General features: G+C 58.1%; 92 protein-coding genes, 2 tRNA genes, 1 other RNA gene and 2 riboswitches. Of the genes, 62 read left to right on the top strand and 33 right to left on the bottom strand.

Going from position 1 to position 110651, the window contains the following annotated elements; genetic code table 11:
- From AD930_RS18070 to AD930_RS06185, 3 genes are all read left to right on the top strand, one after another.
- Positions 1–258, top strand: a 258-nt coding sequence (locus tag AD930_RS18070) for a hypothetical protein (protein ID WP_167375144.1), incomplete at its 5' end; no start/stop codon positions are given.
- 234 nt (positions 259–492) lie between these two features.
- Positions 493–1326, top strand: a complete 834-nt coding sequence (locus AD930_RS06190; RefSeq protein ID WP_061505508.1) for a P-loop NTPase family protein — start codon at positions 493–495, stop codon at positions 1324–1326.
- Entirely contained in the window at positions 1323–2132 is an 810-nt protein-coding gene (locus tag AD930_RS06185) for a hypothetical protein (protein WP_061505507.1), read from the top strand. The genes AD930_RS06190 and AD930_RS06185 overlap by 4 nt, the downstream gene beginning before the upstream one ends.
- A gap of 303 nt (positions 2133–2435) precedes the next feature.
- Here AD930_RS06185 and AD930_RS18175 read toward each other — a convergent pair whose 3' ends face one another.
- Entirely contained in the window at positions 2436–2747 is a 312-nt protein-coding gene (locus tag AD930_RS18175; protein WP_061500064.1) for a helix-turn-helix domain-containing protein, read from the bottom strand.
- Between the two features lie 351 nt (positions 2748–3098).
- Positions 3099–3188, bottom strand: a tRNA-Ser gene (locus AD930_RS06175).
- A gap of 155 nt (positions 3189–3343) precedes the next feature.
- Here AD930_RS06175 and efp point away from each other — a divergent pair.
- The 3 genes from efp to AD930_RS06160 all read left to right on the top strand — a co-directional run bounded on the left by efp (position 3344) and on the right by AD930_RS06160 (position 7828).
- On the top strand, positions 3344–3910 hold the full coding sequence (efp, locus tag AD930_RS06170) for an elongation factor P (RefSeq protein WP_043550522.1): 567 nt from the start codon (positions 3344–3346) through the stop codon (positions 3908–3910).
- Between the two features lie 39 nt (positions 3911–3949).
- Positions 3950–4780: an inositol monophosphatase family protein gene (locus tag AD930_RS06165; RefSeq protein ID WP_043550719.1), complete on the top strand. Its 831-nt coding sequence runs from the start codon at positions 3950–3952 to the stop codon at positions 4778–4780.
- A 93-nt stretch (positions 4781–4873) separates the two neighbouring features.
- Positions 4874–7828, top strand: coding sequence for an ATP-dependent DNA helicase (locus AD930_RS06160; RefSeq protein WP_061505506.1), 2955 nt, complete (start codon positions 4874–4876; stop codon positions 7826–7828).
- 99 nt (positions 7829–7927) lie between these two features.
- Here AD930_RS06160 and AD930_RS06155 read toward each other — a convergent pair whose 3' ends face one another.
- Together AD930_RS06155 and AD930_RS06150 are read right to left on the bottom strand one after the other, a co-directional pair.
- Complete coding sequence (locus AD930_RS06155; RefSeq protein WP_043550519.1) at positions 7928–8131, bottom strand: cold-shock protein; 204 nt, start codon at positions 8129–8131, stop codon at positions 7928–7930.
- Between the two features lie 70 nt (positions 8132–8201).
- Entirely contained in the window at positions 8202–8927 is a 726-nt protein-coding gene (locus AD930_RS06150; protein WP_061505505.1) for a dienelactone hydrolase family protein, read from the bottom strand.
- A gap of 210 nt (positions 8928–9137) precedes the next feature.
- Between AD930_RS06150 and groES the strand changes: the two genes are divergently transcribed.
- From groES to AD930_RS06135, 3 genes are all read left to right on the top strand, one after another.
- On the top strand, positions 9138–9431 hold the full coding sequence (groES, locus tag AD930_RS06145; protein WP_043550518.1) for a co-chaperone GroES: 294 nt from the start codon (positions 9138–9140) through the stop codon (positions 9429–9431).
- A gap of 60 nt (positions 9432–9491) precedes the next feature.
- Positions 9492–11132, top strand: coding sequence for a chaperonin GroEL (gene groL / locus AD930_RS06140; protein ID WP_043550517.1), 1641 nt, complete (start codon positions 9492–9494; stop codon positions 11130–11132).
- 295 nt (positions 11133–11427) lie between these two features.
- Positions 11428–13650 carry an HAD-IIIC family phosphatase gene (locus AD930_RS06135; protein ID WP_061505504.1) on the top strand — a complete coding sequence of 741 codons (2223 nt, stop codon included), beginning with the start codon at positions 11428–11430 and terminating at the stop codon, positions 13648–13650.
- A 41-nt stretch (positions 13651–13691) separates the two neighbouring features.
- Here AD930_RS06135 and cysE read toward each other — a convergent pair whose 3' ends face one another.
- On the bottom strand, positions 13692–14453 hold the full coding sequence (gene cysE / locus AD930_RS06130) for a serine O-acetyltransferase (RefSeq protein WP_373320463.1): 762 nt from the start codon (positions 14451–14453) through the stop codon (positions 13692–13694).
- 143 nt (positions 14454–14596) lie between these two features.
- Positions 14597–15850, bottom strand: a complete 1254-nt coding sequence (locus tag AD930_RS06125; RefSeq protein WP_082781726.1) for a UbiH/UbiF/VisC/COQ6 family ubiquinone biosynthesis hydroxylase — start codon at positions 15848–15850, stop codon at positions 14597–14599.
- 225 nt (positions 15851–16075) lie between these two features.
- On the opposite strand from AD930_RS06125, the gene AD930_RS06120 reads away from it, so the two are divergent.
- Entirely contained in the window at positions 16076–16414 is a 339-nt protein-coding gene (locus AD930_RS06120) for a P-II family nitrogen regulator (RefSeq protein ID WP_061505503.1), read from the top strand.
- Between the two features lie 82 nt (positions 16415–16496).
- Here the strand turns inward: AD930_RS06120 and AD930_RS17720 are convergent, their stop codons facing one another.
- The 3 genes from AD930_RS17720 to AD930_RS06110 all read right to left on the bottom strand — a co-directional run bounded on the left by AD930_RS17720 (position 16497) and on the right by AD930_RS06110 (position 20802).
- Positions 16497–18068, bottom strand: coding sequence for an SGNH/GDSL hydrolase family protein (locus AD930_RS17720; RefSeq protein ID WP_156476880.1), 1572 nt, complete (start codon positions 18066–18068; stop codon positions 16497–16499).
- A gap of 37 nt (positions 18069–18105) precedes the next feature.
- Positions 18106–19017 carry a glycosyltransferase family protein gene (locus AD930_RS06115; RefSeq protein WP_061505502.1) on the bottom strand — a complete coding sequence of 304 codons (912 nt, stop codon included), beginning with the start codon at positions 19015–19017 and terminating at the stop codon, positions 18106–18108.
- 99 nt (positions 19018–19116) lie between these two features.
- Positions 19117–20802, bottom strand: coding sequence for a hypothetical protein (locus tag AD930_RS06110; RefSeq protein WP_156476879.1), 1686 nt, complete (start codon positions 20800–20802; stop codon positions 19117–19119).
- A gap of 547 nt (positions 20803–21349) precedes the next feature.
- On the opposite strand from AD930_RS06110, the gene AD930_RS06105 reads away from it, so the two are divergent.
- Complete coding sequence (locus AD930_RS06105; protein WP_061505500.1) at positions 21350–22750, top strand: ammonium transporter; 1401 nt, start codon at positions 21350–21352, stop codon at positions 22748–22750.
- A gap of 332 nt (positions 22751–23082) precedes the next feature.
- Positions 23083–23577, top strand: coding sequence for a hypothetical protein (locus AD930_RS06100; RefSeq protein ID WP_061505499.1), 495 nt, complete (start codon positions 23083–23085; stop codon positions 23575–23577).
- Between the two features lie 52 nt (positions 23578–23629).
- On the opposite strand, the gene AD930_RS06095 is transcribed toward AD930_RS06100, so the two are convergent.
- The 3 genes from AD930_RS06095 to AD930_RS06085 are packed head-to-tail and all read right to left on the bottom strand — an operon-like array spanning position 23630 to position 26525.
- On the bottom strand, positions 23630–24580 hold the full coding sequence (locus AD930_RS06095) for a retroviral-like aspartic protease family protein (RefSeq protein WP_061505498.1): 951 nt from the start codon (positions 24578–24580) through the stop codon (positions 23630–23632).
- A 2-nt stretch (positions 24581–24582) separates the two neighbouring features.
- Positions 24583–25545, bottom strand: coding sequence for a prolyl aminopeptidase (gene pip / locus AD930_RS06090; RefSeq protein ID WP_061505497.1), 963 nt, complete (start codon positions 25543–25545; stop codon positions 24583–24585).
- Positions 25545–26525, bottom strand: a complete 981-nt coding sequence (locus AD930_RS06085; protein WP_061505496.1) for a tyrosine recombinase XerC — start codon at positions 26523–26525, stop codon at positions 25545–25547. The genes pip and AD930_RS06085 overlap by 1 nt, the downstream gene beginning before the upstream one ends.
- 122 nt (positions 26526–26647) lie before the next feature.
- Here AD930_RS06085 and AD930_RS06080 point away from each other — a divergent pair, with 122 nt between their 5' ends.
- Together AD930_RS06080 and AD930_RS06075 are read left to right on the top strand one after the other, a co-directional pair.
- On the top strand, positions 26648–28909 hold the full coding sequence (locus tag AD930_RS06080; protein WP_061505495.1) for a primosomal protein N': 2262 nt from the start codon (positions 26648–26650) through the stop codon (positions 28907–28909).
- A 56-nt stretch (positions 28910–28965) separates the two neighbouring features.
- A complete protein-coding gene (locus tag AD930_RS06075) occupies positions 28966–29415 on the top strand; it encodes a hypothetical protein (RefSeq protein ID WP_061505494.1) in 450 nt (149 codons plus the stop codon).
- Between the two features lie 87 nt (positions 29416–29502).
- Here the strand turns inward: AD930_RS06075 and yajC are convergent, their stop codons facing one another.
- Positions 29503–29868, bottom strand: coding sequence for a preprotein translocase subunit YajC (gene yajC / locus AD930_RS06070; RefSeq protein ID WP_197056220.1), 366 nt, complete (start codon positions 29866–29868; stop codon positions 29503–29505).
- Between the two features lie 152 nt (positions 29869–30020).
- On the opposite strand from yajC, the gene AD930_RS06065 reads away from it, so the two are divergent.
- From AD930_RS06065 to folE, 7 genes are all read left to right on the top strand, one after another.
- Positions 30021–30893 (top strand): ATP-binding protein, encoded by an 873-nt coding sequence (locus AD930_RS06065; protein ID WP_061505512.1) that lies wholly within the window; start codon positions 30021–30023, stop codon positions 30891–30893.
- 46 nt (positions 30894–30939) lie between these two features.
- On the top strand, positions 30940–31434 hold the full coding sequence (locus AD930_RS06060) for a DUF2721 domain-containing protein (RefSeq protein WP_061505493.1): 495 nt from the start codon (positions 30940–30942) through the stop codon (positions 31432–31434).
- Positions 31435–31589: 155 nt separating this feature from the next.
- Positions 31590–32705, top strand: a complete 1116-nt coding sequence (locus AD930_RS06055; protein ID WP_043550497.1) for an aromatic ring-hydroxylating oxygenase subunit alpha — start codon at positions 31590–31592, stop codon at positions 32703–32705.
- Positions 32698–33687, top strand: coding sequence for a bifunctional GNAT family N-acetyltransferase/(deoxy)nucleoside triphosphate pyrophosphohydrolase (locus AD930_RS18415; RefSeq protein WP_061505492.1), 990 nt, complete (start codon positions 32698–32700; stop codon positions 33685–33687). The genes AD930_RS06055 and AD930_RS18415 overlap by 8 nt, the downstream gene beginning before the upstream one ends.
- 109 nt (positions 33688–33796) lie before the next feature.
- Positions 33797–33876, top strand: a riboswitch (SAM riboswitch).
- 64 nt (positions 33877–33940) lie between these two features.
- The gene (metZ, locus tag AD930_RS06045; protein WP_061505511.1) at positions 33941–35149 is read left to right on the top strand and encodes an O-succinylhomoserine sulfhydrylase; all 1209 of its coding nucleotides are present in this window, start codon (positions 33941–33943) and stop codon (positions 35147–35149) included.
- A gap of 177 nt (positions 35150–35326) precedes the next feature.
- Complete coding sequence (gene apaG, locus AD930_RS06040; RefSeq protein ID WP_043550495.1) at positions 35327–35800, top strand: Co2+/Mg2+ efflux protein ApaG; 474 nt, start codon at positions 35327–35329, stop codon at positions 35798–35800.
- Positions 35801–35851: 51 nt separating this feature from the next.
- A complete protein-coding gene (folE, locus tag AD930_RS06035; RefSeq protein ID WP_043550493.1) occupies positions 35852–36460 on the top strand; it encodes a GTP cyclohydrolase I FolE in 609 nt (202 codons plus the stop codon).
- Positions 36461–36552: 92 nt separating this feature from the next.
- On the opposite strand, the gene AD930_RS06030 is transcribed toward folE, so the two are convergent.
- The 3 genes from AD930_RS06030 to moaB all read right to left on the bottom strand — a co-directional run bounded on the left by AD930_RS06030 (position 36553) and on the right by moaB (position 38411).
- Positions 36553–37221 carry a POTRA domain-containing protein gene (locus AD930_RS06030; RefSeq protein ID WP_061505491.1) on the bottom strand — a complete coding sequence of 223 codons (669 nt, stop codon included), beginning with the start codon at positions 37219–37221 and terminating at the stop codon, positions 36553–36555.
- A 64-nt stretch (positions 37222–37285) separates the two neighbouring features.
- Entirely contained in the window at positions 37286–37864 is a 579-nt protein-coding gene (locus AD930_RS06025) for a DJ-1/PfpI family protein (RefSeq protein WP_043550492.1), read from the bottom strand.
- Complete coding sequence (gene moaB, locus AD930_RS06020) at positions 37857–38411, bottom strand: molybdenum cofactor biosynthesis protein B (protein WP_043550490.1); 555 nt, start codon at positions 38409–38411, stop codon at positions 37857–37859. Before moaB ends, AD930_RS06025 begins: the two co-directional genes overlap by 8 nt.
- A gap of 192 nt (positions 38412–38603) precedes the next feature.
- Here moaB and AD930_RS06015 point away from each other — a divergent pair, with 192 nt between their 5' ends.
- Complete coding sequence (locus AD930_RS06015; protein ID WP_082781724.1) at positions 38604–40064, top strand: carbohydrate porin; 1461 nt, start codon at positions 38604–38606, stop codon at positions 40062–40064.
- On the opposite strand, the gene AD930_RS06010 is transcribed toward AD930_RS06015, so the two are convergent.
- Both AD930_RS06010 and AD930_RS06005 read right to left on the bottom strand, forming a co-directional pair.
- Positions 40048–42840: an AAA family ATPase gene (locus AD930_RS06010; protein WP_061505490.1), complete on the bottom strand. Its 2793-nt coding sequence runs from the start codon at positions 42838–42840 to the stop codon at positions 40048–40050. The two genes, AD930_RS06015 and AD930_RS06010, sit on opposite strands and share 17 nt — an antisense overlap.
- A complete protein-coding gene (locus tag AD930_RS06005; RefSeq protein ID WP_061505489.1) occupies positions 42837–43982 on the bottom strand; it encodes a metallophosphoesterase family protein in 1146 nt (381 codons plus the stop codon). Before AD930_RS06005 ends, AD930_RS06010 begins: the two co-directional genes overlap by 4 nt.
- A 261-nt stretch (positions 43983–44243) precedes the next feature.
- Between AD930_RS06005 and AD930_RS06000 the strand changes: the two genes are divergently transcribed.
- The 9 genes from AD930_RS06000 to AD930_RS05960 all read left to right on the top strand — a co-directional run bounded on the left by AD930_RS06000 (position 44244) and on the right by AD930_RS05960 (position 56275).
- Complete coding sequence (locus AD930_RS06000) at positions 44244–46328, top strand: FUSC family protein (protein ID WP_043550486.1); 2085 nt, start codon at positions 44244–44246, stop codon at positions 46326–46328.
- Between the two features lie 2 nt (positions 46329–46330).
- Positions 46331–46531, top strand: a complete 201-nt coding sequence (locus tag AD930_RS05995; RefSeq protein WP_043550706.1) for a DUF1656 domain-containing protein — start codon at positions 46331–46333, stop codon at positions 46529–46531.
- Between the two features lie 15 nt (positions 46532–46546).
- Positions 46547–47509 carry an efflux RND transporter periplasmic adaptor subunit gene (locus tag AD930_RS05990; RefSeq protein WP_043550484.1) on the top strand — a complete coding sequence of 321 codons (963 nt, stop codon included), beginning with the start codon at positions 46547–46549 and terminating at the stop codon, positions 47507–47509.
- A 73-nt stretch (positions 47510–47582) separates the two neighbouring features.
- Positions 47583–48404 (top strand): hypothetical protein, encoded by an 822-nt coding sequence (locus AD930_RS05985; protein WP_156476877.1) that lies wholly within the window; start codon positions 47583–47585, stop codon positions 48402–48404.
- Between the two features lie 162 nt (positions 48405–48566).
- Entirely contained in the window at positions 48567–51917 is a 3351-nt protein-coding gene (locus AD930_RS05980) for an efflux RND transporter permease subunit (protein WP_061505487.1), read from the top strand.
- A 103-nt stretch (positions 51918–52020) separates the two neighbouring features.
- The gene (locus tag AD930_RS05975; protein WP_043550482.1) at positions 52021–52260 is read left to right on the top strand and encodes a DUF3297 family protein; all 240 of its coding nucleotides are present in this window, start codon (positions 52021–52023) and stop codon (positions 52258–52260) included.
- A gap of 109 nt (positions 52261–52369) precedes the next feature.
- Positions 52370–53629 carry an NAD(P)/FAD-dependent oxidoreductase gene (locus AD930_RS05970; RefSeq protein ID WP_061505486.1) on the top strand — a complete coding sequence of 420 codons (1260 nt, stop codon included), beginning with the start codon at positions 52370–52372 and terminating at the stop codon, positions 53627–53629.
- 156 nt (positions 53630–53785) lie between these two features.
- Positions 53786–55261, top strand: a complete 1476-nt coding sequence (locus tag AD930_RS05965) for a sugar porter family MFS transporter (protein WP_061505485.1) — start codon at positions 53786–53788, stop codon at positions 55259–55261.
- A 3-nt stretch (positions 55262–55264) separates the two neighbouring features.
- Positions 55265–56275 carry a Gfo/Idh/MocA family protein gene (locus AD930_RS05960; RefSeq protein ID WP_061505484.1) on the top strand — a complete coding sequence of 337 codons (1011 nt, stop codon included), beginning with the start codon at positions 55265–55267 and terminating at the stop codon, positions 56273–56275.
- A gap of 7 nt (positions 56276–56282) precedes the next feature.
- On the opposite strand, the gene AD930_RS05955 is transcribed toward AD930_RS05960, so the two are convergent.
- From AD930_RS05955 to AD930_RS05905, 11 genes are all read right to left on the bottom strand, one after another.
- On the bottom strand, positions 56283–59060 hold the full coding sequence (locus AD930_RS05955; protein WP_061505483.1) for a Hint domain-containing protein: 2778 nt from the start codon (positions 59058–59060) through the stop codon (positions 56283–56285).
- 319 nt (positions 59061–59379) lie between these two features.
- Positions 59380–61974 carry an MMPL family transporter gene (locus AD930_RS05950; RefSeq protein ID WP_061505482.1) on the bottom strand — a complete coding sequence of 865 codons (2595 nt, stop codon included), beginning with the start codon at positions 61972–61974 and terminating at the stop codon, positions 59380–59382.
- A gap of 112 nt (positions 61975–62086) precedes the next feature.
- Entirely contained in the window at positions 62087–63097 is a 1011-nt protein-coding gene (locus AD930_RS05945) for a flippase-like domain-containing protein (RefSeq protein ID WP_061492190.1), read from the bottom strand.
- A 51-nt stretch (positions 63098–63148) separates the two neighbouring features.
- On the bottom strand, positions 63149–63631 hold the full coding sequence (ribH, locus tag AD930_RS05940) for a 6,7-dimethyl-8-ribityllumazine synthase (protein ID WP_061505481.1): 483 nt from the start codon (positions 63629–63631) through the stop codon (positions 63149–63151).
- A gap of 30 nt (positions 63632–63661) precedes the next feature.
- On the bottom strand, positions 63662–65029 hold the full coding sequence (locus AD930_RS05935; protein WP_061505480.1) for a bifunctional 3,4-dihydroxy-2-butanone-4-phosphate synthase/GTP cyclohydrolase II: 1368 nt from the start codon (positions 65027–65029) through the stop codon (positions 63662–63664).
- Positions 65014–65616, bottom strand: coding sequence for a riboflavin synthase (locus AD930_RS05930; protein ID WP_043553675.1), 603 nt, complete (start codon positions 65614–65616; stop codon positions 65014–65016). Before AD930_RS05930 ends, AD930_RS05935 begins: the two co-directional genes overlap by 16 nt.
- Before the next feature lie 2 nt (positions 65617–65618).
- On the bottom strand, positions 65619–66617 hold the full coding sequence (gene ribD / locus AD930_RS05925; protein WP_061505510.1) for a bifunctional diaminohydroxyphosphoribosylaminopyrimidine deaminase/5-amino-6-(5-phosphoribosylamino)uracil reductase RibD: 999 nt from the start codon (positions 66615–66617) through the stop codon (positions 65619–65621).
- A gap of 126 nt (positions 66618–66743) precedes the next feature.
- Positions 66744–66890, bottom strand: a riboswitch (FMN riboswitch).
- 118 nt (positions 66891–67008) lie between these two features.
- The gene (locus tag AD930_RS05920; RefSeq protein ID WP_061505479.1) at positions 67009–68526 is read right to left on the bottom strand and encodes an outer membrane beta-barrel protein; all 1518 of its coding nucleotides are present in this window, start codon (positions 68524–68526) and stop codon (positions 67009–67011) included.
- 54 nt (positions 68527–68580) lie between these two features.
- Positions 68581–69930: an ethanolamine permease gene (gene eat, locus AD930_RS05915; protein ID WP_061505478.1), complete on the bottom strand. Its 1350-nt coding sequence runs from the start codon at positions 69928–69930 to the stop codon at positions 68581–68583.
- Entirely contained in the window at positions 69927–70727 is an 801-nt protein-coding gene (gene eutC, locus AD930_RS05910; protein ID WP_061505477.1) for an ethanolamine ammonia-lyase subunit EutC, read from the bottom strand. The genes eat and eutC overlap by 4 nt, the downstream gene beginning before the upstream one ends.
- 3 nt (positions 70728–70730) lie before the next feature.
- The gene (locus tag AD930_RS05905; protein ID WP_061505476.1) at positions 70731–72113 is read right to left on the bottom strand and encodes an ethanolamine ammonia-lyase subunit EutB; all 1383 of its coding nucleotides are present in this window, start codon (positions 72111–72113) and stop codon (positions 70731–70733) included.
- 201 nt (positions 72114–72314) lie between these two features.
- On the opposite strand from AD930_RS05905, the gene qhpR reads away from it, so the two are divergent.
- The 3 genes from qhpR to AD930_RS05890 all read left to right on the top strand — a co-directional run bounded on the left by qhpR (position 72315) and on the right by AD930_RS05890 (position 74446).
- Positions 72315–73370 carry an AraC-like transcriptional regulator QhpR gene (gene qhpR, locus AD930_RS05900; RefSeq protein ID WP_061505475.1) on the top strand — a complete coding sequence of 352 codons (1056 nt, stop codon included), beginning with the start codon at positions 72315–72317 and terminating at the stop codon, positions 73368–73370.
- 117 nt (positions 73371–73487) lie between these two features.
- On the top strand, positions 73488–74045 hold the full coding sequence (locus AD930_RS05895) for a flavodoxin family protein (RefSeq protein WP_061492197.1): 558 nt from the start codon (positions 73488–73490) through the stop codon (positions 74043–74045).
- Between the two features lie 185 nt (positions 74046–74230).
- Entirely contained in the window at positions 74231–74446 is a 216-nt protein-coding gene (locus tag AD930_RS05890; protein WP_061505474.1) for a hypothetical protein, read from the top strand.
- Positions 74447–74703: 257 nt separating this feature from the next.
- Here AD930_RS05890 and AD930_RS05885 read toward each other — a convergent pair.
- Positions 74704–74793 (bottom strand) — tRNA-Ser (locus tag AD930_RS05885).
- Positions 74794–75014: 221 nt separating this feature from the next.
- On the opposite strand from AD930_RS05885, the gene rplU reads away from it, so the two are divergent.
- The 4 genes from rplU (at position 75015) to proB (ending at position 77941) form a co-directional block, all read left to right on the top strand.
- Positions 75015–75329 (top strand): 50S ribosomal protein L21, encoded by a 315-nt coding sequence (rplU, locus tag AD930_RS05880; RefSeq protein WP_006559166.1) that lies wholly within the window; start codon positions 75015–75017, stop codon positions 75327–75329.
- Between the two features lie 43 nt (positions 75330–75372).
- Complete coding sequence (rpmA, locus tag AD930_RS05875) at positions 75373–75642, top strand: 50S ribosomal protein L27 (RefSeq protein ID WP_043553668.1); 270 nt, start codon at positions 75373–75375, stop codon at positions 75640–75642.
- A gap of 104 nt (positions 75643–75746) precedes the next feature.
- Positions 75747–76763, top strand: a complete 1017-nt coding sequence (gene obgE, locus AD930_RS05870) for a GTPase ObgE (RefSeq protein ID WP_043553667.1) — start codon at positions 75747–75749, stop codon at positions 76761–76763.
- A gap of 47 nt (positions 76764–76810) precedes the next feature.
- A complete protein-coding gene (gene proB, locus AD930_RS05865) occupies positions 76811–77941 on the top strand; it encodes a glutamate 5-kinase (protein WP_061505473.1) in 1131 nt (376 codons plus the stop codon).
- 23 nt (positions 77942–77964) lie between these two features.
- On the opposite strand, the gene AD930_RS05860 is transcribed toward proB, so the two are convergent.
- Both AD930_RS05860 and AD930_RS05855 read right to left on the bottom strand, forming a co-directional pair.
- Entirely contained in the window at positions 77965–78630 is a 666-nt protein-coding gene (locus tag AD930_RS05860) for a hypothetical protein (RefSeq protein WP_244150513.1), read from the bottom strand.
- A gap of 85 nt (positions 78631–78715) precedes the next feature.
- The gene (locus AD930_RS05855) at positions 78716–78988 is read right to left on the bottom strand and encodes a DUF2312 domain-containing protein (protein WP_025825221.1); all 273 of its coding nucleotides are present in this window, start codon (positions 78986–78988) and stop codon (positions 78716–78718) included.
- 261 nt (positions 78989–79249) lie between these two features.
- Between AD930_RS05855 and zwf the strand changes: the two genes are divergently transcribed.
- Both zwf and AD930_RS05845 read left to right on the top strand, forming a co-directional pair.
- Entirely contained in the window at positions 79250–80722 is a 1473-nt protein-coding gene (gene zwf, locus AD930_RS05850; RefSeq protein ID WP_043553732.1) for a glucose-6-phosphate dehydrogenase, read from the top strand.
- Complete coding sequence (locus AD930_RS05845; RefSeq protein WP_061505471.1) at positions 80719–81174, top strand: hypothetical protein; 456 nt, start codon at positions 80719–80721, stop codon at positions 81172–81174. The genes zwf and AD930_RS05845 overlap by 4 nt, the downstream gene beginning before the upstream one ends.
- On the opposite strand, the gene AD930_RS05840 is transcribed toward AD930_RS05845, so the two are convergent.
- A complete protein-coding gene (locus tag AD930_RS05840) occupies positions 81171–82226 on the bottom strand; it encodes an alpha/beta hydrolase (RefSeq protein ID WP_061505470.1) in 1056 nt (351 codons plus the stop codon). The two genes, AD930_RS05845 and AD930_RS05840, sit on opposite strands and share 4 nt — an antisense overlap.
- Positions 82227–82301: 75 nt before the next feature.
- Here AD930_RS05840 and rnpB point away from each other — a divergent pair.
- From rnpB to ppdK, 22 genes are all read left to right on the top strand, one after another.
- An RNA gene (gene rnpB / locus AD930_RS05835) (RNase P RNA component class A) lies at positions 82302–82716 on the top strand.
- A 312-nt stretch (positions 82717–83028) separates the two neighbouring features.
- Positions 83029–83511, top strand: a complete 483-nt coding sequence (gene mraZ / locus AD930_RS05830) for a division/cell wall cluster transcriptional repressor MraZ (RefSeq protein ID WP_043553662.1) — start codon at positions 83029–83031, stop codon at positions 83509–83511.
- Positions 83508–84539: a 16S rRNA (cytosine(1402)-N(4))-methyltransferase RsmH gene (gene rsmH / locus AD930_RS05825; RefSeq protein ID WP_061502046.1), complete on the top strand. Its 1032-nt coding sequence runs from the start codon at positions 83508–83510 to the stop codon at positions 84537–84539. Before mraZ ends, rsmH begins: the two co-directional genes overlap by 4 nt.
- Entirely contained in the window at positions 84536–85540 is a 1005-nt protein-coding gene (gene ftsL / locus AD930_RS05820) for a cell division protein FtsL (RefSeq protein ID WP_061505469.1), read from the top strand. The genes rsmH and ftsL overlap by 4 nt, the downstream gene beginning before the upstream one ends.
- A gap of 32 nt (positions 85541–85572) precedes the next feature.
- The gene (locus tag AD930_RS05815; RefSeq protein WP_061505468.1) at positions 85573–87609 is read left to right on the top strand and encodes a peptidoglycan D,D-transpeptidase FtsI family protein; all 2037 of its coding nucleotides are present in this window, start codon (positions 85573–85575) and stop codon (positions 87607–87609) included.
- On the top strand, positions 87606–89114 hold the full coding sequence (locus tag AD930_RS05810; protein ID WP_061505467.1) for a UDP-N-acetylmuramoyl-L-alanyl-D-glutamate--2,6-diaminopimelate ligase: 1509 nt from the start codon (positions 87606–87608) through the stop codon (positions 89112–89114). Before AD930_RS05815 ends, AD930_RS05810 begins: the two co-directional genes overlap by 4 nt.
- On the top strand, positions 89111–90496 hold the full coding sequence (locus tag AD930_RS05805; RefSeq protein WP_061505466.1) for a UDP-N-acetylmuramoyl-tripeptide--D-alanyl-D-alanine ligase: 1386 nt from the start codon (positions 89111–89113) through the stop codon (positions 90494–90496). The genes AD930_RS05810 and AD930_RS05805 overlap by 4 nt, the downstream gene beginning before the upstream one ends.
- Positions 90496–91590: a phospho-N-acetylmuramoyl-pentapeptide-transferase gene (gene mraY / locus AD930_RS05800; protein ID WP_043553657.1), complete on the top strand. Its 1095-nt coding sequence runs from the start codon at positions 90496–90498 to the stop codon at positions 91588–91590. Before AD930_RS05805 ends, mraY begins: the two co-directional genes overlap by 1 nt.
- On the top strand, positions 91587–93002 hold the full coding sequence (gene murD, locus AD930_RS05795; RefSeq protein WP_061505465.1) for a UDP-N-acetylmuramoyl-L-alanine--D-glutamate ligase: 1416 nt from the start codon (positions 91587–91589) through the stop codon (positions 93000–93002). The genes mraY and murD overlap by 4 nt, the downstream gene beginning before the upstream one ends.
- Positions 93002–94165: an FtsW/RodA/SpoVE family cell cycle protein gene (locus AD930_RS05790; protein WP_061505464.1), complete on the top strand. Its 1164-nt coding sequence runs from the start codon at positions 93002–93004 to the stop codon at positions 94163–94165. The genes murD and AD930_RS05790 overlap by 1 nt, the downstream gene beginning before the upstream one ends.
- A complete protein-coding gene (gene murG / locus AD930_RS05785) occupies positions 94162–95310 on the top strand; it encodes an undecaprenyldiphospho-muramoylpentapeptide beta-N-acetylglucosaminyltransferase (RefSeq protein WP_061505509.1) in 1149 nt (382 codons plus the stop codon). The genes AD930_RS05790 and murG overlap by 4 nt, the downstream gene beginning before the upstream one ends.
- Positions 95307–96737 carry a UDP-N-acetylmuramate--L-alanine ligase gene (gene murC, locus AD930_RS05780; protein WP_061505463.1) on the top strand — a complete coding sequence of 477 codons (1431 nt, stop codon included), beginning with the start codon at positions 95307–95309 and terminating at the stop codon, positions 96735–96737. The genes murG and murC overlap by 4 nt, the downstream gene beginning before the upstream one ends.
- The gene (gene murB / locus AD930_RS05775; protein ID WP_061491621.1) at positions 96734–97681 is read left to right on the top strand and encodes a UDP-N-acetylmuramate dehydrogenase; all 948 of its coding nucleotides are present in this window, start codon (positions 96734–96736) and stop codon (positions 97679–97681) included. Before murC ends, murB begins: the two co-directional genes overlap by 4 nt.
- Positions 97678–98619 carry a D-alanine--D-alanine ligase gene (locus AD930_RS05770; protein WP_061505462.1) on the top strand — a complete coding sequence of 314 codons (942 nt, stop codon included), beginning with the start codon at positions 97678–97680 and terminating at the stop codon, positions 98617–98619. Before murB ends, AD930_RS05770 begins: the two co-directional genes overlap by 4 nt.
- On the top strand, positions 98616–99518 hold the full coding sequence (locus AD930_RS05765; RefSeq protein WP_061505461.1) for a cell division protein FtsQ/DivIB: 903 nt from the start codon (positions 98616–98618) through the stop codon (positions 99516–99518). Before AD930_RS05770 ends, AD930_RS05765 begins: the two co-directional genes overlap by 4 nt.
- On the top strand, positions 99515–100951 hold the full coding sequence (ftsA, locus tag AD930_RS05760) for a cell division protein FtsA (protein WP_061505460.1): 1437 nt from the start codon (positions 99515–99517) through the stop codon (positions 100949–100951). The genes AD930_RS05765 and ftsA overlap by 4 nt, the downstream gene beginning before the upstream one ends.
- A gap of 84 nt (positions 100952–101035) precedes the next feature.
- The gene (gene ftsZ / locus AD930_RS05755) at positions 101036–102592 is read left to right on the top strand and encodes a cell division protein FtsZ (protein WP_061505459.1); all 1557 of its coding nucleotides are present in this window, start codon (positions 101036–101038) and stop codon (positions 102590–102592) included.
- 150 nt (positions 102593–102742) lie between these two features.
- Entirely contained in the window at positions 102743–103723 is a 981-nt protein-coding gene (gene lpxC / locus AD930_RS05750; protein ID WP_061505458.1) for a UDP-3-O-acyl-N-acetylglucosamine deacetylase, read from the top strand.
- 91 nt (positions 103724–103814) lie between these two features.
- The gene (locus tag AD930_RS05745) at positions 103815–104804 is read left to right on the top strand and encodes an outer membrane protein assembly factor BamD (protein WP_061491616.1); all 990 of its coding nucleotides are present in this window, start codon (positions 103815–103817) and stop codon (positions 104802–104804) included.
- Between the two features lie 146 nt (positions 104805–104950).
- A complete protein-coding gene (gene recN, locus AD930_RS05740; protein WP_061491615.1) occupies positions 104951–106669 on the top strand; it encodes a DNA repair protein RecN in 1719 nt (572 codons plus the stop codon).
- A complete protein-coding gene (ligA, locus tag AD930_RS05735; protein WP_156476876.1) occupies positions 106662–108764 on the top strand; it encodes an NAD-dependent DNA ligase LigA in 2103 nt (700 codons plus the stop codon). Before recN ends, ligA begins: the two co-directional genes overlap by 8 nt.
- Before the next feature lie 194 nt (positions 108765–108958).
- Positions 108959–110651 (top strand): pyruvate, phosphate dikinase (gene ppdK, locus AD930_RS05730; RefSeq protein ID WP_082781723.1); only part of this gene is annotated, 1693 nt, incomplete at its 3' end.

Raw genomic sequence — 110651 nt, 5'->3', positions numbered from 1 at the left:
CCGACGCTTGAGACCGCCCGGAAAGCATGGCAGCGGGTCCGCGCCCAGAAAAAGGTCGCTCAGGCAGCGCTGTGTCCGGTCCAGCATTACCGCCCACAACTCGACCGTCGCACTGTTCAGGCAACACCAGCCCGCCCTGTAGAAGAAGATCTGTCTTCGCCTGTTGATCTTCACCCCGACCTGCAGCGCATTCGGGAGAATCTCTCCCGGACGACTGCCCAACGCCCCCGGCCCCTCACTGAGGACAGCATCACTTAAATGTGATTCCATAACCATTCTGTCAGGTTCTGTATTTTTCTGAATCTTCTTTCCAAAAATCTTGCGTCTTTCTGCGTCGTCCTGCGTCCTCAGGCGTCTATGGTTTTCACTAATGGATCATATATCATTTGTTTTAATCTGATAAAAAACTCTTTTACCATCCGAGATGATGCAAAATAAGAAGATGGACTCACGGCATAAATAATGCACCCTCTACCAAATCGGAGGGAAGCCATGAAAACTATTAAACCCGTTCCAGACCATGAAGTGCCAGTCACACTAAAAACCAGTCTTGCCCAGAAGAGTGCCATCACCCCCTGCTGCCTGATCTTTGCGGGGCGGGGAGGAACCGGCAAAAGCACACATGCCCGACTGCATGCAGAGTGGATCGAAAGATCTGGATTATCTCTGAAAATAGCTGATCTAGACAGAACAAATGCCACACTGACGGCATTCTATCCTAATCTGGTTGAAGCACCTCGAACCGCCGATGACAAGGATGTCATGACATTCCTGGAGGATATTCTAGAACGTCAAATTGAAGAAAAATATCATCTGATTCTAGATTTTGGGGGTGGTGATCTTGTTTTAAAAAATCTCGCTCTCCGTCTTGATCTCGTCGGTTTTTTTCGTGATTACGCTATCCAGCCTGTCCTTTTTCACCATCTAGGAGCCGATCTGGATTATCTTGCTTATCTGGCGAGCCTTGAGGAAGATGGTCTTTTCCGCCCAGAAAAAACGATTGTAGTTTTAAACGAATTCATAAAACCTTCTTCTCAGTCTGTTGAAGTTGCCTTTGAAACGATCATGCGCAGTAGACAGTTGGGAGACGTTCTGAAACGTGGAGCACGTATGATCTCGCTCCCAGACCTATTGCCGGCACCGGGCATCGACCGAAAACGTCTGCGATTTTATGAGGCCGTTCAGAACCGGCAATCTGTCGATATACCACCTCTGGGCCCCATCAAACGTCAGATGCTGGTTCAGTGGCTTCGGACAGTTGGTGAACGTTTTCGCGAAGCTGATGTTGATCTGCCCTGGATACCAGCGGAAGGCCAGTTCACATGACATCGCCCATCACCCCACGCAACACTCAACTCCCTCTTTCCGAACTCTCCGCCGCGCTGGAGGAGTATCGCCGCAAGGCGGAACAGGCCGGTATCAGACCTGGAGATCCACTTCATGCCTGGGTAGAAGCCACAGATCGTCTATTCGAGGCACTGGCAGCCCGTTTTGAAGAGAACGAAAGCCGGCAAGAGGAGACGCTACAGAGGCTGCAGGAAGCCGTCTACCGAATCACTCAGATTTCTGTTCTTCTTACGAAACATTCTTCCACACCCCCTCCTCCGCCAAAGACCCTCGAAGGTCATGTTGTGGGAGACCCGCATGGAATGCTCGCCATCTTCTTCGAACTGGCTGCCGATGTGCTTCCATTTCTCAGGCGACCAGGATACCGGCTCCTGCTTGTGGGGGGAATGATTTTTTCCTCGTTTTTGGGGGGAGTTGTCATGGAACAGGACGCCATGAGTCGCCAAATGGCCCAGACCGTAAGCGCAGCAAGCGTCCAGATTGATCAGGAGAGGGAAGAAGCCCAAAACAAGGTCGCACAGGCTGAGAAGCATGCAACCGGAGTCGTCATCGCTGCCCATAAGCATGATGCTGCAGTCGCGGAATTCCAGAGTGCCATGACGCAGGCACCGTCCTCCATTATTTCATGGGCTGCCGTGATAAAGAGCAGTCCATTCACTGAGGACATGCGCGATCAATGCCGTGGGACGATCCGCATGAGCCAACAGCCGCCCTATCGGCGTTCCTGTTCAATTGAAATAACTCTCGGATCGCAAGACGCCGTCAACGCGATTGCGGGGAACTGAATTCAGCATTTTTAATAGTTTAAGCTTGATATGAGCTTGCCATGCGGGGGATACAAACGTGTAATCCCCACGCCTGCTTATTTGTGGACTATTTTTCAAGTATAAATAATTAAAACAGAATTTTATGAGATCCTACTCTTGTATCCATGCACAAAATCCTGAGTATTTTAACTACTTTTATTTTCTCAGGTAATGTCCAAAATTTCTCCGCATAATGCACTTAGAAGAGGAGTCCTCGCCTGAAAGGCAACCACGGGGACAGACATCAAAGAAACGTCCCCATGTCGCTCCAAAGCTATCTCACTAATGAAAGAGAAAGAACGTTATCCACAAAGTGGCAACGCTCAAAGCAATGAAAGTCACCATATCCAAAGACAGAAAAGGAGCACATGCCCGCCCACGGCCGGAGGTGGGAGGCAAAACACCCACGCATTTTATAAGTGCCAAAACATCGGCCAGTAAAAACAGTGTTTTGCGCCCGAATTTGTATTTGGGGAGCCTTCCCGCGGCGACATAACGATCGATTGTTTTCACGTGGCAACGGAGGTGAATTTCCGCCGCCTCCGTCCGCGTAACGAACAGCCCCTTTGGGACCGATATGTCTGTACCGTGCATGATACGCACTCCTCAAGCCTGACGGCTGACAACCAGCCATCTTGTCGAAACCACCATGCTGAGGAGCATCAGGTGATCGGAGCTGTCTTGGGGAGATGTCGTATTGAAAAGTTATCTTCGTTGGGAAGGTATGAGGATGACATGGAAGGGTAGTTAAAGATAAAGCTCCTCAGCAAAATCTCGTTTTGTTCTACCAGAGCCCAGCCCCTATTGCCAACATAAATTGTCAGGAGCGGTTCTTAAGCCGCCCGACGCCGCAGGAAACCGCAAACCATAAGGTGGGATGTATGATGGGACCAACCAGAAGAAGGTATATAAATATCTGTTTTTACTAGGAAATTTATCATCTGATGGCGGAAGGGGTGGGATTCGAACCCACGGTACGGTTACCCGCACGCCAGTTTTCAAGACTGGAGCCTTCAACCACTCGGCCACCCTTCCTGCATCAGATTGAGAGCCTTATAACTAGGCTCGCGCTGCCTGTCCAGCGGGTGAAAATGGCTTTTGTCTGGGTTGTTTCTCTCTACTCGGCTTGCTCTAAGACGTTTGGAGTTGTAAAAGCCCGGTCCTTACATCCATCCATTCAGGGACGAGTTATGAAACAGCAGGCGAACCTGATCCGGGCCGGACAGGTCATCGAGCATGATGGCCGTCGCTGGACGGTGCTCAAACAGCAGATCATTACCCCCGGCAAGGGCGGCGCTTTCATTCAGGTGGAAATGCGCGACCTCAAGACGGGCAACAAAACCAACGAACGCTGGCGTACAGCTGACAGTGTCGAGCGCCTGATGACCGAGGACAAGGAATATCTCTATTCCTATACCGACGGTGAATCCCTCGTGCTGATGGACCCTGAAACGTTCGAGCAGACCATGATTCCGGTTGCTCTGCTGGGTGATCAGGCACCGTTCCTGCAGGACAACATGACCATCAACATCCACCTTGTGGAAGGCGACCCGGTAGGCATCGATCTGCCGCCGCAGGTCACGCTGGAAGTTGTTGAGGCTGATCCGGTGGTTAAAGGCCAGACGGCCAGCTCCTCCTACAAGCCCGCCAAACTCTCCAATGGTGTAAAGACCATGGTGCCGCCCTTCATTGAAGCCGGTGAACGCATTGTCGTCCGGACTGAAGACGGCTCTTACGTCGAACGCGCCAAAGACTGATCTTCCGCATTACTCCAGACAGGACAAAACATAGTGGCCATGCGTCTTTCCCCCGTCATGATGGTGATGCAAACTGCCGCCCAGAAGGCAGCAAAGCGTCTCCTGCGCGATTTCAATGAAGTCGAGCAGCTTCAGGTAAGCATCAAGGGGCCGGGTGACTTTGTTTCTCAGGCAGACCTGCGTGCAGAACAGACCCTGCGTGAAGAACTGGAACGGGCTCGCCCGGGCTATGCCTTCCTGATGGAGGAATCTGGCAAATCCGGTGGTGATAACTGGACCTGGCGCTGGATTGTGGACCCGCTGGACGGCACCACCAACTTCCTGCACGGCATCCCGCACTGGGCCATTTCCATTGGCCTCCAGCGCCGGCTGCCCGACGGCAAGATCGAACTGGCTGCCGCTCTGGTCTACAACCCGGCTGCTAACGAAATGTTCTGGGCGGAAAAAGGCACAGGCGCGTTCCTTAACGAACGTCGCATCCGTGTCTCTGCCCGTCGGGACATGCAGGAAGCCGTTTTTGCAACCGGTATCCCGTTTGCAAAAGTGCCCGCCCGCCAGCGTCTGCCGTTTGCCCGCGTTATGGGGAACCTCATGCCGCGCGTTGCCGGTATCCGTCGTTTTGGCGCAGCCGCACTGGACCTCGCATGGGTCGCAGCTGGCCGATACGAAGGCTACTGGGAATTCGGCATCAAACCGTGGGATTGCGCTGCCGGTATCCTGATTCTGCGTGAAGCAGGTGGTCAGGTTACAGATCCGGCCGGGCTGGATCTGGATGACATGCCGGACGATGTCATGATCGTGGCAGGCAATGGCTACATGCACAGCAAGCTGCTGGAAATTGTAGCAGACAGCCTGAAAGACGCCTCCTAAAGCCTTCCAGAAGGGAGCCTGCTCAGCCTGAACTGGCTCCCTTTTTTAACACCCCCTAGCCACACACCGCAGATTGCGTAAGGTGGAACCTCCATGCAGGCGACCTTCCCCTCTGCGCACGACGCGCCCGCCCTTACGGCGCACCATCGTGGCTTCTCCCTTCTGACAGAAGACGGCGAGTTTCTTACACTCTCCGCATCAGAACTCCGCGCCCGGCTGGACAGCATGCCCTGCCCGCTGGTGGTTCACGCACCTTCGGTTGCACGCAAGCTGGACCTGCCGCCTCCGGGCCAGCCCTCCCCCTGGCTGGACCTGCTGGAACTCTTCACCTTTGTCTATCCGGCCCGAACCGCCGCCCCCACACCTCGCGGGCTGGCTCTGGCGCTTGGAGTGGAAGAGGACCGGATTGGCCGTGCCGAAGCGGACCTTCTCCCCTTACTGGTCGAGATCATGCTGGCTGAACTTGGCCGCCAGAAATCCGGGCCTTTTGGTGAAATGCTGGCTGCTCTGACCGTCCGGCTGGCACAGGCTGGCTGGCCATGGGCTGGCACCGTAGGGGAAACACTGGGCCTGCCGGACAAGCTCGACGGCAAGGGCAATCTGCCTGAAGACGCTCTGCAACCGGGAGACGCCCTGCGCGTCTGGCGCGTTCTGCCTAAATGGGAAGATGTCGCCCCACGCCCGCCGCCAGCCTCGCACCCTATTACCCCCGCAGAAGCCCGCACACGACTGCGCACCCTGCTGGGCGAAGGCTCGGAAAGCCGGGCTGGTCAGGCTGATTTTGCCAGTGTCTCCACGGCAGCATTTGAACCCCGCACTCATCGCGGCAATCCTGCGGTCGTGCTGGCGGAAGCCGGAACGGGAACAGGCAAAACCCTCGGCTATATCGCCCCCGCCAGCGTCTGGGCGCAACGCAATGGCGGCAGCGTGTGGATCAGCACCTACACGCGCCATCTGCAACGCCAGATTGAACAGGAAACGCATCGGCTTTTCCCCGATGACGCGACACGACGCCACCATATTGTGCTGCGTAAGGGTCGGGAAAATTATCTCTGCCTGCTGAACATGGAAGAGGCCGTCAATAGCGCCGCCTCCCGCCCGGCAGGTGTGACCATCGCCCTTGCCATGCTAGCCCGCTGGACCCGCGCTACTGCGGATGGGGATCTGCTAGGGGGCGATCTGCCCGGCTGGTTTGGCGATCTGTATGGGCAGGGAAGCGTCTTTGGCGTTGCGGACCGGCGTGGCGAATGTATTCACGGGGCTTGCCCGCATTATCAGCGCTGCTTTGTGGAACACACCATCCGCCGGGCACGGGAGGCAGATCTGGTCATTGCCAACCATGCGCTGGTCATGGCGCAGGCGGCGTATGCACAGGCCGCCATGGGCGACAACTCCGAAGAAACAGAAGAAGACGCCCCCCCCTCCCGTTATATCTTTGACGAAGGCCATCATCTGGCCGACGCCGCCGATGGGGCATTTTCCGCCGAACTCTCCGGCCTGGAAGCCGCCGAACTTCGTCGCTGGCTGCTGGGGGCTGAAGGTCGTCGCTCGCGTGCCCGTGGTCTGAAACGTCGGCTGGACGATCTGGTCGTGGGCTTTCCCAAGCTGGAATCCCCGCTGGATGCAGCCCTCATGGCGGCCCATGCCCTGCCCGCTCCCGGCTGGTCCGCCAGACTGGCGGATGCTGAATCGTCCGAGACATTCCCGCCAGAACCGCCCCCGATTGACGACCCGGACGCGCTTTTCCCACCTCAGCCCATTCTTCCGGAACCAGTTCTGGAAAACCCGACCGAGAGCTTTCTGCGTCTCCTCCGTCAACAAGTGCTGGCCCGGAGCGAGGACCGTCGGCAGACGCATCAGTATGGCGCACTGGAATGTGATCTGCATCCCCTCATCCCGGACCTCACAGCATCCGGGCAAGCGCTGGCGCGTGCACTCAGCCGGATTGCTGAACCCCTGCGCACACTTGCGGAACGCCTTCAGGCCCGCCTGCAGGATGATGCCGACTCTCTGGATAGTGTGACCCGTGGCCGCATTGAAGCGATGGTGCGCGGCCTGCGTCGGCGCGCCATTACGCGGCTGGATGCATGGACTTCCATGCTGGATGCTCTGGACCAGCCGCCGCCAGCCGACACCACGCCAACCCATATTCACTTCATCCGTCTGGACAGGCGGCAACAGCAGCGCCCCGGCGAACATGATGTTGGCCTCCACCGCCACTGGCTGGACCCGACCATTCCTTTTGCCGCCGTCATGGCGATGCCTGCGCAGGGGATGCTCATTACATCCGCCACGCTGCGCGATCAGTCAGACACACCGCATGGACAGGGTGAGCCGGAAACTGAGGAAGCGGAACACGCATGGGAGGCGGCGGAAGCCCGCACCGGAGCCAATCACTTCCCCTCCCCGGCCATTCGCGCCAGCCTGACCAGCCCGTTTGATTACGCCCGGCAGACGCGCACCTTTATTGTCACGGATGTGGACCACGCCAGCATTGCCGATCTGGCCGCAGCCTATCGCACTCTGTTTGAAGCCTCTGGGGGCGGCGGACTGGGCCTGTTTACCGCCATCTCCCGGCTGCGCGGCGTGCATAGTCGCATCGCCCCGGCGCTGGAAGATCAGGGGCTGCCGCTTTACGCCCAGCATGTGGACGCGATGGACAATGCAACGCTGGTGGATATTTTCCGCACAGAAGAACATGCCTGCCTGCTGGGCACGGATGCCATGCGTGACGGGGTAGACGTTCCGGGCAATGCCCTGCGTCTGGTTGTGTTTGAGCGGGTGCCGTGGCCGCGTCCGGACATTCTGCACAGAGAACGCCGTATTCACCTCTCAGGAGGTGACACCACGGGATATGATGACGGGATTGCACGCCTGCGGTTACGGCAGGCCTTTGGGCGGCTGATTAGAAGCCAGTCAGACAAAGGTGTTTTTGTGCTGCTGGACCGTCGCACGCCCTCTCGCCTGCTGTCAGCGTTTCCCCCCGGAGCAGAAGTCCGGCGTCTGGGGCTGGCAGATGCAGCGCGGGAAATCAGAGCGTTTTTATAAAATCGCGCAGTCCGGCTGCCAGCTGGACCCCAATAAGCAGACCAAACAGGCAGACCAAAACGCACGTCCGGGCTTTTAGGCCCTTCGTCTTAAGCCGACTTAGATCGGCTTAAGTTCAGTCGCGGCAACTTTACCACGCTCGGTCACGAGTTCGTATGAGACTTTCTCGTTCTCATTCAGACCACGCAGACCAGCAGCCTGCACAGCTGTGATATGAACGAAGACATCCTTGCCCCCATCGTCAGGTGCGATGAAACCAAAGCCTTTAGTGGCATTAAACCATTTAACTGTACCGGTCGGCATAGGCGGGTAACTTTCCCTGATATCTCCTACCGGACAACCATATGACCGGTTACAGGATGTACTTATCGGGTCACGAAGATGCGGTCTTGTCAATCAAAATACCCTCTGCCGGTGCTCCATGTCCGGCATGGGACCGCAGATGCGCTTCCAGAAAGGCAACACTGCGCTTCTGCGCCAGTTCATAGGCATCCAGATCAAACGACGCCCGCTGTGAGCAGCCAAAGCCGTGCCCTGCTCCGTCATACATATAAATTTCAATCTCAGGATGAGCGGAGCGAATGGTACTCACATCTGTGTGTGGAATGGTGGTGTCGGCTTCACCAAAATGAAGCTGAACAGGGCAGCGCGGAGTCTCACTAATACGTGCTGCAATGCCGGCCCCATACCAGCCGACAGCAACCGCAAAGCTGTTAGTCTGAGACGCCGCTTCCCACGCCAGCAGGCCGCCCCAGCAATAGCCGATAATGCCAACCTTTGCTGCGTTCAGCGCAGTCGAGGCCGCCTCCAGATCCAGCAGCGTTTCCGACAGCGGAATACGGCTACGCAGCGCGAGGCCTGTCTGAATATCAGCTTTTTCGTAGCCCAGCTCCACGCCGGGCTCGGCACGGTCAAACAAGGCGGGAGCAATAACGTGGAAACCGTGCTCGGCAAATGTGTCGCACACATGCCGGATATGGCTGTTCACGCCAAAAATTTCCTGCACCAAAACCAGTGCATAGGGCATGTCGGCATGGCCGGCTTCATAGGCTGAAAATTCGTGCCCATCCGCAGCCTTAAGTGTGATGATTTGTCCCATGATGCGACTCCCTGTGAGTGAAAATTAAAGGTTGAAGAAAGTTTTCCACATTTCTTGACTCAGGAGGAGGACAAACCTATCTCCTGTTCTGGCACTCCCGGGGTGGGAGTGCTAACGCAACGCGGCGTTTATTACGCGCGGTAGATGCAGGTGGTGTCGCTTCCTGACAAGGGCGCCACCGCAGCAAAAAAGAATGTGGAGCGATCCATAATGACGAAGTTTCGTCCTTTACACGACCGAGTAGTCGTTCGTCGTCTCGCAAGCGAAGAGAAGACGGTTGGCGGCATTATCATCCCTGACACGGCAAAAGAAAAGCCGATGGAAGGCGAAGTCGTTTCCGCAGGTCCTGGCGCTCGTAACGAGCAGGGGCAGGTTGTGGCGCTTGATGTCAAGGCCGGTGACCGCGTTCTGTTCGGCAAATGGTCCGGCACAGAAGTGAAGATCGACGGCGAAGAGCTGCTGATCATGAAAGAAAGCGACATTCTGGGCGTGATTTCCGCCTGAGTGTGACGCGCTGATCCGCTTTTCGACCTTATAAACTGATCTCTCACAGGAGAATTTGATATGGCTGCCAAAGACGTAAAGTTTGGTGGTGACGCTCGCCAGCGTATGCTGCGTGGCGTTGACATCCTTGCTGACGCAGTAAAAGTGACGCTGGGCCCCAAAGGCCGTAACGTTGTGCTCGACAAGAGCTTCGGCGCACCGCGCATCACCAAAGACGGTGTGTCTGTTGCCAAAGAAATCGAACTGGCTGACAAGTTCGAAAACATGGGCGCACAGATGCTGCGCGAAGTGGCCTCCAAAACCAACGATATCGCTGGTGACGGCACGACCACGGCAACCGTTCTGGCTCAGGCTATTGTTCGCGAAGGCCACAAGGCCGTTGCTGCTGGCATGAACCCGATGGATCTCAAACGCGGCATCGACAAAGCTGTCACCGCCGTTGTTGAGGAACTGAAGAAGAACACCAAGAAGATCACCACCCCGGCGGAAACCGCTCAGGTCGGCACGATCTCCGCTAACGGTGAAGCCGAAATCGGCCAGATGATCTCCGAAGCCATGCAGAAAGTTGGCTCCGAGGGCGTCATCACGGTTGAAGAAGCCAAGCACTTCCAGACCGAGCTGGACGTGGTTGAAGGCATGCAGTTCGACCGTGGCTACATCTCCCCCTACTTCGTGACCAACACGGAGAAGATGACGGCTGATCTGGAAAACCCCTACATCCTGATCCATGAAAAGAAGCTGTCTTCTCTTCAGCCGATCCTGCCGCTGCTTGAATCTGTTGTGCAGTCCGGCCGTCCGCTGCTGATCATTGCAGAAGACGTGGATGGTGAAGCTCTGGCAACTCTGGTTGTCAACAAGCTGCGCGGTGGCCTGAAAATTGCTGCTGTTAAGGCTCCGGGCTTTGGTGACCGTCGTAAAGCCATGCTGGAAGACATCGCTATCCTGACCGGTGGTCAGGTCATCAGCGAAGACCTCGGCATCAAGCTCGAAACCGTCACGCTGCCCATGCTCGGCACGGCTAAAAAAGTCCGTATCGACAAAGAAAACACGACCATCGTTGATGGCGCTGGCAAGTCCGAAGAAATTAAGGGCCGTTGCAAGCAGATCCGTGCGCAGATCGAGGAAACCTCCTCTGACTACGACCGTGAAAAGCTGCAGGAACGTCTGGCCAAACTGGCTGGTGGCGTTGCCGTGATCCGCGTTGGCGGCTCCACGGAAGTGGAAGTCAAGGAACGCAAAGACCGCGTTGACGACGCTCTGCACGCAACCCGCGCTGCCGTGGAAGAAGGCATCGTTCCGGGTGGTGGCACGGCTCTGGCTCGGGCTTCTGCCAACCTGTCTCACCTGCACTACCACAATGACGATCAGCGCGTTGGTGGCGACATCATCCGCAAGGCTCTGCAGGCTCCGCTGCGCCAGATCGCTCATAACGCTGGTGAAGATGGTGCGGTTATCGCCAACAAGGTGCTTGAATCCAACGAATACGCCTTTGGCTTCGACGCACAGGCTGGCGAATACAAAAACCTGGTTGATGCCGGTATCATTGACCCGACCAAGGTTGTCCGCACGGCTCTGCAGGACGCAGCTTCTGTTGCTGGCCTGCTGATCACCACGGAAGCCATGGTTGCAGAACGCCCTGAAAAGAAAGCCGCTCCGGCTGGCGGCCCTGACATGGGTGGTATGGGTGGTATGGACTTCTAAGTCCTACACACTGATTGCGTGATCGAAAGCTGATCTACTCAGCTTTCGATTTCACAAATATCATAGAAAGGGCGGATGTGACTTATAGTCGCGTCCGCCCTTTCTATTTCGTGATATTTTAACTCAATCCCCTTGCTGCCAGAAAAATTCATGAGTGGAGCACGTGGCAAACTAGCGCCCAGAGAGATATACTTCTTCCAGAATGAGGTTTAGCCATGCCTCAAAGACGCGTCAGAAGCCCTCTTGTGGGTAATCCACCCTGAGAGATCGTTTATTACAAGCAGGTTAAGTAAAAATGATTGAAACAAAAGATTTCCAAGGGCCTCCCAAAAATATTTCCCCTCCTCTTACAGAGGGCACATGGTCGTTTGGTCCGCTTGGTGATTTTTTTCTAACAGAATCATTTATCCTTAGTCCTAATGGAAAAATAGATGGCTATCATCACCATAATGAACGTTCCTGGCGTATAGAAAATTACCGTCTCCTTATTTTAGGAGAAGACGGCTCTTTGATGTGGCGCTCCATTGAAGCTTTCAGAGATCCTGAAGGACGCATAAATATAATTTTGGAGCATCCTTCTGCTCCTGAAACACGCTTTATTCTGAAACAGAATCTGCCTCAGCTCTCCCCAGAGCAACACCCCCAGACTGTAGCAGAGCCTGCCCCATCGCCTGAAGCTGTACCTTCACCCTTACCAACGGGCCTGTCAGATGCTGAATTTCTGTTCCCGTCTGACCTTGAAGTTACAAACGTAAAAGTCGGGAAAGTGCTATTGGTTGGTTCCTGCCTGACCGCGCTTTACCATGAGCAGCTTCAGACACGGCACCCTGAAACGACATTTGATTATATCCCCTATAATTTCGTCAGTGTTCTTCCTGAAGCGCCCCCCTCGCCTGTCTTGGACTACGACTTTCAGTACCTGCAGATCCCGCTCCGCTCTGTATTGAGCGACCGCGTAATCTGGGGTTTTCGTTTTAACGAGGAAGGCTTTACCAAGACCATCCTGCAGGACGCTTACAGCATCATTGATGCCATGCTTTCCAGCGCGATGATCTACAATGAGCGACATGGCCTGCTGACATTCGTCTCCAATTTCATTGTGCCGCAGATGAGCACCGCGTCCAGCATGTATGAACGCGGCAGCAACAATGATCTGGCAACGATTGTTCAGCGACTGAATGACTATCTGAACGAAAAAGTCGCCAGCTATAAGAACGCGTACCTTCTGAATGTTGACGCCGTCGCATCAACAATTGGTAAACGTTACATTTTGGATGACCTCGTTTATTTCTATTCGCATGGCGCTGTGACCTATCAGGATTGGGATGATTTTGGCTCCATTGCCAGAAACGAGCCTATTCCTCCTCTGGAAACAGTTTATCCTGTTAAAAAAGATGCATTCCTTGATGCTATCTTCCGTCAGATGGTCACGGCTTACCGGACCACAAAGCAGGTGGATCAGGTTAAGGCGGTGGTGTTTGACCTGGATAACACGCTGTGGCGTGGCCAGATTGCCGAACATTATCGCCCGGAAGCACAGCCTTGGCCCCGGACTGACGGGTGGCCGCTCGGGATCTGGGAAGCCATTCACTACCTGCGGGCCCGCGGCATCCTTGTCGCGATCTGCTCTAAAAATGACTATGAATACGTTAAGAACAGATGGGACGATGTTATTGAGCCCAAGCTGATTTCACTGGACGACTTCTCGTCCGTCAAAATCAACTGGACGCCAAAAGCCCAGAATATTTCTGAAATCTGTAAAGAGTTCAACATTAAGCCAAAGAGTGTGGTTTTTGTTGATGACAACCCTGTAGAGCGTGCTGCTGTTGCGTCTGCTCTGCCGGATGTTCGGGTTATCGGCGGCAATCCTTATCTGACGCGCCGTATTCTCCTCTGGTCTGCTGAGACTCAGATTGCACGTATGACAGAAGAATCTGGCAAGCGTGAAGAAATGATCCGCGGCCAGATTGAGCGCGAAGAAACCCGTTCCACAATGGATAGGTCTGAATTCCTTGCCTCTCTTCACTGCGAGGTCTCGTTCATCAACATCACCAGCACCGATCAGCCTGAATTTGGTCGCGCCCTCGAACTGACCAACAAGACCAATCAGTTCAACACGAACGGCCAACGCTGGTCTTTTGAAAACATCGCTGATTTCCTGAAGACTGACGGAAAAATTCTTGCGTTCAAGGTCAAAGATAAATTCACCGAATATGGGCTTGTTGGTGTCCTTTACCTGAAAGGCACAGAAATCACGCAATACGTGATGAGTTGCCGTGTTCTGGGTATGGAAGTCGAAGAGTTTGTCGTTGCGGAAGCTGTCAAACTTCTACGCTCCGCCCGTACGGGTGAAACAGACATCACGGCCACAATCAAAGAAACGCCTGACAACACCCCTTGCCGGGAAGTGTATCTGCGCGCCGGTTTCCGGGAAATCGCGCCGCAGGATGGCGTCAGACAATTTATTCTGGATGGTGACGAAGTGCCTATGATGCCACTTCACATCAAGAAGGCCTGATAAAAAAGCCCCCGTATCCTCAAAGATACGGGGGCTTTTTCTTAGATAATGTAATCAATCGGTGGAAGCATCTGGTCCATGCTTAAGGCTGGCATGCCCGAATGCCTCGTGCCGACCTTCCGTGCGGGATTGCCGACCACCGTTGTGAAGGGCGGTACCGATTCCAAAACAATTGAACCAGCCCCTATTTTCGCCCCTTCCCCAACTTCAATATTTCCCAGCACTTTTGCGCCTGCGCCGATCAACACCCCTCGCCTTACTTTGGGATGCCGATCCCCCGAATGCTTCCCCGTCCCACCCAGAGTCACTTCCTGCAGGATGGAGACATCGTCCTCAATGATGGACGTTTCCCCCACCACAATGCCTGTCCCGTGGTCAAAAAGAATACGACGCCCAAGACGCGCTGCGGGGTGAATATCCACCCCAAAAAGCTCTGAGCCACGACTTTGCAAATGCAAAGCTAAGTGCCGACGCCCCGCACACCAAAGCCAATGCGCAACCCGATAGCTCTGAACCGCATGGAAACCTTTGAAAAACAAGAATGGCGTCACGTAATCCGGGCATGCCGGGTCACGCTCACGAATAGCCACCATATCAGCTGCTGCGGCACAGACGATCTCTGGCTGTGCGTCAAAACTTTCTTTCACTAACTCTGCCAGAGCATCTGCAGCAACAGACCTATCGCCAAGCTTTCGTCCCAGCAAAGCCGCCAGCGCAGAGGCAAAATCTGCGTGGCTTCGTATTCCGGTTGCCAGCAATCCCCGTACCAGCGGGTCATGACATACACACGCCTGCTCAACCATTTCCTGCCACAGGAGTTCCAGTTTTGGCGAACACAGACTGAATTCGTCAAAATGGCTGGAGAGGATAGAAGACACGTGCGGCCTGTTCATACGCAGGTCCTTTCTTTCAGAAAGCAGCTGACTTTTGCGGTTATCGTCTCGCTTTAAAGCCCCATGGCGTGCTTTACAAAGGCCTTTCTTAACCTGGGAAGGCGATGAACGGCTGCAATCCCCACGTCACGAGCCAGTCGGATCAGCGGGTTATCATTGCTAAACAGCCTATCAAGCGCATCCGTCGCCGCAAGCATAAGCATATTAGCTGGGCGACAGCGCGCCTGATAGCGCGCCAACAGAGCGGGCGCTCCCAAATCTTCACCTTTGGCATGGGCGGTCAGCAAAATATCGCTCAGGGCAATGATATCCCGGAACCCCAGATTAAGCCCCTGCCCTGCAATCGGGTGAATACCATGTGCAGCATCCCCAACCAGCAACAGACGCGTATCTGTATAACGCTGAGCATATTGAGCAGAGAGAGGATAAACCCAACGGCGACCGACAGGGGTTACTTTTCCGAGCCGGTTACTGCCCATACGCCGCTCGACTTCGCGCGCGAACATCTCATCGGGCAGATCAGCAAAACGCTGAGCCAGAGCATCTTTATCACTCCAGACAATGGCGGAAAGATAAGGATGCTCCTCGGTCCCGGCCATTGGTAGCTGTGCAAACGGCCCCGCAGGCAGGAAATGTTCCAAAGCCCCGTTATCATGCGGAAACTCATGGGCAATCGCGCACACAATGGCCGTTTGTCCATAAGACAGCTTTGTCAGCGGAATACCTGCCTCAGAACGCAAACGGCTTTTGCGGCCATCAGCGGCTACCACCAAAGAGGCCTTGAATGAGCGGCCGTCCTTCAGATGGATCTCGGCACCTTCCGCCTTTCTGACTACTTTAGCTTCTGCAGGGGCCAGCACCGTAATGTTCGGCGTCGTATGAAGCTGGGAATTCAACGCGACACGCAAGGCCCGCGCCTCAACCATCCAGCCAAAAGGCTGATGCGCATCTTCCCGCGTGAATTCCAGAAACAGAGAAGAAGCGGGCTCACCCGGCCGGCCATCTGTTACGAGAATATCTTCAATCGGCCCCGCAGGAAGCGGCAGGACATCCCAGATACCCGCTTCTTCCAGAAGCTTTTTGGGGCCAGCGGCAATGGCATACGCCCGACCATCAAAATCAGGATGTTCCATGGGCGGCAGATCGGCACGGTCAACAATCGCAACCCGTATACCTTCCACAGCCAGGCGACACGCCAGAGAGCCCCCTACAGGGCCAGCTCCGATAATGCACACATCGACATCCTGCACGGGCGGATGCGAAGACGTGACAGCATTCTGAACAGCAGATGCAGACGTGGCAGCCATTGACGTTATCCCTCATACACAGTGCCCGCTGACAAAGGCCTGAAAACTGGCCACGAGCAAAAAACCACTCTCCTTTTATCCCACCCCGGCAGAAAGGCCAGAGAGGGAGGCTCGTCAACCCGCCAAAAATCTGGCATATTTGCGCATACAAGATTTATATAGAGGCTGAATGCTGGCTGCTTTCTGCGCCCTTCAGCCAGCAAAAAGAGCAAGGATTTGGATCTCATGAAGCTGGTGACCGCGATTATAAAGCCTTTCAAGCTTGATGATGTCCGTGAAGCTCTTGCCCCGCTTGGCATTCAGGGCCTGACTGTCTCTGAAGTTAAAGGTTTTGGACGCCAGAAAGGCCAGACAGAAATTTATCGTGGTGCAGAATACCGGATCAGTTTTCTCCCGAAGATCAAGGTCGAGATTGCAGTTTCCGATGCTCTGGCTGATCAGGTCATTGAGGCCATCCTGGATACCGCTCACACGGGTAAAATTGGTGATGGAAAAATTTTTGTGAGTGAGCTGAATCGCGTTATCCGGATTAGAACACGAGAAACTGGCGATACTGCTTTATAAATAAATATTTATCGTAGAATAATAGTGAAAGAGTATTATTCTACGATAAATTCATAAATTTTTCATTTTTATTGATCCATATTTATGATAATCCACACCAATTCTCTTGCCTGATTACAGGAGCTAACGTCTCCCTTACGCCATTAGTATTCTGATGATACTGATTGGATCCACCAGCAGAGAAGCTTCTTTGGAATAAATCTAAATCACTCATACACGGCATAAAACGTGTACATCCACCATCAGCCCTTGAACTATCAGCCACACACAAATTATAAACCGTTAAAGTTTGATCTGTATCTGTTTCTAAGTATGGATGATAACGCCCCCCAAATCTTGGAATATGCATATCAAAAATGTCTACGAACCCTCCCCCTAATATTACAGAGCCTGCATCAGGGTTCCAATCATTATGGGGGGTAGAAATGGTTAACCTATTATTCTTTAGAATAATAGAGAAGAATGAAGGTCTGTCTGTTCTGGGATAAAATTCCGTGTCTACTTTTATTCGACAGTCTCCCGGAATTCCATTTTCAACTAATACCACTATACGCCCCTCTTCCAATGTAACATGACATCTATTAGGACGAGCATCACAAGAGAGACCAGAAAGTGGAAAAGAAAATTTCCTAACGAATTCAGAAAAAGAAAATCCTATCGCCCAATCAGTGCATTGGTTTGCATATACCAAATTATCATTCGCACATGTCGGGAAAAACCATCTTTTATCTTGGGTTTTATATAATTTTTCAAATGACGGAAAATCACTATTAAGGCTTGGCTCAATTCGCGTAAGTGACATTTCACATGGATCATACCCATCTCGAACCATACGATGCCAGCGTCCGAAATCTAAAAACCCTTTCCCTCGCCATGCAGCATAACTACGCGTATAATTCTGAGAAATCATACGCCCATGCTGGCCTTCTACCGTTGCATAACCATGCTCTGGAGTTCCAGAAGACGGAAGATAAGTAACGCAAAGCAATATATCACAACCAGGCAGTTCTTTTTCAATCCGCCCTATTATAAGATCCATCGCAGATGGATTTATGTTTTCTGAATCATTACCACCAAACCAAAACACCATGACATCTGGTTTCAAACCAATAATATAATCTAACCACAATATTCCCTGCGACGCAGGCCACCATGCCGGACATTCTGTATCTGATGCCATGTCATCCCATCGTGTTGCTGGAATAGACAAATTGTAAAAATTTATTTTTGCACCAAAATTTTGTCTTTTTATTTCATCACTCCATGTATATACAGGAGACTCTGATGGGGAGACAATATCTGCTCCAATAGAAAGAATACTATCCCCTGAAAAAACCCATTTTATTTCTTTATTTTCAGAAATTTTTTTTCGGAAATTTTTCAAATGTTGAGCTTGCAGAGTTGGCCTAAATAATCTGGGAAAGGCCAAATGCTCTGGATGACAGGTCTTTTCGCGTGCTCCTGACATACGGGCACTGCCGCGCAATATGACGCGTTGCAGGCTCTGCATTAATGAATCTGAATTATCCCCTAACAGCAAACTACCTTTGGGAACGTCTAATATTCGTCTATCATGCTTATAGGCACAATCAATTACATCTTTAATCCATTGAACATTATAATAAGCTCCAGATAAAGAACAATTATTGTTCATAAAAAATCCTCTCCTGCAAAAATTATTAGCCCATGATTTAACCACTTATCTCTTTAGGGAAATCAATAGCATTACAAAAGAAATCTGGAATTCTCACAAACTGGTACTCTTGCCTATCAAAACAATAAAAATCTTCATTGCTATTTTTAATACTCTTATCAAGATTTATTATTTTTTCCGCTTTTATACTATCGGTTAACTTTTTTATTTTCTCATCGAAATTAAAATCATCAATTATATTTTGAGATAACATATCAATTACTGGTTTAAACGTAGAATTGAAAAATACATTATTAGGAGTATGGTGATGAGAATTTTTCATTTCATTTTCATCGTTCCATATATTATTTTTATTACTTTGGTGGCGCCGCATTGATATTTCATAATCAAATAATTTTAGATGGAAATTAAATAGATCATGATCAAATTTTTGCTTCACATTAACATAATGAAGCCCTGGAGACCATTTGAGAGGAATTTTTGTTAATAACGTTTTCACTTCGAAGCTGTTGAAAATAGCGTAGTGTCTTTGTTCAAGGAGGGGTTTGTCAAAATCTATCGGACCTTCACGATCAATCGCGTGAACAACATTCAAGCCAATTGCAGTCACATAGTCAGAAAGTCCACGCTGAATATAATCTTTTAGATCTACATATTTCTGCGGATTAGCGACTAAAATTTCGTCACAATCTGACACAACAATGGCATCATAGTAGCGTGACAAAGTCCTTTGCAGTGACGAAAGGGCGAATGATTTATTAACGTCATCAAAAGGAATATTAGGCAAACGGATCACATTAATTCCAGAAAGATCTATCGGTGGAGGCAATGTAGATCCAGAATCAATGATAAATAAATTTTCTCTCCCAAACTGTCTCCCATAATGATTAACCCATATAGCCAAATTGATATCTTCATTGAAGACATAAGTAACAGCAGCGCATTTCATATATTTTTTCCTAACCCAAACAGGAAGTTATATAACTTCGATTTTACACATATTGATTCTTTCTCTCAAGAATACAATTATTCTTCAAATCATTAAATTCTATAATTTTCCTTTACCAACATAACCCAAATGTTGACCTTTTTTAATATAGTGATCGAACAGTGTAGCAAATTTCCCTACCCCAACCTCATATGCGGCGTCAGGATATCTCCTAAGATAAAATTGTTCGTCAAATGCTTTAGATGTTACCTTTGCCTGATACCCAATATGGATGTAATGCTGAAGCGCACTTAACTCAGTAATGTATAATTTGCTATCAACATCTTTATTGCTCTGTATATAAAAGTCCTCTTCAAATCCATTTACAATAGGCTGTGGTGCCCAAGAACTCCTTGAGTCACTTAAGATTTTCTGAGCAGTATCATGATCAACAAACCTCATATAACGTGCGCAATTATCTAATTTTTCAAAAAATACTTTTTGATTGGTATAAAGATTTTCAGCCTCCATATATGGCAAAGCGATGAATTTATAACTCGTTTCTCCAATAGGTAGAAAATTTTGAAGCTTCATTTGGTTGGGGTTAAATATACCCCCAATAGGCATATAAATATTTCGTGCGTGGCTGAGCCATGCCGCCAACCATGAAAACGTACTTACGGCAATTGCAATATTAAATGACTGCCTCAATACCTCAAAATCATGAATAGCACCCTTCCCCTCAATGAAACGCGCATCAGGAAATGCCTCTCTTAAATATCTCGAATATTCATTATTTCCAATTTGACCAAAAAATACTGGTTTTAAGCCAGATTCTTGGATGATCATTTGATAGTATTCTTTTGGCAATACTATATAATCTTTTTGAACATTCTCGAGGACTTCCCCGCCTCGTATGTTAAAAACAATTTCATCCATCCCAAAGCCCTGGATGGATTGATCAATTTGCAAATCTCTCAACAATTCCCGAGATACGTCTCTTGATGGGAAATGTTCGATATTGAAACAAAAAGCATCAAGAAACAAAGTATCAATCACATGCCGCTTCAAACAATCCGCCAATCCTGGCACATCAATCCAATATCTATTCCAACTAAGCGTACATGAGCGCGATGACGGTAAACGCTCAACCCGTGTGTCTATTCCCCATTCAGGCAAAAAAATGTTTTCTATTTCCAAACCGGAGCACAGCAACTGTATGTTTTTTGCAACCAAATACTGCAATGCTCTATTTGCAATATTTCCCATTGGGTGAATATGGATTTTCGAAACCGGAAAATTTTTCACTTTCTTAAAAACAGTTTGCCCATTATCAAAAGCGATTTCCTGAGATCTACTTCTTATCACATCATCATGCGATATATTGTATTTGCCAAACTTAATACGATTTCCATGCCCAAATCGTATTCCCTCTGGCCCTATACATTCTTGAGCATTACTAACCCAAATCCCTCTAAAATTATCAGAAAATAACTTATAAAAATTTAAATCAACTAAGAAAAATTTCTCACTCAAATTAACATCATTCGTTTTTTTAATTATCTCTTCTTTTTCATTCAAGCATAAATATTTTGTACCATCATAGAAAACCCACTCCCCTCCTGAGGAGGTAAGAAAAAATGACACTCCATCCACTTCTATAGAGAACTCATCCCCTTCTCGTAGGACAACAGGATCATTATCATTTTGTAGCCAATACAGCCATTTGTATGCTTCATTCGAAGCATACAAAACGTGCCCATGCCAACTCACCAAAATAAAAGTGTTTTTATGTTGAGCATTCATCGCGATTATGACCACCTATGATATGAAATATTTTATTTTTTTTCTAGCACATTTTATCTTTAGATAAAAGCCTGAGCGCTTCTCTCTCCACCCACCACATACAGCGTAATAAACTTTGATTTTATTCCCTTTTTTAGGCACACACACCTCTTATTTATCGCTCCTTAAAAGGCACGTTGCATTAATCTGCTCTCTTCCCCGCAATCAAACCAATTGGATAAAGCCTCGCTCACATCGTAAAATCTTGACACTCAATATCCAATGCAGATCATGCGAATAAGGTACTCATAAAGCTATCTGCGCTGAAAAATGATTTAGTCTTCACTATGTGAAAATATACTTTAACAAAAACACGAAATAAATTTTTGTTTTATAATTATATTAATTTTTTATTTGTTTTTTTAAATTTTATATTTCAGAAGAAAATAAAATACAATTCAATTTTTCGTTTCGGATAAGCTACGTCAAAATATAAATTCATGCTAATCATTCTGCCTGCAGTCACGATTCCTCTAACGCTATTCCTCGAAAAGGATTACCTGGCCCTATGACATTGCTGCCTTTCATAGCGTCGCTTCCTGCGAACAGCTTTAAAAAACTGCCTCTGTTAGCCACGTTAGGTACTGGCAGCTTTTTTCTTATTACTGGAAGTAGCTTTGCTCAGGCTGCAGATACCGCCCCGGCTATTGATACCGGCGATACCGCATGGATGCTGGTCAGCACGGCTTTTGTGTTGATGATGACCATTCCCGGGTTGGCGCTGTTTTATGCAGGTATGGTGCGTAAGAAGAACGTGCTGGCAACGCTGATGCAGTCCTTTGCGCTGTGCTGCATCATGTCCATTGTCTGGATGGTCGCTGGGTATTCTCTGGCTTTCACCACCGGCACACCGTGGATTGGTGGCGTGTCGCGCATGTTCCTGAACGGGATTGGCGCGCATATCCAGAACGGGGCTGATATTGCCTTCACGCTCGGCGCGGATTCTCCCAATGCCACGACGATGACGATTCCTGAGAGCCTCTTCATGATGTTCCAGATGACGTTCGCCATCATCACCCCTGCCCTGATTTCCGGCGCGTATGCAGAGCGCATGAAGTTCAGCGCTATGTGCATCTTCTCCGTTCTCTGGTCACTGCTGGTCTATGCGCCGATTGCGCACTGGGTCTGGAGTCCTATGGGCTGGCTGGCCGGTCTGGGGACTGCGGATTTTGCAGGCGGCACCGTCGTGCATATCAATGCCGGTATTGCCGGGCTTGTCTGCGCTCTTGTACTGGGTAAGCGCAAAGGGTTCGGGCAGGATGATCTCTCTCCCTTCAATCTGACCTACGCCATTATTGGCGCGTCTCTGCTTTGGGTTGGCTGGTTCGGCTTTAATGCTGGTTCGGCTGTCGGGGCGAACGGGCGCGCAGCCATGGCTATGGCCACCACGCAGATTGCTGCTGCCGGGGCCGGTGTGGCCTGGATGCTCGTTGAATGGCTGCGCAGCGGCAAACCGACCGTGCTGGGTGTAATTTCCGGGGCCGTGGGTGGTCTCGTTGCCATTACGCCGGCCGCTGGGTTTGTGCTGCCGGGCAGCGCGCTGATCATCGGCCTGATTACGGGTGTGATCTGCTACTGGAGCGCCACATCGCTGAAGCATATGATGGGCTATGATGACAGTCTGGATGCTTTTGGCGTGCATGGCGTGGGCGGAATCGTCGGGGCTATGCTGACGGGTCTGTTTGCTTATGGTCCGCTCTCTGCCACGGATGCCAATCCGTCTGGTATTACCGGCTCTCTACATCAGTTCATGGTTCAGGGGGAAGCCGTTATCGTCACCATTCTATGGTGCGGCATCATCTCCTTTGTTCTGCTGAAGGCCATTGATCTGACCATGGGCCTACGTGTGACCCCCGATGAAGAACTGGAAGGGCTGGATATGTCCCTGCATGGGGAACGGATCAACTAACCCTCTCCTCAGTCTCGTCGTTCTACTGTTCAAGCCCCTTCCCGCCTCTGTGCCGGAAGGGGCTTTTTTTATGGCACTTTCAGCGCGCTTCCGTTGCCGGACCACTCATCTTCATCTCTTCGGACAAGCATTCCAGACGACAATGACGGAAAAGCTGCATCAGAGAAGATGAGGCCACGCTGCCAGCATGATTATGTAGACGACTTACATAAGCCCTCTGGGGATAACCCTTTTCCAAACACATTTATTCATCATAAGATGTAACGATAGTCAGGGCGCTGCGGCATGGTGCTGCATCTTCCAGCCCTGGTATTTGGATGAGGTTTTTCCTTATGACATCTTCCGCTCGCTTTGCGCTTGCAGCACTGGCTCTGAGCTGTGCCACCGCCCTTTCCGCTCCGGCTGCTCATGCCCTGAGCGCAAAGGAATGTCATGCCAGCTTTGCTGCGGCCCGCACCGCCGGTACGCTGGATGGCCAGAGCTACAAGCAGTTCAAAGCTGCTAAATGTGATGCCGCCGCAACGCCTGCCACGACCGCAGCAACTCCGGCAGAAACCGCAAAAGAGGCCGCTCCCGCTGCCCCGGCAACAGCACCGACCGCAGCCAGCACAGCCGCTCCGGCAGCTGCCGCCACCACGGCTGGCATTGTCTTCCCGAGCACTGTTGCTCCGCAGTATGCCAAGCTGAGCGCCGGGAAAGCCCGCATGAAGACCTGCCTTGACCAGTACAACGCTAATAAAGCCGGTACCGGCAATGGCAGCCTGAAATGGATTCAGAAGGGTGGCGGCTATTACAGCCAGTGCAACACCCACCTGAAAGCAGGCTGATTAAAGGCCGGGGCATCCACAAGGTGCCCCGGCTTTTTTCAAGTCCGGGCGTTTAATTCCGCCGCTTGAGCGCTGGCATGACGTAGAGCATGCCCGTCTGATACGAAATCCAGACACGATGCGCCGCAAACCAGTCTGACCCCAGCAGCATATCCACAGAATCATGAATGGGTGCGACGGTCAGAACCGGCGCTTTTTCCTGTTCCTGCCCAATCTGGAACGTGTGGAATTTATGCCAGTGATAGACTTGCGTATGGCCATCCACCCCACTGGTCAGCCCCCCCGGATCGGCCGCTAAAATGCGGGCCGTAACCCCCAGCCTTTCAGCGGCTTTATCTGACAGAATACGAGAGCGTGCCCCGCTATCCACCAAAGCGCGCAACGGCATGCCGTCCAGCAGCACCTGCACAATCACGCGTCGCCCGGCGGACTCCAGCGGCACGGCCCGGTAAATCACATGCCAGTCCACTGGCCCGGCACAGGCGGAAGAACCGCTTTTGACGGACCAGAAAGTCAGCCAGCCCTCCGCAACATTGAATTCTACATCATAGTGGGAAAGCAGATCCCCTCCGACCAGACCTTCAACCGGAGGTTGCGTGACAGGCTTTCCCGGCAGATCCCCAACCGGCATGGAAATGGGGCCGGTTTCCAGCCCCCCTAGCGTGAGGGATCGTACCACACCATTCGGCACCATCCGCCCGACCCCGCCCGTGCCGTGCATGAGGGTATGAACAGACGGGTCGAGCTGGACATCAAAACCCTCGGCAGCCTCGGGGGAGAGCAGACTTCCCTCTGCCCCGGTATCAACAATCATACGTGCTGGATGGTTGTTGATTTCGACCGGGATGTTCAGAAACCCCAGATCATCATGCAAAGGCACACGGGCAATCCGTTCATGATGGCACAGCCCTTCCGCAGCAGTGGCCGCCTGCGTACCAAAGGCAGGTGAGGCCGCCGCACAAAATGCGGTGAAGAGTGCTGCCTGAACTGCCCGTGTGCGCATGATCAGCCTAATTCCCGCGCAAAGCGGTCTGTGGCATCCAGCAACGCGCTGAGAATGCCGGGTTCAAACAACGCATGGCCAGCTGCGTTGATCAGTTTGAAGTCTGCTTCCGGCCAGGCTTTATGCAGATCCCACGCGGTGCGCACGGGGGTCGCCATATCGTAACGCCCCTGCACGATGACGGTTGGAATATGCCGGATACGGTCCACATCACGGATCAGCTGCCCTTCTTCCAGCCAGCCCCCATGCACAAAGTAGTGGTTTTCAATCCGTGAGAACGCCAGAGCGTAATCAGTCTCTTCATGCTGGTTTTCAATGTCAGCGGCTGGCAGCAGGGTGAGCGTACGCCCTTCCCACAGGCTCCACGCCACAGCCGCTTCCTGCCGAACGGCGACATCATCAGAGACCAGACGCTTGCGATACGCCGCCATCATGTCCCCACGCTCTGCCTGCGGAATGGGGGCCTGAAAATCTTCCCATTTATCCGGGAACAGCCAGGAGGCTCCCTCCTGATAATACCAGAGCAACTCAGCCTTCCGCAGCGTAAAGATGCCGCGCAGCATCAGGGCCGTCACGCGGGTCGGGTACGTCTGGGCATAGGCCAGCGCCAGCGTAGAGCCCCATGAGCCGCCAAAAACAGCCCATTTATCAATGCCAAAGAAAACGCGCAGGCGTTCAATGTCCGCCACCAGATGCCATGTGGTGTTGTTCTCAAGCGAGGCATGCGGTTTGGAGCGGCCACAGCCGCGCTGGTCAAACAGCACAATCCGATAACGGGACGGATCAAACAGACGCCGCTGTGCGGGGGAACACCCGCCACCGGGGCCACCATGCAGGAACACTACGGGGATACCATGCGGGTTGCCGCATTCTTCCCAATAGATCTCGTGCCCTTCTCCAGTATCCAGATAGCCATGGGCGTAAGGGTCTATAGCGGGCCAGGGAGCGCGCAGGGCCTCGGTCATCAGTCTCGTGTTCCTTCTCTCGGCTGAGCAGTTTTTTGCGCACGCGGGTGCGCGCGGCTCCACACATCAAGCAGGCGGGCTTCATCCGCAAGAGTGTATCGTTGTGTGGTGGACAGGCTGGCATGCCCCAGCAACTCCTGAATGACGCGCAAATCCGCGCCGCCTTCCATCAGATGCGTGGCAAAAGAGTGCCGCAGAGCGTGCGGTGTCACATGCTCTGGCAAACCGGCCAATGCCCGCCATTCGCGCATAGCTTTCTGTGCCACACCGGCCTGCAACCGACCGCCCCGCACACCGGGGAACAGCGGCGACTCTGGCAGCGGAGACGGATGCCGTTTGCGCCACGTCTCCAGCGCCTGCTGCACGGCGGGCAGCACGGGCACCAGACGCTCCTTGTTGCCTTTGCCTTTGATGCGCAGCACACCACTGCTCGTCAGCGTACCAAGGTCGGAAATATTGAGATTTAACGCCTCGGAAATACGCAGCCCGCAGCCATAGAGCAGCAGGAACAAAGTCCCATCGCGCTGCTGCGCCATGGGTGTCAGGGCCAGGGCTGCAATATCTTCCGGCACCGCCTTGGCATCTGTCACACTCAGGGGGCGCGGCAGAGGTTTCTTGCTGCGGGGCGTCGCCAGCAGGGCCACGGCCGGGTTTTCCACCCCTTGCCTGCGGGCCAGATACCGGAAAAAGGAGCGCACGGCAGACACGCGCCGCGCCCGTGTGCGAGCAGCCCGGTCTGGTGTGCTTTGGCGAGTGCGGGATGCTGCGGAGCGGGCCTGTTCCTGCGCCAGCCAGGCGCGAAAATCTCTCAGGCTGATGCGCCCCAGTCCGGCCATGTCCGGCAGGCCATCCAGATGCTCAGTCATAAAACCCAAAAACCGCGCCAGATCAGCCCGGTAAGCATCAATGGTCAGGGGTGATGCCCGCTTTTCCGTCGCCATCCACTCCAGAAATTTCTGGACGGCTTCTTCCGCTGTCATCGCACCCTCTCAAACAGATCTGCGCTCTTCAGCATGCTCTGAAGGCCCTGCTGACTTGTTCAGAGTTTTTATGGTTTCGCAAGCACTGTTCTTTAACCGGACCTCCGCTTACATAGAACCCCATGGCGCCTGCACCTTCCCCCTCTCCTCAGCCTGCCCGGCCTCCGGCTTCTGCTGCCGGGTCTGCACGCCAGAGAGTGTCTGTGCTGCTGCCCATGCCGTTCCCCGGTCCGTTTGATTATGCAGCCCCGGCAGAGATGGCGCTGCAACCCGGTGATATTGTAACGGTCCCCCTCGGCCACCGCAGACAAACCGGGGTGGTGTGGGATGCTACCAGCTCTCTGCCCCCGGAATTTGCACCACCACCCCAACGCACTGTGGATGCGGCAAAGCTGCGCCCTGTAGCGGAACGGCTGGAACTGCCGCCGCTCACGGCCGAACTGCGACGCTTTGTAGACTGGGTGGCGGCCTATACGCTCTCCGCCCCCGGCATGGTGCTGGCCATGACGCTGCGGCTCCATATGCGCGGCGTGCCCACACCCTCCACGGGCTGGCTGGCAGCATTTCCCCAGCCAGATGGACTGCGCCTGACCCCTGCCCGGCAGAAAGTGCTGACCTTGCTGGCCGATGGCACGGCCCGCACCACCACGGACCTTGCGACTACCGCAGGTGTTGGACCCGGCGTGGTGAAAGGTCTGGCGGATGCGGGGGCTTTAACCCCCGTTCCCCTTGGGCCGGAACGCGCCTTTGCCGCCCCGGACCCGTTCCATAATTTACCCGTGCTGGAAGGCGCACAGGCTGAGGCTACAGACGCTTTACGCCAGACCGTGGCGGAAGGGCGCTTTTCCGTCACGCTGCTGGAAGGGGTAACCGGCTCCGGCAAAACCGAGATCTATCTGGAAGCCATTGCCGCCTGCCTGGAACAGGGCAAGCAGGCGCTGGTTCTGCTGCCCGAAATTGCGCTTTCCGCGCAGTGGATGGAGCGCTTTACCCGCCGTTTTGGCACACAGCCCGCCATCTGGCATTCGGAAGTCGGCCAGCGTGCACGCCGCCTGACATGGCACGGCACGGCAGACGGCAGCGCCACGGTGGTGGTGGGGGCGCGGTCGGCTCTCTTCCTGCCGTTTAAAAACCTCGGCCTGATTATTGTGGATGAAGAGCACGAGGCCCTGTTCAAGCAGGAAGAAGGCGTCATCTACAGTGCGCGGGATATGGCCGTGGTGCGGGCGCGGCTGGCGGGGTTCCCTATTGTGCTGGTCTCAGCTACGCCCAGTCTGGAATCTCTGGCCAATGTGGAGGCCGGACGCTACCGGCATCTGGTTTTACCCTCCCGCCATGGCGGCGCGGCCCTGCCGGAAACCCGTATTCTGGACATGCGGGACCATCCGCCGCCGCGCGGGCTGTTCCTGTCCCCGGCCCTGACGGAAGAACTGACCGCAACATTTGAGCGCAAGGAACAGGCCATGCTGTTCCTCAACCGGCGCGGCTATGCCCCCCTCACCTTGTGCCGAGCCTGCGGACACCGGATGGAATGCCCTCACTGCACCGCCTGGCTGGTGGAACACCGGAACCGCAAAATCCTCTCCTGCCATTTTTGCGACCATACCGAACCCATGCCCGAAGCCTGCCCCTCCTGCGGGGCGGAGCAAAGCCTGACGCCCATCGGGCCGGGCATTGAGCGCATTACGGAAGAAGCCCGCCATCTGTTCCCCGATGCCCGCATTCTGGTGATGGCCAGTGACACACTGGGCGGCCCTGCCGCCACGGCGGAAGCAGTTGGCAAGATTTCCCGTCGGGAAGTTGATCTGGTGATTGGCACGCAGATTGTCGCCAAAGGCTGGCATTTTCCACATCTGACACTGGTTGGCATTGTGGATGCGGATCTCGGGCTTGGCGGGGGTGACCTCCGAGCGGGCGAGCGCACCATCCAGCTTTTGCATCAGGTGGCAGGCCGCGCCGGACGCGCCAGCACACCGGGCCGCGTTTTACTGCAAAGCTACACGCCGGAACATCCGGTGATGCAGGCCCTCCTTTCGGGCGATTTTGATGCGTTCATGACGCAGGAAGCCGAGCAGAGACGCCCCGGCTTCTGGCCGCCATATGGACGGCTCGCAGCATTGATTGTGAGCGCGGACACCGCCGTGGCCGCTGATGATGCCGCCGCAGCTCTTGGGCGCGTAGCCCCTTATGGGGATGGCATTCAGGTTCTTGGCCCCGCCCCGGCTCCCATGGCCATTCTGCGCGGGCGGCACAGGCGGCGTTTGCTGCTGCGCACTCGTAAATCCATTGCCGTGCAGCCCATTCTGCGCCGCTGGCTGGGGCTGGTGAAGCTGGAGCGGCAGGTGCGGGTGGATGTGGATATCGACCCGGTGTCTTTTTTATAACGATAGTGCATCATTTTGTCGTAAAACCGCAGGAAACGACATTTGAGGATCGTATCGTGAAGCATTATTCCATTATTGGCATTGCCATCTATTTTTCATCATGGGTGGGGGTGGCCCTGCTTGGGCTGGCCTATTGTAACTGGCATGAGGTGGCGTCCACAGTGGTGCTGATGCCGCTCATATCCCTTGCCATTGGCACGGCAATTGTCCTGTTCCTGAAATTCGTGCTGAAGAAAGAGCGGCGGCTGGCCACATTTTATCGGTCCCGCATCCAAAAACCGATCTGGCGGGCGGTCTTCTGGCTTTTGCCTCTACCCGCCCTCACCCCTCTTGTGCTGCACATTCTGCACGGCCACCCGCAAAGCAACGATACGCTGGGCCTGAAAATTCTGGCGCTGCTGAGCATCATCATGGCCGGCGAAGTGCTGGCTTTAGATGTGACCGAGGAAATTGCCCAGAGCGACACGGCGGACGCCCGTCTGGCAGCCGAAAACGAGCCTCTCTAATCTACGCCTCCGGGCACAAAAAAAGCGGGCAAGAAGCCCGCTTTCTGTAACAGCGCCCGAGAATGCGCCGCCTGATGCATCGCATGCTTATTTCTTGGCGTCCGCTACATCATTCGCAGGTTTGGCCGTGCTGGTCAGAACCGTGGTGACCGTGCTGCGCAGAACCATGACGCGCACGTTCGGCGCGATTTCCACTTCAATTTCCTGACTGTCGTCACGAGATTTCTGCACAATGCCGATAATACCGCCTGCGGTGACAATCCGGTCACCACGACGCAGGGACTTCAGCTCATTCTGGAGCTGCTTCTGCTTCTGCTGCTGCGGACGAATCATCAGGAAATACATGATGACGAACACACCGATGAACGGCAGGAACGACATCAGACTCGAGCCAGCACCCCCGCCACCGGCGGACTGGGCATAGGCTGCGGGAATAAGAAAATTGGACATGATGGCAGGCTTTCCGGAAAGGCTGGTTGCGTAATTAAGATGCGTGACCATAATTTTCACGGCTCACACGTCAAGCATCCCTTGAAGATAAGCCGTCGCACCACCTCCTTTCCTGCCGGAAGTTCCCCGGCGGCACAACCATGGACCCTGCCCTGATGGATACCGCCCCTCTCTCCGTCCTTGAACGTATTGCCTCAGCGCTGGAGCGCCTCTCCCCTCCGCCGCCAAGCCTGGATGGGGTGGATCAGGCCGATGCGTTTGTCTGGCTCCCCGAGCGCGGGCGGCTGCTGCCGGTAGCCCATGTGGCGCATGTGCCTGCCGGTTTGTTGCAGGGCGTGGACTCGCAGCGCCAGACGCTAATGGACAATACCGAGCATTTTGCCCGCGGGCTGCCTGCCAACAACGCCATGTTGTGGGGCTCACGCGGCATGGGCAAATCCTCACTGGTTAAGGGGGCGCATGCACTGGTCAATCAGGTGGATGGTAAGCCGTGCGCCCCGGGTCAGGGCCGGGTGGCGCTGGTTGAAATTCAGCGGGAAGATCTGGCCACCCTGCCGGACCTGCTGGCCATGCTGCGGGAAAGCCCGCGCCGCTTCATCATCTTCTGTGACGATCTGTCCTTTGAGAAAGAAGACCGCGATTACAAAGCCCTGAAATCCGTATTGGATGGCGGCATTGCCGGGCGGCCGGAGAATGTTCTGTTCTACGCCACCTCCAACCGCCGGCATCTGATGCCGCGTGAGATGATTGAGAACGAACGCGCCAGCGCCATCAATCCGTCTGAAGCCACGGAAGAGAAGGTCTCCCTGTCCGACCGGTTCGGCCTGTGGCTGGGCTTTCACGCGTGCCCGCAGGATGTGTTTCTTGACATGGTGCGGACCTATGCGAGAGAACGCGCCCTTCCCATCAGCGATGAGGATCTGACAGCCCGCGCCAATGCATGGGCTATCACCCGTGGCGGCCGCTCTGGCCGGGTGGCCTTCCAGTTCATTGAAGACCTGACGGCAGAACTGGCCTCCAGCCGCTAGATCCTCCTCTCGCCCCACTGTTCTGGCAGCAAGGACTTTCCACTTCATGGCCTTTCCCGTTCTGGCAGGCATCTCCGCCGAACCGATTGATAGCGTTGCGCATATCATCCAGATCGCGCTGACGCCGGTTTTCATGCTTTCGGGCATCGGCACGCTGCTCAACCTGTTCAATACTCGTCTGGCCCGCGTGTCCGACCATATTGAACAGGCCAATGCCTTGCTGATGGACGGGAATGACGACCCGGACCGGAACCAGACCCTGGAGAAGCACCTTGTCCGCCTGCACCACCGCACCCTGATGCTGGACACGGCCATTCTGGCCGGAGGGCTTGGGGGTGCTGCCTCCTGCGGGGCGGCATTTGTGCTATTTATGGGCAGCGTGCGGGATTCCTCCGTCGCCACCTGGCTGGTGGTCATGTTCGGGATGGCCCTTGCCTGCACGGTGGGAGCGCTGGGCCTGTTTCTGGGGGATAGCCTGATTGCCTGGCATGGGCTGAAGCGCGAGGGACCTATGCCCAGACCAACACCCAAAGCAGCGTAACATTCAGTTTCTGAATAATTTGCAAATAAAAAGAGAATAACCGGGCATTCCGTTCCCTCTGCGTCTTGCCTCTTTGCGTGATATACGGTTGCATGCATCCGCTAATCGGCAGTGTCAGGATGACGCGGCCCCGAACGTCATGACATAGAGGCAAGATGGACCAGACCGTTCAGACCGACACACCAGACGATACACCCTCTTTCGGCGCGGGGCATAACACCACCACCGGTACGGATCTGCGGCGCATCCGCTCTAATCCGGACTTCTGGTACCCGGTTGCATGGTCCAAAGAACTTAAGCCAGGCAAGACTATCGGCACGCGCTATGCAGGTACGCCCATCGCTCTGGTGCGCCCCACGGAAGGCGCAATTTTTGCGCTGGAAGACCGCTGTGCACACCGGCAGGTGCCGCTCAGCAAAGGCAAAGTCTGCGGTCAGTCCGTCCAGTGCTGCTATCATGGCTGGGCCTATGGCCGCTCCGGCCGCTGTATTGATGTGCCCTATCTGGGCAAAGGGAAGCTGCCCAACGGTGTGCGGACCTTCCCCTGCCGTGAGCAGGATGGCCTGATCTTCATCTTCCCCGGAGACCCGGACAAAGCAGATTCCGTGCCGCTGGCCCCGCGTCTGGCCCGTGTGGGAGACCCGGCCTACAAGACCCGCTTTTTCGGGCAGGAAGTAAAGTGCCACTACAGCTTCATGCATGAGAACCTGATGGATATGAACCATCAGTTCATGCACATGAAGCAGATGGGCCAGATGCGCCCGCGCTTTCTGGGCCAGAAACGTGAAGCCGGTCTGGTGGAAGCCCGCTATTCCTTCGCCCGCACCAGCGGCAAGCAGCCTCTGGGTGAAGCTCTGATTTTTGGTGAACGCCGCGATTCCTCGGAAAAATTCCAGCATCGTGACGTCATGACCATCCGCACGGAATATCCGTATCAGACCCTGCGCATCCAGACGGGTGATGAAGACCCGGTGATGGATCTGTGGATCGTCTACGTCCCGCAGGATGCGGAAGAACTGACAAACCGGACCTTTGGCCTGTTGTCCGTCAAGCGCCCCAAGGTGCCGGGTGTTCTGGAACTGGCATGGCCGTTCCTAGTTGCGTTCACCGAGCGGATTTTTGCGGAAGACCGTGAAATTGTGGAACTGGAACAGAACGCATGGCGTGAGCTGGGCGGCGACCACAATGTGGAAGTCTTCCCCGTGATTAACGCGCTACGTGCCCTTCTGGCAGAATGCGGGGTTCCCGCCGCACCGGCTGTGAATGCCTGAGATCACGTCTCTGGTTCTGGAGGCGCCGCCCTACCGGCTGCGCCCTCTGCTGCCTGATGATGCCCCTGCGCTCCACAATCTGGTCAATGACTGGGAAGTGGTGCGCATGCTCAGCCGCCTGCCCTTCCCCTACCCGCGGGAACTGGCTGATGACTGGATTGCGTCCACACTCTCCCTGCATCGGGCCAGAGAAGGCTGTCATTTTGCCATTCTGGATGAAAACGACACCTTTGTGGGCTGCGTAGGCCTGCGTGTGCAAACAGTGCCACAGGTTGGGCGCGTTGGCATGCTGGGCTACTGGATAGGCCGCACGTACTGGGGCCGGGGCATTGCCACCCTTGCGGCAGGGCGGCTGGCCCGCTGGGCGCTGGCTAATCTGGATATTACCTGCCTGCGCGCCACGGTTGCGGATGATAACGCCGCCTCTGCCCGTGTGCTTGAACATATTGGGTTCCGGGCCATTGGCACGGACAAACAGATGTTTGTGGCCCGTGGGAAAGACCATCCCGTGCGGGTGTTTGAAGCCACGCGTGATGATCTCGACACGCCTGCCGGCACGCAGACGGACGGTGTCGCTGCTCCCCGCAAGCTCGTTCTTGTCTCTGCCGCTGCGCTGATTGACGCGCAGGGGCGTATTCTTCTGGCCAAACGGCCGGAGGGGAAAAGTCTCGCAGGCCTGTGGGAATTTCCCGGCGGGAAAGTCGAACCCGGAGAAACGCCGGAAGTCGCGCTGATGCGGGAACTGGAAGAGGAGCTGGGGCTGGATGTCTCCCGCGCCTGTCTCGCCCCGTTTACCTTCGCATCACACTCCTACAAGGGGTTTGATCTGCTGATGCCGCTTTATCTGTGCCGCCGCTGGGCCGGAACACCGACCCCGAAGGAAGGCCAGACACTGGCATGGGTAAAACCGGAAGACCTGCATGATTACCCCATGCCGGACGCGGATATTCCCTTTGTGCCGCTCCTGCAGGAATTGCTGTAAAATACGTCCTACTCTGCTGCATAGCTGAGGCCGCAGCGAGGCGGGCGGGTAGACGCTTGACGAACAGAACATGCCTCCGCATAACGAAATGCTTGCGGTGTGTTAAAGCACGCTAAGACCTCGTGATTTGTCCGGCCGGCTTGCGGCGAGGTAAAATAAACGCGCTAAAGAGGCCATGGCGACGCTGTGCCGACGCCACGGTTTCCACGGTCACACTGCGCTGTATGACAGCAAAAGAACCGGATACCTCATGATGAGTGACAGCAAGACACCCTCTTCCCAAAACTGGCGCCCCGCCACCCGCCTGTTGCATGCGGGCCTGGAACGCACCGAATATGGTGAAACCAGCGAGGCGCTTTTCCTGACGTCCGGCTTTGTTTACGAAAACGCTGAACAGGCCGCTAAAACCTTTACCGGTGAAATCTCCCACTATCAGTACAGCCGCTTTGCCAACCCCACGGTTGCAGCGCTGGAACGCCGTCTGGCGGATCTGGAAGGGGCTGAAGCCTGTGTGGCCACGTCCACCGGCATGGGCGCTGTGTCTTCCGCCCTGCTGTCTCAGGTCAAAGCCGGGGATCGCGTTGTAGCCTCCCGCGCGCTGTTTGGCTCCTGTCACTGGATTGTGGCCAACCTGCTGCCGCAATACGGCGTGGAAACGGTCTTTGTGGACGGCGGTGACCTTGCTGCATGGGACGAAGCCTTCAGCAAACCGACGGCTGCCGTGCTGCTGGAAAGCCCCTCCAACCCCATGCTGGACGTGCTGGACCTCGCCGCTATTGCAGAGCGCGCCCACAAGGCCGGCGCACTGGTGATTGTCGATAACGTCTTTGCCTCCCCCCTCTACCAGAAGCCGCTGGAACTGGGTGCCGACGTAGTGGTGTATTCCTGTACCAAGCATATCGATGGGCAGGGACGCGTTCTGGGTGGTGCCGTGCTGGGCAAGGAAGACTGGATTAAAGAAACGCTCCAGCCGTTCGTGCGCAATACGGGCAACGCGCTCTCCCCCTTCAACGCATGGGTCATGCTCAAAGGGCTGGAAACACTTGCACTGCGCGTGGAAGCCATGACCCGCAACGCCGCAGCCGTGGCGGACTATCTGGCCTCCGCGCCCGGCATTGTCAGCGTGCGTTATCCGGGCCGCAAGGACCATCCGCAGTATGACCTTGCCCAGCGCCAGATGACGGCCGGCGGCACCATGGTCGCGTTTGAAGTGGACGGCGGGCAGGACGGCGCATTTGCGTTCATGAACGCTCTGAAGCTCATCGCCATCTCCAACAATCTGGGCGATGCGCGCTCCCTCGTCACCCACCCGGCCACCACCACGCACATGAAAATTGGTGCGGAAGAACGGGCCAAACTGGGCATTTCCGACGGGGCTATCCGCTTCTCTGTCGGGCTGGAAGACAGCGCCGATCTGATTGATGACCTTGCCCGTGGCGTGGCAGCACTCGCCAGAGGCTAACGCCTGACCGCCGCCTGTCTGCTTTGTGCCGGAACAGCAACAGACCAGACAGGCGGCTTCCCTTATCCAATCGCTTCGTGATACTGCCAGCGGACTGTGCCGTGCCGTCTGCCTTACGGGATGCCCCGGATGGCATGAAACCGGCCATGTTATTCTTATGCAGGAGCAGAACACCCCATGCCTGACTGGCCGGACTCACCGCCCATGTCCCCCGATCATGATGACGCCCTGAGCGAACTCTTCGCCTCAGCGCCGATGTATGAAGCCGTGACGGACGATATGCGCGTCTGCGTGCAGGTATTCTGGCTCCCCGAACAGTCGGAACCGGACGAGGATGTCTATTGCTGGGTGTATCGCATCCGCATTGAAAATGGTGGGACCGCCCCTATCCAGCTGAAGGAACGCACCTGGCAGATTACCGATGGGGCAGGCCGCACGGAATATGTGCATGGTGAAGGCGTTGTGGGCGAACAGCCGGTCATCCGCCCGCAGAACGGGTTTGACTACACATCCGGCGTCTCCCTCACCACGGCAGGTGGCTTTATGCGCGGGTCTTACCAGATGTGGAATGTCAATTCCGGCAAACGGTTTGATATCGCCATTCCGGCTTTCAGCCTTGATAGCCCGTTCCAGTTCCGCCAGATCCATTAACCCGAACCGGCCATGACCGCTTCATCATCATGCAGACCGCAGGAGAATGGCATGAGCGACCCTCTGCCCAAGACTGACCGCCCAACCCGTGAAGAGGCGGAAGACGCCATCCGCACCATGCTCCGCTGGGCCGGGGAAAATCCGGACCGCGAAGGGCTGCATGATACGCCTGCCCGCGTCACCCGCGCCTATGAAGAGTTTTTTGAGGGCTACGCGATTGACCCCAAAACACTTCTGGAACGGACATTTTCCGAAGTTGAAGGCTATGATGAAATCGTGCTGCTGCGCGATATTCGCTTTGAAAGCCACTGCGAACACCATCTGGCCCCCATCATTGGCCGCGCGCACGTCGCCTATCTGCCACGCCAGCGCGTGGTCGGCATTTCCAAACTGGCACGCGTGGTGGATGCCTATGCCCGCCGCATGCAGATTCAGGAACGGCTGACGGCCCAGATCGCCAACACTATTAATGATGTTCTGCAGCCGCACGGCACAGCCGTCATTATTGAATCCAGCCATGAATGCATGACGACCCGTGGCGTGCATCGCCCCGGCGTTTCCATGGTCACCAGCCAGATGCTGGGCGTGTTCCGCACCAATTCTGATACACGGCGGGAACTGCTGGCCATGCTCAACCGCCCGGGTGCGAGCGAATACTAAGACGACCAGCCCCCACAGAAACGGGGGCAAAGCCCCAAACAGGCGGCGCTGAGTTTTACCTCAGAACCGCCTGCATAGGGCCTTCAGAGCCCTTAATCGTTGGCTTTTTCCGTCAGGTGATAAGTCAGCGTCACGCGCTCATCTTTATGCGGCGCATGGCTTTCCGGCACGATGGTCACGCCGATATTCTTCTTCACATATAAAGCCTGAATGGCTTTTTCATCAGCCAGCACGGTTGCAGGGGTAACCTGTTCGCCCGGCTGACGATGCACGGCCTCTTTCAGCGCTGAGGTTGAGACGTGCAGATTGCCGTCAAACCCTAGGCTTTCCAGCACCAGCGGCTTTTGAAAATCTGCCGGGCCGCCGGTTTCTTCAATGGCCCATCCTACCTTCACCCTTTTGCCGTCCAGGCTAAGGCTCTGGTGGAATTTGCCGCCAATATTCTGCTGCTGATACAGCTTCATGATGTCCTGCAGACCCTGTGTGATCTGCGCCTGCGTGACCATGCTGCCAACATGGAACGGCACCACAGCCATAATAGCCTCGCTGCTGACCCGCTTATTCCCGGAAACCTTGATGTCTTCTACCTTAACCGGCGTGTTGAGGGTCGGCAGTTTGACGTCGGGATGCATGTTCGGCGCAGGGCTTGGGGCATCATTCGGCGGGAGGGAGGTCGCCTGCTGTGCCCATGCTGCGGCTGGCGGCATGGCACAGGCCAGACTGAGAACCGCAGGGATAAAATGGGCAGTAAGACGTCTCATAAGAGGCTCCATCCTGTTGAACACAATCCTCTATGATGCACAACGGGAGGAGCCTGCCAATGCACTATATTGTCACAGTCGCGCCCAGCACGCTGAGGAACTGCGCCAGCCAGGCCGGGTGAGCAGGCCAGGCCGGGGCAGTCACCAGCTCTCCGTCCGTCACGGCGTCTGTCACCGCAATATCGGCGTAGGTTGCGCCAGCCATTTCCACTTCCGGGCGGCAGGCGGGGTAAGCGGAGACCGTGCGGCCCTTGATGATATCCGCCGCAGCCAACAGCTGCGCGCCGTGGCAGATGGCAGCCAGTGGCCGGTCTGCAAAGGCTTTGACAATCTCGATCACCCGCGGGTGCATGCGCAGATGCTCCGGCGCACGACCACCGGGGATGATCAGGCCGATATAATCGTCCGTATCAATCTCATCGAACGTCGCATTGAGCTGGAAGGCATGACCGGGCTTTTCGCTGTAGGTCTGAGCACCTTCAAAATCATGGATGGCGGTCAGAACCTTGTCCCCCGCCTTCTTGCCGGGGCTGACCACATCCACTTTGTAGCCCACCATCAGCAGCGCCTGATACGGCACCATGATCTCGTAATCTTCCACATAATCGCCTGCCAGCATCAGCAGTCTGACGTCTTCAGTCATGGGAATGATCCTCCTTCAATCCTTCACGCAACCGGGGCATGAGCTCCACAAAGTTACAGGGGCGATGGCGACTGTCGAGCTGGAACACAAGAATGTCATCCCAGCCGTCTTTGACCGCCCCGGTTGAACCGGGCAGCGCAAACAGGTATGTTCCGTCCGCAACACCTGCGACAGCGCGGGACTGAATGGTGGACGTGCCGATCTTGCGGTAGGACAGCATTCTGAACAATTCGCCAAAGCCTTCGATGCGCTTTTCAAGCACACAGTCAAAGGCTTCCGGCGTCACGTCGCGCCCGGTTACACCGGTGCCGCCATTCGTGATCACCACATCAACCAGAGGGTCTTTTATCCAGCTCTTAAGCTGTTCCGTTATCTGTTTGACATCGTCCCGCACAATCGTGCGGTCTGCCAGCACATGGCCTGCCTGCTCCAGGCGGGAAACCAGGGCCTGACCCGATGTATCTGTCTCAAGCGTGCGGGAATCCGATACGGTCATTACCGCGATACGCACCGGCAGGAAGGGGCGGTTTGTGTCTATTTTTGTCATAAATGGAATTCATCATCTGCTGCCGCATGCGTCAACGCATTCCGGGCAGCGCTGTGCTGGCGGCTGTCGCTAAAATACCACCCAACAGGCCGAAAGACCCAAGAGAGTGAAAAAAGTTTTAGACATTATGGTGCCGCTTTGAAACAATATGAACACTCGCCTCATGCATCCTCAACAAAAACAAAAAGAAAAATGACAAGATTTTCATCCGGCTTCTCTTTCTTCTGCGCACTCTCTTTTGCCTGTTGCCTGACCCCAGCTTTCTCCTCAAAAGCATCAGCGCAGTTGCTGACGGGCGGGAACAGTGCTGCTGGCCTGTGGCCCAGCCTGGAAGCCAACAATGAGGCCAACCCGGTGGAAGACCCGGGCCCGATGTTCTCAGCGCCCTACGGGAAAAACCACTTTTTTGGGGACTGGTGGGGTGCGCAGCCCTGGCTGCTGGACCACGGCATCCACGTTCTGGCCGACGTGCATGAGGAACTGGCCGGGAACTTCCGTGGCGGCATGCGGCAGGGTGTGACCAACGCCGGGCAGGTCGGCGTGGAGCTGGATGTGGACTGGGGGAAGCTGACTGACCTCAATCTGCTCAAAGGCTTCTGGTCCCACATGATGGTGGTAAACGGCCACGGCCAGAATCTGAGCACCCAGTATATCGGGGATTCGATTGGCGGCGTGCAGCAGATTTACGGTGCCCGAGGCAACGTGGTGGCCCATCTTGTCTATCTGTATGGCGAAAAGTCGTTCTTGAATAACCATCTGGATATCAGTGCAGGCTGGATTCCGGTGGGCAGCTTCTTCGCGGCCTCTCCGCTGTTCTGTATGTATATGAACGTGGCTGTCTGCGGGAACCCCGCCCCGAACAAATACACGGAAGGCAACCGTGACTGGCCATCAGGCAACCTTGGCGCCGTGGCCCGCGTCATGCCCACCAATGATACCTATATTATGGCCGGCCTGTTTGCCGTCTCCCCCCATGCCTTTAACGGCGGCATTTCCGGCTGGGCGTGGGCGCAGGATGGTCTGGGCAAATTCTCCACCCCGGTGGAAATCGGCTGGATGCCCTCCTTCGGCAAGAACCATCTGGTGGGCCATTATAAGGCTGGCTACAGCTACGATAATTCCAAATACAAAGACCTGTATGAAGACATCAACGGCAACGCCTGGGTGCAGACCGGCCAGCCGGCTCGTTACCATGCAGGCCGCGCCAGCGCATGGCTACAGGCTGACCAGATGCTGGTCCGTAATGGGGAAGGCCCGACCAACGGCCTGATTGCCATGGGCGGCTATATGTGGACAGACGGCAAAACTACCGCCATGTCTCACCATCTGTGGGGTGGCCTGCTGGAAACTGGTAAGCCCTGGGGCCGCCCGAATGACAGCATCGGCATGATGTACCAGTGGATGAAGATGAGCCGCACCGTAGCGCTCCAGCAGGAAGCGTCCGTCATTGCCGGGCAGGACTTCCAGTCCAACCAGTGGGGGCAGGTCTGGGGCATTCAGTCTCATGAAAACGTCTACGAGTTCTTCTACAACGCGCATGTGGCGAACGGCCTGACCCTTCAGCCGGACTTCCAGTATATCAACCGCCCCGGCGCCACGACGACGTTCCATGACGCCGCCGTGATGGCCCTTCAGTTCAACGTCGTTCTGTAATCTGCGGGATGGGCCGCAGGCTGAGAGGCCTGCCGCCCAGTCTGGCAAAAGCTTCCGCGCGGCAGGTCAGCACCAGAATCTGGAACCGCGTGGCCGCATCGGCCAGCACATCGAACATCAGTTCCAGCCGCTGAGAATCTGAAAAACTCAGCGCATCATCCAGCACCAGAATGGCGGGCGACTGGCGGGCATGCAGCAGTTCTGCAAAGCCCAGACGCACCAGCACGGCAATCTGCTCCCGCGTGCCATCCGACAGTTTGCCAAACTCTTCCGCCGTCCGCCGGGTCAGGCCGCACAGACCAAACCCGGTATCCATCTCAAGAGACGCACCGGGAAACACGGTGGAAAACGCGGGCTGGAGAGTGCGCACCAACGGGGCGAGATAGCGTTCAGTCTGCGTTTTTTCCGCATCGCTCAGGGTCTGGTCCAGGAGAGCCAGTGCGGCACGCTCCCGCTCATACCCTTCACAGTCCAGCTTGAGCCGCGAGGCCGTGCGCCCGGCCTCGGCAATTTTCTCATCCAGTCCATCGCCCTCGGCCACGCGCACGCGGGTTTCCCGTTCCTTGATCTCCTCACGCAGGCGCGCAATGGACGTGCGGGCGTTCTCCAGCGCCTGCTCCCGCCGCATAATGCGGGTTTCCACAACGGAGAGAGGCTGCTCCGTCTCTCGCCCGGCCTTGAGCGCCTGCACATGCGCTTCGGCCTGCGCTTGCGCCTGCGCGGTCTCTGCTGCACGTGCTGCGAGAGCGTCATCGCTTTCCCGCGCTGCACTCACGGCGAGTTCGCGCCCGAGCTGATCTCGTTCCGTCTGCTTTTGCCTGAGAGCCGTCTCAGCTTTGTCCTGCAGATTTTGGGCCGCGTTATACGCTGCCTGCTCCGTGCGCTCCGTCTGCCGGGCTTTGTCTGCGACGCGGGCGGCCTGCTCTTCTTCCTGCCGGGCCTTTTGCTGCAACGCCTGCAACGTCGCTTCCGTCTGGTCCGTTTGCACACCGCCTTCAGCCTCTGGGTTGCAAACAGTTTCTGTCGCAGCCTGATCTGCACGGCCACCTAGCACCCCGGCCAACTCCGGCTGGCAGTCCTGCTCAAACGCTGCCTGTTCCCGTTCCAGAGCAGCAACCTGATCACTCAAATCCTGCCGTAACGTCGCCAGAGCCTCGAACAGGGTCGCGTCGCGCTCATCCCGTGCTGTGGGCAAAGAGGCCACAAAGGCCGCACGCGCTTCCGCCACCCGCGTTTCGGCCTGTCGCCGTTCTTCAAACAGAGTCTCGGCGTCCTCCGCACTCTGGCATCCGGCGGAGTGCAGGACGGACTGAAGCTGTTGCCGGGCCGTATCTGCGGCCGCCAGAGCCTCATCATGATCTTTGACAGCCGGTGTAATGCGGAACTGGCCAATGCCTTCGACCTGCACGTCTGCTGCCTGTGTGAGAACCATCTCGCCCTGCGGGCAGGCAGCCCCATCCAGCAGAACACGACCAGCGGCTTCAGGCTGTAAGGTTACAGTCAAACGGGTTGCGCGGGCATTCAGCGCGGCCTGAGCCGCATCCTGTTCCCGCACGGCTTTCCGCACGCGGCGGATCAGCCCTTCATCAACCAGCAAGGCCGCCAGCACAGCACGGGCCTGTTCCAGCCGCGTGCAGGCCGCCTCGGCCCGGTGCAGCGTCTGTTTGCTTCGGTCCAGTGCGGCGCGCTGCTGCAAGACAGTGACCCGGCGAGAAACAGCCAGCAACGCCTGCCGTGCGGCCTGCTGCTGCTGTTCCGCCTGCTCTCGCTGTGTTCGGCTTTCTTCATAACGCTGACGGGCCTGTGCCGTCCGCTGCGTGAGGGCTTGCAGATCATGCTGCATTTCAGCCGCCTCACGTTCCAGCTTGCGCTGGGTCTCCCGCCGCTCCTGCCGCCGCTCCTGTTCATCGCAGAGGCTGTTGCGGGTGTGCGTCACCGTTGCGAGGGCGGCTCTGGCGGCCTGCTCCTCCGCATCCGCAACCCGCAGTTTGTCCCGCAACTGGCGCAAAGCCAGAAGTTCGGCCTCATCCTGCGCCTTGCGTTCCGGGTTTTCCTGCTCACGCAAGGCCCGGCGCGCCTGATCCAGCGCCGCCAGATCCTCTTCCAGCGCAGCCCGCCGGTTTTGGAGGTCTTGCAAACACGCCTGCGCCTGCGCTTCCTGCTCCAGCGCCTGCTTGTATTTGCCTGTTGGCTGACCGCTTTTTGCTGTCTGGAGCAGATGCAGCCGGTCCCGCACACGGCTCAGCACGGCACTGGCCGCAGCCCCACCGGTCGCATGGTCCACCCCATGTTCCAGGCAACTGCGCAGACTGTCCTGCCCGGTCTGGTTCAGGTCGGGCTGCGCAAAACTTTCGCCCTGCCCCACCAGCAGCGCGCTCCACAGGCCTGCCGCCTCGCTCTTGCTGGCTTCTTCCAGCCCCAGAAGGTTACGGAGAGCTTCTTCTGCCTGATCGCCTTCAAACCGTTCTGTGCCCAAGATCAACCGAGTGAAGGCCTTTGATGAGATGAACTGCTTTTCCAGATGGCAGTCCATGCCCTTCCATGTGAAAGACACCGCCACATGCGGTGCGCCGCCGCCATAAGGCTGAAGATCCTTGACGGGCTTAGCCTTGGAGCTGGACCGCACCATCAGGACCGCCTTCAGGGCGGCCAGCAGGGTCGATTTTCCGGCTTCGTTCGGCGCGGCCAGCACGTTCAGCCCCGGCCCCAGTCCATCCAGACGCACCGGGGACGCAAAGCGCCGAAAGCCTTCAATCTGTAAATCTGTCAGGATCATCCTGCCTGCGCTCCCATCTCCTGCCAGAACAGAAAAAGCCGTTGCAGGGCTTCCGAGGCCAGTTGCCCCTCCGCCCCGCCTGCTTCTGACTGAGCCAGCAGGTGCTCGGCAGCGGCGCGCACCGCCCCACCGGAGCCAAACCGATCCAGATCATCCAGCCCGGCGGAAAGCTGTGGTGCTCCTGTCAGGCGCAAACAGGCGACGGCTCCGCTCAGGCGCTTGAGGATCGTACTTTCATAAAGGGCCATATCGTCCACCGACAGCAGGCCGGACACCGCTGCCCAGACCAGCACCGCCCCCGGATTATCTGGCGCAATGCTGCGGATACGGGCATCCAGCGCCAGAATATCCTGCTCGGATGTCAGCACCACATCATCCAGCTTTTTCCATGTGTAGCGGCCAGTTCTGTGGCGCTTGATCTCCGGTTCCGCCCGAGGCCCGTGCAGCGTGACGACCACGGCTTCCCCTCCGCCACCACCGCCAGTCGTAAAGCGGTCCGTCTCCGGTGTGCCGGAATAAATCGTGCGGGCATCAATTTGACAAAAGCCGTGCCAGTCCCCCAGCGCCAGATAGGCTAACCCGGCGCGTTTAGCGCGGTCCAGCGCTACGGGATTGTGTTCTGATTCAACCTCACCACCAAACCCAACGACCGAACCATGTGCCAGACCAATCCGCAGCGCGTCTGGCGGGGTTTCGGCCTCGTCCATATAGGCCGTCAGATCGGTCAGAACGTGGCGGCGCTTGAGCACGGCGGGCAGCGCCCACGCATTATGTGCTGTATCAATCAAAACTGGTCCGGGCTCCCGATGCACCGTCACATTTTCCGGCAGACCGCTGCGGGCCAGACGCGCCCAGACACCTTCCGGCTGATCCGCATCATGGTTTCCGGGGATCAAATGCCACTGGATGTCCGCAAAATCGCGCATCCGTTCGATGGGCTGATGCAGGGTGCGCTCGGCTGGCGTCTCATGCTCGTACACATCCCCCACCACCAGCACATGCGCAGCGCCTTCCTGCCGTGCCAGCAGGCCGAGCCTTCGGATGGCTTCCAGCCGTTCTGCCTGCAACGCGCCGAGCGTATCGTCGTCAGCAAAGCGGAACGTCCGTCCAATCTGCCAGTCTGAGGTATGGATAAATTTCATAAAGGTCGCAGTTTTGAGAAGGTGTGCCTTAATTCAGCACATCCTGCCGTGGCATCATACCCATGCAGCCCACCCAAAGGCTGGCCTTTTTCCCATGCCCGCATTTTATGCAACCCGGCTCAGCGTATAAAAAATCCCCCATTGAATTATATTTTATTTTAATAGACTTCTGATTTTTGGGATTCGGCACAGTTACGGTCCGTGCCACCCGACTCTGCGTGACCCAGACTGACCTCTTGAGCGGCAAGGACGACGGAAAGGATGAGCCTCAACACCCCAGCCGCCTCGCCTATCAGATTCTGGAAGGGCCTTCGCCCGGCACTGCCCGCCTCCATCTTTCCGCCCGGCTGGTTTCTGTTCTGCCTGCGGACATGGCTTTCCGCTGTACTGGCACTGAGCACCGCGTTCTGGTTGCAGCTTTCCTCTCCCGGCTCTGCCGCCGTTACGGTGATGATTCTGGCCCAGCCCCTGCGCGGGCAAGTGCTCTCCAAAGCCGTCTACCGTTTAATGGGCACCATGGTGGGGGCGTTTGTCGCGCTGTTTCTTACCGCCTGCTTCAATCAAGACCGTGTTGTGTTTCTGGGCGGCGTGGGGCTTTGGCTCACTCTCTGCACCATTGTCGGCACGCTGGAAAAGGACTTCCGCGCCTATGCGGCAATGCTCTCAGGCTACACCGTGGCCATTGTGGGCATTAGCTGCATTGATAATCCGGGCTCTATTTTTGATGTCACGGTCAACCGCGTCTCGGCCATTGTGGTCGGCATTGCCGCCACGGCAGCGGTTAATGATATTTTCGGCTCCCCCACCGCGTGGGAAAAACTGGCCAGCAATCTGCACCGCGTGGCCAACATGGTGCAGCGCATCAGCCGGGATGCCATGGCCGGACACGGCATTCCCGACGACATGGCCTGCGCGGGTCTGGCGGGCGAGATTATTGCGCTGACCTCTCAGGTCTCCTTCGCCAAAACCGAATTGCCCGATGCCAGCGTGCGGCTGGCAGGGGCCCGCTCCGCCATGGTGGCCTTGCTGGAAATGCTCAGTTGCAGCCGGGCCATTGCCGCAGTGCTGCGCAAGGGCGAAATTTCCGGCCCGGTGCTGAACCAGATCCGCAGCGCCTTCGGGGATGGCACCCCCGTGGCCTCCCCCCGTCAGGCCGTGTGGGATCTGGAAGATCTGGCGAAGGAAGCCCATGCGGAAGAACTGGACCGCGGCCCGACACTGGATGAAGCCTGGCTGATTGAACGCTCCATGGCGCTCCTGTCCGATGCCCGCTGGGCGGCTGATGGCATTGACGCCTTTGAAAACGGCAAGCGTGCCCGCACACAGGCCCCGGAACTGAAAATCGAGCAGCATCAGGACGTGATTGCCGCCCTGCTGGCCGGCCTGCGCACCCTCACCGGGTTTTCCGTCGCAGCCGGTCTGTGCATCATCTCCGATATTCCCTCGACCTACACAGCGCTTTCTCAGGTAGCCGTTATCCTCACGCTGGCCGCCACCACCTATAATGCCCGCGGCTTTGGCATGGGCGCGCTGATCGGCACGCCTCTGGCAATCGTCGTTGCCGCCATTCTGAACTTTGGCATTCTTCCCCACGGGGCAGACATGCCGTTTCTGGCCATGGTCATCATCCCCGTTATTTTTGGGGGCTGCCTGCTGTTGATGAACCCAAAGACCGCCACGATCGGTTTTAATGCCGGGGTGTTCTTCTTCGTCATTCTGGGTGTTGCCAACCAGCAGAACTATGAGCCTTCGGCCTTTATTGACCGGAACGTGCTGTATCTGTTTGCCGCTATTGTCATCTTTATCTCACTGGTGCTGCTTCTGCCTCCATCGGCCAACCGCCGGCGCTTCCGTGTAGCGATTACCATTGGGCATGATCTGCGGCTCCAGCTTGAAGGCCATGGGGAACAGGCAGGTTCCGCGCTCATCAGCCGCCATTACGACCGGCTGTGCAAAATTCTCGACTGGAACAGTTACCTCCCGAACACAAAATCCAAGGTCCGCGTGTTCAACCGGCTCTCCAGTCTGGATGAGCTGAATGTGGAACTGGCCCGCGCCCGCCGCCATCTGCAACGCGCAGCCACCATCCCCGCCATCCGGGCCGATGCGGAGGCGGCGTTCCGTTCCACAGTCGTCTACAACATCAACTCTGCTCTGTACCGCATGCGCAAACATGCCCGTATCCTGCTCGATCACGCCATCACCCTGCCGCATGGGGAAATGGCGACAGCGCTGGCGGCCGTTTCCGGCATGGTGGGAGCCATCCGGCTGCTGGAGCATAACCGCTCCGCGCTCCAGATTTATGACATCATTCCCCTGCCCGATCAGCAATGGAAGGCCTTCTGACCATGGAGCTTCGCGCTGTTCTGGATATTGATGGCCTGCTGGTGTCCTCGTTTCTGGTCCATGCGGGTCTGGCCGTTGTCACGCTGCTGGTGCTCAACCCCATTTTAGCAAAAGTGGGTGCCCGCCGGGTGATCTGGAACCTGCCTCTGGCTGAATTCGGGCTGTTTGTCTGCCTGATCGGCCTCTACACCATTCTCTTGTAAAAGGATTGTCCAACCGTGTTTGAACGCGCCCGCCGCGCCCTGCAGTTTGTCACGACGGGGACAATTCTCGCCATTGCCGGCATTGTCGGTCTCGTCTTGTGGGACTACTACACCGCAGCACCCTGGACCCGGAACGGGCAGGTTCGCGTGCAGGTGGCTGATATTGCGCCGCGTGTGTCCGGCCAGATTATTGCTGTGCGGGTCAGGGACAACCAGTTTGTCCATGCCGGGGATATTCTCTACGAAATCGACCCCTTTGACTTCAAGGTCGCCGTCGCCTCCGCCACAGCCCGCGTGAATGAACGGCAGGCAGACATGGTGCTGAAAGACACACAGGAAAGCCGCCGGAATAAACTGACGGAAGTTGCCGCCTCCCGCGAGGAAAAGCAGGTTTATCAGGCCACGGCCGACATGGCCAAAGCCCAGTATGGGGAGGCCATGGCGGCTCTCTCTCAGGCCAAGATCAATCTGGACCGTACGTTTGTGCGCAGCACAGTGACCGGCTATGTCACCAACCTGATCATGCGGGTGGGTGATTACGCGACGGCCGGCAAATCCAATGTGCAGATCATTGATGCCTCATCCTACTGGGTGGATGGCTATTTTGAAGAAACCAAAATCCGCTCCATCCATGTGGGAGACCGTGTGCGGATGGATCTGATGGGCTTCAGAGAACCCATGTGGGGCCATGTCATCAGCGTGACCCGCGGTATTGCCACTCCCAACGCCACGCCCTCCACACAGGGCCTGCCCTCCGTGGACCCGGTTTATACCTGGGTGCGTCTGGCCCAGCGTATCCCGGTACGGGTGCACATCGACAGCATCCCACCCGGCACCCAGATTGCCGCTGGCATGACCACCACCGTCACCATTGTCGGCAGCAAGGGCAAGCGCGCGCATGATACGCTGGCAGAAACCTTTGACCGCCTGCATGACGCCCTGATGGGGGGAGCCGGGGGCAGCGGTCTCCATAATTAAGGAGTAAGCAACGGCAAATCAAAGGACAGATGCTCCGGCCTTTCTTTATGTCTGCCGCTGGACGCGTGTGCGGGTGACTGGCACAAATGGCGTTATGTCTGGCCAGCTCATCTCCCTCCGCCGCGCTGCTCTGGCGGCGTTCTGCCTTTTCCTTGCCGCGTCTGGCAGCTTTGCCAAAGCCGCCTCAGGGCAGCAAAACCGTGGGCTGGTTGTCCACACGCCTTGCTTGCAGAGCCTGCATCTTGTCAGCAACCGATCGCAAAGTGAGATGGCGCGCGCTGAAGGCGCTTTACCGCAGGATGTAACGCTCACCACGGCACCCGATGGCGTTACAACCCTCCGGCAACAGACCTGTACCAACAGCGGCACTCTGACGGTCTCTGTCCGGCCCGACATCAGCCTGACTATTGACGACGCAGGCGCGACAAATATCACAGTAGCAGACCGCACCGGCCCCACCTTTATTCATGCAGGCAGCGGCACCCTGACTCTGGGCAAAACCGGAGAGCTGGGGCTGTTCTCTGATTCCTCAGGGCCCATCACCATTTCAACGCTGGCTGAATCCGCCCGTATTCGGTCGGAAAAGAGCGCGCCTGTCACCATTCATACGGTCGCCGCCCCGGCGCTGGCTTTGTATCTTGGAGGGAGCGCCAGCTTCACGGCCAATGCCGGTCAGCTCAAGGCTCTGGAAATTACGTCCAGCAGCACGGGAGACGCCGTTTTTCATGGTGTCACAGAGGTTGGCATGTTCCATGTTGAGCAGAGCGGAGGGATCAGTGTTGACAAAGTCACAGGTCCACTGGCAACGGAACGAGACGGAAGCGGAAAGATTATCAGTGATGCCGCAGCGCCCCCACCGCTGACCCGGGCAGACCGGGCTAACGTCCTGCCCTAAGGCCTGACGCGCTTTTCCTGCGATTTTGCAGGGCGGTTTTCGGGGTGTTGGGCATTTCTGACCGGTTGAAACATACCGAATATCAATTTTTTGGTGCTTCGTTTAATGCCACGCTGGCTCTACCCGCCCGCCAGCTTTGATCCTGGGTAAGGAAGACCGCTTTTGTCCATCTGCCGGCTTTTTATCATGCGTCCCGTCGGCACTCTTCTGATGGCCATGGCTTTTGTTCTGGCTGGCATTTTTGCCTATCGGGCAATGCCGGTAGCCGACCTGCCCAACATCTCCGTGCCTGTCATCTATGTTGTGGCCTCTCAGCCCGGCAGCTCTCCGCAGCAGATGGCGAGCTCGCTCACCACACCGCTTGAGCGCCATCTGGGCCAGATTGCAGGCCTGACCAGCATGCGGTCCGATTCAACGGACACCAGCGCCTTTATCCTGATGTTTTTTGACAACAGCCGGGACATTAACGGCGCGGCGCGTGATGTAGAGGCCGCCTTGCAGGCCGCACGGGCAGACATGCCGCACACGCTGCTGATGCCACCGCAATATTACAAAGCCAACCCGTCTGACAGCCCGATCATGCTGGCGACAATGACCTCCCCCACCCGCTCCCCCACGGCCCTGCGGGATCTGGCGGAAACACGGCTGAAGCCCCTGTTGGCAGGGGTAAAAGGCGTTGGCTGGGTGGAGCTGGTCGGAGCATCCAAACCCGCCGTGCGCGTGGAGATGAACCCGATGATGCTGTATAAATACGGCATCGGGTTTGAGGACGTGCGTTCCGCACTCGCCTCGGCCAACGCCAACACGCCCAAAGGCTTTCTTGATTCCGGCGGCCAGCGCCTGACACTGGAAACGAACGATCAGGCCCGTACGGCAAACGAGTATCGGGACCTTGTCATCGGCTACCGCAATGGCCGCCCTGTGCGCCTTACTGACGTTGCCATTGTGCGGGATGGCCCGCAGGATGAGCGCAAGGCCGCATGGTATAATGAAAAGCCCGCCATCATCACCATTATCCGCCCGCAGCCCGGTGCGAATGTGATTGAAGTCACGAACGCCATCCGGGCCCGTGCGGACATTCTGGCCAATGCGTTGCCAGCGGATGTGGAGTTCAAACTGGTCTCTGACCGCTCGGTGTCCATCCGTGGCGCGCTGGAAGACACGCAATATACGCTGGTCATTTCCGTCGTGCTTGTGGTGCTTGTGGTGCTGGCGTTTCTGCGCAGCTGGCGGTCCACGCTCATTCCAGCCATTACCGTGCCCATCTCTCTGGCGGGTTCTCTGGGTGTGATGCATCTGATGGGCTTCTCGCTCGATACCCTGTCTCTCATGGCGCTGACCATTGCCACCGGCTTTGTGGTGGATGATGCCATTGTGGTGGTGGAAAATATTGCCCGCCACATGGAAGCCGGCATGGAGCGGATGGAAGCCACCCTGCTTGGCTCGCGCGAGATTGCGTTTACCATTCTCTCCATCACCATTTCACTGATTGCTGTCTTTCTGCCGCTCCTGCTGCTGGGCGGCATTCCGGGCAAGATCTTCTTTGAATTTGCGATGACGCTGACCACAGCAGTCTCCGTCTCGTTCTTTCTGTCCATTTCGCTCACGCCCATGATGTGCGCCTACATGCTGGAAATCCATCATGAGCCGGACCCCAATGCCCCGCCGCCCAAAAAAGGCGTGTTCACGCATGCGGCTCATCTGCTGGCGGATGGCACGGACAAGGCGCTGGAATGGCTGGTCCGTGGGTATGAACGCTCTCTGAACTGGGCGCTGCGTCACCCCTGGCTGATTTTCTGCTCCCTGCCCGCCAGCTTTTTTGCGACTATCGGCATTCTGATTGTCATGTCCAAAACCGTGCTGCCTGCGGAAGATATTTCCCTGCTGGAAAGCTATCTGAGCTCCGACCAGACCAGCTCCTTCGCTGCCATGTCCGGCAAGACGAAAGAGGTCATCAAAGCCATGATGGTGGACCATGATGTCAGCGATGTTCTGGGCTTTGCCGGGGAAGATGCTGCTAATGAATCTCAGGTCTTCGCCCAGCTGACGGACAAGGCGGGGCGCAGTTCCACTCCGGAACAGATTGCGGCCCGTGTGCGGGAACGCGTGAAAAATATTCCGGGCATGACCGCCAGTATTTCCAATGCCGGGGACATCAACGGTGGCGGCGGACGCCAGCATGAGGGCACGTATCAATATATCTTCCAGAGTGACAACGCTGAAGACATTTACACGTGGGTGCCGCGCATTACGGAAGCCCTGCGCAAAAGCAAGGTGATTGTTGGCGTCAACAGCCATCTGTCCGGCAATGGCACGGCCATGCATGTACGCATCCAGCGTGATACGGCAGCACGTTATCTCGTCACCCCGCAGCTGATTGGGAATGCGCTCTATGATGCCTACGGGCAGCGCACCGCCTCCGCCATTTCCACACCGCTGACGACCTATTATGTGGTGATGGAAGTGGAAAAGCAGTTCCGGGAAAATCCGGACATGCTCAAAACCCTCTGGGTTTCCACCGCCGGTGGCACGGCAGCGGGGGCCACGGCATCCAACACGGTGCGTGTGGTCAAACCTTGGGACGCTACGGAATCCAGAGAAGCCTCACTCAGCCAGCAGTCCTTCCGTAATGCTATTGCCAACCGTCTGGCGGGCGGTGGTGCTGGTGCCTCCAACGGTTCTGCGGTGTCCTCCTCCTCTGAGACCATGGTGCCGCTCCCCACCGTGGCAACGCTGGAGACGGCTCCGACCCCGCTTCAGGTCAGCCATGAGAACGGGTTCATTTCCGGGTCCATCGCGTTTGACCTCGCCGCCGGAAAATCTCTGGGAGATGCCACGGCCGAAATTCAGCGGGCCATGCTCAGCCTGCACACGCCTCAGAGCCTGCGTGGCGATTTTTCCGGTCAGGCCGGGGATATGCAGAAAGACCTGATTAACGAGCTTCTGGTGTTCGTCGCCGCGATCCTGACGATGTATGTCACGCTCGGCATTCTCTATGAGAGCTACATCCAGCCGCTGACCATTCTCTCCACCCTGCCCTCCGCTGCCGTGGGCGCAGTGCTAACGCTGTGGATCTGTCAGGAACCGTTCTCTCTCATCGCCATGATCAGCGTAATTCTGCTGATTGGTATTGTGAAGAAAAACGCCATCCTGATGATCGACTTCGCCCTCCATGTGGAGCGGGAGCAGAACCTGCCGCCGGAAGAGGCCATCCGCACCGCCTGTCTGACACGTTTCCGCCCGATCCTGATGACCACACTGGCTGCCGCCTTTGGTGCGGTGCCGCTGGTCTTTGGCCATGGTTATGGGTCGGAACTGCGCCGCCCGCTGGGCATTGCCGTTATTGGCGGGCTGGCTACCAGCCAGTTGCTGACCCTATATTCCACCCCGGTGATCTATCTGTTCATGCACCGGCTGGGCCGCTGGGTGCAGCGGAAGGGGGCGGCGATTGGGGCCAGATTGCGCTTCACGCGGGCCGACTCATCAGACGCCACGCCCTCCCACACGCCCTGAGCAGGGTGGCCGGAATGCCCGCCTGAGAGGGCGATAGGCATTCCGGCCAAAACTCGCTAAGAAAACAGCGTTTAAGACCCTTATCTGCAAGGAATGGTTCATCATGACCGATACCACCGTCCCCGATCGCCTGTCCGTTAATCCGGCCAGCCCGTATTTTAATGAAGCCCTGCTGGAACGCGGCGTTGGCATTCGCTTTAAGGGCGTAGAGAAAACCAACGTGGAAGAATACTGCATCAGCGAAGGCTGGGTGCGCGTGGCCGTTGGCAAAACAGTTGACCGCAATGGCAACCCGCTGACCATGAAGCTGCAGGGCCCGGTGGAGGCATGGATTAAAGACTAACCTGCGCTACAAACATGCCTCCCCAATAATTAATGACTTTATTAAATTATTGATGTTTGGGATACTGCACTCATCAATCGGATGTGAACACGTCTCAGGGAGAGCATGAATGGCCCAGTCTGAAACCGGGAAAAACCCGGATCTCCGCTACACAGTCGTCATCGTAGGGGGTGGTGCTGCCGGTATTGCGGTGGCCGCCCGCCTGCTGCATGAGCGGCCGACACTGGATGTCGCCGTGATTGACCCCTCCACCACTCACGCCTACCAGCCCGGCTGGACGCTGGTGGGTGCCGGGGTCATGACGCTGAAAAGCACGCTGAAGCAGGAAGGCGGGTTGATCCCCAATGGCTGCACCTGGCTACGGGCTGCCGTGGACTCCTTCCAGCCGGATGAAAAGCAGGTCACGCTGACCGATGGCCGGACGGTGTCTTATAATCGTCTGGTCGTCTGCCCCGGCCTCCAGCTGGACTGGGACAAGATTGAAGGCCTGCCCGAAACACTGGGCCGCAATGGCGTGTGCAGCAACTATTCCAAAGATACGGTGGAATATACTTGGACGTGCATCCAGTCCCTCTCCGGTGGCACGGCTCTGTTCACGCAGCCGCCCATGCCCATCAAATGCGCAGGGGCTCCCCAGAAAATTGCCTATCTGGCCGCTGACTACTGGCGCAAGGAAGGCACGCTGAACCGCACCAATGTGGAATTCTGCCTTGCTGGTGATGCGCTGTTTGGCGTGGCCTACTATCGCCCTGCCCTGCAGCAGGCTGTCGATTATTACGGCATCAACCTGCAGTACAAGCACACCCTGATTGCCGTGAACGGCCCGGAACGCAAAGCAACCTTTGCCGTGACAGGCCCAGACGGCAAAACGGAAAATGTGGTCAAAGATTTTGACATGCTGCACGTCACACCGCCGCAGAGCGCGCCGGACTTTATCAAGAAAAGCCCGCTGGCCAACGCAGGCGGCTGGGTCGATGTGGACCCCTCCACCCTGCGCCACACGAAGTATGACTCCATCTTCGGGCTGGGCGACGTGATTGGCACCTCCAACGCCAAGACCATGGCCGCTGCCCGTGCCCAGACCCCGGTTGTCACGGCAAACCTGCTGGCCTCTCTGGATGGCAAGCCGTTCAGCGGGATTTATGATGGCTATGGTGCCTGCCCGCTGACGGTCGGTTATGGCAAAATTGTTCTGGCGGAATTCCTGTATGGCGGCAAACCCGCCCCCAGCTTCCCCTACGACCAGCGCAAGCCGAGCCGCTTTGCATGGTTCCTGAAAACCACCGTCTTCCCGCGCGTGTATTGGGACATGATGCTCAAAGGCCGAGACATCACCGTGCCGCATCACCCGGAATGGATTAAGCCCTGATATTCGGCTTAATCGCTCTCTTAAAAACCCTCGCTTAACAGCGGGGTTTTTTATTGCCTTTTCACAACACCAGATCCGCACGCCGTTTTTATCGGAACTCACACCGTAACGAACCGTTCGTTGTTGTAAGAGAAACAATAAGAAAGGGCGTTATTCGTGAAAACCGCTGCACCAGAGCCTGCCTCTCAGGTTGACCCGGAAAGCCTGCGGCAGGGCAGACAAAACGCCTTTCTTTTTGCCGGAGCCGCGGGCCTTGCCGGGCTGATGTTTGGGCTGGATACCGGCGTAATTGCCGGAGCCCTGAAATTCATGGGGGCCGAACTTCAAGCGAGTGACCGCGCACAGGAATGGATTGTTTCCTCCCTGATGCTGGGGGCCGCTGCCGGGTCCCTGCTGGCTATCCCGGTTTCAAAACATCGGGGCCGCCGAGGGGCCATGTTTTATGCGGGCCTGCTCTTTCTGATTGGTACAGGTCTGTGCGCACTGGCTCCGTCCATCCCAGTCATGATCGCAGGGCGTATTTTTCTGGGCATAGGCGTGGGGTTCGCCTCCTTTTCAGCGCCCCTTTATATTGCAGAAATTACTGAAAAAAGCCGACGTGGTAAGATGATTTCCATCTACCAGCTCGTCATCACCGGCGGCATGTTGCTGGCTCTTCTCTCAGACAGTCTGCTCGCCTACGGCGGCCACTGGCGCTGGATGCTCGGTATTCTGGCGGTTCCCACAGTTCTCTTTATTCTTGCAACCACACAGGTTCCGTATTCCCCGCGCTGGCTAGCCATGCAGGGCCGCAAGCATGAAGCACATAGTGTTTTGCAGAAGATACGTGGCTCTAAGCAACAGGCCACGGAAGAACTGAACCGGATTGAACAGAATCTTAAAAAAACCAGCGGCAGTGGGCTGGCTTTGTTAAAATCCTCTCCCGGTTTCAGAAAAACCTTCACGCTGGGTATTCTGCTCCAGATGTTTCAGCAACTGGCAGGCATTAATATCCTGCTGTATTACGCCCCGCATATTCTGGAGCATCTGCATTTCTCGGCCCAGGCGGCCGTCTGGTGCACGACGCTCCTCGGTCTGGCCAACATGGTGGCAACCGGCTTTGCTATCCTGCTGATTGACCGCTGGGGGCGCCGCCCGCTGCTGCTGACAAGCACCATTATTGCTACCATCAGCCTCACTCTGTTTGGTTTCCTGCTCTATTCCCATGTGGGCGGCACCTTTGGCAGTGTGGCCGTTGTGACCCTTCTGGTTATTTTCACGCTGGGTTTTGCAACGGGTGAAGGTCCTATCCCCTGGACCATGTGCACGGAAATCCAGCCCCTTCAGGGCCGTGGTCTGGCCATTGCCTGCTCGACCTTTGCCAACTGGATTACAAACTGGCTTATCAGCAACGTCTTTTTGTCCGTTATGAGTGTCATTGGTGATTTTGGCGTCTTCTGGACACTGGCTGGTTTTAATGCCGTGTTTTTCCTGATCGGGTATTTTCTGGTGCCGGAAACCAAGGGCTGCTCTCTGGAAGAAATTGAACAGCGTGTGAAGGCAAACGTCCCGCTGCGCGAAATTGGCCAGCCCTTGTCTTCAGCCTCCTCCTCCACGCAGCATACGGTGCCACTGGGCATGCAGAAAGGATAACTTATGAGCGTGCGTCTTGGCTTTATCGGCACGGGGGATCTGGGCGCTGACCATGTCCGGCGCTGTGCAAACATCATTTCCGGCGCGACCGTTTCCGCTCTTTATAATCGCACACAGTCCCGCGCTGAGGACGTTGCCCGACAGTTTGCGCCTGAAGCGCGGGTGACGGCCACACCAGAGGAACTGATTGAAAGCCCACAGGTGGATGCGGTGGTCATTTCCTCCGCCAGCCAGACGCATGAAGATCTTGTTCTCAAAGCCATTCAGGCCGGGAAATATGTGTTTTGTGAAAAACCTCTCGCCACAACGGCAGAGGGGTGTGTGCGCATTCTGCACGCGGAAAGCGCCGCCGGAAAGCGACTGGTGCAGGTCGGGTTCGTGCGTGTGTATGACGAAGGGTATCTGAACCTGAAATCCCTGATCGACACAAAAGCGATTGGCTCTGTTCTGATGGCGCATGCGGCCCACCGCAACCCGACCTCCGGCCCGCATTACACCCGTGAGATGCTGATGAGCGAAACGCTCATCCATGATGTGAATACGTTCCACTGGCTGCTGGGTGAAAGCTTTACCGCAGCGCAGGTTCTCTATCCCCGCTCTACCTCCAAAGCTGATGCCACCTTGCAGGACCCCCAGCTTGTGATTCTGGAAACAGAAAGCGGTGTGCTGATTGATGTGGAAGTGTTTGTGAACTGCCAGTTTGGATACGACGTGCAGTGCGCACTGATTGGGGAGAGCGGAGAAGTCCGCCTCCCCGAACCCGCGCGGGCTACCGTGAGGCGGAACGGCCAGAACCACACCGCCATCACTATGGGGTGCAAAGAACGGTTTGAAGCCGCCTATGACCGGGAATTGCAGGCGTTTGTAGATGGTGTGGCGGCAGGCAAACTGACTGGCCCGGATAGCTGGGCTGGCTATGTCGCCTCCGCCACCACCGATGCCTGTATTCGGGCGCAGAAAAGTGGAAAAAGGGAAGACATCAGGCTGATCCCGCAGCCTGATGTCTATCGGTAAGACGGCTTTAAGCAGAGCGTGACTGTAGATTTTCTGCGTCCTGATCCACCACTAAATACGGACCAGACGCCAGAATGGTTATAGACAACATCCCCACTTTTCCACGAGACGCCTGATCACCAAGCGGCAGGACCGCGTTGCCGTTTGTCCATGCACATCCGGCATTTTCGCTTACGTGCCAGCCTTTAGGCTTTTCATCCAGCAGATGCGCTGTGATGTCATGCGAACAGCCATCACACAGCAGATGCACATCGCCAACCGCGACCCCCATAGACCGTCGATCATCCACAAAAGGACCGATCACATCCGCAGGTCGGCTGGCGCGTGACAGGATGCGAACAAACCGCGTATCCGGCGGCAGCATAAAGCTGTATCGCTCGGCTGTCTGCCGCACAGGGTAGAGAGTAGCCCCGGCATCTGTCATCAGGCGCAGATCAGGACAGTCAGTGGTGGTGACGTCTTTCTTAAGCTGCGCAGACTGTCCAGAAACCTTCGCCTTACGCTCTTCCAGAGTGCGGAACAGGGGCTCGACAAAAGACCGTTCAACACACAGCGGTGCAGCTGCATTCTCCTCCCATGTGTACGGCGCAGCCCCACGCAGAGCTGCAAACTTCCCTTCCTGCTGGAAGGAGGCGCGATCACCTGTTTCCAGATAGCTTTCGGTCAGCATGCCATCAGCAGAAATCACAGAATGGCTGGCCGTTTCTACGTGATAATAGTCGTAAGACCGGATGGATTTATCGTAAAAAATGGTTTCTCCGTTAACCAGCATCCGAACCGGGACAAACTTATTCTGCAGGAAGAGGCAATGTTCTGCCGTAATAAGCATGTCCTTGTAGGGCACCCCATCGGCAACAGCATCTTTCAGCACACGAACTGGCCAGCCAGCCTCATCATCCGGCAGGCCAGCATGGACAGTCGCCTGTGCTTTCCCGACCCAGACAATTGGGCGAGAAACCTCTTTATTGTTTTCCCAGTCAAAGGTGACAACCTGATCACCAATCTGAAGATCTTCAACAGCGACCTCACCTTTTTCGGTGCGGATCATGCTGCCCGGAAGGAAACAAACGAGAGAAGACGCCTGTGTGACATGATAGATGCCTCCGGCAGCGATAGTCGGGCTGTCAGACGATCCTCCGGCAACAACCTCAAGATGGGAGCCTGAACCGATATAACTGCTTGCGACGTATCCACCACTTCCAATGGTAAAAATATCACTCCCGCCATCCCCATTCGCGCCATACAGGAACGTATCTGAGACGGAGGAACCTCCTGCAGAAACTCTCCCTGCGTCAGAGACCAGAGTGTTCCGGGAAGAAACGCCACCACTCCTTACATATGTCCACCCATTAACGTTCACTGATGATTCCAGAACGCCACCGGATTCGATAAACACATTGTTCACCCCACCAGACACATACGCCCCAGATGCGACCGCTCCACTCGCAACAGTCAGGGTCCCGGCAGAAATAATGACCGGACCAGTATATTTTGTTGCGCCAGAGATAGGCTTCGCGCCGGTGTCAATCCCGGTTGCAGATTGATAGTAGGTCTTGCCATCAGCATCCTTGGTGGCAATCCAGTTCCCGCCACTCAGAACGGTTGCGGAGAGATAGCTGGATTGAGGATATGCCGTGTAATACGCAATGGGATTTGTAACGGTTGCACCGCTGTTGACCACCAGCTTTGTTCCGGAATCAACAATGGTATTGCCCGCAACATATCCACCACTGCTGACTGTGTAGATATCCGCTCCCCCGTCAGCCGCCGTTCCTGCCAGGAACGTATTAGAAACAGAAGACCCTCCAGCAGCAACACTGCCTGCATCGGAAACAAGCGTATTGTCGGAGGCGACACCACCGCTGCTCACATACGTCCAGCCGTTGATATTGACTGACGATTCAAAATTGCCGCCTGAGAGAACATAAACATTGTTCCACCCGCCAGACACATACGCACCGGAGGCAACGGCACCGGCGGCAACAGTCAGGTTGCCACCTGAAATGACAACAGGACCCGTATATTTTGCTGCGCCAGAGACGGGGCGCGCCGCGGAATTGATCCCGTTTGCGGATTGATAATAGGTCTTGCCATTACTATCCTTGGTAGCGATCCAGTTTCCGCCTTTCAGGACAGTCGCCCCGGAGGGTGCAACGGGGTAGGCTGGAGAGATCGTCGTATCCCCAAGGGCAGGTGCAGGCGTCCCACTCCCGACAGTTGAAGAGGGGCTATCAACGTACAGAGTGCCACCATTCTGCACCGTGATCGGCTCAGCAGTGGCGCCTGCGTTCACATTCAGCATCATGCCAGATCCGACGGTCGCACTCCCGCCGATGTACCCCCCTTTAGAGACGGCAAAGATATCGCCTCCCCCATCAGTAGGAGTGCCTGCAATAAATGTATCTGAAATGGAAGAACCACCTGCGGCGACATTCCCGGCATCAGAGACCAGCGTATTGTCAGAAGACACGCCACCACTGCGGACATAAGTCCAGCCGTTGACATTGACTGACGATTCAAAATTGCCGCCTGAGAGAACATAAACATTGTTCCACCCGCCGGAAATGTAAGCACCTGACGCAACAGCACCTGACGCAACAGTCAGATTGCCCCCTGAAATAATAACAGGCCCAGTATATTTTGTTGCGCCAGAGACGGGGCTTGCTCCGGCATCAATACCGGTTGCAGACTGATAATAGGTCTTGCCATCAGCATCCTTGGTGGCAATCCAGTTTCCGTTTTTCAGAACGGTTGCCCCTGCTGGAGGTGAGTAAGTAAGACTCATTACGGAATTCCTTTTCTTAACCTCAAACGGGTTAAAAATTCATTACCCGTCCATTAAGTGATCCTCACCTTTATCCTCCGTGAATTTTAATTTTTAATTAACACGCTCGAAGCAAACGAAATTTCTTGTGCGGATTTTAAGAAATTCTTTGAAAAGAACGTGAGCTTTCCGTTCCCTCCAAAATTAATATTTTTCTTCTGGTGATTAATTCCTGTGGGAGTCGATTACTTACACGCTCACAGGACATCAGCACGTAAAAGAAAAGGCCATTTCCACATGTGGAAATGGCCTTCTTTTTTGAAGTCTCTTTTGTAGGACTTTAAGCCTCGTCCGTCGGCCGCTTAGGCAACAGAGCCGGGACAAACACCAGCGTGGCCAGAAGTGTGCAGCCCAGTGAGAGCAGCAGCAGGCGGCCCATGCTGGCCGTGCCGGGGTGGTGCGAGAGCGCCAGAGAGCCAAAGGCTGTGCCGGTTGTCAGAGCGGAAAAGAGCACAGCGCGGGCGGTGGGAGACGCCAGCGGGAATTTCACCCCGTCCCGCCAGTTCATGACAAAATAGATGTTGAAGGAGACACCAACCCCCAGCAGCAGCGGCAGGGCGATAATGTTGGCAAAGTTCAGCGTTTCGGGCAGCAGCACCACCAGAATGACCGTCATCAGAGCGGACAGCATCAGCGGGGCCAGAACCAGCAGCATATCCTTCACCCGGCGCAGAGCGAGGAAGAGGATGAGCGCAATCATGATAATAGCCGCAGCCGCTGCCTGTTCAAACGCACGCACAATGGAGCGGGCGCTTTCCACAATATCAACAGCCGTACCGGCAATCTCCGGCTCGACCTTCTGCAGAGCCGTCACAAATTTCCGCAGAGCCCCGCTGCTGGACATCACACCCGTGGGGTGCACTTCCACAAGTGCCCGGCCATCTGGCAGCAGATAGTCATTAGCGATGGACGGCGGCACGTCTTTCAACGTTACCGGCGTGGCCTGCAACATGGTGCGCAGCTGGTCCAGCTGGGAAGGCAGGAACCGCACCAGAGCATTATTGGCGGCCAGAACCTGCGCATCCGGCGCCGTGGAGAGTTTGACCAGTGCCGCCTGAATGCGCCGCAGCGGGTCCTGCGCAGAAAGTTTATCCAGCACCCCGCCCAGCGCCGTCGCCGTTGCCGCAGCAGAGGCCCGCAGTTCATCAGCACTCGGAGCAGGTTTGGGGTTTGGCACAATCAGGGTTGGCAGCAGAATGGAGCTGGCATCCTGAATCAGCGCCAGTTTCTCATCCTGTTTAGTCGGGACAAAAGAGCCCAGCCACAGCACATCATGCACCTGCGGCACGCTGGAAAGCCGGTCAGCCTGCTTCTGCGCATCATCCAGAGATTTCACCAGCAGTTCTGCACTGTAAGGTGAAGACTGCGGATTGCTCATCAGCAGATGCAGGGCGCGCATCCCCTCAGAATTCGGGTTTTTGGTGTGCAGCGGGTCACCGTCAAACTGGAGTTTGGGCACCAGCGCAATACCCACCACGGCTACAACCCCAAACACCCCCAGCAGCACTGTGCGATGGTGACGGATTTTGACATCCACCGGCTTCATGAAGCTGTAGCCCATATCCGGGCAGTCCAGCTTGGGGTGGAAGATTTTCAGCAGTGCAGGCAGCAGGCTGGTGGTGGAAACAAATGCCACCAGCATGCCGATCCCGGCGATCAGCCCCAGCTGCGCAACCCCCAGAAAAGCCGTGGGAGTAAAGGCCAGAAAGCCAGCAGACGTGGCCAGAGCCGCCACCAGAATCTGGTGGCCGGTTTCCTCACCCGTCTCCCGCAGTGCTTCCAGAATACCGGCATTGCCAGAGTCAGCATGCTGCGCCCGGAAGCGGACTGAAAACTGGATGGCAAAATCCACCGCAATGCCGACAAACAGAATGGCAAAGGCCACGGAAATCAGATTAAGCGTGCCGACCGCAACGGCCGCAAAGCCGGTTGTTAGCAACAGCCCCACAACCAGTGTCACTACAATGGGCACAACCACGCGCCATGAGCGCACGGCAAGGGCCAGCCAGAGGGTGACGAGCACCAGAGAGCCCACCAGACCGCTGACCATCCCTTCTGCCACGGTCGCAAACTCTTCATCATCCAGCTTTACCTGCCCGGTCATATGCACTTTGACCTGACCGCTTTTGACAAATTCGAGCGATTTGATGGCCTGCACCATGGCATCGGATGCCGCACCACCCGGCTGGAAAGACCCATAATCCAGCTTCGGCTTGGTAATGACGAACTGATACCGCCCCGCCAAATCAGACAACTGCCCGCCCAGAAGCTGCTGCCATGAGAGCGGCTGAGGCTGGCCTGAGGCCGCCTTTTCCAGATTATCGGCAAAGCCGGCCAGCGGGGTCTGGAAGCTTTTCAGACCATCAGCCTGCCCCTGTTTGATCCCCTCAGAGATCAGAGACATCGCGCCAAACAAGCCACGGGCGGACGGGTCCTGCGCCAGTGCGGACAGGAAGGGCTGGGCTGTAATGGTGTCATTCAGCACTTGCGAGAGCGGCTGCGGCTCCAGAAACATCAGGCCATTGCGGATCAGATACGGGTTGGCATCCGGCCGCTCGGCAAAATTGAAGTGCGTGTGGTCGGCAGACAGTTTTGCGGCCAGTTCCCGTGCCGTCTCCCGCCCCTCTTCCGGCAGGTCGGCTTCAATCACCGCAACCAGCAGGTTCTCCTTCTGCGGGAACAGGCGGCCCATTTCATCCGAGCGCTGCTTCCACTCCAGACGGTCGGACAGCATCTTGCTGGTGTCTGTCGTCACGCCGAGGCAGGTCATGCCCGCATAAACTGCCCCGCAGGACAGCAGCAGGAACAAGGCCACCACCGCATAGGCATGACGAGCACAGAATGTAATGAAACGACCTATGGGGGCAGAGAGCATGACTGACGATCAGATCCTGAAAAGTTCACGGCACAAGGCCCAAAGCTGCTTTCGTTTGGACCAACCCACTGGCCCGATGCAAGTGAGGATATGCAGATCACACCTGGCGGGCCTACAGACCAGAGCGGGGAAGCGGGTTTTTACACCCGTTTTGAGACCGCGCATCCCACCGGTGTTCCAGCCATTGCCAGACCAGCAGAGACGGCACACCCCATGCAATTTCCCGCACACGTTTGATGAGAGACAGCGCAATGGCCAGAGCGGGGCTGATGCCAAACAGGCTGCCAATCAGCAGATAACCGCCTTCTGAAACACCCAGCGCACCCGGCACGGCAAACCCGACGGATTTGGCGGCCTCGCCCACGCCTTCAATGACAAAGCCGACCGAGAGCGAACAGTCATGCCCCATAAAATGCAGAATGAGGCAGACTTCCACCGCACCCAGCGCCCAGGCCACAAACTGGAGCCACAGGGCCATGACGGCGTTCCGTTTGACCTTATACAAGCCTAGCACGGCCTGATGCAGTCCACGAATGCCATCCACGCCGCTCCAGCCCAGATGCCCGGCAATTTTAACCAGCAGCACTTCCACAAAAGCCACAGCCCCCAGCCATTGGCTGATAAACAGCGCAAGGCCGACGGCGAGCGCAATCAGCGCGCTTTCCAGCAGTTCATCAGTAATGGGAGAGCGTTTGACCAGAAACAGCAGCAGGCCCAGCCCCATAAAGGTGAACAGGACCTGACTAAGCAGTTCGAGCGTAAGATCACAAATGGTTGCGGCGGCGGCGTGTTTGGTGCCTAAGCCCCGCCGCGCCAGCAGGCGGCTGGACCAGACCTCGCCCCCCACCTGTGCCACGGGGAGCAGGTTGTTGATGCCTTCCCGCACACAGCGCAGCAAAAAATAGTCACGCCATGGCAGAGAGGGGGAAAGGCTGTTGCCCGCAATCATCCGCCAGGCTTGCGCGGAGAGTGCCACCTGCACGGCATGGAACAGCGTGGCGGCCAGAATGCCCCAGCCACCCGTCATGATAAGCGAAAGAATGGAGCGCGCGCCGAACTGCATCAGCATCCACACAGTCAGCCCCAGACCTAAAAGACCCGCGATGACGGTAACCCGCTTCATTCTTCCCCCTGTGTTAGAGGGCCGCTGACTCCGTAATGCAGCCCTTTTGCATCAGACCCTGATCTGACGCAGCAAAGCAAGAGACTCCACGCAGGCAGCGGCTGCTTCACGCCCTTTGTTATGAATATCATCGCGGGAGCGGACCTGAGCCTGCTCATCCGTGTAGGTGGTCAGCACACCAAAGGCGATGGGCGTTTCCGTCGTCAGAGAGGCCTGCATCAGCCCGACCGTGGTGCCAAGGCTGATGAATTCAAAATGGGCCGTATCTCCTTTGATCACGCAGCCAAGGCAGATCACCCCTTCAAAGCGTCCGCTTTTGGCCAGTGTCTGCGCCAGCAGCGGCATTTCAAACGCGCCCGGGGCCGCAAAAATATCCTGCTCAGCAACCGTAATGCCGTGCTCGCCCAGCCATGCCAGAGCGCCATCCCGCAGGCCGCCGGTCACCTCTTCGTTAAAGCGGCTGACGATCAGAGCAAGACGCGGCATGGGCGTGAGGTTGAGGTCCGGGAGGGAGACAGGAATCCGTGTGCTCATGTAAATATCCTTAAAGAAAACTGTGTAAAATCAGACTGCGGCGTCGGCTGGCGCATCACTCACAGAAAAGTGACCCAGGCTGTGCCCCATCCGCTGCCGCTTGGCATGCAGATACGCCCGGTTGTGTGGGTTAACAGGGGTTTCCAGACCGATTCTCTTGCGGACATGAAAACCACGCGCTTCCAGCGCCCGCACTTTGTCCGGGTTATTGGTCAGCAGATCGAGCTGCCCGATGCCCAGATCCCGCAGGATCCCGGCCGCTGCCGTCCAGTCCCGCACATCCGTGGCAAAGCCCAGCCGGTGGTTGGCATCGACTGTATCCAGACCGGCATCCTGCAATTCATAAGCGCGGATCTTGTTGACCAGACCAATGCCCCGGCCTTCATGCCCACGCACATAAACCAGCACGCCACAGGCCGCCTTGCCGATAGCTTTGAGTGCTGCGTGTAACTGCGTGCCGCAGTCACACCGCAGAGACCCCAGCGCATCGCCCGTCACACATTCAGAATGCATGCGCACCAGCGGCACAGCGCCCACTGCGGCAGGATTACCTTTGACCAGCGCCACATGTTCCACACCCCGTGAGTCGCGGAAGGCATGAATCGCCAGATCTTCCCCGCCATAAGCACTGGGCAGCGCTGCGGTGGCGAGATCTGCTATCGCTTCTTCTGCCACACCGTCTGCATCCGCCGTTCCCTGATGCGCTGAAGGAGCCGCTGCGGTATCCGTATCAGACGCAAGCGGCGTCAGGCCGTGAGCGCTGATCCATGTGACCAGCTCCGCAATGGAGATAATCGGCATGTCATGCTGCTGGCCGTAAACTTCCAGCGCCGGACGGCGGGCCATGGTCCCGTCTTCATTCAGGATTTCACAAATCACCGCAGCCGGACGCAGGCCAGCCAGACGCAGCAGATCAATAGAGCCTTCCGTATGGCCAATGCGCTCCAGAACCCCGCCAGGGGCTGCACGCAACGGGAAGATGTGCCCCGGCGTTGCCAGATCCATCGGCTGAGCGGTGTCAGAAGCCGCAACCTGAATGGTATGGGCGCGATCTGCGGCGGAAATGCCGGTTGTCACCCCTTCCCGCGCCTCAATGGACACAGTGAAGGCCGTGCCATGCCGGGCGGTATTGTCCCGCACCATCATGGGCAGTTGCAGTTTGTCCACCTGTGCGGGGGTCAACGGCAGGCAGACCAGCCCGCGGGCATGGGTGATCATGAAGTTCATGGCGGCTGGCGTCATGAATTCCGCTGCCATGACGAGGTCACCCTCGTTCTCGCGGTCTTCATCATCCACCATAATCACCATGCGGCCCGCGCGCAGAGCCTCTACAGCGCGACGCATAGCCTCAGACGGCTGAACCGCCACGGGTGCGCCGTTTTTCACCGGTTCTGACATAGAACCTCCACATATTTGGCAATCACATCAACTTCCACATTTACCGCGTCACCCGGCTGAAGTTTGCCGAGGTTGGTGTGGGTCCATGTGTGCGGGATAATCATCAGCGCGATGCGGAACACGTCGTCTTTCACGTCGCTGAGTTCATTCAGGGTCAGGCTGATGCCATCGAGCGTGATGGAGCCTTTTTCCACCATGTAACGCCGCAGGCTGGCAGGCACTTCAAACACCACCCGGTGCGCATCGCCCGAGGGCGTACTTTCCACAAAGCGGGCGGTGCCATCCACATGGCCCTGCACGATATGGCCAGAGAGGCGGGTGGCAGGCGTTACGGCACGTTCCAGATTAACATGGCTTCCGGCCCGGAGCGCGCCCAGCGTGGTGCGGTCCAGCGTCTCACTGCTGACAAAGAACTGCACAAGGCCGGTTTCGGACGGTGCCGTGGCGGTCAGACACACACCGTTGACGGCAATGCTCTCCCCCTCGGCCACATCCCGCAGGCCGGTTTCCACTTCCAGCATGACAGATTTGGCACCGGGTTCGACTTTAAGCACTGGGCCGAGTGATTCGATGATTCCGGAAAACATGGTTACTCCTCAGCGCACCGTGCCCACTCCGGAAACAGAGCAAGCGGCGTTGTTGCATGACGGGTTGTGACGGAAAAATGGTCTGCGCCGTGGGCTTCCTGACGAATGGTCAGCCAGTCATCCCACAGGTTCTGCTCCCGCAGGGCGGCCAGCACCCTCGGGCCGGCTTCCACCATTGCCCAGAGGGCGGACGTTTCTGCCAGCAGAGCGGGAAGCTTTTGAATATCCGGGCAGAAGTGCACATCAAAACGTGTGCGGGCCTGCTCCAGCCAGTGCGTCGGCACATGCGCGGAGTGGCCGCACACCACCAGATCTCTGCGGCGCTCGGCGTGGTCCTGCACATGCCGCACCGTAAAGGAGGGGTTATCTGCCACCACCGTGCCCGTGCCGGTTATGACCAGATCAGTTGCCCGACGCAGGGCATGCGCAAAGCGGAGCGACTCTGGCGTTGTGAAGGTTGTTTGTCCGGCAGGCGGCACCATGCTGCCGTGCTCGTCCAGCGCCTGTTTGACTGTGATCCATGGCCGCCCCTGCGTCATCCGCATGGCGAACGGGGCCAGCAGAGCGCGGCACCGGGCGGCAAGATCCGCGCCGTTCGGGCTTTCCGCCAGCCAGTGCACAGAAACGCCAGCTTTTGTCAGAGCCGCAGCCCCACCGCCAGCGACATGCGGGTTAGGGTCCGGGCAGCCGATCCAGACAGTTTGGGCGGGAGACTCCAACAGGGCTTCCGTGCAGGGGCGCGTGCGGCCTGTATGGTTGCAGGGTTCCAGCGTAACAACGGCCGTATGCACACGGCTAAACACCCCGGCCCGCTTGGCCTGCTCCAGCGCCAGCCGTTCCGCATGCAACTGCCCGGCCCGGTGGTGCGCTGCGACAATCAGCACCTCACCGGCCTCATCCAGCAGCGTGCAGCCCACGGCGGGGTTGGGAGCCGTCTGGCCCACAAATCGCCATGCTTCTGCAATCGCCGCCTCAAAGGCCTGCGCGACACAGTTCGGCATCATTTTTGAAGGGTCTTGCGTCACACCCTGCACCCATCTGCCAAAAACAAAACCAGACAGACTCAGGGCAGATAGCAGGGAACACCCCTTACGCCTCCGCACTGGACGCGGAGACCCAAAGGCCTGCACCGTTCTCTCTCATCCGGACTGTAACCGTCGGCTCCGGAATCACACCGGATCTGCTGACCCTGCCGAAGCAGGCGCTCGCGGGCTTATAACGGAGAACCGTTACTTACCGCCGGTAGGGACTTGCACCCTGCCCTGAGAACGTCACGATCATACAAAAGATGACCGCTCTTGTTATGATGGGGTGAATAAAGCCCGCTTGCAAGAGAGAATGCGCGCAAAGCGGGCCAAAGAATGCGTGAGGACCGGGTTAAGTGCTACGCTCTCAAAAAGCCCAGATCGCATCACAGCTGAACCAGAGCATATTATTAGTGCCGTTATTCACGATCGGATTGGACACCGTGCCAGCCTGATTGAACGGATGGGTGCCGTTCAGCGATTTATCCAGACGGATTTCCGGCCGAAGGGTCAAAGCACCAAGACCGAGGCGTTTGTTGATGAATTGCGGCTGGTAGGACGCACCCACTGTCAGTTCCCCATAAGTCGTGGGGGGAGCCGCATAATAAGGATAAGGCTGGTTGCTGAGGGAGCGTGTGTAAGACGTAAAACTGGAATATTGCGCCGTCACAGCGCCGGTATTGTCGCGGTAGATTTCGCCACGGGCATTCAGGGTCAGCCAGGGGCGAATGGCCCAGGCCAGATAGGAAGAAACCCCATACACATCATCATGCGTGAGATCATCATGCAGATAGATGCCGTCCACCGTGACGGTCACCTTCTTGTTCACATGATACGCCGCCATGATGTTCCCGTTATATTGCATCTTCTCGTTCGCGAGCGGCCCCATCCCGGCACTTGACCATCCATCGGGGGACGTTATGGCACGCCCATTATTGCCCTGCGGGCCGAAGCGGCCAATGGCATGCACATCCAGCTTGCCGTCCAGAAGGTGATTGAAGGCGAACCCGAAATAGCCTTTGGGTTTATTGTTGCTTCCTGACCGTCCGAACGTGGTGGAATTACCGGCATCAATTCCCAGAATCCAGTCCGCATGTTTTGTCAGATGCATGGTGGCGACAATGCCAACCGTTTCAAACGGCGTAAGATACTCGGACGCGTAATTAAATGTGTAAAACGGACGCGCCTGTGCCGGTGTGCCCTCCGCGCCCATCAGCCCGTACATCTGTCCCATCTGCACATCTATCCCGTGGCGGAACAACCAGGGCAGATGCACATCCAGATGCGCCTGCGTAGGCGCCCACTGATACAGGCTGTTCAGCGAGCCTGAGCCCATACCGATAGTCGGGTCAAAGCGGGCATCCGAGCCATACATGGCCTCCAGCACAAACCCGATGCCATACCCCCCGCCCACACTTGTCACGGGGTGAGAGAGGGATCCCATAATCTGGTTGAGCGTAAAGCTATTGGCCCGGTCCGTATAATACTGGCCGAAGTTGCGGCCAGAGCGCGTCCACGGGTTGCCGGAAATCCCGGCTTCAACACTCAGGTGGCCTTCCAGCCCGTCCCAATACGTCAGCCTGTGCCCGGGTTTGGGGTGAAACAAATTGCCCACATGCAGCTTGGGCATATCCCCCTGATCCGGGGTGCTGGCAGGAACCACCTGTTCTCCATCGGATGGCGTGCCAGCAGATTTTTCAGCTTTGGCAGGTTGAGCCACAGGCTTTTGCACGGCACCCGGCTGCACCCGCTTTTTGGGCACGGACGAACGTCGTGCGGGGGGCTGCTCAGATGGTGCGGCATGAGTATCCGGGGAGAGAACCGCACAGCCAAGCAGCAGTAAAGAAGCCAGAGAAACCTGCTTCAGTCTGGTATGCTTTGCCATCCGCCTCAATCCACTCCAGAAAATATCGGGGTCACAAGACATGATTTGGCCGCTCTATTGAACCGGCTGTTTTCTGGACAGAGCCATGAACAGAACAGACAGCACCACCATGAAGCCCAGATAAATGCAGAAGATCGTACCATTGCAGGAGATGACCGCGACCAGAGCAATCAACGCCCCAACCAGCGCAATACCGGGCAAAACCGGGTAGAGCGGCGCGCGATAGGAGCGATGCAGATCAGGCTCCGTGCGGCGCAGACGGAACAGGCTGATCATGCTCAGCACATACATGGTCAGCGCCCCGAAAACCGACATGGTGACCAGCGTTGCGGTGAGCGACTGCCCGTTAATGGAAATAAAATCGTCCGAGAAAATGGCGGCAATGCCGATCACGCCGCCAGCGATGGTCGCCATATACGGAGTCTGAAACCGGGGATGTAACTGCCCCAGCACTTTCGGCAGGAAGCCGGCACGGGCCAGCGCAAAAATCTGCCGGGCATAGCCCATAATAATCCCGTGCAGGGACGCCACCAGCCCAAACAGCCCCAGCCAGACCAGCATATGCAACCAGCCACTGTTGCTGCCCACCACACGCTTCATGGCCTGTGGCAGCGGGTCATTCAGATTGGCGAGGCTGTGCCAGTCCCCGACACCGCCTGCAAACAGCATGACACCGAAGGCGAGAGAAACGAGCGTGAGCACGCCGGCAATATAGGCAATGGGAATAGCGCGTTTGGGGTCTTTGGCTTCCTCCGCCGCCATGGCGACGCCTTCAATGGCCAGAAAGAACCAGATGGCAAACGGGATGGCGGCAAAAATGCCTCCCATGGCTTCCCAGCCAAAATGCGGAGCAGCACCCCAGCCGTCATGCAGAAAGTTCTGCCATGAAAAGGCGGGCGCCACGACGCCCATAAACACCAGCAATTCGATAATAGCCGCGATGGTAATAAAGAGTTCAAATGTTGCTGCGATATGCACGCCAACAATATTCAGCGCCATGAACACCAGATAGGCCCCACAGGCCGCCACCTTGGGCGAAAGCCCCGGAAACTGCACGTTCAGATAGGCCCCAATAGCCAGCGCAATGGCAGGTGGCGCAAAAATGAACTCCACCAGGGTCGCCAGTCCCACAATCAGCCCACCCCAGCGGCCCAGCGCGCGGGAACTGTAGGTAAACGGGCCGCCGGCCTGCGGGATGGCGCAGGTCAGTTCCGTAAAACTGAAGATGAAGGCTGTATAAATCACCGCGACAAACACAGTAGCGACCAGAAAGCCCAGCGTGCCCGCTGTGGCCCACCCATAACTCCAGCCGAAATATTCACCCGAAATAACCAGACCGACGGCAATGCCCCACAGGTGGAAGGCCCCCAGCGTTTTGTGCAGATTGGTGGGGCTCTGGTTCATGCGTGCGGGTCCTTTTCTATTGAAGGAGTAGGATTTTCAGGAAGACTGCTGTCAGGTGCGGCATCTTTCAGCCCCACACCCGTCAGCTTCAGCTGCATGGCTTGCTGCATCAGCCATGCCAGTTTGTCCGCTGCCACTGTGGTCGGCAGACCGTGTTGATGGATATTGGAGAGACAATTCCGCGCGGAATCCGGGCAGCCAACGTAAGGCGCGTATGTCAGGTAAACGCCCATACTGTCGGCCACACTCAGGCCGGGGCGCTCACCAATCATCATCACAACCATGCGCGCACCCAGTGCCGAGGCAATCTCATCCCCCAGCGCCACACGGCCCTGTGTGGCAATGACCAGTGGCGCAATCCGCCAGCCTTTCAGCCGTGCCTGCATGGCCCGAAACAAGGGGATAGCGCCTTTCTGCGTCGCGATGGAGGAGAGGCCATCCGCAGCGACAAACACAACATCCCACTCACCTTTTTGCAAAAAAGCGAGACTTTCCGGCGCTAACCTGCGGCCCAGATCAGGCCGCCGCAGATAGGTGGACCGGTCCGCAGCGCGGCTGCGCACGCACAGGCAGGAAATCCCGTTAAGTTCCTCCAGCATGGCCTGCACATCCAGCGGCGTATGCACAGCATCCCGCGCCTGCGCGTGGGCGGCCTGAAACGTCAGAACATCCGTTGTGCGCTGCGCATTGCCACTGCGGCCCAGACCAATCCGGGCCCGGGTGAGAGACCGCAGGTCCTGCCAGACGTCCGGCGCGCCATCTCTGTTTTTTGAAGGAGGAAGAGGTTTTTTAGTCATGAGTCAGCCAACCAGCTGCGCAAGGCGGGTCTGGTGCGGTGCAAGTTCCCGCATGCGGCCAGACTGCGCGTCAAACAGACCCATCTGCTCCAGCCATGCCGCAAATTCCGGCGCGGGGCGGAGGTTGAGCATGCTGCGCAAGGTCAGAATATCGTGGAAAGACAGGCTCTGATAATTGAGCATGATGTCATCGGCACCCGGCACACCAATCAGGAAGGTAATGCCCGCAGCGCCCAGCAGCACCATCAGGTTGTCCATATCATCCTGATCGGCCTCGGCATGGTTGGTGTAACAGGCGTCACACCCCATCGGCACACCCAGCAGCTTGGCGCAAAAATGGTCTTCCAGCCCGGCGCGGATAATCTGTTTGCCGTCATACAGATATTCCGGGCCGATAAAGCCCACGACTGTATTGACCAGCAAAGGCCGGAACGCGCGGGCCACGGCATAGGCGCGGGCCTCCACCGTCTGCTGGTCCAGCCCGTGATGCGCTTCAGCTGAGAGCGCAGCCCCCTGCCCGGTTTCAAAATACATGACGTTATCGCCCACCGTGCCGCGTTTGAGCGACAGAGCGGCCTCATGCGCTTCCTTCAAAATATCCAGCGTGACGCCAAAGCCCTCATTAGCTTTCTGCGTCCCCGCAATGGACTGAAAGACCAGATCCACCGCCCCACCCTTGTTGATAATCTCAAGCGTGTTGGTCACATGGGTCAGCACACAGGTCTGGGTCGGGATGTCATACCGGCGGCGGGCGTGGTCCAGCATGTCCAGCAGGGCCAGACCATTAACGACACTGTCCGTCGCGGGGTTAATGCCAATCACGGCATCCCCCATGCCATAGAGCAGACCATCCAGCGTGGACGCGGCAATCCCTTTCAGGTCATCCGTGGGGTGGTTGGGTTGCAGGCGTGACGCCAGACAGCCTTCCAGACCGATGGTATTGCGGAAGCGGGTCACCACCCTCATTTTCCGCGCGACACTCATCAGGTCCTGATTGCGCATGATCTTGCTGACCGCCGCCGCCATTTCCGGCGTAAAGCCGGGTGCTGCGGCGGTCAGGGCGGCTGTCGTCGCCTCATGCGAGAGCAGCCAGTCCCGCAGGTCCCCCACCGTCATGGACGCAAACGGGGCAAAGGCTGCCGTGTCATGCGTGTCCATAATCAGACGGGTGACGTCATCGGCCTCGTAGGGGATCAACTCAGTCCGCACAAAAAGGTCGAGCGGCACATCGGCCAGCGCATAGCGGGCCGCAATACGCTGCGCATCGGATGTGGCGGCAAGCCCGGCCAGCTCATCCCCGGAACGCAAAGGGGATGCGGCGGCCATCAGGGCCTTCAGATCATCAAAGACATAGCGTTCACCACCAAGACTGCACTGAAAGCTCATGTCAGCATGCCTCCCGAGGCCCTGCGGGAACCCGCCGGAAATCAAGCCAGGACTCGGTATAACACCCGGCTTTGTTCATTTCGTTCGATACTGAAATGATACCCGTTACGGGGGCTGGCTGACTTGACGGATACCAACAAACTTTTGACACTTTACAACGTTCAAAATGGTAAACACCGCCCCCACGACCTTGAGGACATCATGCCCCGCTTTTCCGGCACAGGAGAAAACGCCAGCGTTCTCGCCGCCGCCGCGTGGGGGGTGGAACGCTTCATGCAGGACCGTGGCGGGGATATCGACCGCATTGCGGGGCGCGCGGGCCTCTCCACCCGGCAGTTTTCTCTACCGACCGATGCGCTGGATCTGGGCGCCTATTGCCGCCTGTTTCATGAAGCCGCAGCCGATACACAGGATGGCAATATTGGCCTCTGGTTTGGCCAGCAGTTTGACCCGCGCAAGCTGGGGCTGATTGGCTACGTCGCGCTTCTCTCCCCCACTGTGTCCGACGCCCTGCATAATCTGGCCTCGCATTTCGGCTATCATCAGGCGCGCACAGAAACCCGGTTTGTGCAGCAGGGTGATCTGCTCCGGCTGGACTATGCCATTCGGGACCCGGCCATTCTCACGCGGCGGCACGATGCAGAACTCACCATGGGGATGTTCTGTAACATTCTACGCCATGCACTTGGGCCGGACTGGGCACCGGAAGAAGTGCATTTTGAACACAGCCAGCCAGAACAGGCCGAGGAACACCGGCAGGCATTTCAGGCCAATATCCGCTTCCAGCGCCCCACCAATTCTCTGGTGTTCCGCAGGACGGGGCTGGAGCGCCCGATGCCGGACGCGGACCCGATTATGCTGGAGGTTATCCGCTCGTCCCTTATCTCCCTTGCCCGCAGCCGGCCGGATCTGGCTACCCCGCATCTCTCACTGAAAGAACAGGTGGTTCAGCACATCCGGGCAGCGCTTGAAGACGGGCATATCGAATTCCCCGATATCGCCGCCCGGATGAACCTGCCGCCCTGGACCCTGCAACGCAGGCTGGCGCAACTCACTCTGTCCTATTCCGCCCTGCTGGAAGAAACCCGCTACGCAGAAGCCCTGCGGTATCTCGCCATACCCTCGCAGGACATCAGCGCAATTGCCCGCACGCTGGCCTATACGGAAACCAGCGCCTTCAGCCGGGCCTTCCGGAAATGGAGTGGCATGTCACCCCGCGCATGGCGGCAACAAAACATGCGTGATCTCACTCCCTGAGTTGGAGATGACATCTTGAAAACAGTTCTTATCGCATCCCGGTGTGGATGGCATGGTGCCCTGACCACTTCACAAACGCGCCCACAACGCGGCACATCCCGATAAGGATAAAGAAATATGTCCGACGTTCTTGTTGTTTATCACTCCGGCTATGGTCACACGCGTAAAGTTGCTGAGCATGTGGCACAGGGAGCGAATGCGGCGCTCATCACCATTGATGAAAACGGCGACATCCCGGAAGACGCATGGGACAAGCTGAATGCCGCCAAAGCCATTATTTTCGGCGCACCGACCTACATGGGCAACGCCAGCTGGCAGTTCAAAAAATTTGCTGATGCCACATCCAAAATCTGGTTCACCCGTGGGTGGGAAAACAAGATTTTTGGCGGCTTTACCAACAGCGCCAGCCTGAATGGCGATAAAGCCGTGACGCTGGAATGGCTGAACACCCTTGCCTCCCAGCATGGTGGCATCTGGGTCAGCCTTGGTCTGGCCCCGGCCAACACCAAGGCTGCCAAGCGCACGGACATCAACAACCTTGGCGGGTCTGTCGGCCTGCTGGTGCAAAGCCCGGCTGATGCCAGCGTGGATGAAATTCCGCAGGGTGATCTGGATACCGCCACTCTGTATGGCAAACGCGTCGCCGATATTGCTGCCCGTTTTTCTGCGGCGTAACGCGCAGGCGCTTTCCTAAAGAGGTGTGTCTCTCTTCAGGGTCTGTTCATAGCCGACCCTGAAGTCCGCGCCTGCTCCCCCGCCCGGATCTTTCAGAGGGAACCAACGGCCCGACGAAAGAGAACGGAGGGCTGCATGGCAGGGCTGCCATAAGCTGGCCGCAGATTGACCGGGGCCAGAAAAGAATGGACAAGCTGCAGTCAGAAAATTCATACCAGTTCAGACAACACAATGAAGGCGGAAGCGTAATGACTGTAGGAAAAAAAGTAGCCTTGGTTGTGCTGGTCGCATTCACACTGTCTGGCTGCAAAAACTTCTATCACAGCAGCTGCCCCGGCTATGCAGGCGAAAACCCTGAAGCCCGCGATGGCATCAAATCCGTTATCGAGACCTGCAACTAAGTCCCGTTACGGTTAAATTCTGACAGCTCTATAAAGAATGAATACTCTACGGGCTTATACAACCGTCAGTAGAGAATGCTTTCCCACGCCATGTATTCTGAATAAGGCTGCCTCCGCACCATAGCGGATTGCCTCATGACGGCACGCTCATAAGATGTACTGAGCCGCTGCCTGAATTCACACCAGTCCGGGCAAAACATTCCCCGTCTGACTGACTATATTTTTTGACTGACTATACTTTTATGGAATTGATCATCTGGCGGAGAGGGAGGGATTCGAACCCTCGGTACGATTGCTCGCACAACGGTTTTCGAGACCGCCCCGTTCGACCGCTCCGGCACCTCTCCGTTGGGCGGCTTATAAGCAGGGTTTTTATGGTGCGCAAGCAGAGATCCCCGGCTTTAGCAAGTTCTTGTTGACGAGCGGGGGAGACTCCCCGTAAAAAGCCGCACCACTCCACACAGATGGAGCCATGCCGCCAATGCGGCCAAGGAACAAAAAGCGACCAGACCCTTCGCCTGCGCCTGTGCCGCGGAAGGTCAAGAGATCGGAAAGAGAGACAGGTTTTATGTTCGCAGTTATCCGCACCGGCGGCAAGCAGTATCGGGTTGAGCCCAACATGGTACTCAAAGTTGAAAAGCTGGAAACCGAAGCTGGCGCTACCATCACCTTTGATGAAGTTCTTGCCGTAGGTGGCGAAGGCACCACCACCATTGGCGCCCCCACCGTTGCTGGCGCAAAGGTGACGGCAACCGTCATCGCTCAGGACCGCCTCAAGAAGGTCATCATCTTCAAGAAGCGCCGCCGGCAGAATAGCCGCCGCAAGAATGGCCACCGCCAGCCGGTTACCGTTCTGCGCATCCAAGAGATTAACGCCGCCTGAGCCCAACAGGGTTCGGCTGGTAAGACCAAGGAGGACTTAGGTCATGGCACAAAAAAAAGCAGGCGGTTCATCCCGTAACGGGCGCGACAGCGCCGGACGCCGTCTTGGCGTCAAAAAATTTGGTGGCGAACAGGTTATCGCTGGCAACATCATCATCCGCCAGCGCGGCACGAAGATGAAGCCGGGCGCTAACGTTGGTGTTGGTCGTGACCACACCATCTTCGCTCTGGTTGACGGCAGCGTTCGCTTTGAGCGTCGCGCCGAAGGCCGCGTGCACGTTTCCGTGGACGCGCTGCCGGCAGCTGCTGAATAAGTATTCGGCAAGCTCCACCACGCGTTTTTCCCGTGGCCGGAATGGCAAGGGGCCGGTCCTCACAGGATCGGCCCTTTTTCATGTTCAGGCGTTGAAAGTATCCCATGAAGTTTCTTGATCAGGCAAAAATCTACGTCCGCTCCGGCGATGGCGGAGATGGTGTCACCGCCTTCCGCCGGGAAAAATATATTGAATTCGGCGGTCCGGACGGGGGCAATGGCGGCCGTGGTGGCGATATCATTTTTGAAGCCGTCCCCAACCTCAATACCCTGATCGACTTCCGGTACACCCAGCATTTCCGCGCCCGTAAGGGTGGCAACGGGGCCGGGTCTGACCGTACGGGTGCTGCCGCGCAGAACGTGACCATCAAAGTGCCCATCGGCACGCAGATTTTTGATGATGACCGGGAAACCCTGCTGGCTGATCTGGATGAAGCCGGGAAAACCATCACCCTTTGCCGGGGTGGTGATGGTGGCTTTGGTAATGCCAACTTCAAAAGCAGCACCAACCGCGCACCGCGCCGGTCTGACAAGGGCTGGCCGGGTGAAGAGCGCTGGGTCTGGCTGCGCCTGAAGCTGATTGCCGATGTCGGTCTGGTCGGCCTGCCCAACGCCGGCAAGTCTACCTTCCTCTCAGTTGTGTCTGCCGCACGTCCTAAAATTGCGGATTATCCCTTCACCACCCTGCACCCCCAGCTGGGCGTTGTGCGCCTGTCCATGACAGAAGAATTTGTGGTGGCGGATATTCCGGGGCTGATTGAAGGCGCGCATGAAGGCACCGGCCTGGGTGACCGTTTTCTGGGCCATGTGGAACGCTGCGCCGTTCTGCTGCATCTGATTGATGGCGCTGCGGGTGATGTTGTAGATGCCTGGCGCACCATCCGGCACGAGCTGGACGCCTACGGCGGTGGACTGGCCGACAAGCCGGAAATTATCGCTCTGAATAAGAATGATGCCATGACTGCACGGGAAGCCTCTGCCCGCAAACGCGCGCTGGAAAAAGCCAGCGGTGCGCCAGTCATGCTGATTTCCGCCGCCACGCGGCAAGGCGTTCCGGAACTGCTCCGGGCCATTCAGACACAGGTCACAACCATCCGTAAGGATGAAGAAGACCCCGCTTAAGCCTGCAAGCCCCTGCGGGGGCTACGACACAGAATGGATTGTTTTCCATGACCGGACACCCCACCAGCCCCTCCCTTTCTTCCGCCCGTCGGCTTGTTATCAAGATCGGCAGCGCGCTGGTGGTGGACCCGGACAAAGCCGCCCCACGGCAGGCCTGGCTGGCCAGCGTGGCGGAAGACATCGCCCAGCTGCGGCGACAGGGCACGGATGTGACCGTGGTCTCCTCCGGGGCCATTGCGCTGGCCCGCCATACGCTGGGGCTGACAAACGGTGCCCTGCGCTTGCCGGAAAAACAGGCTGCGGCTGCCGTAGGCCAGATCCGTCTGGCCCAGGCATGGAGCAATGCTCTTTCCGAACAGGGCCTCACGGCAGCTCAGCTGCTGCTGACACCAGAAGATACCGAAGACCGCCAGCGTTACCTGAACGCCCGCGCCACACTGGACACCTTGTTGGGGCTAGGCTGTGTGCCGGTCATTAACGAGAACGACACCATCGCTACCGCAGAAATCCGCTTTGGGGATAATGACCGCCTCGCCGCGCGTGTCGCCCAGATGACGGATGCGGATCAGCTCGTTCTGCTCTCCGATATTGACGGTCTCTACACCGCAGACCCGCGCACGAATCCGGATGCTCAGCACCTGCCGGTGATTGAGGCCCTGACCCCGGAAATTGAAGCTATGGGGGGCGAGCCTCCGCCGGGCTATTCCTCCGGCGGTATGCGCACCAAACTTCTGGCCGCAGGCATTGCCACGCGCTCCGGCTGCGCTATGGCCATCGCACTTGGCAAGCAGAACCATCCGCTGCGCGCCCTGCTGGACGGTGCGCGCTGCTCATGGTTTCTGCCGCAAGCCTGCGCGCAAACGGCTCGCAAACAGTGGATTGCCGGAAGCCTGACCCCTGCGGGTGAAATCATGATTGATGATGGGGCGGCCGACGCCCTGCGCCATGGTGGCTCCCTGCTGCCCGCCGGCGTAATGGGCGTCAAAGGCGAGTTCACACAGGGTGATCTGGTTGTCGTGGTGGATAATGGCGGGCGCGTTCTGGCGCGTGGCCTGTCCGCTTATGATGCCGATGATGCCCGCCAGATTGCCGGACATCGTTCCTCAGAGCTTCACGAAATTCTGGGCTGGCAGGGACGAGACGAGATCATCCATCGGGATGACCTCGTGATGGTCTGACGGAGGGAGATCCCCTCCATTTTTTAGAAATCCGCAGGCTTGCGGGGCGGCCAGTTCAGCACAGGCTCAGCCCGCCCTGTGTCTTCATCGTAAGACCGATTTGCCCGCGGCTCTGCCGGCTGCTCGGCGTTCCGTAAAAAATCAGGGCGATAAGGCGGCTGGTCGGCATCTGGCGCACGATAGCGGCGCATGGCATCCGCCAGCGGCTCCTTGCGCCCGGACGCATCTTTCTGCGGCTCGTGCCAGGGCATAACACGGCGGCCAGCACCTTCCCGCGGCTCCGGCTCCAGATTAGGAGCCGGCGGGGCCTCCCGGCGCGGTTCATACGCATCAGAAACCTTAGGGGTGCGCAGAGGCGTCAGCACAGGGGCTGACAAAATGGGAGAAGGCCGGGTTGGTTCCGGCGGACGGATTTCTTCCACCTGCACACCCTCCGGCACGGACGGACGGCTCAGCGCGTCATCCCCTGCCGGACGGGTGCCCTGCCCCTGCCCTGCCGCCAGGCGCATGGCCAGAGCCCGCACCTCGGCCTGCATTTCCTGAATTTGCAGCTCCAGCTCCGCCAGACGGCCTTTTACGCCAAAGACAGCAAAAGGCATCATCAGGAACGCAAGGCCGAAGACGATAACAACCGCTATCACCAAAAGCTGCGCCCAAAGCGGCATCCAGTCTGGAAACACCACAGACATCATTTCCTACAGACCCCACATGTCAGGATTCCATGCCGTGCCAGCGGCCTCCCTTGCGGCAACCCGCTGCCCGGCACGGTCTTCATTACATTCCAAGGGCGCGACGATAGATATCAAGCAAGGTTTCCTGCTCTTCCACTTCACTCGGCTCCTGCTTGCGCAGGCGAATGATCTGCCGAATGACTTTAACATCAAACCCGGCGGACTTGGCTTCGGTAAAGATATCCTTGATATCGCCGGCAAGTGCTTTGCGTTCTTCTTCCAGACGCTCGACCCGCTCGATGATGCTTCTCAGCCGATCAGCGGCAATGCCACCCACAGCGGCATCGTCACCACCGGAAAATCCTTCGGTATCCATGCTCAAGTTCCCCCGTTTACAGACCGTGTTCAGGGCCTGACTGCGGCAGGCCATCCGCCCGCCACGCCCGAACACCAAAGGCGCGGGCTTATCGCGAGCGGCCCGCGCGGTCAATTACCTTGACAGCCAGAAGCCTTATGGACAAACCGTCTGCCACAACGCTTTCCCGGCTGCCCCGTTCTTAATGCACACTCAGGGGGAAGAAAGTCTTTGTTTGGGGCTTTTCAAGGGCACCCACGATCTTGCGGGAGTACTATGGCCATGGCGCACATTAATCAGATTGACCCTTTCGATTTCATTATTTTCGGCGCTACGGGCGATCTGACAATGCGCAAGCTGCTGCCTGCGTTTTTACGGCGGTTCCACGCGCAGGACTTTCAGGAAGATGCCCGCATCATCTGCGTGGCCCGCTCCGCCCACTCCCCGGACCAGTACCGTGAACAGGTGCGCAACGCCCTCAGCGAATTTGCCCCCACCGCTGCGCGGGATGCGGAAACGCTGAACAAATTTCTTGCCCTGGTGCAGTATGTCTCTCTCGACGCCACCAAAGAAGGCAGCGACTGGAGCGGGCTGGAAGAGCACCTGAATGACCCGCAGCGCACGCGAGTCTTCTATCTGGCCACCAGCCCCGCTTTATATGCCCCACTCTGCGCTGCCTTGGCGGACCATTCCCTGATTACGCCCATTACGCGTGTGGTGCTGGAAAAGCCCATTGGCGTGAGCATGGAAACAGCGGCGGAAATTAATGACGGCGTAGGCCGCTTCTTCCCTGAAGAGTCGATCTATCGCATTGACCATTATCTGGGGAAGGAAGGGGTTCAGAACATTCTGGCCCTGCGGTTTGCCAACCCGGCGCTGGAAAAGCTCTGGTCTTCCGATGCGATTGCCCATGTGCAGATTACGGCGGCTGAGACAGTCGGCGTCGGCAAGCGCGGCCCCTATTATGACGAATCCGGCGCACTGCGCGACATGGTGCAGAACCACCTGCTGCAGGTGCTGTGCATGGTGGCGATGGATGCCCCGGCCTCACTCCAGGCGGATGACCTGCGAAACGAAAAGCTGAAGGTTCTGAACGCCCTCCGCCCGATGACGCCCGATATGGTGCGCCACAACGTGATCCGCGGGCAGTATACCGCTGGCCGTATTGATGGGCAGGACGTGCCGAGCTACGCCGAGGATCTGGGGCAGGACCGCGCCAGCAATACGGAAACCTTTGTGGCCATCCGCACAAAAATCCGCTCTGCGCGCTGGGGGAATACACCGTTCTATCTGCGCACCGGCAAACGGCTTGCCGCCAAGACGACGGAAATTGTGCTGCAATTCCGCCCGCAGATGTGGCCCATTTTCACCAACACCCCCTCCCCGGGGCGGCTGGTGATTCGCATTGCGCCGGACGAAGGGCTTTCACTCGTTCTGGCCACCAAGGACCCCAGTGCAGGCGGTTTCCGGGTGCGGAATGGGGTTCTTGATATGTCGTATGAAAATCAGTTCACCATCGAGTATCACGATTCCTACGAGCGCCTCCTTCTTGATGCCGTCCGCGGCAACCCGGCCCTGTTTATCCGGCGGGATGAAGTAGAAGCCTCCTGGCGCTGGATTGAACCGATTCTGAACTCCTGGCGTCATGCCCTCTCGCCGCTGGAACCCTATCCTGCTGGCAGCTGGGGTCCTGCCTCAACCCGCGCCCTGCTGGCGCGTGATGGCGCCCTCTGGCACGAAGATATGCTGACATGAGCTCAAACTCTTCCAAACCCTCTCCGCTGCTCCAGCGCGGCCCCTTCCGCAAACGGACATTGCGTCAGCATGTTCTGCGCCGCATGGCGCTGGTCGTGCCTATTTCCGTGCTGATGATTGTGCTGGCCAAAACCGGGGTTATCGACACCCTGACGGACCGCTACACCTTCCGGCCGGAAAGCTGGTTTGATGATACCGCTCTGGTGCGCCACCTGCGTGTGGTGGTGACGCATAACGGCATGACGAATATCAAGCCCGACTGCCTGCTGTTTGTGGTGAACGGGAATGACCCGCCGACGGGCTCCCGCATTGACGTGATGCAGAAAACATCCGGCTCCTGCCCCGGCCCCAAAGGCGAACTGCCAAAGCTGTTCACCCTGCGGATTGACCGGATGAACCACGTCATCATGTCAGATCAGGGTTCCCCCACCCAGTTCCACCCGATGCCCTAAGGGCCTTCTGAGGCAAAGGCTTTCCGCAAGGCGCGCCCACCAAACCGGAGCGCGCCCTTGCCCTGAGGCATGAGGGCATAAAAATTCAGGAAGCCATGCACCGCGCCGCGATAGCATTTATACTGCACCGGCACGCCCGCCTGCCGTAGCGCCTGCGCGTAGGCCGCGCCTTCATCCCGCATCGGGTCACATTCCGCTGTGACAATCACAGCAGGTGCCAGACCTGACAGCTTGGGATTGAGGCCGGGCACAAAACGCGGGGCGGTCCAGTCTTCCTCCCGCGCGATATACTGATCCCCATACCACTGCATGGACGCACGGGAGAGGAAATACCCCTCCGCATACACATCATGCGACGGAAAAACCTGCGCGCCATAGAGGGATGGATAATACAGCACCTGTAATACCGGGACCGGCCCTTCTCCCGCCGCGCCATCCTGCGCCAGAACGGCAGCCAGATTGCCCCCGGCACTATCTCCCGCCACAGCAACCTTGCCGCCCCAGAAGCGGGCAGACACACCGGCCAGCCAACGCAGAGCCGCCTGACTGTCATCCGCCGCCGCGGGATAAGGATGTTCAGGCGCCAGCCGGTAATCCGGCAACAGCACCGCAGCGCCGGAAACCCGCGCCAGACGGCAGCACATGCCGTGATGCGAGTTCAGCCCGCAATGCACAAAACCGCCGCCGTGCAGATACAGCACAGCGCCCCTCACCCGCCCGTAAGGCAGATAAAGCCGGGCCTGCATGGGGCCAGTTGCACCGGGCACTGAAATGGTCAGAACTTTCCTGATACCCAGCGCAGAAAGACGGGTGGGGAACGAAGGCGTATCCATCGCCTTGCGCAGCACCGCCAGAAATTCAGCTCGTGCTGCGGCTTCATCGCAGAGAGTTTTTGCCACAGGCTGAAATTTTTGGGACGGTCCGGCTTTGCTACGCGCCCCCTGCCAGCGGATCCACCCCAACAGAATGCGGGAGTGGAAATTGGGACGAGCGGGAATACCCTGAGCGGTCTCAGGCTCTGCAGAAACTCTCATGACACCAGCATACTGCATTCTTGCGCCATGCCGAGACGATTCCGTCATACTTGCCCCTTGACCTGCTGTGCCGCCCGACGCAGGGTGGCGCCGCCAGACGGTCGGACGGTCGCTGTTCTGCATTAATGTGCAGGAGGGAGGAAAGTCCGGGCTCCACGGGAGAACGGTGCCAGCTAACAGCTGGCGAGGGTGACCTTAGGGAAAGTGCCACAGAAAACAAACCGCCTTCCGGGCGATGATCCGTGGGAAACCATGGGCCAGAGCTGGAGGTAAGGGTGAAACGGTGCGGTAAGAGCGCACCGCTCCTCTGGCAACAGGGGAGGCAGGGTAAACCCCACCGGGAGCAAGACCGAATAGGAGCGGCGGAAACCTGCAAGGGTTTCAGGGGCTCTCCCGCCCCGCTGCTCGGGTTGGTTGCGTGAGGCATGTCGCGAGGCGTGTCCCAGACGAATGACCGTCCAGGCTCTTCGGAGCTGGACAGAACCCGGCTTACAGACCGTCTGGCATTTTCTGTTTCTGCCTCATTTCATTACGCTGGGCACGGTGTTCTGCCGATATCTGCGCATATATGCAGAACATTTAGAGAACATGACGTGGCAAAGTTTTGTTGGTCTCTATTTTACCATTGCTTTCATTGCCTAAAACAGTTCTGCGGAACTACTTCATAAATGGCGGTTTTCTGCTGTTTTTTCTGCCTTTTTAATTTGCGTCCCATAAAATCCCATGCTATCCCACATTACACCATGAAAGTGGTGGAGGCGGCTTCGTTCCCCGCTGTTCTGCGAACGGAAAGGTCTGAATCAGAAGGACATCGTCTTACGTGAGTGTGTTTCTCGGCACGCATGAGAATCGGTTCGACGCGAAAGGTCGCGTTTCGATTCCTGCCGGATTCCGCACTGTTCTGAAGGCGCAGCATACGGAAGGCGATTCACTGGTGATCCTGCGACCATCCCATACAATGCCCTGCATTGAAGCGTGGCCTGCCGGAGCCTTCTCTCGCCTGACCCAGCCGCTGGACCGTCTGGACATGTTTTCTGATGAGCATGATGACCTTGCCGCAGCCCTGTATGCGGATGCCTATCCGCTTGATCCGGACCGCGAAGGCCGCATCATCATTCCCGATTTTCTCCGTGAGCATGCAGGCATTACGGAAAGCACGACCGTTGCTTTCATGGGCGTAGGCCGCACCTTTCAGATCTGGGAACCCGAGGCCGCACGCCAGCGCCGTGCCGAAGCCCGCCAGCGGTCCCGCCGCATCAGCATCCCCGCTGCGCGTGATGGACAGGAAGGAGGGGCTGCATGAATGCTCTGACCACTCCCTCCACTCTGCACGCAGCCTCCGGCACGCCCGCTCCGGGCCATGTGCCCGTGATGCTGGCCGAAGTGCTGGAAAGCCTGAAACCGGCTGATGGCGATGCCATTCTCGACTGCACTTTTGGTGGTGGCGGCTATACGTCCGCTATTCTGAAAAGTGCTGACTGCGCCGTATGGGCTATCGACCGGGACCCGGACGCCATTGCGCGCGGACAGGCCATGGCCGCAGGCTTTACCAATGCAGAAGGTCAGTCCCGCCTGCACATGCTGCATGGTGGGTTTGGCAGCATGACGGATCTGACAGAAGCAGCCGATGCCCCGGCTTTTGATGGCATTGTGCTGGATCTGGGCGTCTCCTCCTTCCAGCTGGATGAAGCCGAGCGTGGCTTTTCCTTCCGCATGGATGGTCCGCTGGATATGCGCATGGCAAAAAGCGGTCCCTCCGCTGCGGATATCGTGAATAAGGCGCCGGAAAGCGAACTGGCTGACATTTTCCATTTTTATGGTGAAGAGCGCCACGCCCGCCGCGTGGCCCGCGCCATTGTGGCCGACCGTGTGGAAACGCCGTTTGAAACAACCGCGCAGCTGGCCGGGCTGATCCGCCGCGTGGTGCCATCCGATCGTTCAGGTATTGATGCCGCAACCCGCTCCTTTCAGGGCCTGCGCATTGCCGTTAATGACGAACTTGGTGAGATTGAACGTGGCCTGACGCAGGCGCTTGATCTGCTGGCCCCCGGTGGCCGTCTGGTTGTGGTCTCCTTCCATTCTCTGGAAGACCGCATTGCCAAACGGGTGATGGGTGCTGCAACCGGCAAAACTACAAGTTTTTCACGCTATGACCCGCGTGCAGCATTGACGAAGGGGGATGAAGCCGCCTTTATCGCGCTCACCGGGAGGCCCCTCCGTCCAGGTGACGCTGAATGCGCCGCCAACCCGCGTGCCCGCAGCGCCCGCCTCCGCGCTGTAGAAAAACGCTCGACCGATGTTTCCTCCTTCGGCAAAGGATTGATCCCATGATCCCCCGGCCCTTTACCTGCTGCTGCGCTGTCCTGGCCATTGCCTCGGGATTTTTCCTTTATACAAAGAAGCATCAGACCACGCTTCTGGATCAGCAGATTTCCAAAATCGTGTCTGATACAGAGCGCGTGCGCTCCCAGACAGCCATGCTGCGTACGGAATGGGCTCTGGAAAACCAGCCGGAGCGCCTGAACCGTCTGGCCGAACATCATCTGGTGGGCCTCCACACCATGGACCCCTCACAGTTTGTTCGTATGGCGGATCTTTCTGCCCGCCTGCCGGCACCAACGGTTAAAACCCCGGCGCAGGATCCGCGCGCGGGCATGACAGCCGCAACACTCGCGTCTGCTCAGCCGACCGCGCCTGTGGCGGCAGCGCATCCAGCTGTTGTTGCCGTTGCGGATGCCAAACCGGTACGCCCTGCCCCGCATCATGATCGTAGTGTGGAAGGCGACGAAGCCCCGATGCCCCGCGCTGTAACCGTTGCGGAAGAAACTCCGGCGCGCACAGCTCCCGTTATCCGTCCTGTTGTGCATCATGACCGTGCCCCGCGCCCGGCTCTGGATGATGCGGAGGATGCCACTGTCCGCACGGCACAGCTCACCGCGCCCGTTCCGGCAGCCCGGCCTGCTGCTCCCCGCCGCGCTGCAACGCAGATGGCGGATGCTGCACGCTCCAGCCAGCCTGTAACCCGCGCGCCTGTCACTGTTGCGAGTGCAGCAGAGGCGCCGCAGCCTGTGCGGCACGCGCAGACTGCTCCGGTCCCAACCCGCGTTGCAGCTGTCACACCCAAACCCAGCGTGACGGACAGCGACAGCGACTCTCAGGTTCGGCACCCGCTGCCTGTTACGGTGGCAAGCTGGCACGCAACCCGGCAGCACCGAGTTGCAACGCCGTCCGCTGGCTATGTTGAAGCACGGGCAACGTCCTCCTACAGCAGCGGCTCTTTGCTGAGCCACAGCAGTGACGCGTTGCCAGCCCCGGTCCCGATGACCAACTAATTTTCCAGACGACAAGGTGACTTCAACCCGATATGGCCGTTCCGCCGCACGATTATGATACCCCGCCCCCCGTGACGCGCACTGTGCGTGTTACGGGTGAGGATCTTCGTGCGCGTGCCCATCGGGACCAGATGCATGTCAGATTGCTGGGGGTTGCAGGCGGATTTTGCCTGCTTTTTGCTGTTGTTGCCGTCAAACTGTCCATCGCGACAGTTCTGCACCCCATGGCACCGGAAAAGCGGCAAATTGCCTCGCAGGTTCCGGAAATTCCTAAAATCGACCCCAAAGGCAGTCTGGCCGGAGACTTCTCTCTCCCGCAGGTGCATCGGGCGTCCATTGTGGACCGTAATGGCCAGACACTCGCGCTGTCTTTGCCGGTCGCGCAGGTTTACGCCAACCCGCAGGAACTGATTGACCCGCAGGACGTCACCAAAAAACTGAAAACCGTCCTGAAAGATCTGGACGAGGAAGAGACCACCCGCAGGCTCTCCCTGCCCAAACAGTTTGTGTATATCGCCCGCAATATTACGCCCCAGCAGGAACTGGCCATCAACAGCATGGGCATTCCGGGGATCTATTTTGAAGCAGGCGAACGCCGCCATTATCCGCTGGGCCACATGGCCGCGCAGATTATGGGTACTGTGGATATTGATGACCACGGCGTTGCCGGCGTTGAGCGTTATTTTGACAAACGCCTGATGAGCGACCATCGCCCACTGCGGCTTTCACTGGACGTACGCGTTCAGTCCGTGGTGCGGGATGAACTCGCCAACGCCATGAGCACCTTTCAGGCCATTGGGGCCTGCGCCATTGTCATGGATGTACGCACAGGTGAAATCATCGCCATGGTCAGCCTGCCTGATTATGACGTGAACGAATTTTCGCACGCCACCAATGATGCCCGCTTCAACCGTGCTGTCACCGGCCTGTATGAACCCGGCTCAACCTTCAAGCTGCAAACGGCGGCCATGGGGCTGGAAACCGGCACCATTCATATCTGGGACCGCTTTTCCTCCACGCCGATCCATATTGGGCGCTTCACCATTTCGGATATGAAGAACGACCATTTCGCCCCGTGGATGACCCTGCCGGAAGTGATGGCGTTCTCCTCCAACCCGGCAGCAGCTCATATCGCGCTGGATGTGGGTGGCACGCGGCAGGCTCAATGGTTCCGTGACATGGGCTTTTTTGCCCCGGTGCCGATTGAACTGCCGGAAGCCGCGCGTCCGCTGGTGCCGCATCAGTGGGGCATTTCCACCACCATGACGGTCGGGTTCGGGCACGGTATGGCCGAGCCGCCGCTGGCCATTGTGCGCGGCACGGCAGCCACGGTGAATGGCGGCATTCTCGTCACCCCCACCCTGCTGGAAAAAGAAGAAGGTCCCGCCCCCACGCAGGAGGCTGCGCTGTCTCAGGGTGTGCAGAACGCCGCGCTGGAACAGGCGGAAGCTGACACCAGCATGGATAGAACCACCGTCGGGAGTGACGGTCTGGCCGTGCCGCAGGGCCAGCGGGTTATTTCTGAAAAAAATTCCGCTCTGCTGCGCCGCCTGCTGCGTCTGGACGTCACCGGCGGCACCGGCCGCACGGCAGAATCACCCGGCTATTTTGTCGGCGGGAAAACCGGCACGGCGGAAAAAATCGGTCCACATGGCGGCTACCTGAAACACGTCAACATCTCGGCCTTTACCGGCATTTTCCCGATGAACGCACCGCGCTACGCCGTGTATGTCATGCTGGATAGCCCCAAGCCGACACCGCAGACCCACGGCTGGACCACGGCAGGCTGGAACGCGGCCCCGACCGTTTCCAAAATTGTCTCACGCATTGGGCCAATGCTGCAAATCTTCCCGGATACGGCGCATGCAGCCCAGATTGACGCCAGCATGGCCCTGCCCATGCACCCGGCGGTGCCCCGTGGCGTGCGCCCGCTTGGGCCGGGCAATGACCCCGGAGACCCACGCAAGGCGGAAGCCGAACACCGGGCAGCCAAGGCCGCAGAACAAAAAGAACGCGCAGCCCAGAAAGCTGCTCTGAAAAAACAGGCTCAGGAGGTGATGGACGAATGACCACACGCCTTTCCACCCTTCTCAAGATGATGAGCCTTACGGCGACCGGAACGCAGGATGATCCGGTCATTACCGCCATCACGCCGGACAGCCGTGCCGTCAAACCCGGCACGCTGTTTGCCGCCCTGCCCGGCGTTAAGGTCGATGGTCGGACCTTTATTGCCGCTGCGGTGCAGAACGGAGCCGCCGCTGTGCTGGCGCCAACCGGCACGGTCTGGCCTGCGGATGTCGCACCCTGCCCGCTCGTGCTGGCAGACAACCCGCGCCATGTTCTGGCCGTTCTGGCGACAGCGCTGGCTGGACGTCAGCCAGAATGCCTCGTGGCGATTACCGGCACCAATGGCAAAACCAGCACCACGGATTTCCTCCGTCAGCTCTGGGCCTTGCAGGGGCTTAAAACCGCTGGTGTGGGCACGCTTGGTCTGACAGGTGTGAACGGTCTGGGTATTACCATGCCGTCCCTCACCACGCCGGACCCGGTGGCACTGGCCAACGGTCTGGCGGCCCTTGCGCAGGCCGGGGTTGAGCATGTGGCGCTGGAAGCCTCCTCCCACGGGCTGGAACAAGGGCGGCTGGATGGCCTGCATCTGTCTGCTGCCGGGTTTACTAACCTGACGCGCGACCATCTGGACTATCACGGCACGGTGGAAGCCTACCGCGCCGCCAAGCTGAAACTGTTTGAGACAGTTCTGCCGGAAGGCGGTCTGGCGGTTGCCAATGCCGATATGGATGCTCAGACGCTGGCAGAGCTTCGCGCCATTGCCACGCGGCGCAAGCTCACTCTGCGGCTGACCGGCGAGAACGGCACCACGCTGCGCTTGTTGCGCCACACACCTTTACCCTCCGGGCAGGAACTGGAACTGGACGTTTGCGGCCAGCGTCAGACTATCACGCTGGCTCTGCCGGGCCGTTTCCAGACCGACAACGCCCTGCTGGCCGCAGCCCTTGCGGTACCCGATGAGGCATCCCTGCCCGCCATTATCGCTCTGCTGCCGCAGCTCACCGGGGTGCGCGGGCGCATGGAACGTGCCGTCGTGCTGCCCAACGGGGCCAGTGCCTATGTAGATTATGCCCACACACCGGATGCCCTTGCGCGCCTGCTGGCGTCTTTGCGTCCGCATGCGCGGGGCAAGCTAATTGTGGTGTTTGGCGCGGGCGGTGATCGTGACCGGGGCAAACGCCCGCTGATGGCGCAGGAAGCCGCACGCGGGGCTGATATCGCCATTATTACGGACGATAATCCCCGCACGGAAAACGCCGCCGCCATCCGCGCGGAAGTGCGCACGGGCGCACCAGATGCGCTGGAAATTGGTGGACGCAGGCAGGCTATTGCCGAAGCTCTGACCATGCTCGGCCCGGATGATGTGTTGGTTGTGGCCGGCAAAGGGCACGAGCAAGGGCAGATTATCGGCACAGAAGTTCATCCGTTTGATGATGCCGCCGTGCTGCGCGAACTGGCCAGCCTTCAGACCAGCGCCACCTCAAAACAGGTAAACCCGGCATGACGGCTCTCTGGACACGTGACGAACTGGAAGCCGCCACCGGTGGCAGGTTTGCAGGCCCTTGCACGCCAGTTGTGACGGGCATTTCCATTGACACCCGGACACTGACCCCCGGTGATCTGTTTGTCGCCCTGAAAGGCGATAACAGCGACGGGCACGCGCACATTGCCATCGCTCTGGATAAAGGGGCGGCAGCGGTGCTGGTGCATGACACCACAGGATGCACGGACCCGCGCCTGCTGGTCGTGACGGACACCATGGCCGGCCTGCAAGCTCTGGCCCATGCCGCACGCGCGCGCTTTACCGGCAAGATGGTGGCGGTTACCGGCAGTGTTGGCAAAACCACCACCAAGGAAATGCTGCGGCTGTGCCTTGGGGCCCTCGGGGCTACCCACGCGGCAGAAGCCTCCTACAATAACCACTGGGGCGTGCCGCTCACGCTGGCGCGGATGCCGCGTGATGCAGAGTTCTGCATCAGTGAAATCGGCATGAACCATCCCGGGGAAATCCTGCCGCTGGCCAGTATGGTCCGCCCGGATATTGCCGTCATCACCACCATTGGCTCGGCCCATCTGGGCTATATGGGCAGCGTGGACGCCATTGCGCAGGAAAAAGCGGAACTGATTACCGCCCTGCCGACCGGCGGCGTAGCCATTGTGCCGGATGATGCTCAGGGCCAGTCCTTTTTTGCCGCAGCCGCCCGGCAGGCCAATGCCACCCTGTGGCATACCGGCCTGAAGCGGGACAGCTTTGTGCACCTGTCCGGTCTGAAAGTCCTTGAAGGCGGTAGTCAGTTTACTGCCCATGCAGGCAGCCGTTCTGTGCCGGTTACGCTCCACGCACCGGGCACGCATCTGGCCCGCAACGCGCTGACGGCACTGGCCGTGTGTGCGGCTCTGGGCGGGGATCTGAGCAAAGCCGCTCAGGCTCTCACCGGCTTCCGCCCCGGCAAGGGACGCGGTGCGTTAGCCCAGATTGCCGGCGGGGACGTGACCCTGCTGGATGAAAGCTATAATGCCTCCTCCGCCTCCATCCGCGCGGCGCTGGATGTTCTTCGTCATCTCCCGGCCACACGCCGCATTGCCGTTCTGGGCGATATGCGTGAACTGGGCGATTTTTCCCTCTCCGAGCATCAGGCGCTGGCTCAACCCGCCGCCGACGGTGCCGATCTTGTTTTCTGTTGCGGACCCCACATGAAATCCCTTTTTGATGCCCTGCCCAAAACGGCGCAGGGTGCCTGGGCGCAAGACGCCGCCACTCTGGCTCCTCTGGTTTGCGCGGCTCTGCGTAAGGGAGACGCAATTCTGGTTAAAGGCAGTCTGGGGAGCCGCATGCGGGATGTCATTACGGCTCTGAGCAGCCTGAGCGCCGTGGAGCCTGCCTGATGCTATATTTTCTGGTCTCTCACCCGCTGACAGACGCACATATCCCGCTGCTCAACCTGTTCCGCTACATCACGTTCCGGGCCGGAGCGGCCTGCTTTACAGCACTCGCCATCAGCCTGATGCTGGGCCGCCCGCTCATTGCCATGCTGCGGCGTATTCAGCGCGGGGGTCAGCCGATCCGCGCGCTTGGCCCGGAGCGACATCTGCTGGAAAAAACCGGTACCCCCACCATGGGCGGTGTGCTGATCCTGATTGCCCTATTCGGCTCAACCCTGCTGTGGGGTGACCTGGAAAACGGCTTTGTGTGGGCCGTCATGCTCACCACACTGGCGTTTGGCGCTGTGGGCTTTGCGGATGATTACCGCAAGCTGGCCCGCCGCAATACGGATGGCGTGTCCAAACGGATGCGGCTGGGGTGTGAGTTCTCTGCGTCCCTGCTGTGCGGCTGGTTCCTGCAAAGCCTGATGCCGGATGATCTGACCAATCAGCTCGCCTTCCCCTTTGTGAAAGACCTGCTGCTGCCGCTGGGGTTTGCCTATCCCATCTTTGCCATGATCACCATTACCGGCTTTGGCAACGCCGTAAACTTTACGGACGGGCTGGATGGTCTGGCCATTGTGCCGGTGGTGATCGCTGCTCTGGTGTTTGCCATCCTGTCCTACATTGTTGGTAACCATGTGTTTGCGGATTATCTGCAGGTCCATGCCGTGCCCGGCACCGGGGAGCTGGCGGTTTTCTGCGCCGCACTCGTGGGGGCTGGTCTTGGCTTTCTGTGGTTTAATGCGCCTCCGGCTTCCGTCTTCATGGGCGATACCGGGTCTCTTTCTCTGGGTGGCGCTCTGGGTGCGCTGGCTGTGGCCATCAAGCACGAGCTGGTGCTGTGCATTGTGGGCGGCCTGTTTGTGGTGGAAACGCTCTCCGTCGTTATTCAGGTGTTCTGGTATAAGCGCACCGGGCGGCGTGTGTTCCTGATGGCTCCCATCCATCACCATTTTGAAAAAAAGGGCTGGGCCGAGCCCAAAATTGTCATCCGCTTCTGGATTGTTTCTGTCATTCTGGGGATGTGTGGTCTCGCCACATTGAAATTGAGATGAGCAATTTTCCCGCCACTCTTTTTACCGGCCAGCATTTTGTTGTGCTGGGGCTGGGCCGGAACGGTCTGCCCGCCGTGTGCGCCCTCGCACAAAGCGGGGCCACAGTTCAGGCGTGGGATGATGGCGAGGCTGCCCGTGCAGCGCTCGCCAAAGCTGTAACTGCCCTCCCGCAAGACGCTGCCGCCCGCATTACCTCCGCGCCGATCGAGAGCCTGACTGGCGCCGATGGTCTCGTCCTCTCCCCCGGTATTCCGCATGTGCTGCCCAAGGCGCATCCTGTCGCCATTATGGCGCAGGAGGCTGGCGTGCCGATCCTGTCCGATGCAGAATTGCTTTATCGGGCAGTCCGCAAGGCGGGAAGCAAGGCGCGGTTTGCTGGTATTACCGGCACCAATGGTAAATCGACCACCACCACGCTTCTGGCCCATATTCTGGCGGAAGCCGGTGTGCTGGTTGCTGCTGGCGGTAATCTTGGCCCCGCCGCGTTAGCGCTGCCTCTGCTGCCCGATAACGGCGTGTATGTGCTGGAAATGTCGTCCTACATGCTGGAACGGCTGGACACGCTGCATTTTGATGCCGCCTGCCTGCTGAACCTCACCCCGGACCATCTGGACCGCCACGCCGGCATGGAAGGCTATGCCCGCGCCAAAACCCGCGTCTTTACCCATCAGACCGCGCAGGATCTGGCGGTGATTGGCGTGGATGATGACTACTGCCGGGACATTGCCAAAACCCTTCAGGCTGGCCCCGCGCAGTGCGTGACTATTTCCGGCGCCAACCCGGACTGTGATGTGTACGGGCAGGACAACGCCATCTGGCAGGCAGGCCAATGCCTTGCCCGCCTTGGCCCCTCTCTGCCCGGCAGCCATAACGCGGAAAACGCCGCCGCTGCCTGTGCCATGGCGCGCTTTCTAGGCGTGCCAGACGCTGCACTGGCCGCGGCCGTTCTCTCCTTCCCCGGCCTGCCGCACCGCCAGAAGCTGGTGGCCGAGCAGGACGGCGTGGCCTTTATTGATGATAGTAAAGCCACCAATGCCGACGCCTCCGCCCGTGCCCTCGGCTGTTATGACCGGCTGATCTGGATTGCTGGTGGCATGGCCAAAGAGGGTGGCATTGCCTCGCTCACGCCCTATTTCCCACGCATTGTCCATGCGTTCCTCATAGGGCGGGATGCCGCACAACTGGCGGAAACGCTGACGGCGCACGGCGTGCCTTTCACACTCTCCGGCACGCTGGAAAGTGCTGTGCCCGCAGCCTATGACGCAGCCCGGAACACTGGCACGCCCGTCGTGCTGCTGTCTCCCGCCTGCGCCAGTTTTGACCAGTTTTCCGGGTTTGAAGCCCGTGGGCTGCGCTTTCTGGAACTGGCCCGCACGGTGACGGAACAGCCGCAAACAGGAAAGGCCGACTGATGGCAGGCTCCCGCATTGATGACTCCCGGTTTGGGCGCTGGTGGCGCAATGTGGACCGGACGACGCTTATCTGCGCGTTCATCCTGATCGGCTTCGGCTATATCCTGATGCTGGCCGCAAGCCCGGCGGTTGCGGTGCGTATTGGCGCCTCCCGCAACATGTTTATTTTCAAACAGGTGATGTTCCTCACAATTGCGGGGCTGATTGTGGTGAGTGTCTCCATGCTCTCCCGCAAAACGGTGCTCAGATTGTCCCTTTTGGGCGGCGCGCTGATGCTGGGGGCAACGGCCCTCACGCTGGTACACGGGATTGAAATCAAAGGCGCGCGGCGGTGGATTGCCCTGCCGCTGATGTCGCTCCAGCCTTCAGAATTTCTTAAGCCCTGCTTTGCAGTAGTGACGGGCTGGCTGCTCACGCAGCGCCGCATTTCCCGCTATTTTCCGGGTATGCTGCTGGCCTTCGCGTTGTTTGGCGTCATTCTGATGCTGCTCAAATCCCAGCCGGATATCGGGATGCTCACAGTCATCACCACCGTGTTCATGACACAGCTTTTTGTGGACGGTCTGAACCTCATTCTGGTGGGGCTGGGCGTTGGCGTCATGATTGGCGCAGGCATTGCCGCCTTCTTCCTGTTCCCGCATGTGCGCTCCCGCGTGGAACGCTTCCTGCATCCCAACGTGGGCGACCATTACCAGATTGATACCGCACTCCGCGCCTTCGGCAATGGCGGCCTGACGGGCCGTGGCCCCGGTGAAGGCCGCGTGAAGGATCTGCTGCCTGACGCCCATGCGGATTTTGTGTTCGCTGTGGCGGGGGAAGAATATGGTCTGATTGTCTGCATGCTCATCATCTGCGTCTTTGGCGTAATTGTGGTGCGCACCCTGCTCCGGCTGATCCGTGAGGATGACCCGTTCATCGTCATTTCCACCACCGGACTGGTGACGGGTTTTGGCTTGCAGGCCTTCGTGAATATGGCGTCCTCCTTGCATCTCATCCCCACCAAGGGCATGACGCTGCCTTTCATTTCCTATGGCGGGTCTTCCGCTATGTCCGTGGCGCTGGCCGTGGGCATGGTGCTGGCTCTCACGCGGCATCAGCCGGGTGAACGGTTGCCACGCAGCGGAGGCTTCATGACCACTCTCAGACAATGGCGGCCCGTATGACCCAACGCACTATCGTCATTGCCGCTGGCGGCACCGGCGGACATTTCTTTCCGGCTGAAGCTCTGGCCGATGCTCTGGCCGAACGCGGCCACAAACTGGTGCTGATGACGGATGCCCGCGCCGGTGCGCGCACGGCGGGCGTCTTCTCACGTGGCCCGCAATATGTGTTGCCCGGTGCGGGTGTGGCTGGCCGTGGCCCGATGCGCGCGTTCAAGGCTGGCCTCACCCTGCTGAGCAGCGCATGGAAGGCCCGTGCCATTCTGCGCAGCGTGCAACCGGACGCTGTGGTGGGGTTTGGCGGTTATCCCTCCGTGCCGCCGCTGCTCGGCGCGCGCCTGCTGGGCCGCAAACATCCGGCCCTCATTATTCATGAAGGCAATGCCGTTCTGGGCAAGGCCAACGCTGTGCTGTCCCGCTTTGCGGATGTGATTGCCACGTCCTTCCCCTCCGTCGCCAAACTGCCGATTGGCGCGCGCACGGCCTTTACCGGCATGCCGGTCCGCCCGGCTATTGCTGCCCTAGCGGGTGAAGGCTGGACCATGCCGGATCAGACCATCAACCTGCTGGTCTGGGGTGGCTCTCTGGGCGCCAGCGTGTTTGCAAAAGTGGTGCCCTCCGCCCTCGGCAAGCTGCCCGAAGAACTGCGCGCTCGCCTGCACGTCACGCAGCAGGCGCGGAAAGATGATGTGGATGCCACGCGCAAGGCCTATGCCGATATGGGCATTACAGCCCGCGTGGAACCGTTCCTGAATGATGTGCCTGCGCTGTTGCAGAGCGCGCATCTGGTAATTGGCCGTGCTGGTGGCTCCTCTGTTGCAGAGATCACCACCGCTGGCCGCCCTTCCATTCTGGTGCCCCTGCCTATCGCCGCAAGCGATGAGCAGAGTGAAAACGCCCGCGCCATCACCACAGCGGGCGCTGGCTGGATGATCCGCCAGCCGGACTTTACCGCCGCCACACTGGCTGACCGCCTGAATGACCTCCTTACGGCCCCGGAAGAGCTGGCGCGCGCAGCGGCCGCCGCAGCCTCACTCGCCCGCCCGGATGCCGCCACCCGCCTGGCCGATGTTGTAGAAGAATGCTTGCACCTTTCCCCCTCGCCCGCCTATCCGACACCTCCCAGCCAGACGGAGTTCAGCGCATGAGAGCCCTGCCCCTTTCCATCGGAACCATTCATTTTGTCGGGATTGGTGGCATCGGCATGTCCGGCATTGCCGAGGTGCTGTCCATGCTGGGCTATTCCGTGCAGGGGTCGGACATTGCGGAAAACGCCAATGTCAAACGGCTGCGTGCTGCGGGTATTCCCATCACGGTGGGTCACGCTGCGGAAAATCTGGGGGAAGCTCAGGTTGTCGTTATCTCCACCGCTGTCAGCCGGGACAACCCGGAAGTAGTGGCTGCCCGTAGCCGCCTGATCCCGGTTGTGCGCCGTGCGGAAATGCTGGCAGAGCTAATGCGTCTGCGCTGGTCCGTGGCCGTTGGTGGCACGCACGGCAAAACCACCACCACCAGCCTGATTGCCGCGGTGCTGGAAGCCGCGCGTCTGGACCCCACCGTGATTAACGGCGGCATTATTGAGGCCTACGGCACCAACACCCGCATGGGCAAAGGCGACTGGATGGTGGCGGAAGCGGATGAGAGCGATGGCTCCTTCCTGCGTCTGCCCTCCGTAATTTCCGTGGTCACCAACATGGACCCGGAACATCTGGACCACTGGGGTTCTGCCGAGGCCATGGAAGCGGCGTATGACCAGTTTGTCTCCAACGTGCCGTTCTATGGCTTTGCCGTGCTGTGCATTGACCATCCTGCCGTGCAGCAGATGATCCCCCGCATGTCTGACCATCGGATTGTTACCTACGGGTTTTCCCCGCAGGCTGACGTGCGGGCTGAAAAGCTGATTACCGACAAGATGGGTGCGACGTTTGAAGTCACGCTGACAGACCGCTCCACCCGCCGCACCCGCAAGGCCGGTCCGTTCCGCCTGCCCATGCTGGGCTCCCATAACGTGCAGAACGCACTGGCTGCCATTGCCGTGGCGACCGAGATGGATATCAGCGATGATGTCATCCGCTCCGGTCTGGCGGCCTTCCGGGGTGTGAAGCGCCGCTTTACCCGCACGGGTGAATGCAACGGCGTGACGGTGATTGATGATTACGGCCATCACCCGGTAGAAATTGCTGCCGTGCTGAAAGCTGCGCGGCAGGCCGGGGCCAATAACGTGATTGCGGTCATGCAGCCGCACCGATATTCGCGCCTGAAAATGCTGTTCCCGGATTTCTGCACCTGCATGAATGATGCCGATACCGTCATTGTGGCCGATGTTTACGCCGCCGGTGAACAGCCGGACCCGGACATGAACCGCGACAAGCTGATTGAAGGCCTGCGCGAACGCGGCCACCGCTCTGTGGTGCCGCTCTCCAGCCCCGACCATCTGGCGGAAATGATTAACGCCATCGCCAAGCCGGGTGACTATGTTGTGTGCCTCGGTGCCGGCACCATCACCAACTGGGCGCAGGCGCTGCCGGAAGAGCTTAAGGCGCTGCACGCTGCCGATGGCGGGCGCGCAGCATGAGCCTGTCTTCCGCCTCCATGACGGATCTGGTGCAGCAGGCGTTTGCCCAAACCCGCGGCCGCCTGACACCGCAGGCTCCGCTTGGCCCGCGCACATGGTTCCGCGTGGGTGGTGCGGCGGAATGGCTGTATCAGCCTGCGGATGCGGAAGATCTTGCGTCAGTCATGCAGCGCCTCTCTCCCGAACTCCCCGTCACGGCGCTGGGCGCCTGCTCCAACGTGATTATCCGCGATGGCGGGCTGGATGGCATTGTTATCCGTCTGGCGCGTGGGTTCTCTGACATCACGGTTGAAGAAGACGGGCTTGTGGTCGGCAGCGCCTGTCTGGATGCCACCGTGGCCGAGTATGCTGCGCAGGCTGGTCTGGCCGGTCTGGAATTTCTGGCGGGTATTCCCGGCTCCATCGGCGGGGCCGTGCGGATGAACGCCGGGGCCTATGGGTCCGATATCGCCACCGTGCTGGACTGGGCCGAGATCATCACGCGTGATGGCAGTCTGATACGGCTGGATGCTGGTGCGCTTAAGTTTGGGTATCGGCGCTCCGGCCTGCCTGAAGGCGCTTTGGTTATCCGCGCCCGCCTGCGTGGCACGCCGGACAAACAGGCGGATATTTCCGCTCGCATTGCAGAAATCCGTGCTGCGCGTGAACTCTCCCAGCCCGTGCGGGCCAGAACCGGCGGTTCCACCTTCCGTAACCCGGACCCGGATATCTCCCTCCACAAGGCGTGGAAGCTGATTGATGCGGCAGGCTGCCGTGGCCTCAAGCGCGGGGACGCGCAGGTGAGCGAGAAGCATTGCAACTTCCTGATCAATCTCGGTCAGGCCTCAGCCGCCGACCTTGAGGGTCTGGGTGATGAAGTGCGGCATCGCGTCGCGCAGCAGTCTGGCGTTCAGTTGCATTGGGAAATCAAACGCATCGGCAAGGCAGAAGGACCCTCCGCATGAGCAGCAGCAAACGGATTACCGTTCTGATGGGCGGGATTTCTCACGAGCGTGAGGTTAGCCTCGCCTCCGGCAAAGGCGTGGTTGAGGCTCTGCGCAGCCTTGGCCATACCGTCAGCACGCTCGACCCCGGGGCTGATCTGGCGGCACTCGTCACCACACTGACCGAACAGAAGCCGGATGTGGTCTTCAACGCCCTGCACGGGCGGTATGGCGAAGATGGCTGTATTCAGGGCGTGCTGAACTGGCTTGGCGTGCCTTACACCCATTCCGGCATCCGCGCGTCCGCCACCGCCATGGACAAAGCCGCTGCCCGCGCTGTCTTCCTTGCGGCCGGATTGCCAGTGGCAGAAGGCAAGCTGATTGCCATTGAGGATCTGGCCAAAGCCGACCCCATGCCCGCACCGTATGTTGTCAAACCGGTGAGCGAAGGTTCTTCCGTGGGGGTTTCCATTGTCCGCTCCGGCTCCAATACGCGGCAGGAAATTGTTAAAAACTGGCGCTATGGCCCGCATGCGCTGGTGGAAGCCTTTATTCCCGGCAAGGAAATTACGATTGGTGTCATGGGGGACCGCGCCCTGACCGTCACAGACATCACGCCGGCACCCGGCGGCGGGCATGATTTTTATGATTATGACGCCAAATACACCAGCGGTGGCTCCAGCCATGTTCTGCCTGCGGCCATTGATGACGCCGTGAGCAAACAGGCCTGCGCAATTGCCGTTGCAGCACATCAGGCACTTGGCTGCTCCGGTGCCTCCCGCTCGGACTTCCGGCTGGATGATACCGGCCCCGGTCCGGCACGGCTTGTGCTGCTGGAGGTCAACACCCAGCCGGGTATGACGGCCACCTCTTTGCTGCCGGAACAGGCCGCCTATTGCGGCATCAGCTATCCGGAACTGTGCAACTGGCTGGTTGAGCAGGCAGCCTGTCCGCAATGAGAATCCCCTCTTCCCCTTCTGATCGTCCGTCACGCATCGGGCTGTTTGCCCGACGGCAGAAGCGGCTGATCCGCCCCTTGTTCGGCATGCTGTTTCTGGCGGCACTGGGGGGAGGAGGATACCTGTATTTGCAGCAGCCCGGCGCGCAGGAACGTCTAGCCCCGCTGCGGGAGAAGGTTCTGAGCGCTGCCCCGTTACGCATCACCAAAATTCAGGTGCAGGGCGCGCAACTCACCAGTGACTCCGCCATTCGCAAGACGCTTGGCGTGTCTGTCGGGGAGCCGGTGCTAAATTTCAGCGTCTCCGACGCACGGGACCGCCTGAACGCCCTGCCCTTTGTGGATCATGTGGTTGTTGAGCGGCATCTCTCGGGCGAAATTGATGTCACCATTACAGAGCGTCCGCCCTTTGCCGTCTGGCAGCATCAGGGGCACTTTGAACTGATCGACCGGCAAGGCAAACGCGTGCCGGATCAGGGCATGACAGGCAAGGATGCCGAAGCCTTTACCAAACTGCCGCTGGTGGTGGGTGATGGCGCGAATGATGCCGCCTCTGCTCTGATCGACGCGCTGACGCAGGAACCCTCCGTGCGCGAGCATGTGACGGCAGCCGTACGGGTGAGTGACCGCCGCTGGAACCTGACCCTGCGGGATGGTGCCACAGTCTTTCTGCCAGAAGGCGAGGAAATTCCAGCCATTCACCGGCTGGCCAAGCTGGATGCCTCCACGCATCTGCTGGACCGCCCGGTGGTGCTGATTGATATGCGCCTGCCCGACCGCCTGACCATTCGGGAGCGCCCCCCGCAGCCCGCTCCGGCCCCTTCCGGCACAGATGCCGCACCGTCTCCATCACAGCCCGGCAGCACGTCCCCCGCTGGCCGGCAGGGAAGTCCTGCATGACCAACCGCCCGCGCCCGTCCTTTTCGCTCAATTCCGCTGCGCAGTCCCGCCTGCGCAAGAAGGCCAGCACGACATCCGCCTCCTCCAGCCTGCGGATGAGCGGGGATGACACCATTCTGCCGCTCCCCCCGTCCGAGACCAACAAGCGGCCGCGCACCTGGCGGAATGGCTACTCTGCTGTTCTGGATATTGGCTCCACCAAAATCACCTGCCTGATTGGCAAGGGAGAGCCGAACGGCAGCCTGAAAGTGATCGGCTGTGGCTGGCGGCGCTCCGCAGGCGTGCGGAACGGGGCCATTACAGACCTGCAGGCAGCGGAAGCCGCCATTCGTGCGACCGTTGGGCAGGCCGAACTGATGGCCGAACGCACGATTGACCGGGTGGTGGTCAACCTCTCCTGCGGGCATCCGGCAAGCCGGCTGTTTAATGTGCGCTGGCCGGTTGGCGGGCGTGTGGTGACGGAAGCTGATATTCGCCGCGTCGTCACGGAGGGCCGCGTTCAGGCCACGGTGGAAGGGCGGGATGTTGTGCACACCCTGCCGATTGATTTCACGGTGGATGATACGGAAGGCGTGGCCGACCCGCGCGGCCATCTGTGTGACACCCTGAAAGCGCGCCTGCATATTATTGATGCCGCCTCCACCGCGCTGCTTAATCTTGAAACCGTCCTGAGCCGGGCGGAACTCAAGATGGAAGCACTGGTCTCCTCCCCCCTCGCCTCTGGTTTGTCCGTGCTGGATGCTGATGAACGGGAACTCGGCACCACGGTTGTGGAAATGGGCGGTGGCACAACGTCATTCGCCGTGTTTGGAGAAGGACAAATTCTCCATACTGCGCAGATCAGCGTCGGCGGCCTGCACGTCACGCGTGATATCGCACGCGGCCTGAGCACCTCCCTGGAAAATGCTGAACGGCTCAAGACAGTTTACGGCAGTGCCGATCTGTCCTCCGATGTGGAAGATGAAATTCTGACGGTTGAACTTCTGGGCAATGATGTTCCTCATTTTGAACAGATTTCCCGCGCACAACTTGGTCGTATCATCCGCCCCCGCATGGAGGAAACGCTGGAGCTGGTGCGTGAAAAACTGGACGGTGCGGGGCTGGGCAATGCCGCCAGTGGCCGCATTGTACTAACGGGCGGTGCCTCCCTGCTGGATGGCATGCGCCCGCTGGCCGAACGTATTCTGGGTGCCTCGGCGGCCAAAGGGCGCAGTGGCGGACCGGCCTTTACACGGTCTGTCCGGCTTGGCCGGCCCAAGCATATTCTGGGCCTTCCGGAAAACACGGCGGCCGCTGCGGGATTTGCAACAGCCGCTGGCCTGCTCTCCTGGGCAGCCAGTGCAGAGCGTCCCTTTGGGGATGTCGAATTCCGCGAGGCGCCTCCCTCCGGCATGTTACAAAAACTCGTCGCTTTTATTCGTGACAGAGTTTGATATACTTTGAGAAATATTGATAACTTCGCTCTAGCATCCATCTGAAGACTTCGTTAGTTTGCCGCAGCTGCCCGGGAGAGCCACATGACACTGAACCTGACCGTTCCACCTCAGACACATGCTGATTTTTCACCGAGAATTACGGTTTTCGGTGTTGGGGGCGGCGGCACGAACGCAGTTGACAACATGATTGCGTCCAGCCTTCAGGGTGTGGAATTTGTTGTTGCCAATACCGATGCGCAGAGCCTTGCCAAGAGCCGTGCAGACCGCCGCGTGCAGCTCGGCCCGCACCTCACCCACGGTCTGGGCGCTGGCGCAAAACCGGAAGTTGGCCGTGGTGCAGCGGAAGAAGCAGCGGATGAACTGGCCCGGTATCTGGATGGCTGCCACATGGTGTTCATCACCACAGGCATGGGCGGCGGCACCGGCACCGGGGCAGCACCGGTTATTGCCCGCATGGCGCGTGAGCGGAACATTCTGACGGTTGGCGTTGTCAGCAAGCCGTTTGACTACGAAGGCAAACGCCGCGCCCGCATTGCGGAAGAAGGCATCAAGGAACTGCAGCAGTACGTTGATACGCTGATTGTGATTCCCAACCAGAACCTGTTCCGTGTGGCCAGCGAGCGGACAACTCTGCGTGAAGCCTACAAGATGGCTGATCATGTGCTCTACATGGGTGTGCGTGGCGTGACCGATCTGATGATGGCTCCCGGCTACATCAACCTCGACTTTGCCGATATCCGCAGCGTCATGGCGGAAATGGGCAAGGCCATGATGGGCACGGGTGAAGGCGAAGGTGAAAACCGCGCTGTTGAAGCCGCCGAGGCCGCCATTGCCAACCCGCTGCTGGAAGACACCTGCATGTCCGGCGCGCAGGGCCTGCTGGTCAACGTGACCGGCGGTGAAGACATGACGTTCTTCGAAGTGGATGAGGCCTGTAACCGTATCCGCCGTGAAGTGGCGGAAGACGCGAACATGATCTTCGGTTCCATTATTGATGAGAACATGAACGGCAAGATCCGCGTGTCCGTCGTGGCAACAGGGATTGATATCGGCACGCAGGCGAATGACCGCCCGCATCTGGTAGCTGTGGACGGTGAAGCGCAGGCTGAACAGCAGACGCAGGCAACCGGCACGGGTCCGTCCGTCATGGCCAATCCGGCGCAGCCCTCGTCCACCATGCAGCAGCCTGCCGCGCCGCGTATGGATGCTGGCATGCAGCAGCCCCGTCCCGCCGCAGCGCCTGCTCCGCAGTCTTACCAGCCGCAGCAGGGTGGGCAGTATGCCTCTCCGCCGCCCGCACACAGCGTCCCCGGTCAGATCAACACGGCTCCCGCAGCCTCTGCTCCGGCACAGGCTCAGCCGCAGCGTCCTGTGGCCTCCCCGCGGGCCGGCCTGTTTACGGAAGCCCCGCGCTCTCCGTATCTGCCGGAGTCCAACCAGCCGTCCTCACGCAGCCTGTTTGGCCGCGTGACGGGTGCCTTCCGTCGCGCAGGCGGTGCTGAGGAACAGCGGAGCGAACCGGCTGTGGAACCGCAGCGTCCGACGATCACCCCGGCTGGTCAGCAGGGTGCAAGCGTGCGTCCGGCTGATACAGATGATGCCGGGCTTGAAATCCCGACCTTCCTGCGCCGCCAGTAAAAAAGCGCAGTTTTCTGCCGCGCTGCTCGCTTCGGGCAGCGCGGTTTTTTATGTAATAGACGGCAATAATGATTGACTCGCCAGAACAGCAGGCGGGCTTTAGCGTTAACCTGCACGTCTTTTAAACCGCGCAGGAAAGAAGCCAGAGCCATGGACAGTCTGCTTATGGAACCCAAGAACCGCTCCGCAACGCTGGAGCCCGTTTCTGGCCCTGCCCAGCCCTCTGTAAAACATCTGCCTGCGGTCCAGCATACACTGCACCATGCCATTTCCTGCGTGGGCACGGGTTTGCACACAGGGGCGCGTATTACGCTCACCCTTCAGCCTGCCCCTGCCGGACATGGCATTGTGTTCAAACGCTCGGATCTGAACGCGGCCCTTTTGCCCGCACGATTCGATTATGTGGTGGATACTCGCCTCAGCACGGTTCTGGGCGACGCGACCAACCCGACCAACCGGATTGCCACCATCGAACATCTGATGGCCGCCCTGAATGGCTGCGGGATTGATAATGTTCTGGTGCTGGTGGATGGTCCGGAAATTCCGGTATTTGATGGCTCCGCTGCGGATTTTGTCTTCCTGATGGACTGCGCTGGCCGCGTGGCGCAGGAGGCTGTGCGGCACCGGATTGATGTGCTGCGCCCCGTGCGGGTTGAACAAGGCGATGCCTTTGTGGAACTCAGCCCCGCCCCCGTCCAGAACCTGCATCTGGACCTGAGCATTGATTTCCCCGCAGAAGCTATTGGCAAACAGACCTTCTCCACCGAGCTGACCCCCGCGACCTTCCGTCAGGATCTGGCACGTAACCGTACCTTTACCCTGCGGCAGGAAATTGAAGCTCTGCATAAAGCCGGTCTGGCCCGTGGTGGCTCGCTGGATAACGCCATTGTTGTAGATGGCAGCGAGATTCTGAACCCTTCCGGCCTGCGCTGCCCGGATGAGTTTATCCGCCACAAGGTGATGGATGCGGTGGGCGACCTGTATCTGGCAGGAGCGCCCCTGCGCGCCCGTTTTACCGGCCACCGCTCAGGCCATTGCCTGAACAACAAGGTGCTGCGCGCCCTGTTTGCAGACCCGGCCGCCTGGCGCTATGTGCCTGCCCATGCGAGCTTTTCTCTCGCTGCGGCGTAAGATGGATTTCCTCAAAATACAAAGAGCGTCTTCATTCTCTTTTCTTGAGCGCCATGCGTGCTATAAGACAAGTTCAATTTGAAGAGCCGGAATGTCTGTGAGCCTCATTAATTCTCTTTCCGTTCGCTGCCGCATCCGCCGCCTGGCGTCGGCTGGTCTGCTTTTGGGCTTGTCCGGGTGCAGCCTGTTTGGCGGAGGGAAACCCGCTCCGGCTCCTAAACTGGCATCTCCGGAAACCCTGTATAATAACGGGATTGATGCTCTGCGGACCCAGCGCTACACGCTGGCAGCTGCCGAGTTTGAGGTCTTGCAGCAAAACTACCCCTATTCCGGCTACATTGCGAACGCACAGTTGATGGAAGGGTATTCCTACTACCTTAAAGGGAAATACCCCGAAGCCGTGCAGCAGCTGAACCGTTTTATTGGCCTGCACCCCACCAGTGCCGATGCTGCCTATGCTTACTACCTGCGCGCTCTGTGCTTTTATGAGCAGATTGCAGACGTCAAGCGTGACCAGCAGGGCACTGTGGAAGCCATGGATGCGCTGGAAGAAGTCATCACCCGCTTCCCGCAGTCTCAATATGCGCGTGATGCTCAGCTGAAAATTGACCTGTGCCGTGACCATCTGGCCGGTAAGGAAATGCTGGTTGGCCGTTATTACCAACAGGAACGCAATTACGAAGCCGCCATCAACCGCTACCAGCGCGTGATTCAGGATTTCCAGACCACCAACCATGTGCCGGAAGCACTTGAACGCATGGTCGAAGTCTATCTGGACCTCGGCCTGACGGATCAGGCCCGTAAATCCGGCATTGTTCTGGGCTATAACTATCCGGGCAGCAAATGGTATCGGTACGCTTATAGCAACCTGAAGCGCTATAAGCTGCTCAGCAGCAACTTCCCTATCCCGGGTAAAGTGATTAGCGCGCAGACCAAACCGCCTGCCGAGACAACGCAGCCGCCAACAGCCGCCGGAACCGCTCCGGCTCCTGCGGCCATGGATATCAAAGCCGCACCGGTTCAGCCTGTTAAAAAGCAGCGTATTGAACCGCAAGTCGATCAGGCGCCGGTCCTGCGTTAAGCAGCGCGGAATGAGACAAAAACCAGACCCACGCCGGAGCCACAGCCTCCGCGTGGGTTTGTTGTTTTATGGGCAGACAAAGCGGTGGATGACGGCTATAAGCCGCAAGAACGTATAGTGAACAGTCTTTCAGACCGGACATCATCATGCTGACAAACCTTTCCATCAGGGACGTCGTGCTGATTGAAGCACTGGATCTTTCCCTGCACGCCGGTTTTACGGCCCTGACAGGTGAAACCGGGGCGGGTAAATCTATCCTGCTGGACAGTCTCGGGCTGGCTCTGGGTGAGCGCGCCAATGCCGGACTCGTCCGTGCCGGGGCACAGGAAGCCCGCGTAACAGCCAGTTTTGACATCCCGCAAACGCACACAGCCTACGACCTGCTGAAAGAACAGGGCATTCCGGCAGAAGCGGGTGAACCGCTGATGCTGCGCCGGATTGTCTCTAAAGAAGGCCGGTCCCGCGCATGGATTAATGATCAGCCGGTTGGCATTACGCTCATGCGCCGGGTGGCGGTCTCTCTGGTGGAAATTCAGGGCCAGCACGAGCAGATGGGACTGGCCGATTCCAGCACCCATCGCGGCCTGCTGGATGCCTATGGTGTCTCCAGCAGCCTGCTGAAAGACGTAGCCCGCGCGTTTGACACCTGGCAGACCCTGAGCCGGGATCTGGATGCTGCGCGCAAAAGCCTGCATGAGGCCGCGCGGGAAGAAGAGTGGCTGCGCCATACGGTGGAGGAACTCAGTACCCTCAACCCGCAAACCGGGGAAGAAGAGCAACTGGCGGTGCAACGCCACAGCCTGCAACAGTCTGAACGACGAGGCGAAGCTATTGCCGCCGCCCTTTCAGAACTCACGCCGCGTGACAGACGCAACAGCGGCCCGGCTGCGGCCCTCCGTGGAGCCAGCCGCGCTCTACAACGCCTTCTCCCTGCCCCCACGGCAGAAAAAAACGCGATCGACCCGCTGGAAACCCGAACCAATGAGGCTCTGAACGCACTTGAAAGTGCGGAGAACGCGCTGGCCGAAGCAGAAAATCTTCTGTCCCGTCTGGCAGACGATTCTGAGGCGAACCCCCGCCTGCTGGAAGAAATTGAAGAGCGTCTGTTTGCCCTGCGCGCGGCCGCCCGCAAGCATGACGTGACGGTGGATGACCTCCCCACTTTTCTGGCTAACCTCTCTGCCCGCCTGACCGCGCTGGAAACCGGGGCCACACAGCTGGACGCGCTGGAACAGGCCGTAAAAGAAGCCCGCGCTCAGTATGAAGAGGCAGCGACCCGCCTTTCTGCTGCGCGTGAAAAAGCTGCCCGCAAGATGGAACAGGCGGTCACTAAAGAACTCAAGCCCATCAAGCTGGACAAAGCCCGGTTCTTCGCCCAGATTCAGCCGCTTACGCCCGAAAACTGGAGCAGGCAGGGCATGGAACAGGTGATGTTCCTGATTGCCGCCAATCCCGGCCAGCCGCCCGGCCCGCTGGCAAAAGTGGCTTCCGGCGGTGAATTGTCCCGGCTGATGCTGGCACTCAAGCTGGTGCTGGCAGGCCAGTCCGGCATCGGCACACTGGTGTTTGATGAAATTGATGCAGGTGTTGGGGGGGCCACAGCCGCCGCCATTGGCGAACGCCTGCACAGACTGGCGCGCACCGTGCAGGTGCTGGCCGTCACCCATAGCCCACAGGTTGCCGCCAGTGCCGACGCACACTTACGCATTGGCAAAATTGTGCGTGACGGGCAGACTGCCACCCACGCAGCCCCCCTCAGCCACGCAGAACGACAGGAAGAAATTGCCCGTATGCTGGCCGGGGATGTGATTACCGATGCCGCCCGCGCCGCAGCCGCCAGCCTGCTGAAACATGAGAATGACTGACTTCCCGGACCTCACCTCCCTCGACACTACACAAGCCAAAGCCGAACTGGCCCGGCTTGCGGACCTCATTGGCCGTTACAATACCGCCTATTATGCGGAAGATGCGCCTGAGGTGAGTGATGCGGAGTATGATGCCCTCCGCAAGCGTTATGATGCCCTGCTGGCCCTGCACCCCGAGGCTGAACCGGAAAACAGTGCAGCCCGCACCGTGGGCGCCACGCCAGACAGCGCGTTTGGCAAGCACCGCCATCTGGTGCCCATGCTCTCGCTGGATAACGTGTTTGATCAGGACGAATTTGAAGCCTTCATCAGCCGCGCCACCCGCTTTCTGGGGCTGAGTGAAGACGATGCCGGGAAACTGGCTTTTGTAGCAGAGCCCAAAATTGACGGGCTTTCCATCAGCCTCACCTACGAAAACGGCGTGTTTGTGCGCGGCACTACGCGAGGCGATGGCACTGAGGGCGAGGACGTCACCGCTAACCTCCGCACCTTAAAAGATCTGCCGGAGCGCCTGCAGGGTCGCGCGCCGGAACTGATCGAAATTCGCGGCGAAGTCTTTCTCTCAAAAGAGCATTTTCTGGCACTCAACGCTGCGCAGGAAGAACTGGGACGCAAACCGTTTGCCAACCCGCGCAACGCAGCCGCAGGCTCTTTGCGCCAGCTGGATGCGCGCGTTACGGCACGGCGGCCGCTTTCGCTGTTCGCGTACGCCATGGGGTTCTGCTCGGAAAAAGTGACGCTGAGCCATTGGGACTATCTGGAACAGCTGAAAGCGTGGGGCTTTCCGGTCAATCCGCTCTCTCGACGTCTGGAAGCCGCCAGCGGTGCGGAAGCGTTTTTTGACACGGTCAGTCAGGAACGCGCGGCACTGGCTTATGATATTGATGGTGTCGTCTACAAAATCGACAACCTGACCCTGCAGGAGCGGCTAGGCTTTGCGGGCCGTGCGCCACGCTGGGCCGTGGCATGGAAATTCCCGGCGGAACAGGCCATCACAACCCTGAAAGCCATTGAAATTCAGGTTGGCCGCACGGGCGCGTTGACACCGGTTGCGCATCTGGAACCGGTCAATGTGGGCGGCGTGCTCGTCACTCGTGCGACTTTGCATAATGAAGATGAAATTGCCCGCAAGGATGTGCGCCCCGGTGACAGGGTGCAGATTCAGCGAGCGGGGGATGTCATCCCGCAAATCCTGTGTGTCGTGCCGCCCGACCCGGATGCCCCCCCCCGGAAGGAGCCGTTCCACTTCCCCGACCACTGTCCGGCCTGCGGCGCACTGGCGGTCAGGCCGGAAGGTGAGGCCGTGCGCCGCTGCACAGGTGGCCTCACCTGCCCGGCCCAGATTGTTGAACGGCTGATCCACTTTGTCTCCCGCACAGCGTTTGACATTGATGGCTTAGGCGATCGCAGCATCCGGGAATTTTACGATGCCGGGTTCCTGCATACGCCGGGGGATATCTTCCGCCTGCATGAACATGCTGATGAGATCATGAAGCGGGATGGCTGGGGCGAGCAGTCCGTGCGGAACCTAATGCAGGCCATTGAGGCGCGGCGTACCATTCCTCTCTCCCGCTTTATCTATGCGCTCGGCATTCGCCGCGTGGGGGAAAGTAATGCCCGCCTGCTGGCACGGCATTACGGGTCTTATGAGAACTGGATGGAGCAACTCCGCAAGGCCGCCCTCATCGGCTCGGACGAACGGCTGGAGCTGGGCTCCATTACCGGCATTGGCAGCGTGATTGCGGATGATCTGGTGGCCTTCATGCAGGAAGATCACAATCTCGCAACTTTGGCCGACCTGCGCGCCTCTCTGACTATTACGGAGGAAGAGGCTGTCTCGGGCGGAGCACTGGCGGGCAAGACTGTGGTGTTTACCGGCACCCTGCATACCCTCACCCGGCAGGAAGCCCGGGCCATGGCCGAACGGATGGGGGCAAAAGTGTCTGATTCCGTTTCCAAAAAGACTGATCTGGTCATTTTGGGAGAAAAAGCAGGATCAAAAGCCAAAAAGGCAGAAGAGCTTAAAATTGCCACTTTGGATGAGGCCGGCTGGAATGCCTTTTGCGCCGGTGAGCAAACTGATTTTTCTGCCTGACATGCCAAAAAGAGTCGTTGCCCGGACAAAAAATCTGCGCCATGCTATCGGGTAGCGAAGGGGTGGAATTCGTCGTCCAAAATAAAAATAAAATTTCGACCGCAGACCTGCCTGTTTTCCCGTTAGTTCCCCCTCCCCCTCTCGTACGGGGTAAATAAGGCTTCTGCGTTCGCAACAACAAAGTGAACGGCAACATGACCAAGTGGATCTACAGTTTCGGCGCAGGCCAGAACGACGGCAACGCCGGAATGCGCAATCTCCTCGGCGGTAAAGGCGCGAACCTCGCCGAAATGTCTAACATCGGCCTGCCGGTGCCGCCCGGATTTACCATCACCACTGAAGTCTGCTCCGCCTTTTACGAAAACGGCCGCAAATATCCGGATGACCTGAAGGCGCAGATTGATGACGCCATGGCCCGTGTAGAAAAGGCGATGGGCCTGCGCTTTGGTGATGCAGACGCACCGCTGCTGGTGTCCGTGCGCTCCGGCGCCCGTGTTTCCATGCCCGGCATGATGGACACGGTGCTGAACCTCGGCCTGAACGACCAGACGGTTGAAGGGCTCGCCCGCTCTTCTGGTGATTCCCGTTTTGCGTGGGACAGCTACCGCCGCTTTATCCAGATGTACGGCTCCGTCGTGCTCGGTGTTTCTCATCATCGCTTTGAAGATCTGCTGGAACAGACCAAGCGTGAACTCGGCAAAGATGATGACACCCAGCTGACAGCCGAAGAATGGCAGATGATCCTGAAGGGCTATAAGGACATCGTGCTGAATGAAACCGGCACCCCGTTCCCGGAAGACCCGCAGGACCAGCTCTGGGGCGCGATTGGCGCCGTGTTCGGCTCCTGGATGAACCCGCGCGCCAACACCTACCGCAAACTGCATGATATTCCGGCAAGCTGGGGCACGGCTGTTAACGTGCAGTCCATGGTGTTCGGCAACATGGGTGAAGACTGCGCCACCGGCGTCTGCTTCACGCGTGATCCGTCCACGGGTGAAAACGTGTTCTACGGTGAATATCTGATCAACGCGCAGGGTGAAGACGTGGTGGCGGGCATCCGCACGCCGCAGCCCATGGCGGCTGAACGCGCAACGCCTGACCAGAACCCGATGGAAAAGGCCCTGCCGGAAGCCTATCAGGAAATGCTGAAGGTGCGTGACCTGCTGGAACGTCACTACAAAGACATGCAGGACATCGAGTTCACCGTGCAGAGCAATACGCTCTACCTGCTGCAGACGCGCTCCGGCAAACGCACGGCCGCAGCAGCGCTGCGCATTGCCATCGATATGGCGCAGGAAGGGCTGATTACACAGGAAGACGCCATCTCCCGCGTGCCGCCTGCGTCTCTGGACCAGCTCCTGCACCCGGTTCTGGACCCCAAGGCTGAGCGCAAGCAGCTGGCCCGTGGCCTGCCGGCCTCTCCCGGTGCTGCAACGGGTGTGATCGCGTTCTCCGCAGAAGATGTGGAAGACCGCGCCAGCAAGGGCGAAGACGTCATTCTGGTCCGTATCGAAACGTCGCCGGAAGACGTGCATGGCATGCATGCTGCCCGCGGTGTGCTGACCACCCGTGGCGGCATGACCTCGCACGCTGCCGTTGTGGCGCGTGGCATGGGCCGTGTCTGCGTCGCCGGTGCTGGTAGCATCATGGTGGATTACAAGGCACAGACCCTGACCGTGAACGGCCACACGCTTAAAGCGGGTGACTGGCTGACGCTGGATGGCGGCACGGGTGCCGTCTATCTGGGCCGCGTGCCGACCATTCCGCCGACGCTCTCCGGTGACTTCTCCACCCTGATGGGCTGGGCTGACTCCGTGCGTCGTCTGGGCGTGCGCGCCAACGCAGAAACGCCGGAAGATGCAGAAACCGCCCGCCGCTTTGGCGCGG

Source organism: Acetobacter malorum (genome assembly GCF_001580615.1).
Taxonomy (GTDB): Bacteria; Pseudomonadota; Alphaproteobacteria; order Acetobacterales; family Acetobacteraceae; genus Acetobacter; species Acetobacter malorum.
The sequence above is the reverse complement of the archived record's forward strand: the minus strand, read 5'-3'. Positions and strand labels throughout refer to the sequence as shown.

Coding starts and splice junctions, on each gene's coding strand:
- AD930_RS06190 (WP_061505508.1), top strand. CDS start 493: ATGAAAACTATTAAACCCGTTCCAGACCATGAAGTGCCAGTCACACTA.
- AD930_RS06185 (WP_061505507.1), top strand. CDS start 1,323: ATGACATCGCCCATCACCCCACGCAACACTCAACTCCCTCTTTCCGAA.
- AD930_RS18175 (WP_061500064.1), bottom strand. CDS start 2,747: ATGCACGGTACAGACATATCGGTCCCAAAGGGGCTGTTCGTTACGCGG.
- efp (WP_043550522.1), top strand. CDS start 3,344: ATGAAACAGCAGGCGAACCTGATCCGGGCCGGACAGGTCATCGAGCAT.
- AD930_RS06165 (WP_043550719.1), top strand. CDS start 3,950: ATGCGTCTTTCCCCCGTCATGATGGTGATGCAAACTGCCGCCCAGAAG.
- AD930_RS06160 (WP_061505506.1), top strand. CDS start 4,874: ATGCAGGCGACCTTCCCCTCTGCGCACGACGCGCCCGCCCTTACGGCG.
- AD930_RS06155 (WP_043550519.1), bottom strand. CDS start 8,131: ATGCCGACCGGTACAGTTAAATGGTTTAATGCCACTAAAGGCTTTGGT.
- AD930_RS06150 (WP_061505505.1), bottom strand. CDS start 8,927: ATGGGACAAATCATCACACTTAAGGCTGCGGATGGGCACGAATTTTCA.
- groES (WP_043550518.1), top strand. CDS start 9,138: ATGACGAAGTTTCGTCCTTTACACGACCGAGTAGTCGTTCGTCGTCTC.
- groL (WP_043550517.1), top strand. CDS start 9,492: ATGGCTGCCAAAGACGTAAAGTTTGGTGGTGACGCTCGCCAGCGTATG.
- AD930_RS06135 (WP_061505504.1), top strand. CDS start 11,428: ATGATTGAAACAAAAGATTTCCAAGGGCCTCCCAAAAATATTTCCCCT.
- cysE (WP_373320463.1), bottom strand. CDS start 14,453: ATGGTTGAGCAGGCGTGTGTATGTCATGACCCGCTGGTACGGGGATTG.
- AD930_RS06125 (WP_082781726.1), bottom strand. CDS start 15,850: ATGGCTGCCACGTCTGCATCTGCTGTTCAGAATGCTGTCACGTCTTCG.
- AD930_RS06120 (WP_061505503.1), top strand. CDS start 16,076: ATGAAGCTGGTGACCGCGATTATAAAGCCTTTCAAGCTTGATGATGTC.
- AD930_RS17720 (WP_156476880.1), bottom strand. CDS start 18,068: ATGAACAATAATTGTTCTTTATCTGGAGCTTATTATAATGTTCAATGG.
- AD930_RS06115 (WP_061505502.1), bottom strand. CDS start 19,017: ATGAAATGCGCTGCTGTTACTTATGTCTTCAATGAAGATATCAATTTG.
- AD930_RS06110 (WP_156476879.1), bottom strand. CDS start 20,802: ATGAATGCTCAACATAAAAACACTTTTATTTTGGTGAGTTGGCATGGG.
- AD930_RS06105 (WP_061505500.1), top strand. CDS start 21,350: ATGACATTGCTGCCTTTCATAGCGTCGCTTCCTGCGAACAGCTTTAAA.
- AD930_RS06100 (WP_061505499.1), top strand. CDS start 23,083: ATGACATCTTCCGCTCGCTTTGCGCTTGCAGCACTGGCTCTGAGCTGT.
- AD930_RS06095 (WP_061505498.1), bottom strand. CDS start 24,580: ATGCGCACACGGGCAGTTCAGGCAGCACTCTTCACCGCATTTTGTGCG.
- pip (WP_061505497.1), bottom strand. CDS start 25,545: ATGACCGAGGCCCTGCGCGCTCCCTGGCCCGCTATAGACCCTTACGCC.
- AD930_RS06085 (WP_061505496.1), bottom strand. CDS start 26,525: ATGACAGCGGAAGAAGCCGTCCAGAAATTTCTGGAGTGGATGGCGACG.
- AD930_RS06080 (WP_061505495.1), top strand. CDS start 26,648: ATGGCGCCTGCACCTTCCCCCTCTCCTCAGCCTGCCCGGCCTCCGGCT.
- AD930_RS06065 (WP_061505512.1), top strand. CDS start 30,021: ATGGATACCGCCCCTCTCTCCGTCCTTGAACGTATTGCCTCAGCGCTG.
- AD930_RS06060 (WP_061505493.1), top strand. CDS start 30,940: ATGGCCTTTCCCGTTCTGGCAGGCATCTCCGCCGAACCGATTGATAGC.
- AD930_RS06055 (WP_043550497.1), top strand. CDS start 31,590: ATGGACCAGACCGTTCAGACCGACACACCAGACGATACACCCTCTTTC.
- AD930_RS18415 (WP_061505492.1), top strand. CDS start 32,698: ATGCCTGAGATCACGTCTCTGGTTCTGGAGGCGCCGCCCTACCGGCTG.
- metZ (WP_061505511.1), top strand. CDS start 33,941: ATGAGTGACAGCAAGACACCCTCTTCCCAAAACTGGCGCCCCGCCACC.
- apaG (WP_043550495.1), top strand. CDS start 35,327: ATGCCTGACTGGCCGGACTCACCGCCCATGTCCCCCGATCATGATGAC.
- folE (WP_043550493.1), top strand. CDS start 35,852: ATGAGCGACCCTCTGCCCAAGACTGACCGCCCAACCCGTGAAGAGGCG.
- AD930_RS06030 (WP_061505491.1), bottom strand. CDS start 37,221: ATGAGACGTCTTACTGCCCATTTTATCCCTGCGGTTCTCAGTCTGGCC.
- AD930_RS06025 (WP_043550492.1), bottom strand. CDS start 37,864: ATGACTGAAGACGTCAGACTGCTGATGCTGGCAGGCGATTATGTGGAA.
- moaB (WP_043550490.1), bottom strand. CDS start 38,411: ATGACAAAAATAGACACAAACCGCCCCTTCCTGCCGGTGCGTATCGCG.
- AD930_RS06015 (WP_082781724.1), top strand. CDS start 38,604: ATGACAAGATTTTCATCCGGCTTCTCTTTCTTCTGCGCACTCTCTTTT.
- AD930_RS06010 (WP_061505490.1), bottom strand. CDS start 42,840: ATGATCCTGACAGATTTACAGATTGAAGGCTTTCGGCGCTTTGCGTCC.
- AD930_RS06005 (WP_061505489.1), bottom strand. CDS start 43,982: ATGAAATTTATCCATACCTCAGACTGGCAGATTGGACGGACGTTCCGC.
- AD930_RS06000 (WP_043550486.1), top strand. CDS start 44,244: ATGAGCCTCAACACCCCAGCCGCCTCGCCTATCAGATTCTGGAAGGGC.
- AD930_RS05995 (WP_043550706.1), top strand. CDS start 46,331: ATGGAGCTTCGCGCTGTTCTGGATATTGATGGCCTGCTGGTGTCCTCG.
- AD930_RS05975 (WP_043550482.1), top strand. CDS start 52,021: ATGACCGATACCACCGTCCCCGATCGCCTGTCCGTTAATCCGGCCAGC.
- AD930_RS05970 (WP_061505486.1), top strand. CDS start 52,370: ATGGCCCAGTCTGAAACCGGGAAAAACCCGGATCTCCGCTACACAGTC.
- AD930_RS05960 (WP_061505484.1), top strand. CDS start 55,265: ATGAGCGTGCGTCTTGGCTTTATCGGCACGGGGGATCTGGGCGCTGAC.
- AD930_RS05955 (WP_061505483.1), bottom strand. CDS start 59,060: ATGAGTCTTACTTACTCACCTCCAGCAGGGGCAACCGTTCTGAAAAAC.
- AD930_RS05950 (WP_061505482.1), bottom strand. CDS start 61,974: ATGCTCTCTGCCCCCATAGGTCGTTTCATTACATTCTGTGCTCGTCAT.
- AD930_RS05945 (WP_061492190.1), bottom strand. CDS start 63,097: ATGAAGCGGGTTACCGTCATCGCGGGTCTTTTAGGTCTGGGGCTGACT.
- ribH (WP_061505481.1), bottom strand. CDS start 63,631: ATGAGCACACGGATTCCTGTCTCCCTCCCGGACCTCAACCTCACGCCC.
- AD930_RS05935 (WP_061505480.1), bottom strand. CDS start 65,029: ATGTCAGAACCGGTGAAAAACGGCGCACCCGTGGCGGTTCAGCCGTCT.
- AD930_RS05930 (WP_043553675.1), bottom strand. CDS start 65,616: ATGTTTTCCGGAATCATCGAATCACTCGGCCCAGTGCTTAAAGTCGAA.
- ribD (WP_061505510.1), bottom strand. CDS start 66,617: ATGCCGAACTGTGTCGCGCAGGCCTTTGAGGCGGCGATTGCAGAAGCA.
- AD930_RS05920 (WP_061505479.1), bottom strand. CDS start 68,526: ATGGCAAAGCATACCAGACTGAAGCAGGTTTCTCTGGCTTCTTTACTG.
- eat (WP_061505478.1), bottom strand. CDS start 69,930: ATGAACCAGAGCCCCACCAATCTGCACAAAACGCTGGGGGCCTTCCAC.
- eutC (WP_061505477.1), bottom strand. CDS start 70,727: ATGACTAAAAAACCTCTTCCTCCTTCAAAAAACAGAGATGGCGCGCCG.
- AD930_RS05905 (WP_061505476.1), bottom strand. CDS start 72,113: ATGAGCTTTCAGTGCAGTCTTGGTGGTGAACGCTATGTCTTTGATGAT.
- qhpR (WP_061505475.1), top strand. CDS start 72,315: ATGCCCCGCTTTTCCGGCACAGGAGAAAACGCCAGCGTTCTCGCCGCC.
- AD930_RS05895 (WP_061492197.1), top strand. CDS start 73,488: ATGTCCGACGTTCTTGTTGTTTATCACTCCGGCTATGGTCACACGCGT.
- AD930_RS05890 (WP_061505474.1), top strand. CDS start 74,231: ATGGACAAGCTGCAGTCAGAAAATTCATACCAGTTCAGACAACACAAT.
- rplU (WP_006559166.1), top strand. CDS start 75,015: ATGTTCGCAGTTATCCGCACCGGCGGCAAGCAGTATCGGGTTGAGCCC.
- rpmA (WP_043553668.1), top strand. CDS start 75,373: ATGGCACAAAAAAAAGCAGGCGGTTCATCCCGTAACGGGCGCGACAGC.
- obgE (WP_043553667.1), top strand. CDS start 75,747: ATGAAGTTTCTTGATCAGGCAAAAATCTACGTCCGCTCCGGCGATGGC.
- proB (WP_061505473.1), top strand. CDS start 76,811: ATGACCGGACACCCCACCAGCCCCTCCCTTTCTTCCGCCCGTCGGCTT.
- AD930_RS05860 (WP_244150513.1), bottom strand. CDS start 78,630: ATGTCTGTGGTGTTTCCAGACTGGATGCCGCTTTGGGCGCAGCTTTTG.
- AD930_RS05855 (WP_025825221.1), bottom strand. CDS start 78,988: ATGGATACCGAAGGATTTTCCGGTGGTGACGATGCCGCTGTGGGTGGC.
- zwf (WP_043553732.1), top strand. CDS start 79,250: ATGGCGCACATTAATCAGATTGACCCTTTCGATTTCATTATTTTCGGC.
- AD930_RS05845 (WP_061505471.1), top strand. CDS start 80,719: ATGAGCTCAAACTCTTCCAAACCCTCTCCGCTGCTCCAGCGCGGCCCC.
- AD930_RS05840 (WP_061505470.1), bottom strand. CDS start 82,226: ATGCAGTATGCTGGTGTCATGAGAGTTTCTGCAGAGCCTGAGACCGCT.
- rsmH (WP_061502046.1), top strand. CDS start 83,508: ATGAATGCTCTGACCACTCCCTCCACTCTGCACGCAGCCTCCGGCACG.
- ftsL (WP_061505469.1), top strand. CDS start 84,536: ATGATCCCCCGGCCCTTTACCTGCTGCTGCGCTGTCCTGGCCATTGCC.
- AD930_RS05815 (WP_061505468.1), top strand. CDS start 85,573: ATGGCCGTTCCGCCGCACGATTATGATACCCCGCCCCCCGTGACGCGC.
- AD930_RS05810 (WP_061505467.1), top strand. CDS start 87,606: ATGACCACACGCCTTTCCACCCTTCTCAAGATGATGAGCCTTACGGCG.
- AD930_RS05805 (WP_061505466.1), top strand. CDS start 89,111: ATGACGGCTCTCTGGACACGTGACGAACTGGAAGCCGCCACCGGTGGC.
- mraY (WP_043553657.1), top strand. CDS start 90,496: ATGCTATATTTTCTGGTCTCTCACCCGCTGACAGACGCACATATCCCG.
- murD (WP_061505465.1), top strand. CDS start 91,587: ATGAGCAATTTTCCCGCCACTCTTTTTACCGGCCAGCATTTTGTTGTG.
- AD930_RS05790 (WP_061505464.1), top strand. CDS start 93,002: ATGGCAGGCTCCCGCATTGATGACTCCCGGTTTGGGCGCTGGTGGCGC.
- murG (WP_061505509.1), top strand. CDS start 94,162: ATGACCCAACGCACTATCGTCATTGCCGCTGGCGGCACCGGCGGACAT.
- murC (WP_061505463.1), top strand. CDS start 95,307: ATGAGAGCCCTGCCCCTTTCCATCGGAACCATTCATTTTGTCGGGATT.
- murB (WP_061491621.1), top strand. CDS start 96,734: ATGAGCCTGTCTTCCGCCTCCATGACGGATCTGGTGCAGCAGGCGTTT.
- AD930_RS05770 (WP_061505462.1), top strand. CDS start 97,678: ATGAGCAGCAGCAAACGGATTACCGTTCTGATGGGCGGGATTTCTCAC.
- AD930_RS05765 (WP_061505461.1), top strand. CDS start 98,616: ATGAGAATCCCCTCTTCCCCTTCTGATCGTCCGTCACGCATCGGGCTG.
- ftsA (WP_061505460.1), top strand. CDS start 99,515: ATGACCAACCGCCCGCGCCCGTCCTTTTCGCTCAATTCCGCTGCGCAG.
- ftsZ (WP_061505459.1), top strand. CDS start 101,036: ATGACACTGAACCTGACCGTTCCACCTCAGACACATGCTGATTTTTCA.
- lpxC (WP_061505458.1), top strand. CDS start 102,743: ATGGACAGTCTGCTTATGGAACCCAAGAACCGCTCCGCAACGCTGGAG.
- AD930_RS05745 (WP_061491616.1), top strand. CDS start 103,815: ATGTCTGTGAGCCTCATTAATTCTCTTTCCGTTCGCTGCCGCATCCGC.
- recN (WP_061491615.1), top strand. CDS start 104,951: ATGCTGACAAACCTTTCCATCAGGGACGTCGTGCTGATTGAAGCACTG.
- ligA (WP_156476876.1), top strand. CDS start 106,662: ATGACTGACTTCCCGGACCTCACCTCCCTCGACACTACACAAGCCAAA.